This window comes from Mesorhizobium sp. M1163, assembly GCF_040318415.1.
GTDB lineage: Bacteria > Pseudomonadota > Alphaproteobacteria > Rhizobiales > Rhizobiaceae > Mesorhizobium.
In genome coordinates, this window is the sequence record NZ_JAMYMF010000025.1 from 1 (window position 1) to 112,916 (window position 112,916).

The window sequence follows — 112,916 nt, forward strand, 5'->3', positions numbered from 1 at the left end:
AGCAACCAGCTACCAAGCGAGGAGGTCCTCATCAACCGTGAGCATGATACAGCGGAGTTGAGACCAGCGAAGAGGCAAAGGACCCTGAACAGTCGTCTGCAGGACGTTGCCACTGAGCCGCAGCTGAGCGAGACCGGCAATTCAGGCGCTCGCGTGCTGATGCAGGCCCCCACCCATCAAGTGGGTGCATTGCCATGGGAGGCGCAGCCCATGATGCAAGGGAGCGGACAAGAACACGCCGCGGCGCCGTACGCCGGAGGCAGTGGCGAGCACCTGGCACCGCATACCGGAGGCAGTGGGTCGATGCTGGGTGCCTCGGTGCTGCAGCCGGGTCACTCAACGGCGCGCCATCATCATGCGCCGGATTCGTCAGTGGTTGATCTGAATCCCCCCGCACCGTTCGAGTTGCGTGACCATGCTCGTTCTGTGCCGGCGGCGCCTGCCGGGCCAGCGTTCGCCAGGGCTGAGGAGACGCCCTCCGCGGTTGGCGAGGCCGCGGTGGCCGAAAGGCTGGCTCGGTTGCAAAAGCAGACGGTCGACGCTGATTTGTCGGGATATTTCGACTCGATTCCGCACGCGGACCTTCTACGATCGCCATGGGAGGCGCAACTCATGACGCAAGGGAGCGGACAAGAACACGCCGCGGCGCCCTACGCCGGAGGCAGTGGGTCGATGCTGGGTGCCTCGGTGCTGCAGCCGGGTCACTCAACGGCGCGCCATCTTCATGCGCCGGATTCGTCAGTGGTTGATCTGAATCCCCCCTCACCGTCCGAGTTGCGTGACCCTGCTCGTTCTGTGCCGGCGGCGCCTGCCGGGCCAGCGTTCGCCAGGGCTGAGGAGACGCCCTCCGCGGTTGGCGAGGCCGCGGTGGCCGAAAGGCTGGCTCGGTTGCAAAAGCAGACGGTCGACGCTGATTTGTCGGGATATTTCGACTCGATTCCGCACGCGGACCTTCTACGATCGCCATGGGAGGCGCAACTCATGACGCAAGGGCGCGGACAAGAACACGCCGCGGCGCCCTACGCCGGAGGCAGTGGGTCGATGCTGGGTGCCTCGGTGCTGCAGCCGGGTCACTCAAGGGCGCGCCATCATGATGCGCCGGATTCGTCAGTGGTTGATCTGAATCCCCTCGCACCGTTCGAGTTGCGTGACCATGCTCGTTCTGTGCCGGCGGCGCCTGCCGGGCCAGCGTTCGCCAGGGCTGAGGAGACGCCCTCCGCGGTTGGCGAGGCCGCGGTGGCCGAAAGGTGGGCTCGGTTGCAAAAGCAAATGGACGAACCAGTGCATGATCCCGGCCCTCAAGTGGATACATCGCCATGGGAGGCGCAACTCATGGTGCAAGGGAGCGGACAAGAACACGCCGCGGCGCCCTACGCCGGAGGCAGTGGATCGATGCTGGGTGCCTCGGTGCTGCAGCCGGGTCACTCAACGGCGCGCCATCATCATGCGCCGGATTCGTCAGTGGTTGATCTGAATCCCCCCGCACCGTCCGAGTTGCGTGACCCTGCTCGTTCTGTGCCGGCGGCGGTGCAGCCAGATCCTCCAATAGGGGTCTCCGGTCCCGACAAGCGTCCTCTTTATTCCAACGATGCGACCGTTGTCGAAGGGCTGAGGTCAGCATTGGAGAGCACGGTCAAGCGCCATGTAAATTCTCTTCTCGGCTTTGGTCGTTGGCTCTTTGATAATAACAGGCCGGGATTTGCTGCTCGGCTTCACGAGGAGTCGCTGGATCCGGATCTCAAGGAGTACGAGAGCAAGAGTGGCTCCTCGGACGTGGCTAGAGCAGTGGGTCATCTCAAGACGTGGGCGGGCGGAGCGCCAGTGCTGGACCGCGCCGCTGTCCGGAATCCCGACCCTGCCGACGCCGCGCTCATCAGAGATTACACAGCGGCTCCCATCAGAGAGTACAAGGCAGCGCCGACCGGGCCGAATCCCGGTACCATTCAGACCTATGGATCTGCTCCTAGACGTTTCAGTGAATACCTGCATGAAAACAACAAGCCGGGGATTGCGGATCGGCTTCACGAGGGGTCGCTGGATGAAGATGCCAAGCGCTATGTGAACTCCGGTGGGATCAGTGCACTAGCTCATCTCCGGAAGCCCGAACTCGGGCGCGAAATTGCCCTTGCTGCTCGTCCGGAAGACGCAGTCGGCATGGAGGCTCGTGCCATTGGGGACGCCGCTGCGCAGCGCAGCGGGCCGCAGGAGGCATTGGGTCGGCCAGAGAAGCCCCCTGGGAAAGCTAAAGACGGGCGGGTGCTCGGCGCATTGGAATTGCTAGGCGACGAACATATCCAGAGGGATTACCAGCTCCTGGAGCAGGAGTTGCAGGGGAACAATCCAGATCTCGCCGCCCGGACGCGGTTCGTGGATCCCCTCGTAGCCAATTATCATCTGCGCTTGGGCTCCAAGAGCGACAGGCTAAGCGCATTCCAGCGCATCGTCCATAATCAGAACGGTAACGACACAGCCGACTTCCTGTTCGTGCCAGTGAGCGATGGCGGTAAGACTCTTGCGGAGCGCGGCACCCATTGGTCGCTGCTGTTCGTTGATCGCAGCGACCGGGAACGGCCGGTTGCCTATCATTATGACTCCGTCAGCGGATGGCATGACCCGCTTGCAAAAAAGCTCGCAAAAAATCTGGGCGTCAGCCTGGAGACCCGCGTGGACTCACCCCGCATCGCCCAGCAGAGAAACGAGGTGGATTGCGGAGTCCACGTGGTGGACGGCACGCGGGCGCTGGTTGGGCGATTGCAAAGATCGCAGCCAGACCTGCCAGACGTGAACCTCAACAACCTCGTCGTCAATCGGCAGGCACTACAAACCCGCCTCAGGGGTGACGATACATTCGGAACGGCAAATAATCTCACGAACTTTGAACTCATGGACCGACAGGCCCGAGACGCGGTTAAGGAAAGCCCCGTTGGGACGTTTCCCCAGCAGATCAAGCGGCTCGGCCAGTCAGCGCCAGACGTTGCTCCCGGGGACCCATTTAAATTTCAAAGTCTTGAGAGCAAGGGGGACGCCGCTGCGCAGCGCAGCGGGCCGCAGGAGGCATTCAGTTGGCCAGAGAATCTCCTCCCTGGGAAAGACGACGCTGTTGTGACATCGTCTTTCGTGCCAACTGGGCACCATCACCAAGCCTCGGATCCCGCAGAGTCCTTTCGTCCCCTGATCTACGGCGACCAGGGCGCGCCGGACGAGCGGATCGCTGCACAGGACAGGAGCAACCAGCTACCAAGCGAGGAGGTCCTCATCAACCGTGAGCATGATACAGCGGAGTTGAGACCAGCGAAGAGGCAAAGGACCCCGAACAGTCGTCTGCAGGACGTTGCCACTGAGCCGCAGCTGAGCGAGATCGGCAATTCAGGCGCTCGCGTGCTGATGCAGGCCCCCACCCATCAAGTGGGTGCATTGCCATGGGAGGCGCGGCCCATGATGCAAGGGAGCGGACAAGAACACGCCGCGGCGCCGTACGCCGGAGGCAGTGGGTCGATGCTAGGTGCCTCGGTGCTGCAGCCGGGTCACTCAACGGCGCGCCATCATCATGCGCCGGATTCGTCAGTGGTTGATCTGAATCCCCCCGCACCGTTCGAGTTGCATGACCATGCTCGTTCTGTGCCGGCGGCGGTGCAGCCAGATCCTCCAATAGTGGTCTCCGGTCACGACCAGCGTCCTCTTTATTCCAACGATGCGACCGTTGTCGAAGGGCTGAGGTCAGCACTCTATGCCGGTAAGGTCCAGGAGAGCACGGTCAAGCGCCATGTAGATTCTCTTCTCGGCTTTGGTCATTGGCTCTTTAAAAACAACAAGCCGGGATTTGCCGCTCGGCTTAACGATTCGTCGCTGGATCCGGATCTCAAGGAGTACCAGCGCAAGAGTGGCTCCTCGGACGTGGCTGGGTCACTAGGTCGTCTCAAGACGTGGGCGGGCGGAGCGCCAGTGCTGGGCCGCGCTGTCCTGAATCCCGACCCTGCCGACGCCGCGCTCATCAGAGAGTACACAGCGGCTCACATCAAAGAGTACAAGGGAGCGCCTGCGACCGGGCCGAATCCCGGTACCATTCAGGTCTATGGGTCTGCTCTTAGACGTTTCAGTCAATGCCTGGTTGAAAACAAAAAGCCGCGGATTGCGGATCGGCTTCACGAGGGGTCGCTGGATGAAGATGCCAAGCGCTATATGAACTCCGCTGGGATCAGTGCACTAGCTCATCTCCGGAAGTTCGCACCCGGGCGCAAAATTGCCCTTGCTGCTCGTCGGGAAGACGCAGTCGGCATGGAGGCTCGTGCCATTGGGGACGCCGCTGCGCAGACCGCGGCACAAGCTCATGGCCACGCAGGAGAGCAGGGACCCATCTCTCGAGCTCAACAAGTCGCGCCAGCGCCGTTTGAACGGCACTTGGGCAAGAAGCGCGAGGCCCAGGACGGACTGACGAGTACACTTGACAGGAGCAACCTCGTGAACAGCGGGGGCGTCATCATAAACAATGAACATTACACAGCGCTGTTGAGACCGGCGAAGAGGCAGAGGACTGATAATCCGCAAAGCCGCGCCATGGGGCGGCAACTGAGCGAAGCAACCACGACGTCCATCAGCCAAGCCTCCGATCAAGCCCGAGCGGACCTAATGGCTTCCTTCAGAAGCAGGGAGCGCTCCGACGCGGGGCGTTGAGCTCCATGGCTGGGGTCAAATCGCCAAACCGACGCAAATTGTCGGACAGGGGAGGCCGCTGAGCCTCATCCGCTTCGATGAGAGCGGCGTCGGCGGGTTCTGTCGCAAACTTTTCGGAAAGGTCATTTGCCGCAAAAAATCGCTTGCGGCATCGCGACGAGCACTGAAGTCGATCAGCAGCCGCAAGAGCCAGTATGTCAGCAACCGGGCTCGAACACATCTCAACCGGTGAAAAGGTTCTCGAAGTCCGCGAGGCCCCCGCGGCGGCCATCATCATGTACGCGTTGCGGCACCTCGAAACCGCTTCCCTTGGCGTCGGATCAATCGTGTTGAATCAGCAAGCCTGGCCCCAGGAGGCGGTTTCAGGTGCATGGCGCAGTACTATTCACAAGAGGGTGCGAACGGGGCATAGCGTGCGCACTCGAAGGTGTCAGCGGGAGCGTCAGCTACATAGTCGATAACACGCGCTTTTTACCTCGGTCTCGGCTCGCAACGATGGATTGCTAACGGCGAACTCATGCTGGTCGGCAAGGCGATACTGGCTGGAGCATCAACTCGGCCGACGAGAGTGGCCACACCATCCTAGACAGGATCGGCCGATATGCCCGGCATCGCCGCTCTGCAAAAAGCACAGCGGGCATCCAGACGTTGCCGGGTTGACTATGGGTGTCCGAACCGCGAAAAGAGGCCGCTCTTTCTGAGTGGCGTGGGCCGGCAGTCTAACCCCAAGCCCCCCGCCCGGGCTGCCGGCGCGCTTCTAGGAACATCGAGGTAGATGACGAGACTCCGAACTACATTTCCAAAGCTATCGGTGGATTCACATTTCAAGCCCAATCGATTTCCTACAGCCAGGCGCGAAGGAACGTTCAGAATTCACATCAAGGTGCACCGCTGTTGCGTCCCGAACAGGTGCGGCTGCTCAATGACGAGTACGAAATCGTTCTCATCAAGGTCTGCCACCATTAAAATTGAGGAAGGTGCGATATTTTTCCGATCGCATTCTGAAACGCATCTTTGAAAGCCAGACAGGCGCCCTCCCGGAGCCGACGCCCTTGACGAAAGCAGACGGGGGGCTCTCCACAGAAAAACTCGATGAGCCGCTGCGTGGATTGGCGCAGGACTTTGACGATACAGTTTGATGTGAGGCTAGTATGAACCCGCGAAATAGTAATCCATCCCGTGTAACAGCTTTGTCGCAGGTGCAGGACGCCGGCTTGGAAGACGGGCAAGCGGTCCAGGCCCGGCGAGTGGGCTTTGAGCAGCACGTGTCCGAGGCGCTCCGGCCGCTGTTCGATGGTCGAGCTGACGAGCCGCCTACCGGTCCAGAGGAGCTTCTGCGACTGGAACAGGGGTTTCGCGAGGTGCTTCAGCGAGGGCAGGATCATCAAGCCGCCTCGTCTTTTTTCAGCGATCCAAGGATGCCCGCTGGACGGGATGCCCCCAAGGGAAGCGTGTCGGACGCTTTCGCAGCAGCCGGCTCTAGGCACGCCGGAGTTGAGGCCGCCGCCCCGCCAGTGTTAGCTGCCAGCCAACAGCAGATCCGGCCCTCGCCAGTTGCGTTTGACCGGCCGGTATCATCCTCGGCTGCTGCAGGCGTGCGCTTGTATGCCCCTTCGATGATCTCTCGGAAGACCAGTTCCGAAAACTGCGATCAGTTGCCCGCCTTGTGCTGCCGCCTCGCCGTCGAGGTCGAAACGCCCGCGAATCAATGGAAGGTCAGCGGGCCATGGGGGCAGAGTGCAACGGTGTCTACACCGCCTATTTGAGGGGAGAGGTACACTTGGCTTTCCTGTTCCAGCAGCATCCGGCCGCACACCGACGCGATGGGGAGCTAGAATTCAAATCGGACCTTCGCAAGGCACGCACCGCGGATCAAACGCCGTTCGTTTGGGAAAAATGGCTCAGTACCGACAAAGCTTCTGTAATGGCCCTAGTGGCCTCGGTTGCGCTCTTGGTCGCGATACAGTGGCAAGACCCCCAGATCAACGAGGCGGTCCTAAGCGAACTGCGGACGATTCAGATCAACTACGCATTGCTCCAGCGAGACGTCGCCCGCGCCGACATGGTATTGGACTTCCGTTCCGTTGCTTCTACCGGGCAAGCATTAAAAAGGAACCTTCAAAACTACCAACGCCTTGTTGAGATTTCGCCCAATGAGAGCTCCGGGGTGCACTCCAGGTTGGTTGCACAGCTCAAAAAGTCCCTCGAAAACACAGAAGCTGCCATCTCGGCCTCGGCCGCGCAAAATGAGCTTCTGCAAAGCTCTCTCGTACGCTTTGCTCGCTCGGCTAATCGCCTTCGGGGGGGAGTGTCGAACAGGCCTGAATTTTCCAATCTGATCCTTCAATTTTCGGCCAGACCGGGATTCAGCCTCGCATTACAAATCGATCAGTCTCTCCGCCGACTTCCTCCTAGCCAGGACCAAGTCACGGAGGATGTTGCCCGCGAGGGCCGCGCTATCCTGTCCTCAATGTTGAGGTTGGACCGCGCTGTCAATCGGATCCCATCCTTCGACACGTTCGCCAAGGCTGCCGAATTGGAGCGAGAACATCTGAAAGCCTACAGCTTCGCCAGCGCGCAAGCGCAGCGTACACGACTTTTCTTTGGCTTGGTGTCCATATGCCTCTGCTTGTTTGCGACCATTCGAGCCTCCACGCTGCATGTGCGGACGAACCGGTTGGAAAGGCGGTTAGAGCTTGAAGCGGCGATGAGTGAGATCGAAGCTTGTTTCATCGACAGTCAAGCAACGAAGGCTTCGCGGCGCTTCTCCACCGAAGCAGCGCTTAGACTCATTCAATGCGTTTTCAATGCGGATCAATGCGCGCTTGCTCTGGTGGATCCGAGTATCAGCAGGAATACCGAGTACTTTGTCGCGAACAAGCGCATGCGCGTCTGGAACGCCACGCTAATCAATGAAGTCGTCTCACTTGTACACCCGGAACAGCCAGTGTTTCGCGTCGTTCCCGCGTCGGAAGTGGTTCGGACTGCCGTAGGCACTACCGGTGTTTGTCAAATTGTTGGTTGCAGGGCCTCCGATCAGCAGGCTGCGGTTTGTATCCTTGTTTTTGAAGGAGATCGCTCACCACCCTCCACAGACGACCTCCTGGTTCTGGCGAGCGCTACTGTGCGTTTAGGCAACCATCTTGAAATGCAACGTGTACACACGGAACGTAACCTTTTTGAGAGTCGATGGGAGCATGCGGAAAGGCTGACGGCTGTCGGCACAATCGCAAGCGGCGTTACACATGAATTCAATAATGTTCTAGGAGCAATAGTCGGCTACGCAGAGATGGCTAAAGGTCTTGTGCGTCGCCCCTCGAGAATTCGGGGCCACATCGGCCAAATTATCTTGGCCAGCAACCGAGCCAAACTGATTATTGACCAAATTTTGTCACTAAGCCGAAATCGGAAGCGCGTGGCGATGCCTTTCGACGTCTCGGAGAGTGTAATGGATCTCGCGCCATTGCTGCGGGTTGCACTTCGTGTGGATGTTCAGTTGAACTTCAAGATCAACGAGTGGCAAACGGTGATCGAGGGCAGCCCGACCGAGATACAGCAGATCCTTATGAATCTATGCAAGAACGCGTCGGAGGCTCTCTTGAATGAGGGCCGTGTCGAGATTAGCGTTTCTCGCGCTCACGTCTGTCAAACGAAGCCCGTGGCTAAGGGCACCTTGAAACCGGGAGATTACGTTCTCCTCTCCATCAGCGACGATGGCCAAGGAATCGCAAGTTCGGTGCTTCCGCATATCTTTGAGCCCTTTTTTACCACGCGCTCTCGCGTCGGCGGGACCGGACTGGGTCTTGCTGCAGTGGACCGCCATGTGAGCGCGCTCGCAGGATGCCTTGACGTCACCTCGGCTGTTGGCCGAGGTACACGCTTCGATCTCTACTTACCGGCCTGCGCTGAGGAGCAGGTCAGAGCTGATAGCGCTTTCGGCCCATGCGATGGATCACTTGGCAACGGAGAAATCATTGCAGTCGTGGAGCCCGATCCAGCAGCGTTGGAGATCTACAACGATAAGATCGCCGCGCTTGGTTATAAGCCTGTCGGCTTCGCGACCTTCGAAAGTCTTTGCGACTGGATCGAGAGCGGGAAGGCAGCCGACCTCCTAATTTTCGATAAAGCGACTTTCCTCGGGCCAGGACAGCCCGAAGCCGTACGTACCACCCTGATGACGGTGCCCATCATCGTCGTTGGTGGAAGCGACCCCATGCCGATCACATCTGGTAATCAGACCTTCGTCCTTTGGCTAGCCAAACCGGTCTCGTCCAGGACGATGGAGCATGCAATTCGTAGGATGATAATGGCATGATGCCGCCGACGCGCTCAGGATACCGAGCTACCGAGGCAGTCGGAGGCGGAGCCGGCTGGGATCCAGCAAATACAAGAGCGTCGGACGATCGCTGCGCACCCGGCTCATGGCGAGTTCCTCGCGCAGGCCGGCGTTCCAATACCGGCTTATCGGTTGGCAACGAATGCGGCGGAGGTAGAAAGCTCGGCTGCAGAGATCGGCCTGCCCGTGATTCTTAAGCCGGCATTAGGCAGCGGCAGCATGGGTGTCCGATTGTGCCGCAGCCTCGAAGACGTAGCCGAACATACGACCTATCTATTGGGCGGAAAGCACATATGGCGGTCTACACCGAAAATACTCGTCGAAGAATTCGCACAGGGCCCGTTCTATAGCATTAATGTTATGGGGAATGAGGTCGTTGCGATTTGCGCCAATGACTTTGGTCCCCTCCCCCATTTCGTCATACGTGAGGTGACGTATCCGGCCCTGCTAACCGATCAGGAGCGTGAGCGCATCGCCGATGTTTCGTTGAGCTGTTTGCGGGCTCTCGGCCTTGGCTGGGGGCCAACTAACATTGAACTCCGGTGCACGAAACGCGGTCCAGTTGTCATTGAAGTCAATCCGCGTCTTAGTGGCGCGCCCGACCCTCAACTGGTCCAGTTAGCTTACGGTGTCGACCTCGTCACCGAGCACATCAAGCTTGTCAATTGGCGAGGAATGGGATCTGCGCAAAAAGCATTCGCATACTGCGGCCGCGCGATTCCTGCTTCCTGATCAAGATGGCACCCTGGACTGGATTGGTGGCGACACTCAGGCAGCTGCTATATCAGGTGTGGCCGAGGTCAAATTGAATGTTGAACCCAAGACACCGATCGTCAGGAAGGGGGATTTCCGAGACTGGATTGGACATGTCATTGCCACTTCGCCCAGCCGTGCTGAAACCGAGGGCGCCCTTCAGCGAGCGGTCGACTTGATCGATTGGTCGATCACCCCTTTTCCGGCGACAATAGGAGGTGATCGAGAGCACGATGTTTGTGGGGCGTTCGGGCGGCCCACCAGTTCTGTTCCGATCAGGCATTGACGGCTTAAGATCCTTGAAACGCAGCAGTTCCGTCTACGTCAATGTCACATCAAGTTTGATGAGGCAAATGCAGCTTTGGCCACACCTGCCCTATCTCCCGCGGAACTTCTCCGCGACCCGTGGCGAGGCCGTCGGCCCAATTTGGGCCCAATTTGATTGCCGCCCACCGCCGCCGCAGGACGAACATGCGCTTGACAAGACAACCCCGGCCCGTTCAACTTGAGGCATTCACCAGGGGAGTCCCGGCAAGGGGCTGAGATACTGCTGGCTTTCGCGGCGCAGTGACCCGTTGAACCTGATCCAGTTCATACTGGCGTAGGGACGGTGCAAGCGCTTTGCGGGAGTTCACGCCCGAGGTCCTGTTTCAGCAGGTCGCTAGAAGCGTCTTTTCATCCTTCCGGCACAGAACTGGGTCTCCAATGCAACGAGCAAAGGAGCCTCAAGATGAATGCCCTCACCCCCGCCGTCTCGACGGGACCGCTGCCTGCCTCACGCAAAATCCACAAATCCGGTACCATCCACCCGCAGCTCAGGGTGCCGATGCGCGAAATCTCTGTCCATCCGACAGCCGGCGAGCCGCCCGTCACCGTCTACGATCCGTCGGGCCCCTATACCGATCCGGCTGTCGAAACCAGCATCGAAAAAGGCCTAGCCCGACTTCGCCACGAATGGATTTTGGCGCGCGGCGATGTCGAAGCCTATGACGGCCGCCACGTCCGGCCAGAAGACAATGGGTTCGCTACGGGCGAACGCCTGACGCCAGAATTTCCAGTCCGCAACCGGCCACTCAGGGCCAGGGCCGGCAAGGCGGTGACACAGCTTGCCTATGCGCGCGCCGGCATCATCACGCCCGAAATGGAGTTCGTCGCCATCCGCGAGAACCTTGGTCGTGAGATCCTGCATGGCAAGCTTGAGCGTGACGGCGAGGCTTTCGGCGCGACGCTGCCCGATTTCGTGACGCCGGAATTCGTCCGAGAGGAGGTGGCGCGCGGACGCGCAATCATTCCCGCCAACATCAACCATCCCGAGAGCGAGCCGATGATCATCGGTCGCAATTTCCTGGTCAAGATCAACGCCAATATCGGTAACTCCGCCGTCACCTCGTCCATGGCCAAAGAGGTCGAAAAGATGGTGTGGGCGATCCGCTGGGGCGCCGATACGGTGATGGACCTGTCGACCGGCCGAAACATCCACAACATCCGCGACTGGATCGTGCGCAACTCGCCGGTGCCGATCGGCACGGTGCCGCTCTACCAGGCGCTCGAGAAGGTTGGCGGCATTGCCGAGGATCTGACCTGGGAGGTCTACCGCGACACGCTGATCGAGCAGGCCGAACAGGGCGTCGACTATTTCACCATCCATGCGGGCGTGCGGCTGCACTACATCCCGCTGACCGTTGACCGGGTCACTGGCATCGTCTCGCGCGGTGGCTCGATCATGGCCAAATGGTGCCTGCACCATCACCGGGAAAGCTTCCTCTACGAACATTTCGCCGAGATCTGCGACATTTGCCGCGGCTATGACGTGTCCTTTTCGCTGGGCGACGGCCTTCGTCCCGGCTCGATCGCCGACGCCAATGACGCAGCACAATTCGCCGAACTGGAAACGCTCGGCGAGTTGACAAAGATCGCCTGGGCCAAGGATTGCCAGGTGATGATCGAGGGGCCGGGCCATGTTCCCATGCACAAGATCAAGGAGAACATGGACAAGCAGCTCGCCGTCTGCGGCGAGGCGCCGTTCTATACGCTTGGGCCGCTGACGACCGACATCGCGCCGGGCTACGACCACATCACCTCCGGCATCGGCGCGGCGATGATCGGTTGGTTCGGCACCGCCATGCTCTGCTACGTCACGCCCAAGGAACATCTCGGCCTTCCCGATCGCAACGACGTCAAGACGGGCGTCATCACCTACAAGATAGCCGCACACGCCGCTGATCTGGCGAAGGGTCATCCGGCGGCGAAACTCAGGGACGATTCCCTTTCCCGCGCGCGCTTCGAGTTCCGCTGGGAGGACCAGTTCAACCTGTCGCTCGATCCCGAAACCGCGCGGTCCTTCCACGATCAGACCTTGCCCAAGGAGGCGCACAAGCTGGCGCATTTCTGCTCGATGTGCGGGCCGAAATTCTGCTCCATGCGTATCTCCCACGACATCCGCGCCGAGGCGCAGAAGGAGGGCATGGCGGCGATGGCGGCGAAATACCGCGAGGGCGGCAATCTCTACATACCGGCGGACGAGACCGGCGCACCGGCCATGCCACAGGCGCATGCGCCATCATGAGGGTGCTGGTCAAAGGGGCCGGTGTTGCCGGCCTCACCGCCGCCTTCGAGCTCGCCGCACGCGGCGCGGTGACCACCGTTGCCGAGACAAGGCCTGCCATCGAGGGCAATGCGTCGTGGTTCGCCGGTGGTATGCTCGCGCCATGGTGCGAGCGTGAAAGCGCCGAGCAGCCGGTGCTGGATCTCGGACGCGACGCCGCCGACTGGTGGGATGCGGTGCTACCGGGTCAGGTGATACGTGCCGGAACGTTGGTCGTGGCCGCGCTGCGTGATACTGGCGAGCTCGACCGGTTCGCCAGCCGCACGTCGGGATATCGGCGGGTCGCCGAAGATGAAATTTCGCTCCTGGAACCCGACCTCGCCGGCCGCTTCTGGCGCGGATTGCTCTTCCCCGATGAGGCTCATCTCGACCCGCGCCAGGCGATGGTAGCACTTCATGACAAGCTCGCGGCCATGGGCGTCGAATTTCGCTTCGGCGCCGACGCCCAGCCTGTTTCCGATTTCGATCGTCAGATCGACTGCACTGGAATCGCAGCAGCCGATGACAGGCTGCGCGGCGTTCGCGGCGAAATGCTGATCCTGCGCACGCGTGATATCTCGCTGTCGCGCCCGGTCAGGCTGCTGCATCCGCGCTTTCCGCTTTATGCGGTGCCGCGTGCCGACACGCAGTTCATGATCGGCGCGACTATGGTTGAAAGCCAGTCCGCCGGACCGGTGACGGCGCGTTCGATGATGGAACTGCTCGGTGCCGCCTATGCCCTCCACCCGGCTTTTGGTGAGGCCGGGATCGTTGAAACAGGTGTCGGCATCCGTCCAGCCTTTCCCGACAATCTGCCGCGCGTGGAGGCACTTGGAACTGCCGTCGCGATCAATGGACTCTATCGCCATGGTTTTCTTCTCGCGCCTGCCATGGCGCGCCAGGCTGCCGACCTGGTTTTCAATCAAGACGCAACCAAGGAGCTTGCTCATGAAACTGATGGTCAACGGCGAAGCGCATGAGGTTGCCGCCACCACGCTGGCCGAGCTGCTTGCCGCGCTGGACTATGAGGGCGATTGGCTGGCGACGGCGGTCAACAGCGACCTCGTGCACAAAGCCAAGCGGGCGGAATTCCAGTTGAGCGACGGCGACCGGATCGAAATCCTCTCGCCCATGCAAGGCGGTTAGACCATGTTAGAGCTTTATGGAACCGAGCTTCCGTCGCGCCTGCTTCTCGGTACCGCTCAATATCCTTCGCCGGCCATCCTTGCCGAGGCGGTCAAGGCGTCGGGAACCTCGGTGGTGACCGTCTCGCTGCGCCGCGAGATGGCAGGCGGCAGGGCTGGCGAAAAATTCTGGTCACTGATCCGCTCGCTCGGCGTCAGAATCCTGCCCAACACTGCTGGCTGTCACTCCGTCAAGGAAGCGGTCACGACCGTGAAAATGGCGCGCGAAGTCTTCGGTACGAACTGGGTCAAGCTCGAAGTGATCGGCAACCACGACACCCTGCAGCCGGATGTGTTTGGTCTGGTCGAAGCCGCCCGCATCCTGTGCGAGGACGGTTTTGCTGTATTCCCCTATACCACCGACGACCTTGTCGTTGCCGATCGGCTGCTTGCGGCGGGCTGCAAGGTCTTGATGCCGTGGTGCGCGCCGATCGGTTCCGCTCTCGGACCGATCAACATCACGGCGCTGCGCTCGATGCGCGGACATTTCCCTGATGTTCCGCTGATCGTGGATGCGGGGCTCGGACGGCCGTCGCACGCGGCAACCGTCATGGAGCTCGGCTTTGACGCCGTACTCCTGAACACCGCGGTCGCCAGGGCGGCCGATCCGGTCGGCATGGCGCGCGCGTTCGGCAAGGCGGTCGAGGCCGGTCGTGAAGCTTTCAGCTCCGGGATGCTCGAACCGCGCGACGTCGCCGTGCCGTCGACGCCGACAATTGGCAGGGGGGTTTTTTCATGAGGCTCGATCCCTTCTACCTGATCCTCGACAGCGCCGCCTGGATCGAACGGCTGGTGCCGCTTGGCGTTAAGATGGTTCAGTTGCGCATCAAGGATAGGGACGAGGCCACGCTGCGGACGGAAATCCGCCGCGCGAACGGCGTCTGCGCGGTCCATGGTTGCCAACTGATCGTCAACGACTATTGGCGGCTCGCAATTGAGGAAGGCTGCGACTTTGTCCATCTCGGCCAAGAGGATTTGGCCGCGGCCGACCTGCTGGCGATTAAGTACGCCGGATTGAAGCTCGGGCTCAGCACGCACGATCATCTCGAACTGGAAACGGCCATCGCTGCCGAGCCCGACTATATCGCGCTCGGCCCCATCTATCCCACCATCCTGAAGAAGATGAAGTGGGCGCCGCAAGGGCTCGAACGGATCGGCGAATGGAAGCGCCGGGTCGCGCCGATCCCGTTGGTCTCCATTGGCGGCCTCAACCCCGACCGGCTCGACGGCGTTTTCGAGGTTGGCGCAGACAGCGCGGCAGTGGTCACCGACATCACGTTGAATGCCGATCCCGAAGCGCGCACGCGGCAATGGATCGAAAAGACAAAGCCATGGCGCTAGGGCGAGAACCGCATGTGCTCGTGGTCGGGGGATCGGACTCCAGCGGTGGGGCTGGAATTGCACGCGATATCGAGACGATCTCTTCCATTGGCGTGCGCACCTGCCTTGCTGTCACCGCGCTAACGGTGCAGACGCACCATGCGGTCATGGAAATCCACTCTATGCAACCCGGTCTGGTGGCCGGTCAGATGCGTGCGGGGTTGCAGGCCAACAAAGTGGCGGCCATCAAGATCGGGATGCTCGCCACGGTGGAGATCGTCATTGCGGTTGCCGGAGTGCTGCGCGAAAATCCGCAGGTGCCGGCAGTGCTCGACCCGGTGCTGGCGTCGACGTCAGGCCGGGCGCTCCTGGAAGCCGGCGCCATCGCCGCCCTGAAATGCGATCTGATGCCATTTTGCCGTCTGGTCACCCCCAATCTCTTCGAGCTGGCACTCCTTGTTGGCTCGGAGCGGGCAGTGGATGAGGACGGCGTAGTGTGGCAAGGCCAAGAATTGCTGGCAGCCGGCGCGCGGGCTCTGCTGATCAAGGGCGGCCATGCATCGGGACCGCAATCAACCGATATTCTGTTGCGCCCCGATCACGAACCAGTCCGCTTTGACACGCCGCGCCTTGCCGCATCGATGCGCGGGACGGGCTGCATGCTGGCCAGCTCGATTGCGGCACATCTGGCGAAGGCGCAATCAATCGAGTACGCCGTGCGCCAGGGCAAGCTCTTTGTGTTAGAAAAGCTTCGGAAAACCCCAGCCGAATAGCCGTAGAGCCGGCTCAAGCGTTCAGCGGCTGACGCTGAAATGGAAGCCGTAGCCCTCCTGCCCTTTTTTCACAGGGCGTGACGGGATGAGGCCGCTTTGCAGATCGGAATTCAGCGGCGCCGAGACAAGCTGCCCTGCCAGGCCGGGAAAGTAACGGGACTCTTCCTGCGGCGAAGCGCACTGCCAGTCAGGCATGGGGATGCACTTGTGCCTCCTGGCGAGTGTGAGGCCGCAGGAGCGAGGCATTTCAGCGCGGCGGGGGCCGCCGGATCTGGCCCCGCAGTGCTGGAGCAAAGCAAAGGCCGGTTTGAGACGATTCCGGGGATTTCTACGAGGCTGCTCGCGACGCCGGCGTTGAGTTCTACCAGCTCCTGAGCGGCATACGCGACCAAACCCGGTTGAGTGTCACCGCAGGGATGTTCCACGAGTGGGACAAACAGCTGCGGGACTGGCTGGTCCGCGAATTACGACACTGGCATCGAGGGGATACGGCAGCTGCGAAGGTCTGGTCAGCGGATTTCGCCAAGATTGCAAACCTCCTGGAAAGTTTCGGCTGGAAAGTCCGAAGCACGGACTGCTTCAAGACGCTCGATGCGTGCCGGTTGGTGGTCAACGTCTACAAGCACGGCGCCGGAAAATCGCTGGATGACCTGAAGAAAACCTGCTCCGAGTATCTAGACGATCCGCTCAAAGGCACTCGGCCGCCGTGGTCAGAGAAACTGCTGAACCACACGCACCTCAAGGTGAGCGATGACCAGTTCCAGACGTTCTCAGACGCGATTGTCGCGTTCTGGCGCGACGTCCCGGCAATGCCGTAGGTGGCAGCAACAGGTTCCTGATTGGTTTGAAAAGGCCATTCTCAGTGATCGCGCCCAACGATAAGCATGCCAAGGTTTTACCCTCGCATATATCTTCGCTCCCGCTCCCGGCCATAAATTCTGCCACATATCTGCATTGCCGGGAAAGGTGCCATGCGTAACGCATTGGTCGATGGGCGAAGATTCCGCCCGCAAGCGGGTTTCGGGGGCTCTTGCCCGCATTGCGGTACAGACATGATCCCGCGCGCGGCAGCGTCTGGGTTGGTCGTGTCCCATCAGGTGGTGTAGCTCGGCGGTAGCGAAGCCGCTCACGAGCGCGCCGTTAGTAGCGCTGTAGCGAGCGAGCGGCGTGTGGGTGGTCATCGGCGCTTTCCGGTAGGGTTTGGTTGTTGACGCCAACCCATTTCGGAAGGACCACCGATGACCGACGACATGATGAACCTGCGCACGCTCGTGGAGAATACCCCGGATGCCGATCTGCTGCGGGAGATGATCGGCTTTGCCGCCGAGCGACTGATGGAAATGGAGGTGGGCGCGGCCACCGGCGCCCGCTATGGCGAGAAGAACCCGCTGCGGCTCGCCCAGCGCAATGGCTACCGCGACCGGGACTGGGAGACGCGGGCCGGCACGGTCGAGCTGCGCATCCCGAAGCTCAGGAAGGGAAGCTACTTCCCAGGTTTCCTCGAACCGCGCCGCATGGCCGAGAAGGCGCTAACCGCCGTTATCCAGGAAGCTTATGTGCAAGGCATCTCGACCCGGTCGGTTGACGACCTGGTCAAGGCCATGGGTATGAGCGGCATATCCAAGAGCCAGGTCTCGCGGCTGTGCGAGGAGATCGACGGGAAGGTGAAGGCCTTCCTCGAGCGGCCGATCGAGGGCGATTGGCCATACCTGTGGATCGACGCCACTTACCTGAAGGTCCGCCGCGGTGGGCGGATCGTCTCGGTCGCCGTTATCATCGCCGTCGGCGTCAACGCGGACGGCCGGCGCGAGGTACTGGGCATGGAGATTGGCACCTCGGAGGCCGAGCCGATCTGGACAGAGTTCCTGCGCAAGCTGACACGTCGCGGCCTGCGCGGCGTCAAGCTCGTCGTCTCCGATGCTCACGAAGGCCTCAAGGCGGCCGTCACCAAGGTGCTGTGCGCGACATGGCAGAGGTGCCGCGTCCACTTCATGAGGAACGTGCTGGCCCATGCCGGCAAGAGCGGCCGCAGGGTCGTCTCAGCCTTCATCGCCACCGCTTTCGCCCAGGAAACGCCCGAGGCCGCGTCCGTACAATGGCGCGCCGTCGCCGACCAGATCCGGCCGAAGGTGCCGAAGCTGGCGACAATCATGGACGACGCCGAGCCCGACGTGCTGGCCTACATGACCTTCCCCAAGGAACATCGCGCCAAGCTCCACTCGACGAATCCGATCGAACGTCTCAACGGCGAGATCAAGCGGCGCACCGAGGTCGTCGGAATCTTCCCGAACGACGATGCGGTCGTGCGCCTCGTCGGCGCAATCCTGCTCGAACAGAACGATGAATGGGCAGTGCAGCGGGCCAGATAATATGACTCTGGAAACGATCAGCCAGATGAGCGATGATCCCCTGATCAGCCTGCCAGCCGTGGCGCGCTGATCAGCCCGGCCCATGCCGGAGAGCACGGCGACTAATGCCGCCACCTACACCACGCCGCGGGACACGATCTCTGGGTTTGGCATTAGGCCAATAAACGAACACATCGTTGGGTCAGCAGACACCTATCTGTTCGGCCGGTCAGACCGCCAAATTCGATTCATTCAGAATTGGATGGGTACCGACCAAAATGAATCCCTAATCGACCGACTTCACAGAAAACGAAGCGATCTCCGGCCCTGACGAGCGAGTTTCGGCGTTGTCCGGGTGCTCCTGGATGAAAGATCGGGCTTCGCGCCTCATTTGGACAACGCCGCCAGGTAACCGTTTCCCTGAAACCTGCCCTTCATTCAGATTTGCAACATCAACGACTACCGGCTTCCTAGACCTACTTGGAGCCAATCGGAGGACAGCCGTGTCGGCGCCAGCCCGACCGCAAATTGCGGCCGACCCCATGGCAAACGTTGATTAGCCAATGAACTTGATCCACAGGCGCTTGAACCATGCGACGATGGCCCTGAGCCCCTTCGGCTGGGCGCCGCGCTTGAGCAGACGGTCATGGACGCGGCCCGCTTCGATCTGCGCGCGAGACATCTTGCCGGCCCATTGGATGCGGCCGCTTTTAATGATGTAGTGCGAGCCACAAGGGAAGTCGTGATTGCCGATCGACGGCCATATCGAGGCTCCCTCGTCTTCCATAATGAGGTCATATTCAGTCGGAACGAGCGGTGTTGAAACCTCCTCGCCGCACCCACACGCGCAATTATGCAGCGCGACGTGGCATTCGCGCGACACGTAAAGGACACCGTCTTCCAGTTGTTCCGGAATGTCTTCGACGAAGACCGTTGTAAGACAATCCACCCGAGCCATCATGTCACCCGGTTTGTGATATTGTTGCCCTCGATCATGTATGTCGCGTTCCTTTCGTTGCGCTCATCACGATAGAAGGTCAGCCAGCGTTTCCAGCGCATGACCGCCATAATCGCGTTCAAAGAATTGAGTTCGGCGATCTGGATTTCGGTTCCGTACACATCGGCCTCTTCGTCGTCGTCACCGAACGACAGATGGGTAGCCACTTCCGCCCACGGCATGCCAGGGGCAATAAACGTTGCCCTTGCGCAACCGTCGAGCGTGTTGTCGTCCAGCCCTATACCTATGCCAGTGTCGACGAATGCAATGCCCAGGCGAACCAGCCCTTCGGCAATCACGCGCCGCGACGATCCCTTATCAACGCAGACAAATACGAAGTCATAGGCTGAAAATTCGTCAATGTTGTCAGCCGTCACTCGAGTGGTGTGCGGCTTCACGCCCTTGTGCATGCGCGCGTAGAGCGCAGCGTAATAATCTACCTTGCGGGGGAAATTCTTCGCTAGCACCAGTTCGGGAGCACCAGGCGAACGGAAAAGATTGTGGTTGAGAAGCTGGTCGTCATCGTAGATGTGGATCTCGGCAACACGGGTCTTGGCGGCGAGGTCGAGCAGATAGGCACCGGTTCCGCCGAGGCCGATGATCGCGATGCTGCCCCTGAGTTTGCAGTTGGCGGCGAGGATTCCGTAGCGGACTGACGCAGAATCGGGAATCGCGAAGGGACTATCGTCCTCCGCACTGGCCAACGTGACGCCTGTACGCGCGTTGGCGGTCTTGTCGTGAGACCGCGCAGCAGCACCGAGGTGAGACTCATAGGTGACAACCTTGTCGTAAATGTTGGCATACTGGCCGGTGCCTTCTGGCTTCGACGAGAAATAATGGTGGACCTTGATGTCCGACCCCACAGTCGCTTCCTGACTATTATGGATGATATTTGTCATTGGCGTGCCATCGCGATGGCAAGGCGTCTCGCCGGCGAACCACATGGTGTGGTCCGTCAGTGGAGTCGAGGTCAGGCCTTCCGTATCCAGCGACAGAGTGCAGACAAGTGTGCCTCGACCAAGCGACATGTCCCGCTTCACATAGGGCACGCTGTGAACGAGGAGGACGAGGTCGCGCATCTCAAGCTCAAACCCCTCGTCCAGCAGTTGCTTCAGATGTGGATCACGACTTATCAGATCGGCGGACATTGAAGACCATCCCATTCTTGACTTCGATCTTTTCGCCCTCCACCAGATCACCTTCCGCGCCGTGTACACCTTTCAGGTAAGTTATCGTGTACTTGAATTTCTCGAAGTCGGCGTCAGGGTAGGCGAGAAGTGCAACCTCACGATAGCTGAGCTTTTTCTTGGGCACCGTACGCGGTCGCCCGTTGACTTTGATGACCACCGTCTTCGCTTCGCGGCTGCGGATGCGCTCGACTCCCTGTCCGCCCAGAGTCACCTCGCCATCAGCGGGAATGACCGCGTCGCCGGCGCTGTCCAGGATTAGCTCGAGTTCCTCATCGATGCTGGCGTAACGGTAGATGTCAGCTGCGGAGAGTTTGGCCGCCCCCCATTCCCAGCCGCGCTCGTTGACGGTGAGGGAGAAGGTCCGATCACCTTCGAATGAAAGGAACTCAGGCTGCGGCATCTGTCGCAGGTCGGTCGGCTCCTCAAGCCCGATCGAACGCGTCGACCCGTCCGCAATCTGGATGAGAATATAACCGCTAGCTGGATTGAGCCCGCCGATGGTGCGGACCTCGCGACCTGAGATTATGGCGTCATTGGTGGCGATCACGCGACCATCCAGCTTATATGTAAAGTTCGTTACGTCAGGCATTGAACCCTCCTTGTTTCGCATTCTGCACAAATCATATATGGAGTTTTTAGCCAATGTCTAGCTATTAATTGGCTAATTAATGATTGTTTTTTGATTGACAGGTATGGACTTTATAGCTACATGGAGAGTGCTGGTTAGGGAGAAGCGCCTGTGAAGCGTACGATGACGCTTAATTTGTCGGACGCAGAAATGAGCGTCCTTGAAACCATGTGTGAAGAAAAAGGATTGTCTAAAACCGCACTCGTTCGCCAAGCGCTGCGGCTCTACAAATCAGTCGATGATCGACTGGCGCGGGGCGAAAAGGTGTTCGTCGAAAGCGCGGATAAATCAGAAAAAGTAGAGCTTATGGTTCTATGAAAGGGCTGATCGATCGAGTCTTTCTCAAAAATCGTGCCACAGGCCTGTACGAAGATGCACACCTGTATCATGGCTTGGACAGCACGAATCTCGCGCATATCGAAGGACGCTGGCGACCTCTTTTTGAGTTGCGTCGGAGGGAGGCTAAGGCTTCCCTTCAGACGTTAGCAGAGGTCAATGCTGAAGACGCCCATTGGGAATGGGGCAAGAAGGCGCTGGTTGCGCTGAACGACCCCTTCCTGTTCGATTTCTTCGTGCTTGAATGTGGTGGCAGTACCCAAGCCATCATGATGACGCGCAAAGGCGGTCAGGATTGCTTCAGTCGCCACCCCGAGCATCAGCGAGCGCCGCTGATCTACGTGGAGTTTTTGGCGACGGCTCCATGGAACCGACCAAAGTTGGTTGCTGACCCAACTTACAAGGGCGCGGGCCGTGTGCTCATCGGTACGGCCGTCAGCTTGAGCCTAGAAGAGGAATTTGGTGGCCGAATTGGTCTGCATTCACTTCGTGGCGCAGAAGTTTTCTACCGGGATGCGATCGGAATGACGGATTTCGGAACGGATAGCGAAGGAGTACATAAAGGACTTAGATACTTCGAGCTTTCCAGCAGGGATGCTGCGACTTTCCTATCCGTGCAACACTAACAAGAGGAGTCGACCATGAAATTACATTTCACTGCCGATTGGCTGCGCAGCCATATCGAACATGATCCGGATGTCGATTGCGACGTGGGGCTCCCGCTCCGCGACGCAGCTCCGCTTGAGCGTCTTATGCAGGAGAAGTCTCGTCATCAAGCAACTGCGGGGCAGCCTAATTCGGCTGCCCCCGAACAGAAATCTGCTGTGTTGTTTAAGTTGGTGCATCAGCTTCGACGCAAGGACGGTTTAAGCATTGCGCAGTTGGCTGCCAAAATTCGTGTTGATGCGGCGGAATTGGAGCAGGTGGAGAAGGATCCCAACTATGTTCCAGGCCCGCGTACCGTTCATCAGCTAGCCGAGTTTATTGGGGTTTCAGCACGTGCTGTAGGACTGCTGACTGCGGCGGCGTCCGCGCAGAATGACAATCTCACCGAAGCGGTGCATCGTTTTGCTGCGAGTTCAGACGACCTATCGAAACTAAGCCAGGCTGAAAGGCGCGACCTCAACGATTTCGTTAAGGTACTGGCGTCAATCGATAAGAAGAATGGATGACCATGTCTGCGATTGAGCCGATAATCGGGAACTTTGAGCGCCGAGATATCCATGAGCACATATCACGTTTGCTACGTGATCTCGGCAATCCAGAGCCCCCATTAAGGCTCGAGCAGGTGCGCGCGCTGCAAAAGCTTGACCTTACCTATTATAGCAAGGCGAACTTGAGCCTATTAGATGAGATCGCCCACAGGGCGCGAATGGCTGGGAACGAGATCACCAGCACGGCTAAGCGCATGGTCGATGTAGTCCAGCAATATGGCCTTCGTGGTATCCTAATGTTGAAGGAAGGCGACAAAAGAATCTTCATCGATGACGAGGTAGCCGAGCTAAAGCGACGCTTCCTCATCGCACATGAAATTACACATGACCTTCTACCGTGGCATCGCTCCCTGCTTCTGGGCGACAACGAGTTCACGCTGAACCCAACATTCCATCAGGCAATGGAAGCAGAAGCTAACTATGGCGGACGCCATCTCTTGTTTCTCGGAGGAAGGTTTCGACCGGAAGCGCTGGACTGCTCATTGGAATGGAAGAGTATCGAGCAGCTTCGCAAGCGCTATGGGAACACACTTACAACAACACTTTGGCAAATGGTTTGTGAACGCGACCCGGAGTTTCCTGCCTTCGGCGTTGTCAGTCGGCATCCGTATCACAGAGATATTTGCGAGAAGGCGGGGAATGACAATGTAGCGTATTTTCCAAGATCGAAAGCTTTAGCTGAGCACTTTCCCGGAATCACCACCACAGTTGCCTATTCCGCGATCTGCGATCACGCAACGAACCGCAAACGGGGTCCAGTAGGCGAAGGCGAAAGCATCTTTTATGATGCGAACGGCGAACCCCATGTATTCTGGTTGCACAGCTTCTCAAACACCTACGATCTGCTCACTTACTGCATCTACAAGAAGAAACACCAGCGCATTTTCCCTGTCGGCTATAGGGCAGCCTAGGCACAGGCAGACGGTTATCTCAACGGCAGCTTGCCCCATATGTAAGCACACCACCGCTGTTTCGCTTGCGGCATATTTCTTGGCGGACGTCGCTTATTGTCGGCGCGACATTGGTATGAGCTCGCCGAGCTGGCCGGACGGCCCCTCACCGCGGGTCGGCGCCACGAGCTTCAGCTTCACGACGCGAGCAGGCTCTTGCGAGAGCCAGCCCGGAGGAAGTGCAGCCAAGCTCTCAACATCATGAGCGAACAACGGCAGATCGTGCCGAAGCTCTTCCTTGGACAGCCCCCGTCATCCACCACGGTCCGAAATACATCAGCCAGTAAGGTAGGTTGCTGCAGCGGCCAAACGTATGCTTGTCATCATATGCGGTTAGGCTTTCCGACCAGGGGACTTCCGTTGCAATGGTTGGATCAGGCGTTGGGCCGATCTGCTTTTCATCCATGTCTCGCTTTGGCGATGAACCAGGCCCCCGTTCCAATTCAGAATATCTCGATCTAGCGCACTTTCAACCGTTCTCGGCCTTCTTCGGACAGTGCCCAATCGTTGCATATGGTCGTGGGTTCCAAATTGGCGCGCGGCTGCTCGCGACCAATACATCCTCAACTTGGCGAGGCGATGTAACGCCCGGCTGAACCAGAATGGCGCGGGTATTGAGCATCACCGATTGGATCGAACCTCTTATTTTAGCTTCGCGATAATCTTGTCTGGATGCTTGCAAGCGTCCATCATGCCGCCGTACATACGCTTAAGGATCTCGCCCATCACCGTACGAGCAGCAAACATTTCCAAACTCGATCCTGCAACTTGAGGCTTTGCGTTACTGCATAGCTGCATTGCAAAATGTGTTTGCGCATTGCACAACTTTTAGCCCTTAAGCTTACAGCTGATGCACGCGATGGTTCCCTCCCATTCCATCGTATCAGCTGTTCCTCTCTGAAGGTTTTGACTTTACACCTAAAGGGCCTCGGTGTTCCGATGGCCCTTTTTTTTGGCGGTCGCCACGTCGTTAATGGAACGCGGCTCGATCGCCTGTTCAGCCATCAGGCTTTGGAACCCGTTCTGCCCGGCCGACCCCTCCCGACAACGGTCTGACCTTCGCCAGCCTTCTACGGGCAAGCGTTGGCGCCAAAAGTTCAGAGCCGCGTCCGTAACATTCAACGATGAAAGCCAATGTCATCAGGTCGAGCAGAAACTCGTCGATCGCATGTGTGAGCGCATCAGACTTTTGTCCGAACTGAAGGAGCAGGGCGCGCGCGTCTTCGATCGCGGCCTGGCAATCGTCTGCATCTATCAGTCAAAGATCTGCAAGCGTCCTCACTTTTTGGAAGCCACACTCAGCATCGAACGCCGCTGATAAGTGAGTTTCCAACAAAAGAACAGGGTAACGTTTCGCGAAAAATCGCTCGGCAGCGCGTCGAACGAGCTTGATGCCTCAAATGACATGTGAATTCCGGCACACCAACATGTCGTCGAAGGCGAGTGAGCCGGCCCATTTCTGCGTCTCGGCCGCCAGACCACTGGAGGAACTGTGGCCACATCGTCGGAGACAAATGGGTCTATCTATTCTTCCAGCCGCCACGGTTCAGCCTAGATTACATGGGAAGCGACAATAACGGAAAGCAAAGGATCGCAAAATGAGTAGGGTGGCTGGATCAAACGAAGATTTGGCTGCACCAACGACCTTTGGGCCACTTCTGCAGCCCACCTTTCGCTCGATCTGGCTCGCCACGCAGGTTTCAAGCCTCGGCTGGTTGATGCAGACTGTCGCCATCAGCTGGCTGATGGCAACGATCTCGACTTCCGATCTGATGGTTGCGTTGGTTCAGGCTTCATCGAACCTGCCCGCCTTCGTCTTGTCTGTCTTCGCCGGGGCTCTCGCCGACAATTTCAGCCGGCGCAGGGTGATGTTCGCCGGTCGGTGCCTTATGGTGACTGCCTCCGCGATGCTGACCGCATCGGTGGCGCTGGGCTTTGTCAGTCCGTGGATGATCCTCGGCTTCAGCTTCTTGATCGCAAGCGGCGGTGCTCTCAATGATCCGGCCTGGCAAGCGTCGGTTGGCGATATTGTGGATCGACGAGATGTTCCCGCTGCCGTCACCCTGCTTTCTGTCGGATTCAATACCGTCCGGACTGTGGGCCCGGCGCTCGGCGGCATTGTAGTTGCCTCGTTTGGCCTTATGGCGGCATTCGCGGTGACCACGCTCACCTATTTCGTACCCTTGGCCACTATTTGGCGCTGCAAGTGGAAGGTTCGTTCTTCCCCTCTTCCACGCGAGTCGATGAGGACGGCGATCTATGACGGGCTGCGCTTCACGGCGATGTCATCGGAAATCAAGGCCGCGATCGCGCGCGGAACCCTCTTTGGCTTGGCGAGCATCGCCATACTCGCGCTGCTGCCGGTGGTTGTCCGCGATCAGCTGGGAGGAGGCCCGCTCGCCTATGGCGCGCTCATGGCCGGCTTCGGGACCGGAGCCGTCTTCGCTGGCCTCTCCAACAGCCTGTTCAGACGGAGCTTGTCGCAGGAGCGGCTGATGAGGCTCTCCTGCGTCGCCTGCGCGGCGTGCTCACTTTCCCTGGCACTGACAACTTCGATCGGGGTGGCGGCAATTGCACTCGCTTTGGGCGGCGCGGGTTGGGTCACCGCCTGGTCAGGGGTCGGTGTGAGCGTGCAGCTGGCAAGCCCGCGCTGGGTCGTGGGGCGCACCATCTCGATCTACTATGCTTTGATAGATGGTGGCATCGCGCTCGGCAGCTGGGTGTGGGGCACGGTGGCCGAAAACCATTCGCTGGCCCTGGCGCTGGAGGGTTCCGCTGCCTCCCTGATGTTCGTCGCTGCAGCCGGCGTTCTGTTTCCTCTTCGCGAGCGCCGCGACTCAGAGCCCGATCCTCTGGAGGAATTCGATGCCCCGGCTGTCGCTCTCAATCTGAAGCCGAGAAGCGGCCCGATCGTGGTCAAGGTCGAATATCTGATAGCCGAGAGAAATCTCGAGGCTTTCCTCGACCTCATGCGGCAGCGGCGTCATGTACACAGCCGGGTCGGTGCTCGGAATTGGACGCTCCAGCGGAACTTGCAGAAGCCTATGCATTGGACGGAAACGTTCCGCACGCCGACCTGGACGGACTACCTTCGCCTCAATCATCGTCTGACGGAAGTGGACAAGGAACTGGACGAGCGTGTCTTCCAGTTGCACGCGGGAGAGGAAGCGCCTCAGATGACACTTTCCATCGAGCGACCGACAAGCTCGGCCCGCAAGCCCGAGCACTCAGCTTTTCGCCATCCCCGTCATTGAAGCCCGGCCGGCACAGAAAACGCGATTCTTGTCTATCGCGCTCAAACCGGTGCGGGAGACGGACAATCCACCAAAATTCGATGATGGGTGGCAGAGAAGAACCCCAGGCTGAGAGTGCGACCGATCGGTCCCCACGGTGAAGCGGAGCCTGGGGCTACAGCGGCACGCGACTATTGCCGCGTGTCACCTTTTGAATTTAAAGTCTTCCTAGTCCGCCTCGCTGATCCGGGCCAATGCTATCTTGAGGTTGGCATTTTGTCCCGCCAGCTCGCTGAGACGATCACGTTCGGCGGCGACCACATCCGGACTGGCGTTGGCAACGATGCACCCGCGCGGAGCGTGCTGTTGCTGGAAGCAGGAAGGCATGATCGGCCAAAGCCGGGAGAGGTGCTGCCGGCAGTAGCGAATGGGCTGCTGCGTCAGCTTGGTGTCTGGACGCCGTTCGCCGAGGCCGGCTTCGTTGAAAATCGTGCGCTTGTTTCGGTGTGGGCCAATGAAGTTCCCAGCGAGCGGCACGGCATGTTTTCCGCTCAAGGTGCCGGCTGGCAGCTCGACCGGACGCGATTCGACCGGCTGATGTGCAGGCGGCCAAGGCGGCAGGTGTGGACACGCGGTTTGGCTCGGCCGTGGGTTCGGCAGTGCGCGACGATCAAGGCTGGCTGCTCAAGCTGGCGATGAAGCTATCGTTGCCCGCGCCGTGGTTTGGACGACCGGTCGCAGTTGGAGGCTGGCGCGATGTTTCGGCGCCAAGCTCACCATGCACGGACATCTTGCCGCCTACACACGCTTTTTCGACCGCGCACCGGGCGATTGCAGCATGGTTGTCGAGGCGCGTCCCGAAGGCTGGTGGTACAGCGCCGACTTGCGCGTGCCTCACCGATCCGGATCTGGGCAGCGAACTGCGCAAAGCCGGACATTGGTACCGCGCTTTAGCCGCAACGCAGTCCATCGCGCCGCTCGTGCCGCCCAACGCAATCGAGACCGCCAGCATGATCAACGCGGCGGGAACCGCAACGATCGATCCCGCCGCCGGTGACCGCTGGGTCGCGGCGGGCGACTGCCTGTTCTGTGCCGATCCACTGTCATCACGCGGGATCGTGCATGCACTCCGCTCAGGGATCCTGGCGGCCTACGCGGCATCGGACATGCTGGACGGGCGTGGCGATTCGCCTGCGCCCGCTATGCAAAATCGCCACACGCGGCTTTGCCGATTAGCTCCCGGCGCTGGCTGCCCACTATGCAGCCGCCGCGCGATGGGACACGCCTTTCTCGCAGCGGCGGCGCAGCCATGTCTTCCACGCGTCTAGCATCGAAGGAGGGAGGTCAGAGGTGGTCTCGGGACGGGGTGCTCGGCACTTATGAACCGACCGAGCGCCAGCGAGTGGTCGTCGGCGGGCTCGATGGCGGCATCAGGTCAGGGAACTCGGCCTCCATGATCATCTCCGATTTAATTCAAATTTGTCTGTATATATTGACGATTGCACTACCTTCACCTCGTAGACGGCAATGCGGGCGGGTAGAGAGGGTTCTATGATATGACAAGCGATTTTTCCGCCGCCCGAGTGCATTTAGATCGAGCGTATGACTACCTTTGTGGGGATGACCCGATGAGTCAAAGGGGCCGCGAAGCCTTGGACCTGCTAATTGAGGCGGTTGCCGTCGAAGAGTTCAAGCAGCCACGCCAAAGCGCTGAGGTGCTAAGGTTTCCGATCGGGCGCCGCTGCTGAGGTAATCTCCACGGCCGCCATGTAGCCTCGCGGGTGAGGCGCTCACGGCAGGGACTCGCCGCCCCGGAGGGCCGGGAACGAACGCATTGGCAAACGGAAAGCCCACTTGCCAGACCAGCGCCCGGCCGGCGTGGCAAGTAGGCCGGCGGTTCCAAGCGGAGACATTGATGCCGGACTATGTCGTGCTTTGCATCGCATTAAGCTGCTGCGGGATATACGTAACGCCATCCCTAAAAACATCGAATGCGGCAGCGACAGCGCGAATCCCAAAGCGATGCTCCCGCCGTACGCGGACAAAGCCGTTTTCGAAGTCCACTATCCCGTCCTTGGCCAGCATGGCCAAGCGCTCAGCCGAATCGCGAAGACGGATCGGATCAGATCCGTGGGCGACACAGATTGCCGGCACGTCAGCCTCGAAATCGCACATTAATCGCTCGATAATTGCGGCTCGCACGCGGTCGTCGTCTGTGAGGCGATGGCCCTTCGATGTAGCCAGTCGGCCAGCTGCGATGTGCTGGATGTAGGAATCCCGTGTAACTTCGTTTTGAACGTATCCCTGGCCGATGCGGCCGATAGCCGACGCGCCGAAACCGATCAGGGTTCTGCAGGTGTCAGCCGAGTAGCCCAACGAGTTACGTCGCAGGCGACCTGTTTCCTGTGCCAGCGCGAGCTCGTCGTCCGGCAAGGCGAAATGGTCGAGCCCGATCTGTCGGTAGCCGGCGGCAATCAGCGTCACGGCGACAGCCGCATACTGTTCAGCGCGGGCAGCGCTGTCGGGAAGAAATTCCGCCTCGATGAGGCGCTGATTCTTTACTTGGGATGGGATGTGCGAGTAGCCGAACAAGGCAAGCCGGTCGGGGCGCATGGCGACCGCCGCCCTCACTGTTTCGACGCACGACTCCACCGTTTGACGCGGCAGGCCGTAGATGAGGTCGAAGTTGATGCGGCTTACTCTATGCCGGCGCAGCACTTCCACGGCAGCCGACGTCTGGGCCTCGCTCTGGATTCGGTTGATCGCTTTTTGAACAATGGGATCGAAGCTCTGTACGCCCAGGCTCGCGCGGGTCACGCCGGCCGCTCCCAAGCCTTCCGCCATCTCGGGCGTGAGCGTGCGTGGATCGATCTCGATGGCGACCGTAGCTGTTTTCGAGATGGCGAAGCGGCATCGCAGGAACTCCATCAGAGCGAGGAACTCGGCTGGTCCAATGAGAGACGGCGTTCCGCCGCCGAAATGTATGTCGCTCACGGGCAACGTCTTCGGCACTCGCTCCGAAACCAGACGGATCTCGTCACGCAGCGCCGCCAGATAGTTGAGGATGGGCGCATCACGGCGGGTGATGGTGGTTGGGAAGCCGCAATACCAGCAGGCTGATCGGCAGAACGGAACGTGCAGATAGAGTGACACCGGATCATCAGCCGGCAGGTTCCTGAGCCATTCCTCATAAGCCTCGGCGCCGACCGCCCCAGAGAACTCCGACACAGCCGGATAGATAGTGTACCAAGGCAGGCCGGCCTCGCGATATTTTGTGGTCTGCAACAGTTACCGTCCCATGCTGATAACCACCAACCTTACCGCTGCGCTCGCCTGTGTCTTTGCGCTATGTCAGTCCGTTCCGCTTTGGTCTCGAAACTTGTATTTCTCAGCAATAGCGGCCGTTCAGTCTTGGCTGGACGGTCAGCGACTGGCCATGGCTGTTCCCGCCGCGACCCTCACGCGCACCGTTTGGTTCCACCATCCCTTCCCTTCAGCCTGCGCCTGGTCGAGTAGATTCTGCTGAGCGCGGCTGCCGCATCCAACGAGATAACACGGCGTTGGGACCACACTTTGCTCGCCAGCTAGCGCAGCCCCCATAGTGATCTCTGGCATCTCGATGAGCTCGTTGTGTGAATTGCTGGCAAGAAGCATTAGCTGTGGCGCGCCGTCTATCAGGACGAGAGGCTGCTCGACGCGACCGTCAGGTCGGCCGCAATGCCAAGGCCGGCGCGTCTACTGACTCCGTGGTGGAGGCAAGGCTCGCGTTCAGCGCGTGATTACCGATCATCGCGCTCGCCAAAATGACGGCGTCGTACCGAGCGGTGCCGCCGCATGATGTCTCAACGTCGGGGCTCACAGCAAACAAAGCTGTCGCCATTGAACGAAACTGTCGCGAAGCGAACAGACGAAACGTAGCCGAAACGTTTGCCGTTCGTGCTTGGGTTGATCCGCAGGCAAAAAGGAAGGAAGAGCGAACCAAGGTCCGCCGGCACACTTGAGCTTCAAGCCGCAGCTGCGTCGTCAGGATGGCACGTCATTTGCAGTAGAAGCCTTTGTGACGGCCCGCCAACAACTAGCGGAGATGACGGGGATGATTTGTACAGAAATGTTGGATGGCGTCGTTTCGGCGATTATTATATTTGTAATAACAATCGCATATTTGTAACAATAACACCCAATCATATTCTCAATTTCTGATGAATATCTGGCGTGACGAGCGCATCAAAACTGCTCAAATTCAACTCAATGCGCATCGTTATCGACTGTTCCTTAGCAAGAGTTCATCACTGACGTCCATTCCTTTTACTCTTTGAACGGAGATCAACAATGAACATTAGGAGCCTCCTCCTCGGCTCAACTGCGGCACTGATTGCCGTTTCCGACGCTCGCGCCGTGACCGCCGTTGCCGAGCCTGACCCGACTGAGTACGTTAAAGTCTGCGACGTCTACGGCTCGGGCTACGTCTACATTTCAGGCACTGAGACCTGCGTGCGCGTCGGCGGCTATGTCCGTTACGACGTCGGCTTGGGCCATGTCGGATTGGTTGATCACGCCAGAACCTCGGATGTGAGGACTGGTGAGCATCAGGGCACATGGCAAAACAACACGCGCTTCACATTGAAAACTTGGACCGGCCAGGAGACCGAACTCGGCACGTTGAAGACCTACACCGAAACCCGCATGAACTTCGGCAACCGCCACACTTCGGTTTCGGACAGTTCTCGGCCCTATGCCTTCAACGGAGACAGCACTTTGACTTTCGCCTGGATTCAGCTTGGTGGCCTCCGAGTTGGTAAGGACTGGTCGGCCTTCGACATGTTTATTGGCGGCGCGGGTGACGTACTCAACCAGACGCCGGTTCCGTACGGCCCTTTCGATACCAATGTGGTTCAGTACTACTTCGACGTCGGGAACGGCTTTTCGGCCGTGGTTTCGCTCGAAGAAGGCTCGGGCGTGGTCGGCACAATCGACAGCTACGCACCGCACGTAGTCGGCGGCTTAAAATACACACATGGCTGGGGCGCGATCACCGGCGTTGCCGCTTATGATAGCAACTACGAATCGGTGGCCGCTAAGGTCCGTGTCGACATCAATGTCACCGACGAACTGTTGCTGTTCGGAATGTTCGGCTACGGTTCCAATGGCAAGCTCAACGACGACTCCATCAACGCGATCGACGCTCATGGTCGCGGCTTCTATAAGAGTTGGGGCGGGAACTGGGCTTTCTGGGCTGGCGCCACTTACAAGCTCAACGAGACAACTTCGTTCAACCTTCAGCTCTCCGGTGATCAGCTCAAGAACCATGGTGTCGCTGCAAACGTCGCCTATGCGTTTCTTCCAGATTTCACAGTTACGGCGGAACTCGACTATGGCCGATACGGTAACTTCGCCGTCGGCAAGGTGGACGGCGCTTCCAACATGAATTGGACCAACGCGAACAAGAAGAGCAGTGTCGGCGGAATCCTGCGTTTCGAACGCTCATTCTAACGGATGAAAGGGCGCTGAGGCAGGCATCGCATGTACTTGTCGTCGGCGGATCGGACTCCAGTGGGGGTGCCGGAATCGCGCGCGACATCGAGACGCTCTCCTCCATGGGCGTGCGCAGCTGCCTTGCCGTCACTGCGGTGACGGTGCAAACACACGACAGCGTCACGGACATCCTTCATCTGCAACCCGGTCTGGTGGCCGATCAGATGCGTGCAGCGATCTCGCGGGCGTCGCGGCGTAGTGAGCGCGGGCGCGGCCGTGATGATCGTGGCGGGAGGGAGAGGTAAGGAGCGTCTTTCCTTTGAGAATTCGCGTTTACGGGTACCCACGATGCACAACGGGCGAGTTTTTCAAAGAGGCGCGTCCTCCTTCGAAGCGCTTCGGAGGGCCAGGCTCTAGGCTCGCCCCGAGCCCCTGCGTAGCCTGCGGGGGAGCTGGGTCTCGGCCCATCCGGGTAACGATCCTTCGCGCGGCTATGGAAACGATCGCATTTGCCGATTATCGCATAAAAAACTTGTTATCGCACGACTAAAAAAACTTGCAACTCCACAGCATCATTGACTTGTCGCCTATCAGCACTATATACTTGTAATCGCACAGCTCTAAAAACTTGCAAAGGCACGGCCATGGCCAAGCCCCATGAAAAACTCGCTGTATCACTGGCCGTCCTCAAAGAGCTGCAGGAGGGTGGGCGGCGCATATTCAAATCAGATAAGCTGACCCGCGTCCACCGGGAGCGGCTGCTGCAGAACGGGTTCCTGCGCGATGTTATCAAAGGCTGGCTCATGTCGACCGGCCCGCAGGCACGGCAGCAAGACACCACCCCTTGGTACGCGAGCTTCTGGGAGTTCTGCTCCCTTTACTGCAATGACCGGTTCGGCAAGGACTGGTTCCTCTCACCGGAGCAGTCGCTGCTTCTGCACGCGGAAGCGCCCACTATTCCGCCTCAGGTGGTGGTGAACACCCCCAAAGGCACGAATAACAAAATCGACCTGCTGTTCGGCACTTCGCTCTATGACCTCAAGGTCAAGGAGATGCCGGCCGAACTGACAGAGAAAAACGGCCAGCGCGTGTTCACTGTCGAGGCCGCCCTTACCCGGGTGCCGGAAGCGTTCTTCCAGCGCGCCCCTATCGAGATGCAGATCGCCATGGCGTCGGTGCGCGACGTATCAACCGTTCTGGCCCTGCTGCTTGATGGCGGCCATTCCGCCGTGGCGGGACGGCTTGCGGGGGCCTTCCGTCGCGTAGGACGCGACTCCTTTGCCGATGAAATCGTGGCCGCCTTCAAAGCCGCCGGCTATGACGTGCGCGAATCCGATCCGTTCGCGGGACAATTGGAGTGACAACTATTGCGGCGGGCGTACCGCCGTTGGTCGCCCGCCTGCGCGCGATCTGGCAATCGCAGCGCGAAGCCATCATCGAGATATTCCCGAAGGCACCCGGACTGCCGTCCGACAAAGACGCCTATATGAAGTTCGTCGAGGATATCTACGAAAGCGACGCCTACCATTCGCTGTCGATAGAAGGGTACAGCGTCACCCCGGAACTCATCGACCGGGTGCGCGAGGGGAGCTGGAATCCGGAGATTGATGAAGAGGACCGCAAGAACCGAGATGCGCTTGCCGCGCGTGGCTACTACCTCGCATTCCAGAAGGTCAAAGACTCTGTTGCCGCGATCATCAACGGCAAGCCAGCCGGCGCGTTGACGCGGGACACTCACCGGGAGTGGTACCGGGAGCTGTTCGCGCCGTCAGTGACCGCCGGCATCCTCAAAGCCAGCGCGCTTGCGGGATATCGCAATCACCCTGTGTACCTGCGCGGCTCGCAGCACGTGCGGCCGCGTACCGAAGCGGTGGCCGATGGTATGAATGAGCTGTTCGACCTGCTGGAGGCGGAGAAGGAGGCCTCCGTGCGTGCCGTGCTGGGGCATTGGCTTGTGGGCTATGTGCACCCCTATCCGGACGGCAACGGACGAATGGCGCGGTTCCTCATGAACGCGATGCTGGCTTCAGGCGGTTACCCCTGGACAGTCGTCAGAGTCGATGACCGGAAGGCCTACCTCGCAGGGCTGGAGGAGGCGAGCGGCAATATGAATGTGAAAACGTTCGCCGCCTTTGTCGGCGAACGGGTGAAGTGGTCTATGGAGAAGGCGGCGTGAGGTCGGTGGTGTGCCATGTTTAACTTGCTTGTCTCGGGCCACGGCGAGTGGTGGGAAACGCCGCCGTTCACGTCAACCATTGACCGGTTCAAGGAATCTAGCGGCGCCGAGGCCGAGGCTATCGACCTCGCGCCCTGAAACATTGCGCCGGCTGGAGGAAATCCCGGCGCTTTTGATGTACGAAGTCGGGGCGGGAGGCCCGCACGCGCGCGTGGTCCGGCACAGCCGCATACGCAATATCGTTCGGCGCGGACACGAACTGGCCTTCACCTTCGAGCCCGATCCGAAACATGCCTTTCTCGACCGGTCAGCGGTGTTGAGAATTGCGGACCGGCTGGGCATTCAACAGTTCGAACAGCACCGTACGCACTGGGCGATCAAGGATGGTGACATTCCGGCCGAGCTGATTGCCACCAGCACCGCTGAACGGGCGCAGCGCACCATTGCCGTGGTTGCGGCAGAATATGTAGAAGCGCGCCGCGAGGGACGAAGGAGAGAAGCTGCCGAACTGGCCGAAGAACTGGAGGATTTTCCTCCCTCGCTGGAGAAAGCACTGTCGCTCGTGCCGGCGCGTATCCTTCAGCAGCCGACACCCGAATTATACCCGATCCTTGGGATAGAGCCCCGCACGCCCGAAGGCCGCAACGCCGTCGTGGCCGTCGTCGCAAGGGATCACAATGGGCAGGACTTGCCTGCCGACTGGTCTTATTCGCTGGCGTGGTTCCTGGACCTTTACGGCAGCGCGACGGAAGCGGGGCGCCTTGACGGCGCGCTGGCCGAATGGGCAACGCATGTGATCGCGCTCGGCACTGGCGAGGGAGAAGCCGCCGCCCTGGTTGAAGATATCGGCTACGCACTCTGGCTCTGTTCGCGAAGCCCGAAACTTATCGGCGATCTGGCCGGGAATCGCTGAGATAGCGCAGGAGGTTTTGTCGCTTACCAAAATCAACTGGAACTCGACCCAGATCAACCAGAAGCTTCCCATTCCCATTCTAGCAGCCAGAAGAGTGGGTGAGCTCTTTAAATATCTATCCGAGGAATCGATAAGCTCAGACTATCTCGCAAGTATACATAGTTTTTTTTGTTATAGAGTCTGCTCGGCTGCAGGCAAAGAGCCAGGATAAACTTCAGCACGAAAGCAGAATTGAATGAAGGTGGGCTACATGGAGTTCTCATTTGGGTATGCCTTCACCGAAAACCTTATCCGGTCATCGTCAGCCGCACCTGTAGGCGCGCCGGTCTTTCCAAACCTCATACAGGAGCGGCATTCTGGCTTTGACATCCGCATCAATTTCCCAGGGGTTCCGCTGTTTTTCCAGTACAAGCTTCCGGAGCTGATGAAGCGAGGAACTGCCTTTGAGGTTGCGAGCGGACATTGTCCCGGTTTGTCGATACCATTTTTTCGGATTGCGATGATGCGCAGGGATGTGTCGCGTCAGCATGAACTGCTTCTTCGGTTTGAGGCGCGCTATCCGTCAAACGTCTTCTATGCGGCTCCTTGTATCGCAAACATCAGCGATTTCGACCGCTCTTATAATGGAGCAACCGTAGCACGGCAGTCCATTTTCGTCTCACCAGGGGATATTGGGCCCTTGCCAGACGACAAAGCGTACAGCCTTGCCTATAAACCTGGACTGGCAACTGGATATTTTGCTCGAAACCCAAGCCCACCAAAGTTCAAACATTTGATGATCTCGCTGCGCTCTTTAAGGAGCAGTTCGCCGAGAAGCGTTTTGCGGAAGTCGGCGAGGCGGCGCGTGAGATGCGCGAAAACGTACTTGAGCTTGCTTCGCCGTCAATGCGGCAAGCCGAACAGCTCATTGCTGAACGGGTCGGCGCGAGACGCATTCAGATTCTAGACGGCGCAGCCAGACCGCCGAGGAAGAGCGCGCAGTCACTGACATTCTCGGAGCGCGGGAAATTGCGCGTGTCGATCTTGGCGTCGACCTGCTGGTGGCCCAACCACGCTAACGACATCATACCTCGCTGATTAGCCCAGCTTTTGTCTAGGCCACAGTTATGAGACTACGAACTACTTGGCCAGGAAGAAGATCGGATTGAAAGCGAACCTTCCTTGTCATCTTTGCATCACGGTCAGTCTGCACGAGATTGACCGCTGCAAGCCGGGAGCAAGACCGGGCTGCGCAAACGTTGCAACAGATCCTTCAAGGAAATTCATAGACTCTTAGCAACTCCGGTTCGCTGTGAATGGTAGGCTTATTGCAACGTTTGAGTCAGTGGGGTCCGAACCGTGGCTTATTCTCCGACCCGCCGAACTGCGTGCAATTTCGGCTAAAGGCAATGGCAAGAAGAGCGCCCATCTTGTTTGTTCGACACAGCCATATCGGCTCAAAACAGTATCTTCACGGCCACCGAGATTGTCCGGTCGGTGGACAAGCAACCATATTATTTGGTTCGAAAGCTGCAAAATCTGTGGAGAACGCGAAATGACAAATTCAGTAGGACGAGTGCCCAGGCTTTCCAAGTGGCTTGGTCCTGACCAATGCTGACACTGGTCAGTCGCCTACGGACGGCAGCGCATTTAGATCGCCTTCGAATTCTAGGCCTTTGCGCGCACGCGGACCTAACTGTCTGCCAGCTAGCGGAGATTCTGGGTCTGCGTCGTGAGCACGTTGTACGACACGTCCGGCTGCTGGCCAGAGCCGACTTTCTTTACTGCAACGAACAACGTCCGTGGTGCTCGTACAATCTCAAAACAGGAGGTAAGGACGGCGGGCTGGTTCAATTGTTGGTTGATCTCCTGCCCCACGGCGATGGCTATCACAAACGAGACCTTCAACGGCTCGAAGCGGTACGAGACACGCGGCCGAAGGGGACCGCATGCTTGACCGTGAAATAGATCAATCCAATTGGAGCGCGAAGCTACCATGGACAACTCCGCCGACAGCGCCATCGCGCAGCCCGACACTTATGGACGGTCTCGCTTGGCGACGGTTGATTGCCGCGTTCACGAACTGCTTCTAAGACAGGAGCGGCAGGAGCGGACGACGCTCAAACTGATCGCATCTGAGAACTTTGCCTCCTCGGCCGTGCTGGAAGCAACCGGTTCGATTTTCATGAACAAGTACGCCGAGAGGTACCCCGCTGCGCGCTACTACGCGGGAAACGAGATCGTCGATGAGCTTGAGAACCTCGCCATTGAGCGCTTGAACACGTTATTCGGCAGCGAACACGCCAACGTCCAGCCTTATTCCGGCTCGCCGGCCAATCAGGCTGTCTATCGAGCGCTTTTAAGCCCCGGTGACAAGGTGATGGGTTTGCCAATTCCGGAAGGGGGCCACCTCACTCATGGTTGGGCCATCAATTTTTCCGGAACCGACTATAAGCGCGTCCCCTATGGGCTGCACGAAAAGACGCAGCAAATTGACTATGACCGTTTGCGCGAAACAGCAAAACGCGAACGGCCTCGGCTCATTTGGGCTGGCGGTACTGCTTATCCCCGTATCGTCGACTACGCGGCAATGGCAGAAATCGCTCTGGAGGCGAACTCCTACCTCGTGGCCGACATCGCGCACATCAGTGGCCTGATTGTCGCTGGAGTGCATCCGAATCCCGTACCCCATTGCGACGTCGTCAGCAGCACGTCTCACAAGTCGATCCGTGGTCCCCGCGGTGGCTTCATTTTGTCAAGGAATGAAGATCGCTATCAAGCGCTGTATCATTCGAAGGGCAAATACAATCTCGCCAGACGAATAGATCGCGCTGTCTTCCCTCAACTGCAAGGCGGCCCCCATATGAATGTTATCGCGGCGCTAGCTGTCGCTTTGCGGGAAGCCGCGGACCCGTCCTTCCGCAGTTACGGCCAACAGATTGTCAAAAACGCCAAGGCTCTGGCCCAGGCGCTTCTGGACCGAGGTTATGACCTGGTCACCGGGGGCACTGACAATCACATGCTGATCCTTGATCTTCGCGATCGACCACTATCAGGCAAGGCCTATGCCAAGCGGTTAGCGAAGGCAGGCATCATTACGAGCTTTAATATGGTGCCGGGCGACCCGCGCCATCCTGCGGTCACAAGCGGAATTCGCCTGGGGGCGCCAGCAGTGACGTCAATGGGCTTGCGCGATGTGGAAACCGTGCAAATTGCTGGCTTCATGGACTCCGTCCTCCGGCGAGCCAGAAGACGAAGATCTCCATGCCTGCGTGCGAAGAGACGTTGCCGACTTGTGCGCTGCGTTCGAGGTCCCGGGCCTCACCGACAGGTAAGGTGGGCTAAGCAAAATGCCCCATACAACTCCAACACCCGAAGCGAGGCATTTCATGGCTAGGCAGTTCGTGTTCTCTTCCGAATCGGTTGGCGCGGGACACCCGGATAAGTTGGCCGACAACATCTCGGATGCCATCCTCGATGCCATCCTCCGCACCGATCCCAAGGCGCGCGTCGCCTGTGAAGCGTTGGTAAAATCAGGGATGGTCGTTCTGGCTGGCGAGATTACCAGCGATGCGCAGGTGGATTATAGCCAAGTTGCGCGCGATACGATTCTCGATATTGGATACGACAACGAGGCCGTCGGCTTTGACGGCCGGCGTTGCTCCGTCGTTCATGCACTCACCGAGCAGTCGCCCGACATCAGCCAGGGCGTTGACGAGGGACGAGGGCAGGACCTCCAACAGGGAGCGGGAGATCAGGGCCTCATGTTCGGCTACGCATGCCGCGAAACCGATACTCTGATGCCTTTGCCGATCCAGCTCGCTCATCGCTTGACGAAACAACAGGCAGATGTCCGGAAAGCACGACAGCTTGGCTGGTTGCGTCCTGACATGAAATCCCAAGTCTCAGTGCGCTATGAGGGGTTGCGCCCGGTCGCCCTGGATACCATCGTCGTATCGACCCAACATGACGAGCAGGTCTCGCAAGAGACGGTCCGCGAGGGCGTCATTGAGGAAATCATAAAGCCTGTCCTGCCGACCCACCTGGAGACGGAAGGCATCAGAATTCTGGTCAACCCGACGGGGAGGTTCGTAGTCGGCGGGCCGCGCGGCGACTGCGGTCTCACTGGACGCAAGATCATCGTCGATTCCTATGGTGGGATGGGTCGTCACGGCGGCGGCGCCTTTTCGGGCAAGGACCCGTCCAAGGTTGACCGCTCAGCTGCCTATGCGGCCCGGTATGTCGCAAAGAATATCGTCGCTAGCGGACTTGCGGACGTCTGCGAGGTGCAGCTTGCTTACGCAATCGGCGTGGCCAGTCCGGTTTCTGTCATGGTCAACACGTTCGGAACAGCGAGGGTTGAGGAAAGAAGGATCGAGCGCCTCATTCTTGAGTTGTTCGATCTCAGACCGAAGGGCATTATCAAGATGCTTGATCTCTTACGCCCTATCTACCGCAAGACCGCGACCTATGGCCATTTCGGCCGTGAAGAGCCTGATTTCACCTGGGAGAAGACAGACAGGGCCGACGAATTGCGTCGCGAGGCAGGACTTGCCGCCCCGTGAGGGCTGGCGCCGAACCGATTGGCAAGCGGAAAGCCCATTCCCACTGGCCAGACCCGCCGGCGGCCGGCATGCCAGAAAGCCGGTGGGCTTTTGGCGGAGACATGAATTGATGCCGGACTATGACGTGCTTTGTATCGGGAATGCCATCGTCGACATCATCGCCCAGTGCGACGAGGCGTTCCTGGAGACGAACGGCATCATCAAGGGCGCGATGATTTTGATCGACACGAGGCGCGCCGAACTGCTCTACAGCCGCATGGGCCCGGCCATCGAAGCCTCGGGCGGCAGCGCCGGCAACACGGCGGCGGGCGTCGCCTCCTTCGGCGGCCGCGCCGCCTTCTTCGGCAAGGTCTCGAACGACGCGCTCGGCGAAATCTACGCGCACGACATCCATGCCCAGGGCGTCGCCTTCGACACCAGGCCGCTCAGCGGCGAGCCACCGACGGCGCGCTCGATGATCTTCGTCACGCCGGACGGCGAGCGCTCGATGAACACCTATCTCGGCGCTTGCGTCGAGCTCGGCCCGGAGGACGTTGAGGCCGACAAGGCGTCGGGCGCCGCGGTCACCTATTTCGAGGGCTATCTGTGGGACCCGCCGCGCGCCAAGGAGGCGATCAGGCAGACGGCGAAGTTCGCCCATGCCGCCGGGCGCGAAGTGTCGATGACCCTGTCGGACTCCTTCTGCGTCGACCGCTACCGCGACGAATTCCTCGACCTAATGCGCTCCGGCACCGTGGATATCGTCTTTGCCAACAGCCACGAGATCAAGTCGCTCTACCAGACCGCGTCCTTCGACGAGGCGCTGGCGCAGATCCGCAGGGACTGCAAGATCGCCATTGTCACCCGTTCGGAAAAGGGCTCGGTCATCGTCCGCGGCGACGAGACCGTGACCATCAATGCGACCAGGATCCGCGAGCTGGTCGACACCACAGGCGCCGGCGACCTCTACGCCGCCGGCTTCCTCTACGGCTACACGCAAGGCCGCAGCCTGAAGCAGTGCGGCGATCTCGGCTCGCTAGCGGCCGGCCTGGTCATCCAGCAGATCGGCCCAAGGCCACGCCAGAATTTGCGCAGAGAGGCCGAGCAGGCGGGGCTGCTGTAGGTGGCGAGCCAAGAACCAGCTGCCCACCCTCCTTAATCCAGCCCGAGCCTTTTCTTCAGTTCCGCATTCTCCTTGCGGAGACGATCGGCAAGCAGGCTCTTTAGCCGCTTGTTTTCTTCCTCGAGCGCGACGAGATCCTTCAGCCCGTCACTGTCCGCCGCAGGCGCCGCCGCCTTCTTCCAAAGATAGTATGTCTGTTCCGAGATGCCGGCTTGCTTCACCGCGCTCTTGAGAGTAGCGCCGCCGCCGATCGAGGTCTCGATCTGCGCCAGCTTCTGGGCACGATCCTTCGCGGAGTAGCTCTTTCGGCCCGTTCGCGCTGACGGCGGTGCTTCAGTGGTCGCGGATATCGGCTTGGCAGGCGCGCTCGCCTCAGCTTCTGGCTTCCTCGACCGCCGCGCTCTCGTCTTCGGTTTTGGCGTTTCCGTTTTGTCTGCCGGTTCGCTATGAACTACTGCTGACTCGGTCTCCAGGGGATTGGCCATGAAATGCTCCACTCGCGGTTTGTGCAAAGGTTCAGCATCAAGGGCCACTACAGTAGAGTCAACAAGCTGACGATTTAACGGCTCGACTTCCTTTGTTGTCTCGGCCATCGCCGCGGCGATGTCGAAATTGCCCCAGATGGAACGTGCGGATTTTTGATAATTGCGCTTTTGTTTGATTTCCACGGTGAATGGTCGCGTCTGCCGCCTCATAGTTCCTTCCTGAATAGGAGAATGAAGTCGCCGCTCGAATTTTTTGGCGCTTCCTGCTTAGCGCGGAGCATTATCGTATAGCCGCTCAACGGGCAAGTGATGCCGGTCTTCGATGGCTGACCATCTGGGGAGATTTGAGCGGCTTCGCACGTCCTGCGCATGCCTGTAAGGCCGCCAAGTTTTCTGGGTTAGCAGGCGCGCACTGTGGCAGCTTGGCTTGTACGGCGAGGCCATGGTTGAGTGAGGCGAAACAAATCCAGCCCCGCGGTCAATCCCGAGGCTTCCCACAATGGCGAAGAGAACATCTTCACTCGTTCCTTTTGAGCACAAGACCTTCCGTTCGCTATGGTCGGCTGCACTCATTTCGAACCTTGGCACCCTAGTGGAAGGTGCGGCGGCAGCTTGGCTGATGACGAGCATCGCAGCAGTAATTTTTGATCGCCCATTCGTGCTGTGTACCAGCCCTGTGTCTTGCGCAAGTGGTCACGAACGGCTGCCGGAGCCTCGAAGACGCCCTAAAAACACATGCTGCGATTTTTGAACACGCTTGACGTGTTAGATTAATTCATCCACGATGCGTGTGTTGAACACGCGAGGTGAGTTATGAACATGAAAGAGCTTAGGGTTCGACTGGGCATGACTCAAAAAGATTTGGCAGAGCAGATGGCAACAACGCAACAGACTGTGGCCCGTTGGGAAACAGGCAAAACGCAGTTGAACGTCGAGCAGATCAAGGACCTTTGTCTCACGTTGAAATGCACGGTCGAGGAGCTGCTGGGCTGGAAGATTGATGTCGAGGAGTGGCGCACGAGCCCGTTTGCAATTGCCGATGCCGAAACGCGATACGGCACGCTCAGAATCAAGACGACTGTTGGCAGCCGCCAATATCCTATCGATGAAAAGGCGCGTGAATCGATTTTACGTCAGTTGAAGGAACTTCATAATCTGCGCAGAAATAACACAAGCAGGCCATGGCTGTATTGTTGGAGCCTTGACAACAAAATACTCTTGATAAATCCGCAATATGTCCGCACCATTGAGCTTATCGGTGACGATGTAGAGGAGATGCCAGAGTATTATCATCCAGAAATCTATCGGGCTTTGGATGACTGGGATAAGGGTGAGGTTTCAGGAAAGCTGAAGAAAGAATGCGATGCCATCATCGCAGAGATGGGTGATCAGGAAGCCGTGCGCATGGCCTCCTATGTTCGCGTCACATATGACGACGGAGAAGATGAGTGGAACTTCTTGGATGAAGAAACCGCTACGACTTTCTTCGGATTGGAAGCTGCGACCTTTGACGTTCCCCAGTGTAGTTTCGCCGAAGTGGAGGAAGAAGGTTACTACCGAGCGCGATACGCCAACCTTGATCGCGTCGCGGTGATGGAGGTTCCAAGCGACCGTTATCACAGATTGACCGCGCCCGAGGAAGCTTAGAACCATCCACGAAGGGCGCATGTTACATCTCGACCTTGCGTGGTGCGTTTTCAGTACGAGATGACGTTAAGCGTAGGTAGTGGCAGGTAAGAGTGCTCGACCAGAAGCTCAACTGCCTCCTCAATATCGCTGCCGATGTGCCGCAGGACACGTCCACGGGAGCGTGGATAGGCGTAAAGTTCCTGCACTCCACGGTCCGCTCTCCCATCGCCGGTGTGTGCCCGACGCCATCTTGTGGACGAGCTTGGCCGCCTGCACCCGGTTGTATTCCGGCTTGCGGTCCGCCTGGGCGGTCCGCCGCGATGGCTATCTCCATGTCAATCGGCGCCGAACTTTGACTGCCCGCTGCTTTTGATGAATTTGGCGAGGTCCCGCGCATAATCACTCTTGGTCTTCTCCTTGAGGCCCTGTGTCGCGAACTTGTGGTCCAGCAGGGCAAACAGGTCCAAGTCCCCTTCCGCCTGTGGCGCTGGCTTGCCCTCACCGCCCTCGGCTCCCCAATTGGGGACCGCTTCTGCGCGCTGCACCGTGGCGATTGTCCGCCCAAGACGCATCACAAGATCGAACGCCAAACCGTGCGCGTGCACGACGATTTGCCGCTCAGGCCTCATTTGGACAGGACTTGAGCTGGCCCGGTGGTTTGAGCCGGGTTACCTTGAGCCGGTGGGCTGCGAACAAGCAGTTCGAGACATTGGCCTCGATCACTTCGCAACACGCCGCTGCGCCTGGCCTCGGTGTGCTCCCCCCGAAATCGTTGTGTCATATCACCGAGGGCATCACGGCCAACAGCTTCCACATGGGCAACAGCCTCGCCATTGACCCGAATATGGTCGCGAGCAGATTACCAACGAAGCGGTCGGAACCTCGGAGCCGAAGTTCGACGCCGAGGTGGTTCGCATGATGCGCTAAGCAGCACCACGGGGCTTGCCGGTATGTTTGCTGCCGGCAGCCGACGAACTCCTATCCTCCTGGACAAGGGCGCCGTGCGTCATTGCTTTGATTTACCGGCCGCTCAAGGCTTCCACAGTTTTCGCTTTCGAGGCGACCTTTGGAACATGCCAACGGAAATTTAATATAACGACATAAACATTTCTTTATGCGGTATTGACAAAGAAGCGAACTGCTGTGATTGTCTCCCGTGTCGTGGTTCTCCGTACGGCGCTGCCGCAGCGGAGTTAAGAGGGAAGCCGGTGCGATGCCGGCGCTGCCCCCGCAACTGTTAGCGGCGAGCCAACCCCACTCATGTCACTGAGGCGAATAGCCTTGGGAGGACGGGTAGCTGGCTATGACCCCGCGAGCCAGGAGACCTGCCACGGCGAATTACGTCCACAGGCGGGGTGTCTCGGTGGCCGCCGCAGCCTGGCGTTCGTGCCGGCCTGCTAGCGCCTTCCTTGTCACCGACGCCCCAACCATCGGGGTATGGCATGACTGTCTCTCATCAAATTCCTGTAGCAACGCTCGGCGTGCCGCGCTTCGGTCGTCGGCGAGAACTGAAATTCGCGCTTGAAAGTTACTGGTCCGGAAAATCTTCCGCCCCCGACCTTCTCACGACGGCGAAGGCGCTCCGTGCCGCTAGCTGGGAGGAGCAGCACGATCGCGGCGTGTCGAAAATCCCGTCGAACGACTTCTCGCTCTACGACCATGTGCTCGACACCGCAGCCATGGTCGGCGCCGTTCCATCCCGTTACGGCTGGAATTGCGGCGAGGTCCCACTTGACATCTACTTCGCAATGGCGCGCGGCAACCAGGGTCAGACGGAGGATTGTGGACACGCTGGTCACCAGCAGGCGGCTCGTCGGCCTGATGTAACCGCGATGGAAATGACCAAGTGGTTTGACACCAACTATCACTACATTGTGCCGGAACTCGACGATGATCAGACGTTCGCCCTCTCGTCGACGAAACCGGCCGACTACTTCCTCGAGGCTAAAGCTCTCGGCATTCACACACGCCCAGTCATCCTTGGACCAATCACCTTCCTCAAGCTGGCGAAATCGCCTGCCGAAGGATTCGATCCCATCGCGCTCCTGCCGCGGCTGCTGCCCGTCTACGAGCAACTCCTGCAGAGGCTGAAGCTGTCTGGAGCCGACTGGGTGCAGATCGATGAGCCAGCGCTTGTCCTCGATCTGAACCCGAACGAACGAGCTGCGTTCGAATTCGCCTATGGCCAGCTGTCGAAAGCCGCGCCCGAGCTGAAGATCATGCTGGCTACCTATTTCGGGCCGCTGGGAGACAATCTCGAAACCGCGGTTTCTCTGCCCCTGGCCGGGCTGCATGTTGATCTCGTGCGCGCTCCCGAGCAGCTGGAAACGGTGGGTCGGCTCGCACCGAAGGATCTGGTGCTCTCGCTTGGCTTGATCGATGGCCGCAACGTCTGGCGTGCGAACCTGCCCGCCATTCTCGACCGCATCAAACCGATCGTCGCCGGCTGGCCCTTGGACCGCGTCGAGATCGCGCCTTCTTGCTCGATGCTGCATGTGCCGATCGACCTCCGCATGGAGACGGAACTCGACGCGGACATCAGGTCGTGGCTCGCCTTCGCGGCCCAGAAGACCGACGAGTTGGTGTTGCTTGCCCGGGCCCTGTCCCAAGGAAGGGATGCGGTGGCAGGCGCGTTGAAAGCGTCTGCCGAGGCTGCCGCCACTCGCGTGACATCCACGAAGATCCATGACCCACTGGTTGAGGGGCGGATCGCCAGCATTGACGACAGCATGAAGCGACGAGAGAGCGCTTTTGCCGAGCGCTCCAGAGTCCAGGCCGGCACGCTCGGGCTGCCGCCGTTCCCGACGACGACCATCGGGTCCTTCCCGCAGACGCCGCAGGTACGCAGGGCGCGGGCCGCTCATGCGAAGGGCCAGCTGAGCTATGTCGACTACGAGACCTTCCTGAAGAAGGAGATCGAGGCTGCAATTCGCTGGCAGGAAGAGATCGGGCTGGACGTGCTGGTGCACGGTGAGTTCGAACGAAACGACATGGTACAGTATTTCGGCGAGCAGCTGTCCGGCTTCGCCTTCACCCAGCATGCCTGGGTGCAGAGCTATGGGTCGCGTTACGTGCGCCCCCCCATCATCTTCGGCGACGTATCGAGGCGCAATCCGATGACGCTGCGCTGGTGGCAATTCGCCCAGTCGCTTACGGAAAACCCTGTGAAGGGAATGCTCACAGGCCCAGTGACCATTCTCAACTGGTCTTTTGTTCGCGACGACGTACCGCGCTCCGAAGCATGCCGCCAGATCGCGCTCGCCATCCGCGACGAAGTGACGGATCTCGAATGGTCCGGCGCAAGGATGATCCAGATCGATGAGGCCGCGTTTCGCGAAGGATTGCCACTGCGCCAGTCTGATTGGAACGACTATCTCGACTGGGCTGTCGAATGCTTCCGGATCGCTTCAACGGGTGTAAAGGACGCGACTCAAATCCATACCCACATGTGCTATTCGGAGTTCAACGAGATCATCGACGCGATCGCTGAAATGGATGCGGATGTCATTTCGATTGAGACGTCGCGCTCGAAAATGGAACTGCTGGACGCCTTCACGAGCTCCAAATATCCGAACGAAATCGGGCCCGGAGTCTACGACATTCACTCACCACGTGTCCCGGAAGTCGGGGAGATTTCGGATCTCGTCATGCTTGCCCGCGAGCGACTGTCGGATTCCCAACTGTGGGTAAACCCGGACTGTGGCCTCAAAACACGCAAATGGGAGGAGGTCCGCCCTGCCCTCATGAACATGGTCGATGCAGCACGTGCGCTCCGGGAGAAAGTGTAGGCTCCGGAGGGTTTCTTGGTTGCTCACCATGTGGTGAGTCACCGGCTGCCGCATGTCGGCCGTGAATGTGCCAAAACGCGATCACATCCTTTGAAATAAGTCACTCAAGCGAGAATGTGCACTTTCCTTCGGCACGTGTATTAATCGCGCAGGAGTAAAGGGTACCGTTTTCTCCCTGTGACGTGTCGAGTTCGAAGGGGATGTGATTGGCGTCGAGACCGCTCCGGCCATGGGTTATCAGCATGCCAAGTGCGCTGTTCTCGATCAGTTCGTAAAGGACTTCTCGGCTCGGTTCATCGAAATGCGCGGGTACATACATGACAGGTTCCTTCACTGGCCGCCGGGTTCGCTGTTCACCGGTTGACATCCGATGGCAAGCGTTCCAACGCGGCGGCGATCTGGCGCTTCGCTGCTGAGGGCAGAGGCAGGATGGGACGCGGGGGGTCGGCACGGCAAATGTCGAGCAATTCGGCAAGTGCATAGACGACGCGAAGGCTCGAGAACTCCTTGAAGAGGCTCCAGAGCGGCGCAAGCGTGGCATCGATCCGTCGCGCTTCGGCCGCATCGCCCTGTTGCGCCGCCGTGACGATCTTCACGCAGACCTCGGGCAGGATGCCGGCGAGGACGCTGTACCATGTGTCGGCGCCGGCGATTATGGCCTCTGCAGCGTTCCAGTCGCCGCTGTAGCCGATCGAGAACCCTTCCGGCACAGTGCGCCTCTGGTCGGCCAGATGGCTCTTGATCGCATCGCCCTTGTCTGTCGGATTCTTGATAGCGACAATCCCACCCACCTTTGCCAGGCGGCTGACGAGTGCTGGGGTGAAATGGAAATGCGTCGTTCCTGGATTGTCGTAGACGACGATCGGCAGGCCGCTCTCGCACGCCACCGTCGAGAAATGTTCGAACACCTCGTCCTCAGTGAGCGGGGTGTAGGAGGCGGCTGCAAGCAGCCCCGCGGCAGCTCCAAGGGCCTTGGCGTCCTGCGCGAACCTCACTGCTTCATCGGTGCGCAACGCGCCCACACCCACCACGACCGGCGTTCGCCCGGCGATTTCGTCCAAGGTCTCGGCGAGCGTCCGTCGCCGTTCCTCGCGCGACAGATACATGTAGGTGCCGGTGCTGCCGAGAAGACCGATGGAGTCGACCTGAGCGGCGCCAAGCCGAGCAATCAGCCTGCGCAGAGCAACGGTATCGACGCGGCCGTCACGATCGGCGGGCGTGATGGGAAACGCGGAAAGACCGCTCAGGAATGCCATGGCAAGGCTCCAGGTTTGTGCGTGAGCGCAGGACTGGCCGGACGACAGGTCATCACAAGGCGTCCAGAGCCCGCCGCAGGTCGGCGATTAGGTCATCGGCGTCTTCAAGACCCACCGAGAGGCGCATGAGGTCCTCGCCGACTCCATCGGCCAGATGCGCATCCTTGCGGATCGGCTGACGAGCACGGGTCAGGCTTGCCGGATGATAGATGAGACTGTCGGCATCGCCGAGGCTGACAGCGCGAGTGATCAGTTTGAGCCGGTCCATCATCCGGCGCGCGCCTTCGTATCCAGCGCGCAGGCCAAAGGCCAACATGCCCGACCCCTTGGACATCTGCTTTCGCGCCGTCACCTGATCAGGGTGCGAGTCGAGGAAGGGATAACTTACCCATGCCACCGCCGGGTGCGCTTCGAGCGCCCGAGCCACCGCAACGGCCGTGGCGCTGTGCCGCTCCATGCGGAGCGTGAGCGTCTTCAGACCGCGCAGGATCAGGAAGGCTGACATGGGCGAGAGCGCTGCGCCGGTGATGTAGCGCAGGCCCGTTTCGTGCAGCGTGCGGAGCGTTTGCGCGTCGCCGAGAATCGCCCCGCCAAGGGCATCGCCGTGCCCATTGATGTATTTGGTCAGCGAGTGGAGCACGAGGTCTGCCCCATGTTCGAGCGGCCGCTGGAGCGCTGGGGAGGCGAAGGTGCTGTCGACTGCAACCTTTACACCGCGCGCGTGGGCGCGCTCGGCAATGGCAGCGATGTCGAGGATGCGGCTCAGCGGATTCACCGGCGTCTCGAAGAAAACAAGCCGGGTCCGCTCGGTGATCGCGGCATCGAGATTGTGAGGATCGGACAGGTCGACCGCGACGACCTTGATGCCGAAGCGGGGGACCGCCTGTTCGACCATGGCAAGCGTGTTCGCATAAAGCGTCTTGTGGACGATTAGTTCATCGCCTTGGGACAGGAGCGACAAGATCAGTGTGCCGAAAGCCGCCATCCCCGAGGCAACGACCAAACCTGCCTCGGCTCCTTCCAGATTGGCGAGCCGTTGCTCGAGGATCTCCGTCGTGGGATTGTATTCGCGCGCATAGAGCCTTCCGCCAAGGGCGGCGGCTGCCTCGTTCGCTGCCACGCTTTCGAATCCATAGGTCGAGGTCAAGAAGACTGGCGGCTGAACGGCATTGGAAAAGCCGGCCGGATCGTAGCCATGATGGATCGCCCGAGTGGCGAATCCGGGACCGGTGTCGTTGAGCGACCGCGTGAGAGCATCGGTTTCGGATTGATAGGAACGGGTCATTCGGCCTCTAAGATCTTTCTTGGGTTTCCGAAAGATTGACGGCAAACTGGCCAATGTGAAATATCCAGTTGGCGATGAATGAAATGGTCCAGTCTTCAAGTGCCGGTTCTGCAGGTCGCACGCACGCGATGGGTGCACGCCAGATCTACGAGGCTCTTCGCGAGCAGATCCTCGGAAGTGTCTACGAAACCGGCAGTCAGCTGCCGTCCTCCCGAGGCCTCGCAAATGACCTTGGGGTTTCGCGAACGACGGTGACGGTCGCCTATGAGCAATTGGCTGCGGAAGGTTTCATCGACGTCCGTCAAGGCGCACGACCCCGCGTTGCATCTTCGTTGATCGGTCCTGGGACAAGCCGCACGCCTGCGAAACGGGTCCGCCCGGTTCTTCTGTCCGCCTATGGGGGCCGACTGCGCGTTACGCCGCCCTGGCCGGATTATCTGCCGACTGGGCTGAAGGTCGATTTCCGCTATGGCGACCTGGCGCCGTCAGACTTCCCCGCATTGGTCTGGAAACGTGCGATGAACGAGGCGATGGGGCAGCGCCCGTTGCGTCTTGCCTATGAGGATCCGCGCGGCTCGCGCCGGCTGCGGCAGGCGCTCCAGGGCTATCTCTGGCGCGCCCGAACCCTGAGCTGCGACCTCGAGCAGATCATCATCGTCAACGGTTCGCAGCAGGGCCTCGACCTGTGCGCGCGCCTGCTTCTCGATCCCGCCGACCGCTTTGTCATCGAGGACCCGTGCTATAGGATGGCGCGTCAGGTCTTTGCCAGTACGGGTGCCTCGCCCATCCCGGTCACCGTCGACGAGGACGGGATGAAGACGGAGTTGCTGGCGGGGATCGGGGCGCGACTGGCCTATGTCACGCCATCGCATCAGTTTCCGCTGGGCGGCGTCATGCCGATCGCGCGCCGCCATCAGCTTCTGGAATGGGCGCGGCACAACAACGCCTATGTGATCGAGGACGACTACGACAGCGAATATCGCTACGATATCAATCCGGTCCCTCCGCTGCACAGTCTTGAGGACCACGGGGCTGTCATCTACCTCGGCACGATCTCCAAAACGCTCTCGCCGATGCTGCGTATCGGCTATCTCGTCGTCCCGACGGAATTGCAGGAGGTCTTCGCAACCGCCAAACAATTCGCGGACCGGCATTCGCCGGTGGCTGAACAGGAGGCTCTGGCCTGTTTGATCGAGAGTGGCGGCTACGAAAGCCATGTGCGGCGTGTGCGCAGGCTGAACGGCGAGCGTCGGGAGACGTTGTTGGGCGCCTTGCGGCGCAGCTTCGGAGATCGCATCGCTGTCCAGGGAGCAGAGGCCGGTCTGCACGTCGTCGTTTGGTTCGACGAACTGCCGCGATCGCGGGAAACGACCCTGGTCGAAGCCGCCCGAGGCGCGGGCCTGGGGCTACACCTGATCTCGCCCCTTTACGAGCGGCAGTCGGACGAAGGCCACATCGATCGCGTGGGGCTTGTCATGGGCTATGCCGCCTTGAGCATTCGGCAGATCGAGAAGGGCGTTGAGGTCCTGCGAGCGGTTGTCAGGCAGGTGCAAGACGCGTTGCCGGGACACGGTGGCTAAAACGGCGGGGACGTGGCGTGCTGGCGAGGAAACCGACCCTTGGGCTGAACCGCGTTTTCGTTGCAAAGCCAACTGGACTGGGAAAACGCCATACCATGCTGTTGATCAGGCCAGTTTGGCGGGAGATTTTCGTGAGACGAATTTCCGAAAGCGATGCATGACCCGGCAAGAAAAGCTGCTTCACATCCATATCGCGCCCGCTGCCTCCTATGAAATGGAGGATCTGGAGGAGGCGTAGCTTGTTGCCGGCCGAGGTGGGCTCGAGCACCCGCAAGACATAATCGACGATCTCTGTCAGGCCTTGTCCACCGCCGAATGATGGAATTATCCAGCGCATGGTGCGGCATGCACCATGGCGACGCCAGAAGATCTGGACGCTCGACAAGCACCTTTCTTGAAACATTTCCCGAACCACCCGCAGCGCAAAGCCTCCCCATGAGAAAAGAGCATCCCATGTCTTTCACGCCATTGATTGACCCCGAGAACAAGGCCCGCTACCCGGATTTTCATCTGATCAGCATTGTGGTGCGGAACGCTGAAATCGACGTGCCGGATGCACAGGCGTTAACGACACGATTGCGGCGGCGGAACAGGCGGCGCTTCGCGATGACGCCCAAAGGGACGCGCATCTTGCGCGTGGGCCGTTGCCTACGAGGCTTTCGGCACAAAGGCCAATCGAACGCCGTGCTCGGCCGCCGCGCTTCTCAAGCGGGTGCGGAAAGATGGCTCTCTCCCGCGGATATCCCCACTGGTTGATGCCTACAATGCCGTCAGCGTGCTGTACGGCGTTCCGATTGGCGGGGAGGATCTCGATCTTTAACAGGGGTCCCGAGACTTCTAATTGCGAAGGGAGCGGAGCCATTCGGCACGATCGAGCAAGGTGAAATGGTAACCGAGCATCCCGAACCGGGCGAAGTCATCTGGTGTGATGATGCCGGTGTTACGTGCCGCCGCTGGAACTGGCGGCAGGGGCGGCGCACCATGGGTCACGGTCGATACCCGCGCCATGTGGCTCGTGCTGGAAGCCCTCGGCCCAATGTCAGCTATACAGATGACGGGCACCGGAGAGCATTTGATGGGACTTATCCAAGCGTTGTGCCCGGGTGCGCGAATCGAAACCGCGCGGATCGACGAATCCACTACATCTCGTGTCCCTTAGGGCATCGCCCCACGGAGAAACACCCCACTCAGCCCTGTCCGGATCTGGCGCTCCTTGCTCGCTCCGCTGGCCTACACAGTTGATTGCGAACGACCCAGAACGGCTCTCGAAAACGAGCGTCGAATGAAATCAGATCACCGTTTGTTCTCCCTTAGCGTTGTTGGGCGTACTTTTATCGCGATGCCCTCCAGTGTTGGATGTCCAAATTACGCAAGCTCGGTCGAGTGATCGCGGAGAAGCTTAATGTCGACTACATCGAAATTCATGGAGCGGTACGGACAACGGGTTCGAACCCGGGACGTCGTCCCGGTGTCGTCAGGCTCTCCCATCCGACTGAGCCTCGGTTTTCTTCACGGCGCGAATACTCCTGAGGCCGCCCGGATTCTCGTTAAGAGACAGCTGCCGCTCAGGACGGCCCACGCGATACTCACGGAGATGGTCGATCACGGCAAGGCGTTCGTGACGGTTCCTTGCGTCGACGACCTAATGGCACTGAAGAATGAACTGTCGTCCGCAGGCGTGATCGCGAAGGTTCATGCGCCGCGGCCGATAAGTGTTCGCGAAGTCCGGGATCGCACGAAGCTCTCTCAGGAGGCATTCTCCGTGAGGTATGGCCTCGATCTGGCAACGCTTCGAAACTGGGAGCAAGGTCGCTCGAAACCGGATGCAGCGGCGAATACTCTCCTTTGGACCATCGCCCGGAATCCGGAAGCAGTCGAAGAATCGCTGGACATGGAGGACGGAGTGGCTGCCCCTTCGCCCTAAGGGGGCCGATCACTTCGGCGCGCGGCAATTCGGCCGCCAGCGCGATGGCCGGCCGCCGCGCGGTATCGCCAGCGCGCGAGCCTCATGCGTCAGACGCCTTCCTTGGCATGTCGCACGCCAGATCCCAAACATGATTCCATCGCAACGAGCTGGTGACGGAAGCAGTGTCTGCACTTTGGAAACGAGCCATTTGCGTTCTCATGGACGTCGCGACTCGTCTCGTCCAGTAAAAGTCGCAATCATTGTCGATTGCGATGTTCCGCAGTCAGCTGGCCGTTTATTTTCCTAAGATCTGCGTTACAGGCCGGGGCGTTGTCGCCGTTTCGGCGGGTAAAATGGGATAGGCGAGCTCGGGTGCCTTTCCGGTCAGCGAGTTGAGGAAGGCAACAAGCAGGTCGACTTCTTCGTCCGCCAGTACCACGCCAAGCTGGGTGGTTCCCATGATGGCAACGGCCTGTTTCAGATCCCAAACCTTGCCCGAATGAAAGTATGGCGCGGTGAGTGCAACGTTGCGCAGCGGCGCCACGCGGAAAACATAGGAATCGTCGGCAGTATTGGTGACCGCAAATCGGCCCTTGTCTTTTTCCGGCAGGACCTCGGCGCTGGGCTGTTCCACGAGGCCGAATGGGTAATAGGCTTGCCCACCAACGTTCATACCGCCATGGCAGGACGAGCAGCCTTTGTCCATGAAAAGCGCCAGGCCCTGTTTCTGTTCGGAAGTCATGGCGGCGTCATCGCCATTCAGGAAACTGTCGAAGGGGGCCGGCGTGACCAGTGTCGCCTCGAAGGCTTCGATTGCCTTGGCGAGGTTGTCGAAGGTGACCCGATCGGCTTCAGCCGGAAAAGCTGCATCGAACCACTCGACATATTGCGGCATGGACTTGAGCGTGGTGATGACTTGGCCCGGTGTATTGGCCATTTCGATCCCGGCTTGGACCGGTCCCTTCGCCTGAGCCTTCAGGTCTTCGGCACGACCATCCCAGAACTGGGCGATGTTGAAGACAGCGTTCAGTACAGTCGGCGCGTTGCGCTGTCCCTTCTGCCAACCATGGCCGATCGAGGTTTCGTGATTGTCGTCGCCGCCGGTGGCCAGGTTGTGGCACGAGTTGCACGACAAGACGCCTGACGCAGAGACGCGTGGATCGAAGAACAGTGCCTTGCCGAGAGCGATCTTTTCCGGGGTGATCGGGTTGTTGGCGACTGCCGGCGTGGTGGGTGGCAAAGCCTTGAAAGTGGCCATTGCCGTTTCTCTGAGGTCTGCGGGGATCGAATCCGCAGCAAAGGCGGTGGCCGTCAGCAAGGGGACAGCCATCGCACTGAATAGGATTTTCATAAATGATCTCGCTGCGTCGTGCACGCAGCCACTCTGGGATATGCGGCTCATGAACGCCCTGCGCTAGATCAGTTGCGGGAGAGGACCGGGTGGTCTGACACCTGTTTTTGCGGCAGAGCTTGGACCGTCCCGGAATTGAACGCTCTTCTCGATTGGATTTTGGGAGGCGGAGGATCGCTGCTCGGCAAGCGGCGGCGCCGGAGCCGTGCTCCGGTTCTCTCTGCGCCTTCAACTATGAAGAAATCGGGGCCACCGTGTCGGATTCGGTTTGGGCCGGTTATCTGTTCCGCAGCAGGTCCTGCTCGACTTCCGCCAGCCTTCGCCAGATCGACCTTGGCCCAAATCGATCCGCGATAGTGTCTTGTAGCACTTTTGCGGGACGATCTTATTTCGACTGTAGAGGGCCGTTTAGAAATAGCCCGCTTCGTTTCGAGATTACTGGTCATTTCGGCGCAAAGCTTACGGCCGAGACGCGCCTGAAAATGCGCAAGCACCGCGGCAGGTCACCAACAACGGACGGATCAACGATCACGACGGCGGGATACCGCGCCGTAGATCTCGCTGGACGAACATCGCAATAATCGTGTCGAGACCTTTGTTGCTTTCAGCGGCGACCGCCACTATGAAGCGACGCTTCGCCGACTGTGTTTCACGCCGCCTGGAGAGTTTCATGACAGAAGAAGCCGAAAAAAACATCGACACCCTCATCGAGCTCACGGCCGATGTCGTCTCAGCCTATGTCTCCAACAATCCGATCCCGGTGGGGGATCTCCCTGCCCTCATCGGCCAAGTGCACGCGGCTCTGAAAGGGACGGCCCGAGGTGTCTCTACAGAAGAGCCGGTTGCCCTTACGCCTGCAGTCCCGATCAGGAAGTCGGTGACACCGGACTACCTCATCTCCCTTGAGGACGGGAAGAAATTCAAATCGCTAAAGCGCCATCTGTCGACCCACTATGGGCTGACGCCGGATGGATATCGGGCCAAATGGGGCCTGCCGGCGGATTATCCCATGGTCGCGCCGAACTACGCCGCGGCGCGCTCGTCATTGGCCAAGACGATGGGGCTCGGCCGCAAACCGAAAGCGCCGGAAGCGCCGGAGCCGGCGCCGACGAAGCGAACCCGCAAGAAGGTCGCGGCTTGATTTCGGCAATCGAGATTCGTTCTGGAGCGTTGCAGACATCGGCTTAATCTGCGCGTCATATAAAAAGGCGGGGCCAACCCCGCCTTCCTTTCAAACAACTTTGTTTCATGAGGAATTCGCGACGCCTGCAGCAATCTGCTGCCCTCAGTTTTTGCTCGCTCCTATCGAGCGGCCGTGAGGACCTCCGGACCTACGCGCCCACTCTTGCCAGGACGCAGGAGAAAATTTCAACCAGCTTTGCTGAGGCTGCCAGCGGAGGATTTGCCGGTGCGGCGATCCTGCTCGATCTCATAGTTGATCTTCTGGCCGTCAGCGAGGGTCGAGAGGCCCGCGCGCTCGACAGCGGAAATGTGGACGAAAACATCCGGACCGCCATTGTCGGGCTGGATAAATCCAAACCCCTTGGTGCTGTTGAACCACTTTACCGTTCCAGTAGGCATATACGTGTTCCTCCTTAACAATTGCAACGTTGGGCAGGCCATTAGGCCTGCCCGACTCATAGCCGAGACTTGGGCGCAGCAAAAAGCGAAAAATTGTTAAGCCCCGATCAGCTGGCGCACTCCATTTTGGCCGTAGTCGCCAGCAAGCACTGTCCTACACTACCGCTCGAGCATGGCCGGAAGCGCCCGATCCTTCCAACGCTCCTCAGCGCCACGTCTATGGCTGGTGCTTGGAGGCACGGGACGTAAGGCCGACCGCTGCTTGTGCCGCCAGGTCAAAGGCCGGGTAGTTCACGGAGCTACCTTCGTGCATAACGGGTTGGCAAGCGCTTGAAGGAGTTTCGAATTGGATTGTTTCAAGAGGGTCGAGGGGTTGATCGATGCCACCAGCGTGGAAGCGATCGATAACGCGCGCGTTTTGCTGGACCAGTTCAAGGGCAAGTCAGAAACAATCGCCCAAGCGATCGATGACTTCCTACTTGATTTCATGACCTTGCTGTTTGTGGTAGAAGCTACCCGCGAGCGGTTCCACAATCCGGCGAGGCGGTTGGCGCGCATCAGATTGAGCAGGATCAGGCTGTTACTCACCCGATGCTCTTGACCTTAGGGACCACGCCGCCAGGGATGCGTTTGCAGCCGCAAAGAAGGCAAAATCTGTTCGCCGGGAAACCGAGCACAGCCAGGCGGTATTTACGCAGATGAATTCGATCGCGACCGCCAAATTCTCCTGTTTGGTACCCAGCGACGACGGCAAGCGCGGACAGCTTCGGTGCTGCTGTCCTCCTGCGACAAACGTGCCTGCATACCCCCCATCCACGGCGAGCTCGACGGTTGTTTCTCACGTTTGACCAAGGTCCCGCGCAAACACTCCCCTTTCCCGCAGCAACTCATCAGGCTCAACGGCCTCGCGGCAGGCGCATTACACCAGAAGCGCGCAACCGCATCGTTTTTTCACGCCCGAGTCCTACGATCTTCGTTTTCCAGCGCCTCGCGGATATCGCCCAACTCGCCGATTTTTGGATCAGATCCGTCCTAGCGCGCGAGCAGGCTCCGCGCTCGAGTTGGCTGGGCTGCTCACGCCTCTGCCCTTCAGCATCGACCCGGTCTGGCTGTCGAGGACAGGGTTCCGCTGGGGCGACCAACATCTCCATTCTCACCGTCAGTGCAGCGGCCATTCGAAGCGCATCCTATACCCCTCCCCGGCAGCGCGCCCAATCGTCTTCCGAACGAAGAAGATATTCTCAGCCGCGCGCGCGTCGCGTTCGGCCCTGTCCGATGTCAGACAATGTCGGATGCGCAACATGGCAGAGCCCGATTTGTTCACTGCCTTGAACGGTTTTCTGATCTGGCACGGTGCATGCTTGGTCATCCGCAAGGCGTCTCGGACCAAGGAGAATCCGTCCCATGATCACCTCACCAAGAAATACCGCCGCAGGTCTCCTGGGTCCATCCAAAGATGAGGCTCGGGTAAGGCCTGGCTCCATGAAGAGCTTATTCATCTGGCTCGGCGCTACCCGCCGATCCTCCCACGCGGGGAGACGGGGACGCAGCGCCTTCATCAAAATTAGGGACAAATCACTTTGCCTCGAACCTTGCCTTTCGACCAGCCACCACAACCGGAGCCATCGATCGTCCGCCTGGCTGCGCAACGCGTTCATTGCCACCGCGCTGGCCCTGGTGACGACCGCTCCGGCTCTGGCCGCCACTGCCGGCGGCAAGGTGACGGATTTTCTGCTCGACAACGGCATGGAAGTGGTCGTCATCCCCGATCACCGCGCGCCGATCGTCACTCATATGGTCTGGTACAAGATCGGCAGCGCCGACGAGCCACCCGGCAAATCCGGCCTTGCCCATTTCCTCAAGCATCTGATGTTCAAGGCGACGACCAACCACGCCGCCGGCGAGTTCGACCGAGCCGTCTCAGCCATCGGCGGCTACAATAACGCCTTCACCGCCTATGACTACACCACCTTCCTCGAGACGGTGGCGCCCTCGGCGTTGGGTGAGATGATGGGGTTCGAGGCCGATCGCATGTTCAACCTCATCCTCAACGACGATGATATCAAGACCGAGCGCGACGTGATCCTGGAGGAGCGCCGTTGGCACAGAGAGACGAACCCGCATGCTCTGCTGGACGAGGAGGTCAACGCGACGTTGCGGCAGAACCAGCCCTACCGCATTCCGGTCATCGGCTGGATGCAGGAGATGGAGAAGCTGAACGGCACCGACGCATTCACCATCTACAACAAATACTACCGACCGAACAACGCCGTGCTGGTGGTGGCCGGCGACGTAGAGCCTGAGACGGTGAAGGCGCTGGCCGAGAAGACCTATGGCAAGGTTGTGCGCGGGCCGGACCTGCCCCCGCGCAACCGTCCGGTCGAGCCGGAGCAGAACACCAGGCGCACAGTGACGCTGACCGATGCGCGCGTTTCGGTGCCGAGCTTTTCCACTCAATGGGTGGTGCCGTCCTATCATACGGCAGAGCCCGGCGAGGCCGAGGCGCTCGACCTGCTGGCCGAGATCCTCGGCGGCGGTAACCGCAGCCGGCTATATCAGGAGCTTGTCGTCAAGCAAGGCATAGCCTCGGCGGCCGGCGCCTCCTTTCAGGGCACCATGCTAGACGACACCAATTTCACCATCTCCGGCTCGCCGCGCGGCGATGCAAAGCTCGTCGATCTCGAAGCGGCGGCCGTTGCCGAAGTCGCCCGGATCGCCAAGGATGGCGTCACCAGCGACGAGCTGGACAAGGCCAAAGACCGCTATATCCGCTCGGTGATTTTTGCGCACGACGAGCTGGACCATATCGCCAACATTTATGGCAAGACGCTCACCACCGGTGGCAATGTGAAGGACGTGCTCGAGAGGCCGGACCGCGTCCGCAAGGTCACTACCGACGAGGTCAAGGCGGTCGCCGCGCGTTATCTGGCGCTCGACCATTCGACCACAGGCTATCTTTTGCCGCAGCAACAGGCGGGGAATTGATCATGAGCTCCATCCCCATGCAAATGCGCCGGCCGGTCTTCCCTCGGCGCGCCTTCGCCACCCTGTTCCTCTCCATCCTCTTTCTCGTCTTGCGGGCGCTCGCCGGCTAAACGGGATCTGTTTAAAGCCGCGAGGAGCGGTTTTCGCGGGCCTTGCCAGGCATTTGCCGGTTCAGGCGTCATTATTGGGGTGCGCTCCTCCTCAGGCCAGCCTCTCTTCGAGTCGATAGAGTCGCCGATTCGTGGTCCGCAGATTGTAGGCGCAGGCCACCAGCATCCACTCCGCGCGGCTGGCGAAGCCGATGTCCGTTGTTCAATCGTTCGACTAGTAGAACCGCGAGGCATCTCCTAGCGTATTCAGGTATTCTCCCTTTCCAGTTGGGTACCGTGGTCTACCAGCTGTCTGGCCGAGGCCCTATAAGGAACCCGGACGTCGCGGAGTACACACCGCACCTGCTATGTATACCTGCTGCGTTGAGGAGGAATCCGGTATTGCCCCTGTGCCTGCCGATGATCCGTCACCTGAGATGCCCTGACCTGTTTGGACCCATTGATCGCCTGCCGGCACTTGGCACGCGGACTAGCGAGCGGATATTCGAGGTCCTCAACCCGTCGACTGGCGAAGTGCTGGCAGAACTACCCGACATGGGTGTCGAGGAGACATGCGCTGCGATCGACAAGGCCTATGTCGCTCAGCCTGGATGGGCAGGGTTGACCGCACGTGAGCGCAGCGAGGTTCTATGGCGATGGCATCAGTTGATCATCGACCACGCCGACGATCTCGCCGAGATCCTCACCGCCGAGATGGGCAAGCCGCTTGCAGAAGCCAAGTCGGAGATATCCCATGCTGCGGCGTACCTGCAATGGTACGCCGAGGAGGCCAATCGCGTCTATGGCGAGACGATCTCCGCACCATCGATGGACCGCCGAATGCTGGTAATCAAGCAGCCCATCGGAGTTGTTGGCACGATAACGCCATGGAATTTCCCGGCCTCGATGGTGGCGCGCAAAATCTCGCCAGCCTTGGCGGCGGGCTGCACGATCGTCCTCAAGCCCGCTGAACAGACGCCGCTCGTGGCGGGAGCAATGTTCGCCCTCGCCCATCAGGCTGGCTTTCCCGAAGGCGTCGTCAACCTGATCTATGCGTCCGAAGGTGACGCGGTCGGCCGCGAACTTTGTACCAATCCCAAGGTCCGCAAGATCAGCTTCACCGGGTCGACTGAGATCGGGCGCCTTCTCATGCGCCAGTGCTCGGACCAGATCAAAAAAGTCAGCCTTGAGCTCGGCGGCAATGCACCTTTCATCGTCTTCGATGATGCCGATATCGATGCCGCGGTTGACGGTGCGATCCAGGCGAAGTTCCGCAATGCCGGCCAGACCTGCGTTTCGGCGAACCGCCTTTACGTCCAGTCGGGCGTTCACGACGAGTTCGTCGAGAAATTCGTGCAACGGGCTCGCCAACTTCAAGTTGGTGACGGTTTCGCTCCCGGAGTGGACATCGGACCGCTCATCGACAAGCACGCTTTGGCCAAGATCGAATCCCATATTGCCGATGCCGTCGCCAAAGGCGGCGCAATTCAATGCGGGGGCAAACGTATCGGCACGAATGGCACGTTTTTCCAACCGACAGTCCTGACCGGTGTCTCCAGCGAGATGACCGTCGCGCAAGAAGAGACATTCGGGCCGCTGGCACCGATTATTCGCTTCAAAGATGCGGATCAGGTCGTGCGTGAGGCCAACGACACGATTTACGGCCTCGCGGCCTACTTTTATGCCTCCAACCTGAAGCGTGTCTGGCGTGTGGCCGAGGCCTTGGAATATGGAATGGTCGGGGTAAATACCGGCCGGATGTCTTCAGAAGCGGCGCCGTTCGGTGGGATAAAACAGTCCGGCATCGGGCGGGAGGGATCCCGCCATGGCCTCGAGGACTACCTCGAAATGAAATATCTCTGCATGGGCGGCATCTGAATTTTCGGCTTGCAGGGTTCACAGACCGGGTAACCTAGCGAGCGATCTCCAAATTGTGAATTGTAGGATCGCTCCTCGATTGGGAACTGAGGGGCGGCTCCGTACCCGAGCAAACACGCAATCCTGAAGGAGCACCCTGGCTGGGTTTATCTCTCGACGAGACAAGCGTCTGCATTGTCGGCGACGACGGCGTGCATGTGACGGAGGATACGCTTGCGAGGGATTTGGCGGCCCTCGCCGAGTATCTTCAGGCGACGGGCTGTCGTTGCGCGGGTCTGGTTGGAAGCTTGTGCACCATCGCGATCGTGAACGCTGGTTGTGCGCAATATCCGGTTTCTGGGGCAGAATTTTGAACCTGCTACCTTCCGATTGTCAGTAGCTCACTTGTTCTTCGGCCGACTGCCGCGCCGGTACAGGCTCGGCCAGAATCGAAGATACCATCAGGCAGGCGTGCGCATTCGACATTTCCGGTGATCGGCGCACGATCCAGGGCGCGCCAGGTTGACCAAGCGCCTCGAACCGCATGACAGTCTTGACCGGCTGGAGGACGGAAATCCCGCGATGCCGAAGAGGTTGGTCATCGAAGTCGAGCCCACACGGCATTTGCGGCACGAAACAGCAAGGGCTGGGAAGCGATCGGCCGAGCGGTCCTCGAAGGCGCGGGCCAGGGTGTCGACGATGCGTTGGTTCAGGTCCGCCAATCTGGTCTCTACCGTCTGATAGCGGGTTCGGTCGCCAGTGACAGCGAGTAAAGATATTTGGCATCATCGGCTTTGATTGCCGCGCAGATCTGGTCGAGATTGGGATAGCTCACTGATGCACCTTTGGGCTCACAGTGCTTCCTCCTCATCGAGATGAGGATTGCCGGATTTGGCGTAGAACACCAACACGGGTCCGAGATCAAAGCGCGTCCCGGGCGCAAGGCGCTGGACGGACCGGGGCCATGTTTCGGTTGAGACGCCATCGATGCCTCGCGCCAGCGTTCTGGCGAATCGGGGCATCAGCGGAGCGAGTGTCGCTGCCAGGATCGCAGCGGCCGTCGTCTGAAGGGCTAGCGAAGTCCGATTGCGGGCGGGATAGAAACGTCGCGCCGCTGCATAGTCTTGCGCCCGACGGTAGATCACGCAATCGCGCACGAAATCGCAGACCTGAGCGGCCGCGCGCCGGACCGAGAAGCCTTCGTCCGAATAGGCGCGCTCCATCGCCGCGCGATAGATCTCTATCCGAGCAAAGAAGGCGCGGTCGACCGAGCTCCAGTCGCCTGCATCAGGTACACGGCCGGCAAAATCCTGCTTGATTTCCTGGTTCAACGCATCAAGCCAGTTCAGCCAAATCCCTTGGAACACCTCGTTCTCGGTGCGGCGCAGCGCGTCCAGCGTGAAATCCGTCCGCTCACCTTCCGGGCGTGTCAGGCCCAAATGGAGGCGCACGACGTCGACTGTCTTTGGGCTCAGAACCTCCTTGCCCCAGACCGCATGGCGGCAGCTGGTTGAGAACTTCTTGCCGTCGAGCAGGTAGAACTCGTTGACGTGATAGTGGATGCGTGGCGTCCAGTGGGAGAAGACCTCGGCGTAAAGAGCGGGGTAGAGTAGCGCGTGGTAGAACGAATTGTCGAAGCCGAAGAAATGGACAATCTGCCAGTTGTTGCCGGGCATCTCCGCCTTCCAGTCGCGACCCAGCAAGCGGCCGAGCGCCTGAATGTTGTAAAGAAAACCGAAGGCCATTTCCGGCCAGACCCAGATCACTTGCCCCGGGAACCCTTCGGCCGGCAGGCCCCAGTCCGAGGGGTGGGTAATGGGCACTGAAAAGTTGCCACGTCGGCGTAGGCGCGCGAAGAGATCCAAGATCCGTAGCGGGACGCCCGACGCCCTTAGATGCCGGTCGATATTGTCGTAGCATCGGTCCAAGGCAAGTTCCGGGCGGCGGACGGAGCCGACCAACGGCGCCTCGGCAGACTGCCGTGACCGGGCTGCGCCCAAGTCGTGGCAAAGGTTTGGGGCGCCGCATTCCTCGCAGATGTTGCCACCGGCGGAGCCGCCGCAATCGGGGCAAAGGCCGCTAACATCCGGCTCGTAAAGATAGTGGCCTGTCACAGCATCGAAAAGCGCAGGGCTCTGGCGCAGATCTACCGCCGTGCTGCTCAGAAGACTGCGGAAACACGCGGCTTGAAACTCGCCGTAACCGTCATCGCCCATTGTGGGTTGGAAGCTGTGGACGTCACAATCGAGAAGTGCAAGCGTGGCGCGAATCTCGTCGGCGTAGTAGCGCGCCACGGTTGCAGGCGTCGATTGATCGGCATCGGCGCGTGTCGTGACGTAGCTCTGGTTGTCATCGCTTCCAGTGAGGTGATATGCTTCGACTCCTTTCATGCGCAGGAAACGAGTATAGACGTCGGCGCCGAAATAGGGGCCAGAAAGATGCCCCAGATGCAGATCGCCATTTGGCGTTGGCGGCGTGGAGAAGACGAAGATCGGCCCGCGTGGAGCCGTGGTCTTTGCAGCGGCATCAAGGGCGGCCTCGCCGTCTCGCCAGTAGACATCGACGAAATCTAGGTCTTCGTTTCCGTCGTTGCGCAGCACATGCGCTTCAAAAGGGTGGAACAGAACGACATCGCCCGCCTCGACCGAGATTTCCCCAAGGTCGGTCCTGACCTTGCCCGCGCCAGACAGGACCACGAAGGCCTCGATTTCGTCGTGCCGATGGGGCTCGGATGTAACGCCCGGTGCCACCCTACCGAACGAAAACCCCGTGCCGGCGCTTCCCGTTCCAAGCGTGGCCATGTCGATACCGAACGCGCGCGACAGCCCGGTTCGAGAAAACTTGTGTTTGCGCATGACGAACCTAAGCTGTTGAAGCAGTGGTATCTTCGGTGCCAACGCAACAGCCTCCCGTGCAATTCGTGGAGAGAAACGGCCCGACCCATTGGCGACCCCGGCCAGGATAATGCAGCTCTGGGCCGCCAGGCGGGCGACGAGGGGCGGAGCCAGTCGGGCTGTAGGCGTCATAGACCGCCCTGCGACCACCTCCACAATCCACGTGCCAAAGCGTCCTAACGGGCTGCGGTCGATGCTCCGCGAGCCCGCAAATCAGAACGCCATACTCTCCGTGCACTTTTGAGCGGTCGATCAGTTTCGTGTGCATGCCTCCGCCTGGCTGCGTGAGCTCAATCGCGATAGAAAATGCCATTTGGGGGCTTGAGTTTGTCGAGATCGGCGACTTTGCCCTCGGGCGGGTTAAGGGCGCGCTTAAGCACGTTATATTCAGCGCGGGTCGGTCCACCGGTTGAAGCACGCTGGAACACCAAGTAGAGTGTCCGCCGCGAACGATTGCTTTTGTTCGGTCGTGAGTAGTGCGGTGCGTAATCGTCGAAGATGAAGATGTCGCCAGCCTTCCATACTACGGGTTCCCAGGAGAACATTTCGGCGACTTGAGGATCGATCACCCCATCGGCATCCATGGGAAACACCCCCTTCTTGTGGTTGCCGGGGCTGAAGAAAAGCCCGCCGTTTTCCGGGTCGGAGTCGTCGATGCCTATGGCAACCACCGCATGGACCATCCGGTCGGGGAGTTTGTGTGGAATGTGATAAATGTCCTGATGCGGGAGATAGCCGCCGCTGTCGGGGTAGTGGAAAATCAGCAACTCCTTGAGCCTGCGCGAATCTTCACCAAGCAAATCCTCGACCGCTGACTTTATGCGCTGATCTTCTAAGAGCAAACGACGCAATGGATCATGGAAGTCGAGAAAATTCTCGATCTTGGAGATGATCTTTCGATTGTCCGTCGTCTTCTCGAACCACATGAGCCATTTATCATCGCTGACATCCCAGCGTGACATATCTTCGACAAAAGTAGAGATATCTTCCTGAGCCGCTGGAGAGAAGAACCTTTCGAGCCTGACGTATCCGTCTTTCTGCCACTTTTCTCTTTGTGCATCAGTCAACATGCGAAAAGCCTCCTGTTGGAAAGACTGGTTGCTCGGACATCCCAATTAGGGCAGTCGGGCGCTGGTCAAGTTGCGGGTCCACGGAGACGGACTCACGTCATGTGGGACGGCGATGCTAAGTGCGTTCCGCTCCGGCGGATATTGTCCGCAGAAGCTCGGCGCGAGACTGCCTATGTCAGGCTCAGCCGGGTCCAGGGGTTCCGTAAACTGGGCCGGATCAATCGCTTCGCCCGGTCCAGCCACGACACGCATCGCTAAAGGGCGGCACCATCCGCTGACCGCCGACCCAGCCATGGCCACCAAGACCACGGCGCTCTTTCGAGTGAGCGACCTGGTACGGTCTTGACAACCGTAGGGGAAATGCACGGCCCCAGAATAACGCGATGCGCCGCTTGGTCCAAGGGCTTGTTCGGTCACGATGATTTCGGAGAAGCCTCCGGCCTTCGCCGCAGCGGAGGCGGACATCATTCCTAGGATGCCACCGCCGATGATCAAAAGTCTACGAGTCATATCCCGCTGCCCATTTCTTCGGCTGCGGCGGCGGGCCAGCTCTCGATCGAGGTATGGCTGATGAAGCCAGGATGCTCGGGGTTCGCGCATGGCGCGCGTCCAAGAAGGCTATCGAGGATGCGGCGCGCGCGCCAGGCCAGCAGGCTTAGGTTCGGATCGGCCAGGCCGCGCTGCCCGAGGCTCGCGTTTTGTACGAAGATGCGTCTGTCACGCGGTCCGTCCCAGCTCACCGAAAAATCCTCGCGAATAGCTAATTCATTGTCGATCTGCTCCAGCCGGTGCGCGATGGGTTCCAAGAAGTCTGGCACCGCGTTCTCGTAACCGGTGGCCAGGATGACGATGTCAGCCGTGACTTCTTCGACCTCGACCATGCCGTGCTGCAGGGTCAGCCTGTGACCCGCGCCGGCGTTGATGCAGTGCGAGACGGTGCAGCCCGGCCGCAGTGTAATGTCGCATCGGTTTGGCTCGAAAAATGCGTGGCGGTACAGCGCCTGATAGATCGCGCGCAACGTGCTTTCCGAAATGCCGTCCGAGGCAAGCACGAAACGCCGCAGGAGCAGCTTACGCTGCGACTCGCTCATCGCCGCGAAACGATCCGAAAAGCAGGGCATGAACAACTCGTTTGTGAACGGGCTGTCGTCGAGAGGCAGGTAGTTCTCACGCTGCGAGACCCAAGTGATCGAGGCAGGCCGCCGTTCTTTCGGCAGGCCGACAAGGTGCAACATCACCTCGGCTCCCGACTGGCCTCCGCCAACCACGCAGACATGCTTTCTTCGCACCTCAGGATGGATGTGCAATAAAACAGATGAGTGGAACAGGTTGCGTCCAGTCCAGCCCTGAAACTGAGGCGGAATTTGCGCCTGCTTGCCAATGCCGACCACGACGTTTCTGGCGCCGAGAACCGCCTTATCCGTCCGCACCCGAAACTCGCCGTCAAAGCGGATTTCGTGCACGGTCTCGCCCCCACGGACAAGTGGGTTCCTGTGGAAGGCCCAGTTCAGGTACTGCTCAAACTCAGCTCTGAACACAGCCTCGAACTGTGCGTTCAGGAAGTGGTACAGACGCCCGTTCTCGTACAGGTAGTTTACGAAAGTGTAGGCTGATCGCGGATTCACCAGCGTGACCAGATCCTTGAAGTGGCTCACCTGGAGCTCTGAGGAATCGAAAGCGATGCCTGGATGCCAACGGAAATCGACTTGCCGATCCAGGAACAGCGCCCCTTGCCCAATTTGCTCGTGTATCTGACACGCAAGACTCAAATTGGACGGCCCAGCACCGACTCCAATGCAAGATTGCTCCACTTGCTTTGCTCCTATAGGTTTTTTCCCACCCGGCGGGTTGTTAGCGGCGAATATCGGCCATAGCCATTGGGCCCCCCTCGCGGGCGTTTTCGATCCCCGGTCCCGACCGGATTTGCGAGAATTTGTCCAGCGCGTTCGGTTGTCGAATGTAGACCGAGCATTCCAGCGCGGTGACAATCGACGGGTCATGCCGGCGACGTGGGTTGGGGGCATCGACGTATATCCTTTCCGCCCGCCTCGATGACCGCGACGTCGTCACGCGAGACGCTTTCCAGGCCCATTAAGGTGTTTGAAGCCGGCGTAATCGCCCGCCTCAACCATGACGCGCCGGCCTTTCGGCGGCTTGATGGCAGGCGAGAGCGCGGTTTTCACTGCGGCGACGGCATTTTCGGTGCGCATGATCATGGACGACCTATCTTTGATGGCGTTCGCAGAATCCCGCGCATGAGCCGTGCCAGAGAAGGAAAATTTTATTAAACAACGGGTTGGCGGATTCGCGATCCTGTCGGAAATCCGACATTGAGGGGGACGCCTCATGGCGGCGCCAAATTTGCCCGGCGATGTCGCCTTTTTCCGAATAGCTAATCGGGCAGATTCTGAACCAGGATACTTCTCTTGCCCGACAGATCGCGATTTGCCTTCTCCCATCGAGGGCATGCAGACCGAAGCGTCGGGCAATAGCGGCTGCCGTTTGGAATGCTCGGTGAAGGTCGGAGCTGTAGATTTCGAGCTGTTTCTGACCAACCAACGCCGCCAGACGTTCGGCCGTGGCCTCCGCATCACGCGAAATCAGCTACGGCGTGGCAGGTGGACAACCGCAAGATTGGCTTGATGCTCGCTATAATCCCATCTCCGATGACAATCGGCTAGATCACCATTGTGGGATTGAAGGCGCAGAAACCCGCCGGGAGGTAGCGACCCGCGTATTTCCTCGGGTGAATGCGATTGTGGATCGACCGTGCGCAACTCAGATCATTGTGACCCATGGCTTCACGCTTAGTTTCGTCATCGGGGCATGGATGAAGATACCGATTGATGGGGCCGGCTTCTTAAGCTTCCCCGCGAAGTCAGGAAGCATCACGCATCTGCGTGAATCTCCGGATTCTGGTAAAGAGCCGAGCCAACCCAAGGCGCTGCTTCTCGCCGCCGGAGAGGCGTACGCCGTTCTCGCCCAAAATGGGTCTGGAAGCCACCGGGCCAGCGCTCGATCATCCATGAAAGCATGAACGCAACAGGCACTTGAATCGACACCGACACACTGTCCGGGACTTATCAGTTATTCCCGGTCACCCCGAATATCTGGACGCCCTCGTCGCCGGAATAGGAGCTGAGGAATATGCCGGCAGTTAACCGCTCGTTAATCATGCGGGGCGTAGCCAAGAAGCGTCACTGCACCTTCCCAATCGAATGTGACCTTGAAGACCCGGCACACAATCCCTCCAGATTGGGTGCCGGCTCTTTTTGTTAGCGAGAGCAAGGGCTGAGAGGTAGTTCTGCATGGCGATGCTATCGTGTTGCCATGCGACGCCATCTTGAACTTGCAGAACATGGACTCGATCACATTTCGTGCGAGAGATGCGTACTATTCAGGTCTGAACCTGACAACAGATGCACGGTGATTTACCGCTTCTATGCTTCCATCCGGAAGGAGCTGGAGCAAGAACTGTTTCTCCTCGATGCCAATATTCCGCAGAAGGTTCGTTTTTTGTGGCGGCGATACCGGATAACTATAAGCCGTTCAAACCTTTGCCCGAACCGACGGGCCTCATTTCGGGCTGCTCGACGTGCTGAAGGAGGCGGCGCATGTTCGCAGGCCGTTATCAGCCGAACTGCGAGGCAGGAGGACCGTCACAGCTTTCCAACGCGCCATTGCGCGGATGCGATGATGTGAGTGGCGAGAGCGGCGCGTCTGGGGTGACGAAGAGATTTCGGAGCGCCGAGAACATCGAACTGACGAAAAAGCATGCAGCTCTCGCCGCATGGCGCGCGGCAGCAAGCTGCTTCCCCTCGCGGATTCGCATCGGGCGTCACCATTTTTTTGCGGCGACATCCTTCAGAATCGCGTTGTCCAGGATCTGCTCGGCCAGGAGCTTCTTGAGCCGGGCGTTCTCGTCCTCCAGAGCCTTCAGGCGACGTACGTCGGATACGGTTGCAGTCATTGTCGGATCTACGACGATGCCGGACATAAGACACAGCGCCATCAGAGTGGTCGCATTGTTCTGAAACGATTTTCCTGGTTGGCACGACACATGCAGTCCGATGCGCAAACGCACTGCCGCGTCGCACCAACTGAGAAGAACTCATCCTATGATCACGCTCGCCGAGCATGCGCTCGCCGCCGCAAACAATGAGCTTTCCCGAGCGGACGGAAGCCTTTGCGCTTTCATTCTTCAGGTTGCACGGACATGACCGCATTCGATTTCCGCCCAACGCTGAATGCTCCCGACGATGATCCTTATCTTTGGCTTGAAGATATAGAAGGCGAACGGGCACTTGACTGGACCGCCAGCCAGTCGGCCAGGACACTGGAGCACTTCGGTGGAACGCAATTCGAGCGGGACCGCGCGGCCCTGACAGCGATCTTCGACCGTCCTGACAAGATTCCCTTGATCACCCGCCACGGTCACTACCTCTACAATTTCTGGCAAGATGCCCGCAACCCGCGCGGACTGTGGCGCCGAACCACCTTTGCCGCCTACATGAAGGCGGATCCCCAGTGGGAGCTCCTGCTCGATGTGGACGCCCTCGCCGCTAGCGACGGAGAGGACTGGGTCTGGGGGGGCGCGTCGATCGAGCCAGAGAGACGGGAAAGAGCCGTTCTACGCTTCTCGCGCGGCGGCAGCGAGGCGGTCGTGCATCGCGAATTCGATCTGGAGTCTGTTAGCTTCGTCGCCGACGGTTTCAACCTCGCGGAGACCAAGGGCGGGGTAAATTGGCTCGATCCTGACACGCTTCTGCTTTCCAGTGCGCTTGGTGATGGCATGGCCACCCGCTGCAGCTACGCGCGCACCGTGCGGCTGTGGAAACGTGGCGCGGATCCGCTCACCGCGCCGGTAATCTTCGAGACCGGTCCCGAATCCCTCGGCGTGTCCTGCCATCTGGACCGCACCGCCGAGAGCGAGCGCCTTTGGTTCATTGAGCAGGCGACCTTCTTTGAGAAGATCGGCCGAATTGGCGACAGGAGCGGGCCGAAGATGCGGATCGACCTTCCTCGGGACGCCTCGTGGAGCGGCTTCGGCGACTGGCTGGCGGTAAAGCCGGGCAAGCCGTGGACAGTGGGAGGGACGACCCATGCCGCGGACGCGCTGATCGGTATCTCGCTTTCCTCCTTCATCGCCGGCGGGCGCAGTTTTGCCACCCTCTTTGAACCAGGCGACAGGCGCTCCCTGCAGTCATTCTTCTGGAATAACGGGAAGCTCATTATCTCCTACCTCGTCTACCTCGTTCCGCGTTTCGACATGTTCACCCCCGACCGCGAGGAATGGACGCGCCGAGTGCTGGACACCGTGCCCGCCGAAGGGACTGTTCACCTTCGGTCGCTCGATGCGGAACATCTCGAGACCAACGGAGAGGTCCTCGTTTCGGCTCAGAACCCGATCAAGCCGCGGAAGCTTCTCCTATTAGACCTCAATGCCGCGGCGCCTCTCGGCGCTCCAGTAATCCTGAAGCGCAACCCGGAGAATTTCGACGCATCCGGGCTGGTGGTCACGCGCCACGAGGCAGTCTCGACCGGTGGGGAGATGATCCCCTACACGCAGGTCGGTCCGGCGAACGGGAACGGGGATGCCCCGGTTCACCTCACCGCCTACGGCGGGTACGGCATATCGCTCCTGCCCCACTACAACTCCTCGCTCGGCAAGCTGTGGCTCGAACGCGGCGGCACGTGCGTGGTGGCGAACATCCGGGGCGGCGGAGAGTTCGGCACCCGTTGGCACGAGGCCGGGCGCAGGGAGGGCAAGCGTCTCGCCCATGACGATTTCGCCGCCGTTGCCGCCGACCTCGTGCGAAGGGGCATTACGCTGCCGAGGCGGATTGCCGCCGAGGGCGGCTCAAATGGCGGCCTTCTGATCGCCAACATGCTTACCCGCTATCCTGAGCGTTTCGGCGCGCTGTTCTGCAAAATGCCGCTTGTCGACATGCGCCGCTACACCAAGCTTTTGGCGGGCGCGAGCTGGATTGACGAATATGGCGATCCCGACAAGCCGGAGGAATGGATTTTCCTAAAGGAAATCTCCGCTTATCACGTCGCGACGCCGGGACAGCCCTATCCGCCGATCCTGCTTGCCACCACGAAGCGGGACGGCCGCCTCCACCCGGGCCACGCGCGTAAGATGGCCGCAAAGCTGCAGGCTCTTGGCTATCCCGGTTACTTCTATGAGCCCGGCGCGGGCGGGCACGGCTACGGCAAGAACAATCGGGAGCGGGCCGCATTCATTGCCTTGGGCACCAATTTCCTTCGCAGTGCGATCGGCTGGCAAGCCGATGGCGTTCGATAGGTCAGCGGGACCAGACAAAGAGCAACGTTTCACTCAGTGGGTACAGGTCAATGGTTGCGAGCACGGCGCGAATAATGTGTGCGCGTTCCCACGCAAATTGCGCATGAGCGCTCCGCCAATCAAGATTTTTCGTAGTTCGGTCCACATTTTCTGAAGAGCAAGGAGAGAATATCATGGCGAGAAACCAAATGCGCGCGGCGCGGGGAGTAACAGCGGCCGTTGTCCTCATCGTGATGGGACAGCAGGCCGTCGCGGCGGACCTTGCGCAAGCCGCGAGCGTCCCGCAGGCAGGAGCCTCGGTCACGCAAGAGCCAAGTCCTTGGCAACTCCGCCTGCGTGGGTTGGGGGTCATCACCGAGGATTCGGGCTACGTCAATGCAGTGTCAGGCTCCGGTCTTTCCTACTCGAACACCGTGATCCCGGAACTCGATATCTCCTATTTCTTCACGGACAACATCGCCGCCGAGCTCATACTCGGCACCACCTATGCAAATATCGAGGGCCAAGGAACGATCGGCGCGCTGGGCAATGTCGGCAAGGTTTGGCTGCTGCCGCCTACGCTCACATTGCAGTATCATTTTACCAACTTCGGCGCTTTCAAGCCCTATGTCGGCGCCGGCGTGAACTACACGATCTTTTATAACCAGGATGCCGGCAGCGCCGATGCTCTCCATGTTAAGAACACGTTCGGCACCGCGCTGCAGGTCGGGTTCGACTACATGGTGGATCAGCACTGGGGCGTCAACTTCGACGTGAAGAAGCTTTTCCTCAAGCCAGACTTCGACGTCACGGTCGACGGCGCGAAGCTGACGGGAAAGGCGGAGCTCGATCCCTGGTTGATAGGCGCAGGTGTCACCTACCGCTTCTAACAACGAAAGGTGAAGGCGGCTGCTGATAGCCGATCGAAATGAGGGCGCCTCGTGCGCCCTTTTTTACGCTCGTCCCTGCACGGGCGGCACTTGAAGACTTGAAGAAGCCGTTGTCGACGGGCGGCCGCCCTCCTCCAGCGGACCAAGAAGGTACCCCTGGTCAATGCGGCCTCGACTAACGCCTGAAATGACGTGCTTAGATGCGCTTCGAATCAGGATGGTTGTTGGGTATTGTTGATGGACTGCCCGGCATCAGTCTCCCGGACGTCATGTCGGAGCTATGCGCCTGCGTAAGGCGAGCAGGGCCTCCCTCGACGCCGAAGATGCCTTGTTCAGCCTGCTGCGACAGCTGCTGTTCTTTTGCTGCAGGAGCGGTGGCTGGCGCCCAGAGGATGCATTCCTCGGCAGGCCAAGGCCTGCCTCCTGCCCCATGGCTTGACCCATGGCACGGTGCCGCGCTCCAGTTCGGCAATGATGCGGTCGGTGATCTCCTGATAAAGGCTGGCGCCGGGGCGCCCGCCCTTGCCTGCGCCAGCCTCTGTGCTGGCGGAACGCTTGCTGTTTGCACGCATCGTCTTATCCTCCGCTTCGCCGCGCCTTTCCCCGGAAGATCCCATGGGGCGGTGGAGGCAGCGCTCGATCCCAATCTCGCGTGCCTGCCCCCGTGAGTGGGGTGGGCGGCAGAAAGCGACCGGAAAGGCCCGCCGTGGTAGGCGGACCGCATCCGAAGGACCGGAACGAAGAGGAGGACCCTGAGCGGCACGCGAAGGGTTGCGGGCTGCCGCGGCGGGCCTAGAAGGGAGTGCCGCCCACCCCGCGCCACCGGGAAAGGCCAACAGACACACCGCGCCGCCCGCAAGGGCGGCGGCCGTCACAGCCCGAAGGGCTGCCCACGCCAAGGGGCGAAGCCGTATGGCCGAGACCGCCTGAGCTTACCGAAGAAAAGCGGGCTCGGTTCACGAGCACCTGGTGCGCGTCGCCAGGCGCGCGGGTGCTCCTGTCAGCAGCATGAAATGCCTGGAAAACCTTCTGGTCGAGTCTCATCAACCGCGGTTTCGTCGCTGCTTCCAGATCTATTCAGAATGAGGGTCGAGTAAATCGGCCGGCTCGATTCCGAGCACTCTGGCGAGTTTTGCCGCCTATCAATGCTGGCGCCATAGACCGAGCGCTCAAGTGCGCTGACATATGCTCGGTCGGCGCCAGCCTCATGGGCCAGCGCTTCTTACGACAATTTCTTTTTTGGCCATGCCTACGCAGATTGCGGGCAAAGACCTCTCGGATTTCCATGCACGAGAAGCCACCCTCTTGTCGAGGATTTCACCACGGAGGATTTTCTACAAAAATCAGAGACAACAAAGGGGAGCGGCTGCACGGCATCACTTTAGCGAGGGCAAATCCCGCTGAGCCGTGAACTCAAGGAGGTAAATCGTGAAGTTTGGCACCCAAACCAAGCGCTACGCTATCTACAGGTCACGAGAGCGACGCATTTGTGCCAGAAGCTCGCAAGGATCGATATCGAGAGCCTCGGTAAGGTCGAGAAACTCAATTACGTCCAGCCGACGTTCACCACCCTCATACTTGGCCACGAAGGATTGTGGGCGGCCCAGCATATCAGCAAGCTGGGTCTGGGTGACCCCTTTGGTTTTGCGCGCGGCAATCAGCCGTTTTAGCAGCCGGCGCTGGCGAGCTGATCGAAGGGATTTCGGCATCAGACGAACCGGCCAAGAAGGAACCGGCTCACCGACTAATCCCAGTTTCGGATTATCCCATTTTAGGATATTGTGCCGTGCGCGGGCGCGGAAGAGGTCTTAGGCGAGACATGAAATGGTAGACAGATTGTTCCAACCTGCTGTTGCCGACGAGGTCCCATGGGCGGAGAGCCTGACCGCTTACGACGATGAACACTTCACGACATATTTGAAGCTCATAGACGCATGCGCCGACAATGCGAGCGAAGAAGAGATGGCGCAGGCGATATTGGGCATCGATCCAGTGCAAGAGCCAACGCGCGCCCAAAGGGCGGTTCGCAGCCATCTCGCGCGCGCCCACTGGCTGGTGGTGGCGGGGTACAAAGAGCTGTTCTCTGGCCGCCAAAAGACCTGATGGTGGCGTTATAGAAGAAGACGCTTATAACCTCCGTTCATTAGCGAGCGCCCGCGCCTGACTGCACGGCGGACGCTGTCGCGAAGATGGTCACCGGGGTCGGCCCAGTCCTGCTCGACGCGGGCTCTGCCGAAGAGAGCAAGGCCGATTTCGCGGTGTGATGCGCCAGCGATGAAGCCGTCGAGGGCACGCAAGACTCGGCGCAACCGCGAGCAACGGGGCTCGGTCGGAAAGAATCCTGGTTGCAGCCTGCCGGTCCAACAGAGGCTGTTCAGACATTCCAACGCGTTCAGGCGTTGCTTCAGTTCCTCTGGTGACCAGAGGACGGAGGATGTCAATCGCACAGGTTCGAGGATGCTGACGCCGGAGGCAGCCAGCTGCAAGCTCTTGCCACTGTCCTCGACCAGGAGGTGCTGATGCCCGTCCCGCGTGACGAGTATGGAGATGCGGCAGGAGTGCGGGGCGAGATCAAGCAACTCGACCCCGCGCGGCCGCGCGGCCTTTTCGGCAACAACGGGCAAAACATGCGGACATTGGCAGGGGCACCAAAAGACGCTCGCATCAGTTCCTTTTGAGCTTGCAAAACAGAAGGCCCCACCGCGAGAGATCAACAGTGTTCGACGGCAGGCTGATAATATCCACGAACCGGGCGTTCGTGCGTTCGGCACCGCGCAACGCGTTCGCCAGATCCTTCTGGAAGTCCGGATTGCGCCTGAGGAATTCCCAGGCCCAGCCGCGGCTGGTGAGCTGCTCGACATAGCCATAGGCACGATCATCTTGCCTGTCCGGCCAAGCAGGGCCAGGTCTTGTTTCGTCCATTGCATCATTTCCAGAAAGCGTTGGATTCCAGGCTCAGGCGATCTTCATGACCGGTGTCCACAGCACCGGGCCCTTGAGCCCGCCATTGCGACGGAGGGCTTCCAAGCTCTCTGTCGAGACGTCGAGATATCCGACAACGGCACGTGTGTTGCCAATTGTCTGCGGATCGGACAACCGTTCGAGCGGCCAGCCGGCGCGACGCAAGATCCGCTCTATGCGCAGATCGGTTACGGTGACGATGCTGCGCAGACCGCGTGACAAACCAAACTCTACCATTCCGGCAAACAGCTCGTAGGTGGCAACAGCAATTCCCGCCTGTTTGGGCGCGGAAGGCGGCAGATCAAGCGCAAAACGGCTGCTTTCCCAAACCCGCGGATCTTCCGGCGCTGAACGGTCAGCAAGGAGAGCGGGGAAGCTATCGCGCAACATCGTCGATCCTGTAGTCGGCAAGAGGCGCACGCAGCCGTCGATGCTTCCGGCGGGCGCACGCAGCAACAGGTAGTGGGGACGAAGCGCGTCGAACGGATCGACCTCATAGCCGCCGCTGAACGAAACGTCCCAATCAAGTCGATCCCTGAAGACGCGATACCGCAAGCGGTGCATCTGCTCGAGCTCGTCGCTGAACTCAGCGTAGCAATCCGGCGTGATCAACTGCATCATGATGGCCTTCTCCCTCGCATGGATAACACCTGCGATTGAAGGCAAGGGCCGGAGTTGATACAACCTGTGTATGTGCCCAGGTTTCGGAGATCAGGTGAAGAGAGATGGCCGAGACAGTGCAAGCCGAACAGCTGCCTGAATAGCCGTCTTCACGCCAAGCTTATTCCTGGCGTTATCCCGATGATAGGCTGCGGTGTGCCGACTGATTCCCAAGATGCGGCCGATTTCCCACGCCGTCTTTCCGCGAGCGCCCACTTCAGACACTCCATTTCCCTTCGCGATAGGGTATTCGTATCGACGGCGATGTGGCGCTTGCGGCCGACAATCGTCTTGCCGGCGTCGTACCCTCTTGTTTCCGCTTGCGGAGCCTTGATCACGCCCCTCATGGGACTGGCGTCGCGCCCGACTCGCTCGCGGTCCAGCATCAGCGCCACGTCGTGGATGGTCTGGAACAGAAAGCGCCGCGCCAACTGGCGAAACCAGTCGTAGACCGTCTGCCAGGCGCCGAAATGGATTGGCAGCATTCGCCAGCCGCAACCCGAGCGCACAAGATAGCGCACCACGTTGATCACCTCACGGAATCAACCTCGCGCGGACGGCCGCGACGCCCAGGCTTGGGCATCAGCGGAGCGATCTGTTCCCACTCCTCGTCCGTCAGATCAGACGGATAGTCTTCTTAGCGATCTCTTCCGTGGCAGGTCACGTTCCGCTGTTCGATCGGGGCAGTCGGCCGACCGCATGGTGGCGATCGAGCTGCCGATAGATATGCGTACTTGCCGTGGCCGCAGCACCCCGGCTGCGCTGAGACGGCAGCTCGCCGGCAAGGACACGCCGATATCGTCATCGAGGACGTGATCCACGCGCAGCGCATTGGTTGCGCCGTCCGCAACTTGCCGAATGGACGCCACATAGGCGGCTGTCCGGTAGTCACCCAGATACGGTTGCTCTTCGATCAGATCGGCGATGCGTCCCCAGGTGCCACGCATGACGTCTTCCAGTCCGGAACGAACCAGATCGATTTCCGCGCCGCCTTCGAGGAACTCGTCGCGGATATCGGCGGGAAACTCCTTGCCGGTCATCCGTTCGAGCGCTGCGGCAATCGTCTGGTTGCGCCGTTCGCGCCGGCGTCTCTCCATCAGGGCGAATGGGATGAGCGATTTGCCCGGCACGATGTCGCTCACCTCGTAAAGGCTTATGACCGATGTCCGCAGCGCCTTGCGGCTTCGAAAGTCCGGATATGGATCAAGAGGGGTGGTGAGCTGACACTCGTTCCCCGAACCACGACCAGAAGGAAAACGTTCGTTGCCTGCAAAGTCAAAACTCCAAACTGAAATCCCGGATGAAAATCCTCTCCGATCGCTTGTCACGAGCATCGCAAGACAAACTGCGGAAGCACGCGCATGAATGCGAACGCCAACGGTCGGGCGGCGAGGTATCAGTGATGCAGTACAATTCTGCTGGCTTTCTGGAGAGTGTCGACCAGAACTTCCGTCGTGCCATGACGTTCCTCGATCTGCCCGAAGGATTGGCCGACCGGATCATTCAGTGCAACTCGACCTACACCGTGCGCTTCGGTCTCAGGCTGCGCGGCCGCGTGTATAGCTTCATCGGCTGGCGATCGGTCCACTCCGAGCACTGCGAGCCGGTGAAAGGCGGGATTCGCTACGCACCCGATGCCGATGGCGAGGAGGTGGAGGCGGTTGCAGCGCTGATGACGCTCAAATGCCCGCTCGTCGACGTGCCGATCGGCGGCTCGAAGGGCGCGCTCAAAATCGACCCGCGCGAGTGGACGCGGCAGGAGCTCGAGCGCATCACCCGCCGGTTCACTCAGGAACTGAACAAGCGTGGCCTGATCGGTCCCGGCGTCAACGTTCCAGCCCCCGATATCCGCACCGGCGAGCGGGAAATGGCCCGGACGTCAACGAGTTCCGCCGCGCGAGCCCGACCGATGTGGTCAACGCGCGCGCCTGCGTCACCGGCAAGCCACTGTCGAAGGGCGGCATCGCCGGCCGCATGGAGGTCACGGGCCGAGGCGTGCAGTTCGCCGTCCAGATTTTCCTTCGCGATTCACGTACCGAGGGACTGAAAGGCCGGCGCGATCTCAAAGATGCCTCGGTCATGGTCCAGGGTTTTGGTAATGTCGGCTATCATGCAGCCAAGTTCCTGTCGGAAGGCGATGGTGCTCGCGTGACGGTTGTGGCTGAACGGGATGGCTGTATCTCCAATCCGGGAGGCCTGGCCATCGAGGCGCTCAAGCAGCACCAAATCCGGACCGGCAGCATACTTGGTTTTGAGGGAGGCAAGTCGCACGCCAATGACATGGCCGGCATCGAACAGCCATGCGACGTTCTCATTCCCGCGGCAATGGAAAATGCCATCCATTCAGGAAATGCAGAGCGCATCAAAGCCCATCTCGTTGTGGAAGCTGGAAATGGTCTGATCACGTTCGAGGCGGACAAACTCCTGCGTTCGCGCGGCGTGGCGATCCTTCCCGATGTCTATGTCAATGCCGGCGGCGTGGTGGTGAGCTATTTCGAGTGGGTCAAGAATCTGACGCACATGGCGCGCGATGAGGTGATGAGTGCGCTCGCCGCTGTGTCCGAGGGCTTCGATATCTCGTTTCGGACGCGTCTCATATTGTCCGATGTTGCGGACGAAATAGTGCTTGAGACCGCTCTGAACGGAGAGGCCGAGTCCATCGTGACGCATAACGTCAGGGACTTCCGTCCGGCTCTCAAGCTGGGCGTGACCATTGCAATGCCGGGAGAGATCGTCAGGAGGCTGAACACATGACGCACACCCAACGCTACAAATACCCGCTGCAGTTGCCGCAGTCGCTCAAGGAGACGGCGGCGCGTCTCGCCATGGAGGATGGCGTGTCGCTCAATCAGTGGATCGTTTTGGCTGTCGCGCAGAAGATTGGCGCGGTGGAGACGGCCAGCGACTTTCTCAAGGCGCGTCCCGGTACGGCAAGGCGGGGCGATCTGGCACGGCTTCTGGACAGGGCACCGGATCCGCCGCCGCTGCCGAAGGACACCTTCTGATTTGCCAAACCGCCGCGCTTTTCCGGTGCGGCGGGCCGACAAAGACTGACCGCGAGTTAAGTTGACAATGCCGATGCGAAACTATCAGCGCCGGCGCGACCGTTTTCGCATCAATCTCACAAAGGCGGGCAGGGTTGTAGGAAGCCCCCTCCCCTGCCGCAAGCTTTCGATAAAGCCCAGCTTGTCCGTAGTGTCGATCCGGAGGCCGGGCGACGTGGTGCTCAGGGGATGTGACGCGCGAGATCTGCGATCCTACCCATCAGCGCTTCCATCGGTCCTCGCTGGAAGACGCGCAGCCAAAGAACCGCGAAAGTGCTTACAACCACGATGAAGCCAAAGAGCATGGACAGGCGCGAGACTCCTCCAAACAAATCTATTCCCACAATGTGCAGGAGATAGGCTATTCCCACAATGTGCAGGACATAGGCCGTCAAAGGCATCGAGCCGACCGCGATTATTGGCCAGACCAGCTTTCGCAGATGCGGGAGCGCATCCATAGCGAGCCAGCAAGCCGCCAAGACAATCATTGCGCAACCAGTGCTGCCCAGGATCGAGAACGTCGTCTTGCTATGAGGTGCGGCAATCCATGGCGACCAGGGAAGGTCGCCAACGTCCGACCACCACGAGGCGGACTCCTGCAAAGTGGCGGGTACACCAGAGAGTAAACGCAGCGCGAGCAGGATCCCCCATGGCCCGACACGGCTAGCGCGCCCCCAGCTAGACCAAGGCGCCAATGCATTGCTTGCGTACTAAGGTCAAGGCGCGCAATGGCCATGCCTGCGATCACGAAAGGAGCCCAGGTTATCGCGGGATAATCGCCGCTGACCATGAGCTCGAACACCGGGTCGAAGTACGAGCTCTCGGAGCCAAACACAAGGTGGGAGCGCACTTGCGGGAGAACTAATGCGGTCGCCGCAGCGAGCCAGCCGAGCTGCTGTGCGCTAAGCCGATAAAGCGGCAGGACCAACAAGAAGCAGATTCCGTAGTATGCCAAGATGACGTCGACCGACGTATCGAGGTAGGTCAGGATTGGGCCAAGCACCAGCAAAACAAGGGCACGAATTGCGACTCTGGCAATGGCCTGTCTACCGGCTACCCCAGACTTCGGCGCCTTGCGACCGATAATCAGGAGGATCGAAAAACCGGCCAATACGGTAAACAGGGCGGACGACCGCCCATGGGTTAGTTCCATCAGATTCCCGACTAGTCCTCCTTCGAGGGGGTGGGACCGACATGGGCGGCATACATGCCGAAGACAGCCAGGCCGCGAGCAAGGTCGATGCCGACCAGCCGATCTACGGCCGACCTATCGCTCGCGTCTGCAATCGGCGCGCTCTTCGCCATGGTGGGTTTCTTCCTTGGTGGTGTCGATCGCAGGGACCCGCGACAGGAGAGCCGGTCGTTTGCTGCCGTCGTCTCACCCTGAAGGGTTCAAAGATCGTGCCAATCTGGCGGATCGAGCCGGCGACAGAGGTTATGCTTGCTGTTCAGCTCTTTAGCCTGCGGGAAACAACAGATCAGGTCACCACGCCTGTGGCGCGGACCTGACAAACCCGACAAAAGGTGTCGCGGAGCGCCATTTTTGCAGGGATCGCGGGCCGGCGGCGAGAGGCTCAGCCACAGCGGATGATCCGATCAGCACGCCCCGGCACCGCCGGTGACGGCCGCCCCGGGTGTCAAGGCCAGGGCTTGAACCCTGGGATAATCTGTGGTGGTATGCCTAACCGGGATGTCGGCAAGGATCGGGATTTCGACGGCGATTGCCTGGATCGCGAGCGGCAAACGCGCGCGTCAGTCAGCGACACGGTGCGATGTCTGCTCCGGCTCGACCGGGTTGCTGCGGGTCAAATCAGGACCCGCGGCAATATAATTTACCGCGGTGATTTTTCTTTTATACGCGCGACGAGCTCTTCGTCGTCGACAAAGCTGTCGAGGAAGTCGTTCCACTCGTCGGTCGAAGGACGAGCATGGGCGAGCATTTGTCTCAGCTCGTCAATCCCATTGTCAGTGAGAGCGGTGATTGCCTCGTCCGTGCCATCGTAGACGCTGATGATACTGCCGCAAGGTAAGCGGTGCGCCCAGGCACCCTTCCCGAAATCGTCTTGATAGTTAAGTCGCTCGACGTGGTCGAAAGCACTAGGAGTAGCTCTGTGACGAAGCATCAGATTGAAGTGATCACCGGATTCGGTTGTCTCCCTGGATCCGGGACTAATTGGCCCTCCCTTCTCCCTCGCATCGATAACACCTGCGATTGAAGGCAAAGGCCGGAGTTGATACAACCTGTGTATGTGCCCAGGTTTCGGAGATCAGGTGAAGAGGGATGGCCGAGACAGTGCAAGCCGAACAGCTGCCTGAATAGCCGTCTTCACGCCAAGCTTCTTCCTGGCGTTATCCCGATGATAGGCTGCGGTGTGCCGACTGATTCCCAAGATGCGGCCGATTTCCCACGCCGTCTTTCCGCGAGCCGCCCACTTCAGACACTCCATTTCCCTTCGCGATAGGGCAACGCCATCCACGATCCTGCCGTCGGCCAACTTGCGACAGGCATGAAGATGGAAGAAGACCGCGATGAGCTGCAGCACGCGGTCATATCGGTCAATCAGGCGGAAGAACAGTGGTCGCCTTTCATCCGAGGCGAAGGTCAGTGCTGCAAACGTACCGGTGCTGTCATGGATCGGGATCGTGAAGCCGCAGTGAATGCCAAATTGCGTCGCCTCATCCATCAATAGTCGCTGCTGCGTCGACAGTTCGAGATGAGCACCGTGCGCATCCCAGTTGAATGGTTCCTGACCACCACGCGCCTGATGGATAACCGGGTCAATCTTTTCATACCGACTGTGAAGGTAGTGAGATGTCCAGGATCGAGGATAGGTGGAAATCAGGCGCACCTTGCGGCCCTTGCCGGGCGAAGGGAAAAGATAGGCAAAAGTGGGCAAATCGAGCGAAGAGGCTATCTCGCCCAGAGCGTTGCGCAGGTCCGTCGCGTCAGCGCTGTCTGCTATCTGCTCTACAAATCGATGAAAAACGTCTTGCATAGCTAAACTGTAGTGAGTTTGCCCACGGCTTCTCGCCCCACATATCGGAGCCCAGACGGGTAGACCAAAGCGCAGCCATTGAGGAAAGGAGGCCCGGCAGGAGACTGAGCTCCGTGCCGGGCCGGTGCGCCTTGGGAGGGCGATATGTGCTTCGACAGCGCTCTTATCGACACCGAGACCTCATTCCAGCGCCATCTCTTAGCAGGCGATAGTTGTCATCCTTGGGTTTGCACTTCCTTACGGTCGGGGTGTCTGTTTGCGGGCGGTTGAAGACTCTCTCCATGGAGTAGCTCAACCTAACGGAAGCTTGCACATTGGCGGTCGTCTCTGAAAGCGTCACCTATACAATTCTGCAACAGCCTACGTTGCGGTCTCGGACGCGAAGGCGGTATTGTGTTTCGAGATTTGCGTCGCATTTTCGGCATCGGCTCGCACACCCTCCATGCAAGTTGCCTTGAAAGCGAAGCGGATTCGCGCGCGATAGCCCATGACGCCACAGGGGCTCCCGGAGGTGATATCCTGGTCGATTCCGAGTGGGAGGCGTCATTCGTCACGTCAGATCATATCGCGCCCTCCACCTTCAGCGCGCAATAGGTCGTATCGACCGATTTTGCAGTCGCATCGACGATGATGTCGATCTCTTTTCGGGTAATGATCAGAGGTGGGGCATAGCCGAGAATATCGCCATGCGGCATAGCGCGGCCGATGACACCATTCTCAAACAGAGCAGCGGCGGCGCGCACGCCGACCTGAAGTGCAGGTTCAAATGGTACCCGCCCTTTAGGATCCCGCATCAGTTCTACCGAGGACAAAATGCCGACGCCGCGAACCTCGCCAACAATGGGATGTCCCTCCAGTTCGGCTTTCATGCGGGCCTGCCAGTACGGTCCGACATCCCTGACATGTTCCAGGATGTTTCTTTCTTTTAGCAATTTGATGTTGGCAAGCGCGGCCGCCGCGCAAAGCGTGTGACCGGAGTACGTCCAGCCGTGGCCGAGCGGCCCGTGCTTCTCAGTTCCTTCTTCCAGGACCGACCAGACGCGGTCGCCGATAATTGACCCGGAGATGGGCAGGTAGGCTGAACTCACGCCCTTAGCGATCGTTACAAAATCCGGACGCATGCCATACAGGTGGGAACCGAATTTCTCACCGGTTCGCGCGAAGCCGCAGACCACTTCATCGGCGATCAGAAGGATATCGTACTTGTCGAGTACGCCTTGAATTGCCGCCCAGTATCCCTTTGGGGGCGGAACGATGCCGCCGGTCCCAAGCACCGGCTCTCCGATAAAGGCTGCAATTGTCTCGGGGCCTTCAGCGAGGATAAGGGCTTCAAGTTCGCTAGCACAGCGCTTGGAGAACGCGTCCTCACTTTCGCCGTCGTGCGCCTGGCGATAGTAATGTGGCGTCGTCGTATGGCGCACCAAATTCAGAGGCAGGTCGAAGAAATCGTGAAAAAAGGGCAGGCCTGTCAGGCTCCCGGTGACCAGTCCAGACCCGTGATATCCGCGACGTCGCGAGATGATCTTCTTTTTGTCAGGGCGACCGAGGATATTATTATAGTACCAGACCAGCTTGATGTTGGTTTCGTTGGCATCGGAACCGGAGAGGCCGAAATAGACCCGTCGCATGTTCTGACCGAAATATTCGACCACGGCCTCTGCCAAGAGGGCGACTGGCTCCGTGCCTTGACTAGCGTAGACATGAGCGAACGGTAACTCGTGCGCTTGCCGGGCAATGGCGTCGGCAATCTCCGTGCATCCATATCCCATATTGACGCAGTAGAGTCCGCCGAAGCCATCGAGGCTCTTGCGGCCGTCGGTGTCCCAGATATAGACGCCCTCCGCACCAGCCATTATCCGGTTCGGCGTCTCGCCACGGCTGTGCTTGGCCAAGTGCGTAGACGGATGAAAGACGAAGTTTCGATCCTTCTCCCGGATTTGTTCGGTTCCCAGATTGCTCGAGCGCATCGTCCCTCTCCTCGCGATACAATGGCGGAGGCACTCGGCCGGCCAACTCATTAGCAAGTAGCATACCGGAAACAGCTCTCGTGTTTCGCGGGAATGCACGTTTTTAGCCGGCGAATTCGCGGAATCAGGATCAGTTGCCGTGGAAACCGAGCTTTGGAGTGTACCTTTGCCAATGAGCGGACACCAGGCCGTCCTCCTGCGACAAGGTAACCAGAACCTGCTCGACATAGGTGGGAACACGTCGCCGTAAGCGAAAACGAGCCTTTTGAACCTACTGCCGTGCCTAAGCGGCCAGTCGCCCAGAAAGTTAGGGACTAATTCGCGTCGACCGGTTAGTCTACGGCCGCTCCAACCATCTCGTCCAGCGTGATGTCTTTACGCGCATTAACCAGCCCGACGATGGAGGCTTTATGCGCATTAGAAACGGGAAGCGCGTCCGCTGACGCGGCGTCGGCGCGCGATATTCGCGCTTGCGAACGAGGGACTACGGCGGTATCCAAACCGCTCCGCGTCTTGCCGTACCGACATGCGTCAGGCCGGAGCCTTGAGGAACGCGATCGAGGATTCGCTCAATGCTCTTGCAATCATCCACCTCAGCAAAGTGGATTGCATCACCAGCGGATGGCCGTCGTCAAATCGCAGTCGAGTCGTCGGCTCCAGGATGTGCTCTAGATTTTTCTTGCATATACGTGTGGTCGGGCTCGCCAAGGCTCGACACCGGTGTCTTCACACCAGTAGACTCTTCCGTCGCTAAGCCAGAAATGGCTTAGGCACCCTTTAGTTCTCCAAACAGAGGGATGCAATGTTGGCCGGCCCCCCAGGCTCACCTCGATGCGCCACCTGGGGTTATGTGGTGGATGCGTTGGTAACGAGACCACCTCGCCACACCCACAGGGGCATCTAAAGATCGCCCAGTATGGTCGGCCTTTCTGCACGACGCTGATGAACTGTCCCGGCCGAACCGTGTCATTGGGAGGCGTTTTTTCAACGACTTCGCTGCGAGCGAAAAGTATATTCGCGGGTCGCGCCTCAGAAGGATTTCGGATCGCGGACGTTTTTGGACGGCGTGGGCCGAGAACGATTTCCTCTAGCCACCGCACGACTTTTAACAGCCAAGACCGCATGTGAATATTACAGCTTGCCGAGTGACGGCATGCTGAGCCGGTAGCCATTCTCCGGTGCGAGCAATAAACCATGTGGACCGCAGCAAAAACAATCAGCGTTGTCCTTTGGCATATTGCTGCGAATGACCATGTGCACGAAGTCGTACCATAGATTGTCGCGGCGAATGTCGCTCGGAAGCCGCCGATAGGGGCGCACCAGATCAAAGAATGTCGCTACGACCATGTCGGCAGTCGCACTTGTGAAGGGCCCGACTCCGGGCGCCCGCTCCCCGCCCCCGACCAGATAGTACTCTTCCCGGAGCGTCTCTGGATCCAGCTCCGCCAGCTTCGGACGCGCCTTCAGTGCACTCTCGTAGCTGAGCTTTTCCTCGGTGACGACGCCTTGGCATCTTAAGCACCCACCAAATTCGGGAAGAACTGTGCTAACCCGGCCTCTATGATCACGTAGGTACGGCTGACGGTCCTGGTCAAGACCAATGTTGCCGGTGAGCCCGCAGTCGATAAGCCCTTGGCAGTAATAGTACACTGCTTGATTGAGAACTTCCCTTCCCGCGACATCGTCAGTACAGCCGAACACCAGGTCGGCGCTGGAAATCGCATCGACCGCTTCTGGAGACTCGTTCACATACGCCTCAATGGCAACGACAGTCACCATCAGGCCCAGATCTCGTATGTATCGGGCTAACGTGGCAGCTTTGCTCTCGCCTACATCGCAACGGCGATATCCGCGGACGCGGTTGAGATTGCTATCTTCGAGCAAATCGCCATCGATAATGATGAGTTCGCCTACACCCGCGCGGGCGATGAGTGTGGCGACTGAAGATCCTGTTCCGCCTCCTCCGACGATTGCTACGCGCAACGATCTGAGCTTCTCGTTGAACGGCTCGCCAAAGGCAGCTTCTTGGCGCCTTAGCACTTCCGATGGTGCAGCATCGTCCGTGTTGCTGATGTGAACTGCCAGCTCCGTGCCGAGCACACAAACATGCCGGACGTCGGTCACGCGGTGAGGGGCCGCACCCGGACGAACTCTCGCACGCCAATGTCCGTCGGCCAAAATCATCGCAACAAGTGACACCTCAGGGCCGTTGCAGCCAGCATATCCCCTCAGAATGCTTTGTTCGTTCTGATCATCCTTCGTCGAGAAATCCAGAACGCCCTTTGGATGACTATGGGCAAACCCCAGTTCGAGCCGCTCCTGCTCGCAACGAAAGTAGATATCCTGGAACTTGCGCAGATTAATGCGCAAGTGCACCGGGGAGCTGTCCAGCACCCAGTCGCCATCCATCTCAATCACGTCAACAGCCACAAAACGCGCTGACGGCGGCAGACCCGGTACAGTTCTCTCCATTTTGCGGAAGAGGACCAGCGCACCGCGCTCGTCACCGTCAGGGTGCCCGGTCAACCAGCTCTTGAGCCTATTGTCGAGCGAACCGGCAATCGAAATGCGATGTCCGTTCATGAGCGCCTCGCGTCAGGGTACTTAAACGCCCACGAGATCCGGTCCATGATAGTCTGGACGTCGTCGACCTTTGGCTTCCAGGGATTTTTATACCAGTGTCTGGACCATCGGCAAAACACTGTCCCCTTGTGCGTACGCGAATCCTCATTGGGACCAGGCCCGCCAGTATTTGGTATTGGCTCGCCGTCTGCCCGATGGAGGCGTGGGTGAACCCAGAACATGTCGCCACCCGAGCTATTGTAATTCTCCGGAATAACATACAAGACATCGATCGCGTCTGTTGGTTTACCACCTGCCTGATAAATCCCTTCCGGCAGCGGAAAGCTTTTGAATATAAGAAAACGGGTGCTCTCTTCTTCTTCAAAATTGACGCCGGCTTTGTGGAGTGTCTCGTAATCGGAATCGAACAACAGGGGCATTATTCGTCTCCGGCTTCGGAACTTGCATCCTGGGCGTAAAACTTTTCGATCCCCGAAGGCAGCAAATCGATTGGGTCATCGCGCCCAACCAACTGGCCGGGCTGGCCCGGCCTTTTCACATAGAGGTCCATGCTATCTGGTATGCCAGGGCCTACACCTCGCACCTCAGCGCCGGTTATGAACCGGTTGTCCCATTCATAGCTTTCGTTTTCGATTTTGAATTTGAACTTCTCTTTCGCAGCCATAAGCTTTGATCCTTCTCTCGCAGTTTTGGTTTCAAGATAGCTCAGGCGCATCTATCCCTCTTCTCCCGTTGATTGAGGGAACGCTCGACCAGCCGCCTCTTATACGGGAAGCGTTCCTTTGGGTTTCACGGGAATGCGCGTGTTTCGCCACGGAATTCGCGGAATGGAGATCCAATCCCGTGCAAATCAAGGCTTGGGAGTTTACCGTTGCCTTAATGCAGATAGGGGGATCGGCGCATTGGATTTCACAGGTTTGGTCACCACAAGGCTATAATATTGATCGATCCCCAGACCTGCCTGCAGCAATCCCTCCATGAAATCCTGATAGGCAGCCATGGAAAGAGTTGCGACGCGCATCAGATAATCGATCCTCCCGCCGATTGCCCAGCAATCCAGGATTTCCGGAAATTCTTGGATCGCAAACTCAAAGTGTCTTTGGTCCTCGAGGCGATGACGATCCAGCACGACCTCCACCATTACAAAGACCATGCCACCGATGAGGGCTGGACTCAGCCGCGCGTAGAATCCCTCAATAATCCCTCCAGCTTCGAGTGCCCGGAGCCGCTCCGAGCAAGCCGAGGCCGACAGGTGAACGCGCTTTGCAAGCTCGCTTTTTGAAATCCTGCCCTCCGACTGAATCGCTGAAAGAATCCGGATATCCCTGGCGTCCAGGCGCACAGGATTGGGTTGTTTTGCCTTCATGACCTTCTGCTCTAGAGCCATTTTCGAAATGGAATCGATCCTAGCAACCGAGCTGGCCGGGAAGGCTCAAACGCCGATGTTGCGTGCGATGCTGTCCGCCGCCATTCGCTTACGCCACTCAATAGGCCCGGAATTGTGAATGGAGCTTCCTTCAACATCGACAGCCATAATGACAGGCATATCCTGCACCTCGAATTCATAGACTGCTTCCATGCCAAGCTCTTCGAACGCAACAAGCCGCGCTGATTTGATCGATTTTGAAATCAGGTACGCAGCGCCACCCACCGCGATTAGATAGGGAGTTCTGTGTCTCACAATCGACTCGATAGCCGCCCGTCCCCTCTCCGCTTTGCCCACCATTGCGAAAAGCCCGGTTTCGGCGAGCACCTTGTCCGTAAAATCGTCCAAACGGCTGGAGGTTGTTGGGCCAGCCGGTCCGACGACCTCATCTCTCACGGCTCGGACGGGTCCAACGTAATAAATCACGCGCCCCCTGAGATCGACCGGAAGCGGCCTGCCGGCGTCGATCAACTCGACGATTCGCTTGTGGGCGGCGTCACGGCCTGTCAGCATCTTTCCGGACAATAGGAGTGTTTCCCCGCAACGCCAGGATGCCGTCTCTTCCTTCGTCAGCGCATCGAGATTAACGCGGCGAACGCCGGCTGGACTCAATTCGTCGGTTCCAATATCGGGCCAATCGCGCAAGTCGGGCGCCTCCAGCCTGACTGGTCCAGAGCCATCCAGGGTGAACTTCAGGTGCCGGTTGGCGGCGCATTGTGGGATGAGTGCAACGGGCTTGGAAGCCGCATGGGTAGGATAGGTCGCAACCTTGACATCGACGACCGTCGTCAGACCACCAAGGCCCTGGGCGCCAATGCCAAGTGCATTAATCCGCTCATAAAGCTCGATCCGAAGTGCCTCCTCCGGGCTCGAAGGCCCCCTGGCTATTAGTTCCGACATGTCGATTGGCTCGTTCATGGCCTCCTTGGCGAGCAGCATCGATTTTTCAGCGCTACCACCGATGCCAACCGAGATCAGGCCGGGTGGACACCAACCACTGCCAAGCGTCGCGACCGTGTCAACCGCCCAATCGGCAACGGAGGCGCTGGGGTTCAAGGTGGTAAAACGCGCCTTGTTCTCTGACCCCCCTCCCTTTGCGGCGATGGTGATCTCAATCTTGTTACCTTGCACCAGTTCGACGTGGACGACTGCTGGCGTGTTGTCACGGGTGTTGACCCGTCCGGCGAGCGGATCGGCAACAATCGATGCCCGAAGAGGATTGTACGAGTCTAGATATGCCTGACGGACGCCCTCATTCACGAGGTCTGCGAAAGCGCCCGCTGAGTTGATGCGGACGTCCATGCCGATCTTGGCGAAGACCACTACAAGGCCGGTGTCCTGGCACATCGGCCGCCGCCCGAAGGCAGCCATGCGGGAATTAACCAGAATCTGCCCAATGGCATTCTTCGCCGCTGGACTCTGTTCGCGCGCGTAGGCCTGCGAAAGAGACCGGATGTAATCTGGAGGATGGTAGTACGAGATGTACTGAAGGGCGTCGGCAACGCTCCTTGTGATGTCCTTGCCGGCGATGGTCCGTGTTCTTCTATTCACGAAAACTCATCCAAATGATCCGAGGCCACTCACCATCTTGAGGATTTGAAAGCTTCGCACCCCCTGCTCGCCGCCCTCGTATCCATAGCCGCTTTGCTTGACGCCTCCATAAGGCGCGTCCGCGGAAACCCCTTTCAGGTAATTCACACTGACAGCTCCCGCAGAAAGACTGTTGGTCAGCTTTCGTTGCGTATCGGCAGCGTCCGTGAAGAAGTAAGCGGCCAAACCATACTCGGTGGCGTTGGCTTCCTCAATCGCCTCCTCGAGCGCGTCGAACGGCGCCACAGTGAGGATCGGTCCGAACGGCTCTTCATGAAGCACTCTCGCTTCCTTCGGTACGCCCGTCAGGATGGTTGGCGGCCAGTAAAAGCCCGGTCGGTCGAGGCGGGCGCCACCGGTCTCGATGCGGGCGCCTCGTTCGACCGCATCCTTGGTCAGGCGCTGCATGGCTTCGATTCGCCGGGCGTTCGCCATCGGGCCCATGTCCGTTGCGGCGTCGTCTGGTAGGCCGATCCTGATCTTGCGGACCGCCTCCGTCATCCGGGACAGAAATTCCTCATAGCGGGACCGAGCGACAAAAATCCTGCTGGGCGCATTGCAGCTCTGGCCCGCGCACTCGAACTTGTATTCCGAGATCGCCGGTATGGCCTTTGCCAGGTCGGCATCCTCGCACACTATAACCGGAGAGTGCCCACCGAGTTCAAGAATGCAGCGCTGCAAATTATTCGCCGCGAGCATGGCCAGCTGTTTTCCAACAGCGGTTGAACCGGTGAAAGTCAAGACCTTCACGATTGGCGAACTGAGCAAATGCCGCGATATATGCACCGGCACACCGAAGACCAGATTGACCACGCCGTCCGGAACGCCTGCTTGGCGCAATGATTCAACGATATGGACAGCCACGCTCGGTGTCTCTTCAGCCCCTTTGAGGATCACCGGGCAGCCTGCCGCCAGCGCGGGGGCGAGCTTGCGGGCGATGAGAACGGCCGGATAGTTCCAGGGCGTAAAGGCAGCAACGACACCGAGCGGCTCCGGGACGATCATCCGGTTCGGGGCCATCGGGATCGAGGCCGACAGCTCTTCCGCATGCCTGCCGTTCCACTCCAGCGTTTCGACGGCGCGCGTGTACTCACCTGTCGCTTCGGCAATCGTCTTTCCCTGTTCGGCCGACAGGTCCCTGGCTGCTGCTTCAATCTTCGTTGCCAAAATTCTTGCGGCTGCTACCAGGATTTCGGCACGTTCTTTTGCAGGCCGTGAAGACCAAGCCTTGCGGCTGCGTTCTGCCGAAGCGAGGGCCTCATCCAGATCCGACACCGTCGCCGAGGCCACCGAGGCAAATACCTTCTCCGTCGCCGGATTAATCACCGGCAATGTGGCTCTGCTACCACCGGCTCGCCATTTGCCGTTTATAAAGAGCTCGTTGCTCCTAGCGTCGGACATGCGCGCTCCACTGCTCTGATTTGCTAGGCGAGCGCCTTTCGAGTGTCGAAACCGCTGAACTCTCGCCTGAGCCAGTTTCATCGCGACGGTCGCGGCGGGTCAAATATCGATTAGTGCCGAAATCCATCTGGAATCCAGATCGATCTAATCCGATGGCAAAAAGGTCGTGTTTTATAGATCGACGGCTGTCAGGCCGCGTCAGGAACGGATGCTGCCCAGCGGCGGCTCTCTATTAACTCTCTGGCGACCTTCGGAATGAGCTTGCGTATCGCGGAAACGGCCGCAGAACGCTCATCTTTCGGATTTACCGCAAGCACAACGGAGCGGGTAATCACCGGGTCGACGATCTTGACCGTCCGGACCAGCCCTTGAGAGGCTTCTTTCTGAACCGCAGAAGGGGCGAGAATAGAATGGGCTTTCCCCTCTATGACCATGTTGATGATCGTTGAAAGCGAGTCCACTTCAAACTTGACGTCCAGCGCGCAACCGTGTTGTGCGACGACGTCAGCCACAGAACGCCTGACATTGTTGTTGCGCATGGGAACAGCCAGCGGGAATGCATGCAGGTCAGCCAGAGATATCGCATCTTCGAAAGGCGGCTCACCGGACGGGACCACCAGACAAAGGTTTTCGCGTGCTAGCACCGTCATTCGCCCTACACTGTCCGCCGTGCGGTAGAGAACCGCCAGATTGAAGCGTCCAGCAGCCATCCACTCCTCTAGCGGTCCAGTCATACCCTCGACCATCTTGAGGGACACTTTGGGCAGTTCGTTTCTTACCGACTCAAGCAGCGGGCCGCTTAGGACTCGAGCAGCTCCAGACGGAATGCCAATAGTCACCTCCCCCGCCGGGGAAGCAGTTGTGTTGGTCAATTCCACCTCGGTAAGTCGAATTTCCCTGAGAATCGCCCGCGCCCGCTCGAGGAGTTTGGCTCCCGACGCCGTGACACTCACGCCGGTCCTATCGCGTATTAGCAACTGGGTGCCGAAACCTTCCTCCAGTTGACGCACATGTAGGCTCAGCGCACTCTGGGCGACATTGAGGAAGCCGGCGGCCTTCGTAAAACTGCCTGCTTCAACCACGCCGACGAAATATCTTAACTGCCTGATTTCCACCGGTACTCTTCCGAGGGCCAACTCCAATTTATGTAATCTATCTCGAAATGCGATGGCGCGACAGCAATAATTGTGCCACGCTGCAGAGACCCCCTGGCGAGACAATTGGAGGGCCGTGGCTTTTTTGTGATGTCTCGTCCGGTCTCATCAGTTGGCGAAGGTCTCAAACCTCCAGCTCGGCTTGCGGGCCCAAGGCAATGATTTCACGGGCCCTTCGAATGATCGGTGCATCGACCATCTTTCCGTCCAAGGCGAAAGCACCTCTGCCCCGCGCCGAGGAATCCGTTTGCGCCGCGACGACACGATGGGCCCACTCGAGTTCTTGTGCGCTTGGCGAGAAAGCCTCATTGAATATGGCCACTTGTGTCGGATGGATCGCCAAAGCTCCAACAAAGCCAAGCCGCCGCGCACGCGTCGCGGCTTCACGAAGTTTATGAGTGTCCGAAAACTCGCCGATGCTCCCTACGAAGCCCAGTGGGAGCAAGCCGGCCGCACGGGCGGCAAACAAAACAGAAAGGTTCGGCGCCAACAGAAGGTCGAACTCAGGGGAGCCGCCGACAGCGGCACTGAAGTCTTCGGGACCGAGCGCCATTGCGACCATCCTGGGATGCGCCAACGCAATGGCCGCGAGCCTTTGCAAGGCGCCCGGGGTCTCGATCTGGGCAAGGAACCGGATGCGTCCCAGCGGAAGATTTCTTTCCCCTTCAAGTTCTGAAATTGCATTCGCGATCTCTAGAACCCACTCCGCCGAATCCGTCTTCGGAAGAACAAGTGCATCGACGCCTGCCATGACGGCTGCATCGAGATCGGCCGCCAGCGCGCGGAAACCACGATTCACGCGGACCAAAACAGAGGTGCGCTCGCCCGCGACCTTTGCCACGGATTTAGAAAGTTGTCGCCGTGCCTCACCCTTCTGATCCTGAGGAACGGAATCCTCCAAGTCGAGAATGACGCCATCTGCACCCCGCTTACGCGCCGTCTCCACATATCGCGGAACGTGAGCGGGAACGAAGAGCAGCGATCTCCAGCGCGGTACAGATATCTCGCTTCCAATGGCCGCCCAGGTGTCCTTGATCATGAACTCCCCTCTGCGCCCGGTTTTAGCGAGGGCGGTGCCAGTGAGTACTCTTGGCGGCCGATACGCTGAGATGACCGGAGGGACACAGGCTCTTTGGAAATCGCGTGCGCACTCACCTTGCCGGGACGCGCTCTCATGCTGATGCGGCTCTGTCGCGCAGAAGCCCCAGGACCTCCTCGCGGACAGCCTGGGTATGAGCGCCAAGAGCCGGAACTGGGCGTAGCGAGGGCTGCTCATAATTGAAAATTGCCGCCGGCGCGATCGTCTCGACGCTTCCTTCAGGCGTGCCAATCTCGACTCTGCGGACATGTGGATGTTTTGAAACATCCGCCACTTCGCTCAGTCGGCCATATGCCAGTCCGGCCGCCTCAAGCTCCTGCATTGCTCCCTGGCAGGATAGTTCAGAGAACCGCCGTTCAATGATCTTATCAAGTTGCGCACGGTGACTGAGGCGCTCCATATTATCGGCAAAACCAAGTGCGCGTGTAAGTTCCGGCTGCTTGAGGAACTTCTCGCAAAAATTCACCCATTCGCGGTCATTCTGAACCGAAAAGATGACGTCCTTGCCATCGGCACAACGATAGGCGCCATATGGCGCCAGTGACGGGTGTTTCACACCGGCGCGTTCCGTGTGGTAGTCGCTATAGTCGTTTTGCAGAACCGGAACATTCATCCAGTCAGCGACAGCATCGAACAGTGACACCTGAATGCTGGTCCCTTCGCCGGTGACCTCGCGGTGATACATCGCCTGAAGAATGGCGCTGTGCGCTGTCATGCCCGCTGAGATGTCACAGACCGAGACCCCGACACGCGCGGGCCCTTGTTGGTTGCCTGTGATCGCACATAGACCTGTTTCGGCCTGGACGATGAGATCATAGGCCTTCAAGTGTGAATAAGGCCCTTTGTCACCGAAACCCGAGATGTCACAGGTTATCAGGCGCGGAAATCGGCGACGCAGGTCAGCAGACCCGAAGCCTAGTTTTTCGATGCTGCCCGGCTTTAGATTCTGGATAAAGACGTCAGCAGCGGCAATGAGCGTGTCGAGGACCTCGCGGTCCGCCTCCAACCTCAGGTCCAGACACACCGATTCCTTACCCCGATTAAGCCAGACGAAGTAAGCACTCTGCCCTCGGACCAACTTGTCATAGCTTCGGGCAAAGTCCCCTTCGGGCCGTTCGATCTTGATCACCCGAGCACCGGCATCCGCGAGCCGAGACGACGCGTAAGGCGCGGCCACGGCCTGCTCCACGGCTACGACAGTGATCCCCTCAAGAGAGTTCTGCATGCGACACCGCGCCTCTCATCCAACGTTTTTGGCTCGAACTCGACGACGGTTCAGCATCGCCAGCAATCGGTTCTGCTCGTTCCCGACGATGGAATATGCCTCGTCGACACCCATTCCGGGCTTCGCAAGCATCATGTCGGCCTGGGTTGCCACCGATACGTGGACAGAAGCCTGGGCGGAGAGATCTGTCTCGGTACAGCTTCCTCCAACATATGCCCCTACCCCATTCTCCTTGCAGATGAGAACGGCGCGCGCCGTATCGGCAATTGAGCCGACATCGGGTGTCTTGATTTGGACCAGATGCGTTGCTTTGGCTTCTGCAAAGAGCCGAACATCCTCGAGCGTATTGCATCTCTCATCCACGACAATGCGTGCGCTGGAACCCCGGTTGTCCAAAATCGATACGATCTTGGCGTAGTTCTCAATTTGAGCTTGTGTCGAACCAAAATCCGCCGGGGACTCGATGTTGAGCAAGAAATCCGGGACGGTATCTGCAACCTTGCAGATAAAATCGGCAATGCTTTGCGGCTCCAGGCCGATTTCCTGGCCGATCCAGCCGTACACATCGAAATGCAGCACCGGATGATACCCCGGGCCGCCGATGTCGCGTATACGCGTTGCGACCCACTTCACGAAAGTCATGAAGGTTTGGCCGTCGGCGCCGAATTTCTGCCTGGAATTTATCAGCCCGTGGGGAAGGACATCCACGGCCTTCAGAATCATTTTGTCCACGTTGATTTCGCGAGCATCGCCGCTCTGGCAATAAATCGGGACCCCACGCGTCGGCAGCGGTAGGCTAAATTCACCGCATACGATCTCCGCCATCGTCGTACGGTGAAGATGGGCGGCCGCGCGAAGTAGAGCCTGGCTGACGCCATACTCAATCGCGAGAGGTAACTGCTTGTGTTCGGAGGGCTCGAAAACCTTCGCGCAGGCATCAAGGTAGCGAGACGCATCGACATCGAGAAGCCGCGGGACCACAACCCGCGACGTCAAATCCGAGATTTGATTCGTGTCGAACAGCGGATCGCGTCCGCCAGCACCAGAGTATTGAACGTTCATCATGTCGCCCCAAACAACGGTGTCGTCATTAAGGACGAGCCCGACGCTGAGTGAAGATGCTGGAATGCGAATCGAATTGAACCCAGGCGTCGTCGGTGCGCCCACATAGATGAAACCGTCCAGGATTGCGCCGGATCTAATGGCGCCCTGATCGTCATAGAAAAATGCGCCGTTGCCAGGCGCGAGCACGACATCTTTGATCTGCAAATCAGTCACTCGATTGATTTTGAGGTGATAAACTCATTCCGGTGTTGGGAGGCGAGACGACTTGGCCTGCACCCGAATCTCAGATCTTCAGCGGTCGCGCAACGATCGCTATCCCTTCGTTCATTTCGACATGCGCCCCCGATCGTATGGCCACGACTAGGGATCTTCCAGGTGCGCGGATATCAATGGACTCAGAGGACAGCGATTCCATCGGATGCAGGATGCCTAGGAGATCTCCCTGCTTCACTTCATCCAACACCGAGCAGCCAGGTTCGAAGATGCCCGGTGCAGGCGATTTCAACTCGTCGGACGGATGCGTTTCGAGTGTTTGACCGGACTTCTCTTGACGGAATGTTGGATACTCGGCTTGACCCTCCAACAGCCCGAGCGCAATGAGCTCGTTGCGCACTCCAGCCTCGTAGATCGCGAGATTGTCCGCGCCGACCGTGCCGCCGCCGAATTCAGCGCAAACAAATACCTTGCCCTGGTTTTGGGCCAAGATATCGAACATTCCAGCCGTGTCGTTGCAATCCCAAACCAAAGCCAAGGGCAATTTGAACGCTTCCGCCATTCTGACCGTCCTGGCCATGAGATCGCGATCGGCAATCGGGTGCGTCGTGGCGGCCGGTGGAAAATCCCACGTTGGTCCAAAGCTGTGCAGATCAAAAACGGTGTCGGCCATTGCCAACAATACCCGCGAAACCGCATCCCCGATTCGTTCGGTCACTGACCCGTCGGCCCGCCCTGGAAAAACGCGATTGAGATTCAAGCCGTCGAGTGGAGTATTGCGGCTCCAAGCCTCCACGGCCAATGGATTGAGCACCGGCAGGACGATCACCCTTCCACCGGTTGGCGCTTCTGGTAGCCACTCGATCAGCTGCCGCGCGACAAGCGGCCCCTCCAGTTCATTGCCATGATTTCCGCGGGTGACAAGAAGGCGCGGGCCTTCTCCTTTATTTAGACTGAAGACCGGGAGCGAAAGCTCTCCGCAGTCGGCACCTCCCGGGACAAAAAGATGCCCCATGCTCACGCCGGGCGAAACAAGATCAAACGTGAGATGTGGTGCTTCGCTCATTGTCCAGCCTGTTGGAAAGTTCAGGGCACCTTTGCGGGTTTGCGTTTGCCCGCTCTGGAAGTATGCGCCACGCGGTGTCCAATTCGCCAATACAATATCCCGGACCGTGCTATCGCGTTTTTAGATCGCCGCAGCCTGCTTGGTGGAACTATCGCTGCTCGATGTTCACAATGAAAGCGGGAAGAATAGCTGGCTTCCCCGCTTAAACGCTAGGGACGTGCTTGCCCGCCACACGGGCCCCACACTTGGAGCGTTTCGTCACCGATCGAGGGCTAAGAAGTATTTTCCCCTATCAGGCCTTATCTTTGCGGACGTTGTCAGCAGACAGATGCGGTGCCCGTTGCACCTGTGCGAGATGAAGATTATGTGCCGATCCCCCTTTGCAGATCCATGGGCAGGTTTAGGATCTGGGTCTACCCGAAGACGTCCAGGCCGAGACCGTCTCGTCGGCGGTGGTATGCGGTTCATGGGCGGCTTCTGTGCAATGTGCCGAGCCGCTGCACGGTCTAACCACGGCTTGCTCATGCCGCCCAATAGGCCGGCCAGCGGAGCTTAGGCCATCTCGGCGCTAGCAGGCCGTTGAAGAAGTGTCCCGTTTGGCCTTGAGGATTGCCTCGTCGCCGTTGTGATAGACGAAGGTGATCTCGATGGAGCCGTCGTCGAGCAGTTCAGCATGGCCGTCGCCTGTGACCTCGTCCATTTCGTCGAATCCGACCCATGTGAAGAAGACCATCGACGGGCCGTAGCCGAGTTCGAGGGATGCCTGCATGGCGCCGAAGGCGATCTCGCCGTGGTTGCCGGCGCCGATGGTGATCGTGGCGGGTCCATCGAGGTCGAGATAATCGCGATCCCACAGATCGGCCTTGACGATGCGCCAGCGGCCGATCAGTTGGCAGCCTGCGGGCGTGGTCATATCGGCACCACCAACAACTTCGGCAGCCGCACCAGATTGTAGGCAGCGGCCGCGAAGGTAAAGGCCCAGCCGACGCGGTCGCGGCCACGGAACCGGGATTTGTCCTGTCCGGCGACCGTCTTGATCCAGCCGAACGCCTCTTCGATGCGCTTTCTGATCCGCTGGCTGACGACAAAGCCGCCATGGCGCGTGGTGCGCCCGTCAATTGCCGAACGACGTCCGCTCGTGTTCTGCGCCACATGCGGCGTCACCTTCATCGAGCGCAGTTCGTTGACGAAGTCTTCCGCATCATAAGCCTTGTCGGCGCCGAGCGTGATGGCCCGCGGCCGGTCCGCATGCGGCTCGATCATGTGCAGTGCCGCCACCCGCTCGGCATGGCCGTTGGCCAATGTCAGGCAGGCGTCGACCAAAAGGCCGTGGCGGTTTTCCATCAGCCCGTGTCCCATGAAGCACAGCTTCGCCTCCTTTCCTTTCCCCTTCTTGTAGAGCCTGGCTTCGGGATCGGTGGTCGAGGCATGCGTCTCGTTCGTCCGCTTCTGGCCATGGAAATCGGCTTCCGCATTGCGGCCGCCGCCATTTTCCGGCGGCTCGCCCGCCCCATCCCTCGGCTTGACACTCTTCATCGATGCCCAGGCCTCAATGAGAGTGCCGTCGACGGAGGAGTGATCGCTCGAGAGAAGCTTTTTCACTCTGGGCTGCGCCAGCACCGCGCCTAAGAACTTCGCCGCGATGTCGCCTTCCAGCAGCCGGTCCCGGTTCTTCGAAAACACCGAGTGATCCCACGCCGCATCATCGACGCCGATGCCGACAAACCAGCGGAACAGGAGATCGTATTCCAGCCGCTCCATCAGAAGCCGTTCCGAACGGATCGAATAGAACGCCTGCAGACGCATCGCCCGCAACAACTTCTCCGGCGGGATCGACGGTCGCCCGATCGGCGAGTAAAGCGCCGCAAAATCGTCCGCCAGCGCCAAAAGCGCCTCGTTCACCATATAGCGGATCGTGCGCAACGGATGGTTCTGGCGAACCCGCACCTCCAGATCCACATAGCTGAAAAGCGAGCCGGTCCGATCGTCGTTGCCCCGCATGCGCCATCCTCCGAATCCCTTCGGAGCAAATGAATCATGATCGTCACTCGACGGCGAGCGGCTTTTTCAACGGCCTGCTAGATGACCAAAACATAGATACTGCATTTGACGCAAGGCAGCAGGTGATCAATGTTGGACCGGAAGGAACCTCCGCGCATGCGAGCTTATGCGACCGCTAAAACGGGAGCCGAACGCTCCGAGAGATGAATAGTCTTGCTGGCGCAGACGCCGAACCGATTTCGCCGGGAGCATTTCCGCCGCTGAGAAACTGGATATTTCGTTCGATCTGGCTGGCCTCTCAAGTCTCCTCCCTCGGCTGGTTGATGCAGACCGTCGCCATCAGCTGGCTGATGGCGACGGTCTCGACTTCCGATTTGATGGTTGCGCTGGTACAGGCTTCATCGAACTTACCCGCGCTCATTTTGTCTATCTTCGCCGGGGTTCTCGCGAACAATTTCAGCCGCCGCAGGTCATGTTCGCCGGCCGGTTTCTTTGCAATTGCATCGGCAATGCCGACGTGTTTGTGGCGCGGGGCTTTGTCAATCCATGGATGATCCTCGGCTTCAGTTTTTTAGTTGGGCGTGCGGCGCAGCTCTCAACGGATCCCGCCTGGCGAGCTTCGGTTGGCCATGGTGGATCGACGAGATGTTCCCGCTGCGGTCACCCTCCTCTCTGTAGGCTTCAACACATCCGGACCGTGGGTCCGGCGCTCGGCGGCATCGTGGTTGCCTCGTTCGGACCGCTGGCGGCTTTCACCGTAACCACACTCCCTATTTGGTCCCTGGGCACCATATGGCGCTGCAACCTCCCGTTCCCTTGCACTGACCTCTTCTATTTCTATTGGCAGCGATCGCACTCGCCTTGGGCGGCGCGAGCTGGTCACCGCCTAGTCAGAGGGTGGAGTGAGCATGCAACTGGCGAGCCCGCACTGGGATCGTCGTTGCAGCGGGCGTTTGTTTCCTGTTGCGAGCGCCGCGAGTCCGAGACCGATCCTTTGGAGGAATTCAAGCCCCCAGCTGTCGCTCTCAATCTGAAGCCGAGGACCGATCGATCGGGATCACCCTTGGCAGTTTCAGATACTGTCTAGGATCGCCTGAGCGACGGCACTTTCGCAGATATCGGCGGTGGCCAGGTTGACAATCAAACTCAGCCATCCGTATTCAACGCAATGCGTCGCTTGCGGCCAACAATCTTCTTGGGGCGTCATAACCCTTGTTTCAGCGCGCGGAGCCTTTGAACACTGGCTGTGGACGCTAGCCATCGGACCGCCTCGCACCCAGCTCGCCCGCGATCCAGCATCAACACTGCCCTTTGATCGAGATTGCTGATTTCGAACAAATTCTAAATTAGAACATCTCTCCAGCAAAAACATGTAAACCTTCGGATTTCACAGCGGTCGTCGCCGAAATCTCAAAACGTCTCATCGGCTTATTTTTGTGTACTGTTTCACCAACGTAGTAACAACCAACCTTTAAATTTTTAATTAGCGACCTAGTGTTGCTCTTTAAGATGAATACATTTACTTTGGCAAGTTTAATGTATTCGAAAGCGAATTGAACTACTGCCCTGCTGGCCTCAACCCCGATCCCCTTCCCTGAAGCCGCGCCGTGGAGGCAGGTTACGCTTTCCACGTTATTCGGACCTTCGGGCAAATACAGGCCGCTGCACTTCAATCCAGAATAGCCAGCGAATTTTCTGACTTTGGCTTCATCTTTGACGAACACCATCCATATGCCAAAACGATTCTGCCGCCAATGATTTATCAACTGAAGCAGTTCAGCTTTCGACTGTTCTATCGTCGGATAGACCCCATCTCCGATAGCGTTTACGACGAACGGATCGCTATGAAGTCCATGTACAAGAAGCTCATCGCTATGCGACGGCGGCCTTAGGGTTAGACGCGGTGTTTCCAGGATGTGCATGAAAAATCCTCTTTTGATCCGGTATTGACGATCGTGCGGCCACAAAACGTGCGTATATTATCCTCTAGAATACGCGCTCCTTGGGTTAAATCTCTAAGAAAACTCTGCAATAATCGGTCGTCTCCCATCAAGTGGTGTAGCTCGGCGATTGCGAAGCCGCTCGCGAGCGCGCCTTCGATAGCGTTGTAGATGCTATGGGCCGCGGCGAGTGTGTGGCACCCTCGGCGCTGTTGAGCAGCTACCCAGGGTAGCGCCCCATGTCACCATCCTTTGATGCAAGCAAATCCCGTACCGCCCTTGATCAGGACAGCACGCTCGTCGCAGTGATTAAGATGAGCCAGACGCAGTGGCTCATTGCTGCGATGGTCCCTGGTCGTCAACCGCATCAAGGCAATCCTCCCTCGCTTCGGCATTCGCACCTTCAAACCCAATCTGCGCAAGGCTGCCGAGAACTGGAAGCTCTGCATACGGCAGAGGGTATGCCCCTGCCAGAACGAAGCCGAGCCGAGTTGCGCCGCAATCTCGGATGGCTCCACCTGTTGCGTGAACAAATCCATGAGATCGAACAGGAGCGGTTGCGGCAGCTCTCGGTGGTTCCGGACACGAAGAAGGGTCCGCTCGCGATGGTTCGCCTTCTTGCGCGGATCATCGGCGTCGGTATCGAGACTGCGGACATGCTGGTGAATGAGATTCTCTCACGCGGCCTGCGCGATCGGAGAGCCGTCGCCCGCTATGCCGGACTTACCGGGGCGCCGGATGAGAGCGGCCAATGCAGGCGCGAGAAAGGTCGTGCGCGGGCGGAATGCTCGCGTCCGCTATGGCATCATCCTGTTGGCTTGGCGGTTCCTCCAGTACCAAAAGGATAGCGCGCTTGCGCACTGGTTTTGCGCGAGGACGGCCGATGGCCGTGGTGATACGCGCAAGACGATGATCGTAGCCTTGGGGCGCAAGCTGCTGATTGCATTCTGGCGACTTGTCACGACCGGCGAGGTCCCGAAGGGAGTAGCCCTGCGTCCGGCATAAAGCGTGGAGGAGCGTTTGACAGGACGAGCATTGAAGTTTGGCAGCTGCAATAGCGTCTGCCGATAATGATCCGAGGTGGTGGTGATCCCGGTCGCTCACATGGCTTACGACGCCGCGGTGTCGAAATGGGTCCATCGCCCGGAGCTTCGCCGCCGATGCCTATGGCTGCATCATGGTTTTTGATCGGCCAGGATCAACCGCATACAAGCTTGCGGCGCGTTTACGGCGCCTGATGGTGAGCTCCCCTCGGTTTGCAAGTTGTAGACCTCTACGAACAGGCGCCTGCCGGCTCAATGCAACGCTGCCGCCGTGCTCGTGACCATCAAGGGCACGTCGCTTCGCGATGGCCAGAGGCCTACCCTTGACCGCCACTGCGCGCGGCGCCCCCATGAACCCCGGAGCCAAAGCAGGGACAAATGGGCGCCACGGCTGAACAAGGAGACGGAACGACTGAAAGATCACGTTGACAAAGATCACCCCAGACAAGCGAGTGAGCGGCGTATCGGTGGTCATCGGCGCTTTCCGGTAGGTTTGGTTGTTGACGCCAACCCATTTCGGAAGGACCACCGATAACCGAAGACATGATGGACCTGCGCACGCTCGTGGAGAAGACCTCGGATGCAGAACCAGCACGCGGGTGCTCCGCTGCAGGCGCGATCCCTGGCGCAACTGCTGCCCCATGCGCGCACCCCGATGCTGCCGCGCGGCTGCAAGGATTTCTATGAGACGTTGCGCGCCGCCGTCCTATGCGGTCAGGCCTGCGTCAAGGACATGGGCGCCATCGTTTTTCATGGCTTTTGGCAAGGGCTGGCGGTGCTGATCGCGGCCCCTTAGCCTTCCCCGCCGATGCATCGGCGGCCGGAACCACCGCCCACGGCTTCGGTGGCAGTGTACGATCGCCAGCTCGTGCACATGCTCGCCAACATGGTGCTGGCAGCAGAGACGCGAGGCAATCATGTCTACTGACATCGCCATGAAGGTTGACGCCGACCATCGGCGTGATGCATTCCTCTACGTGCGTCAGTCCTCTCCTCGTCAGGTGTTCGAGAACACCGAGAGCACCAAGCGGCAATACGCCCTGCGCGATCGCGCAGTGGCGCTGGGCTGGCCGATCGAACGTGTCCACGTCATCGATAGCGACCTCGGCCTCTCCGGCGCGCAGTCGCAGGACCGCGACGGCTTCCAGCACCTGGTGACCGAAGTGGCCATGGGCCATGCAGGGATCGTGCTGGGGCTGGAAGTGTCGCGCCTGGCACGCAACAATGCCGACTGGCTCTTTGAGCTGGCCGCCCTGTCGCGCACGCTCATCATGGACGAGGACGGCGTCTACGATCCGGCCTATTTCAACGATCGCATGCTGCTCGGGCTGAAGAGGACGGTGACATGATACAGTACCTCTTGATCTTATTGAAAAGGCAGGGTTTCTTTGGCGCATCGGCTGATACTGGGCGACCTTTCGCGATCGCCTGGCGGATTGCCGGCTGGGCGAGATGATCCTCGCGGATGACATAGGGGGCGCCAGAGCAAGCCTGCCGTGCCGGTAACAGCCCGTCCCGGACCAGGCGAATAACGGTCATGTTGCTGACGCCGAGGCTTTTGCTGCTTCGCGCAGGACAAGCTCATGGCGCTTCCCACGTTCGCCCTCCCGGTAGAACCGGGATTTGATGCGCGCCGTGGAAATTGCGCACGCGCAGTTGGGTCCAGGTCTGTCCCCTGGCCGAGCGTATGCCGAGCCTGTTGAGAACGGGGGCGATGCTGTGATCCGGCAAAAGGCGGGCGAGTTCGCGCATCAGTTGCTCGGTCGCCACGTCGGTCTTAAAGCGGTTTTGGCCAGACCGGTTCTTCACCATTTCGAGCCGCGTGTGATCGCCGCACTGCCAGTGTAGCACCAGGTGCAGCCGACCGGCCTCGGCCGTGACAATGATCTCCTTGAGCACGGTGCGCAAAATCCGCTTGCGCATCTCGACGGACGCGGCGGGATGGTTCCACAGCGCAGGCATGTCGTCTGCGAGCGCGATAAGCATCGTGCGTTCGTCCTTGCTTAGGGCGCTCGGCTGCTCGCCGCGCAAGCTCCGGACCTGATCTTCGAGCCGCGCGACCGCCGTCAGACGGTCATTCCATCGCCGTTCGAGCTCGCCGGCGACCAAACGATTATCGGGATCAACGGCGTCGTATTGCCGGCGCGCATGCGCCGCCTCATAGCGGGCCTGGTCCAGGGCGAGCTCGCTTTGCCGCAGCCTTTCGCTGCCGGCCTGCTTGCGATCGGAAATCAATTGCAACGCCGCCTCGAGTGCCAGCGGCGCAATTGCCCGCAGCACTTCCACCGACACCGCCGCATCGATGCGCATGTTGCTGAAGACGGTACACCGTTTCTCGGTCGACGGGTCGATATCGGTACCGCACACATAGCGCGCATCGCGGCGTGAATGGTGCAGCACCTTGAGCTTGCGGCCGCAGCAGCCGCAACGCAGTAAGCCGACGAGAAGCCCACTGCCATTGCGCACCGCGCCAGCGACCTTCGTTCCCTTCATGTTCGCATTGTTGGCAATCATCGTCTGGTTGCCATCATACTCGGTCCAGGAGATAGCCATCATGGTGATCGCGGATCACAACCGCCCAGTCCTCACGTCGGGGCGCGACACCGTGGGTGACGACTTTGCGGCCGTCTTCGACGCGCGTGCGCGTGGCGGTGCGGCCAAGACATAGGCACCAGCATAGACCGGATTGATCAGCAGCTGATGGACGGCGTGGTAGCGCGGCGCTCCCCACCGCACCGTCCACCCCTGAGGGCCATGGACAGCGGTCGGCAGGTCGATCCCCTCCTGGCCCAGCCACAGGACGAGCTGGCGCACGCTGCCGATCTCACGAAACTTGTGGAACACCAGCGACAGGGCTTTGCGGATGCGCCGCTCGGGTCTTGTTCCAGGCGATCGTCAGCGCCCCACCGGTAGGCGATCGCCACCGTCGTGTGCAATTCACCGCGCGCCGCTTTCAGGCGCAACGCCTCTTGCGAGCGCTGCCGCAGCGTTGACAGCTCAAGTTCGCTGAGAGTGCCTTTCATGCCGAGCAGAAAGATATCGTTGACGAGCCGGGAATCGTAGATCCCGTCCTCATCGATGATCAGGCTGCCCACCAGGGCACAGAACTCCAAGAGGGTGTGCCAGTCGCGCCCGTTGCGGGCCAGGCGCGAGGCCTCGAGGGCAAAGACCGCGCCCGCGCCGCCGCTACGATCGCCGCCAGCAGGCGTTCGAAACCCGGTCGCGCCGTCCCGCCGCCCGAGCGGCCGAGATCATCGTCAATGAAGACCACATTCTCCCAGCCGAGGGCGTGGGCACGCGTCTTCAGGGCGTACTGGCGTCGCCGGCTCTCGGGGTTGTAGGCAAGCTGGTCCGGGGTGGACTGACGAATATAGACATAGGCGCTGCGCGCAGGTGATCGGCAGTGATTTTAGTCATCGTCCGTCGCCTCCGGTATTCTGACCGGGGCGAGTTGATCGCTGAGGAGAGCTTTGAGCAGGCTCACGATCTCCGCGCGCCTCGCTGGATCGAACAATCGGGGCACGACATCGTCGGCCGCCAACATGAGAAGATCGAGTTGCCGCTTTTGGGCATGCTGTTGCATCGTCGTCTCCATCGTTGCGAATCGCTTCAAGCGATGGCGACAAGGATACGTCCTGCGTGTCGACGAGCTGGCGCAGCTCCCGCAGGCAGGCGAAGGAAAGCCGCGGCGCGGCCACCATCGGCGGCCTCGCCGCGCCGGTCTCGTCATCCACGCCGGCAGCAGCAGCCGGCCGCCATCCGGCAGTTCGACGACAAAGTGGGCGTCGCCGGCGTAAAGGAGATGACACACGACCGTGAGGCGAGCGCCGGCATGCGGGTGATGCGGATACTGGACAACGACTTCAAGCGTTGCTGGGCAGTATGTCGCGGGTTCGAAGGGCACGATGAGCGAGGCCGAACTGCACATCCTGAAGTCGCGGCTGCAAGGCGGCATTCTCAACAAGGCGCGCCGCGGCGAGCTCGAGATGCCGTTGCCGATCGGGTTGGTCTACACCCCTGACGCGCGGGTCGTGCTCGATCCCGACCGTCCGATCCAGGACACGATGCGGCTCCTGTTCGATACCTTCCGCGAGACCGGCTCGGCCCGCGCCGTCGTGCGCCGCCTGCGGGGCGAGAAGATCCTCTTCCCCCGGCGTATCCGCCGCGGCATCGGCAAGGGTGACGTCCTGTGGAGCGAATTGACCATTCCCGCGTGCTCCAGATTCTGCACAACCCGCGTCATGCCGGCGCGTTTGCCTATGGGCGCATGCGCACAGCCTACAATGCCAAGCTCAAATCCGTGCAGCTGCGCGTGGCGAGATCCGATTGGCAGGTTCTGATACCCGAAGCCCACGAGGGCTACATTTCCTGGGCCGAGTACGAGCGCAATCAGACCACCCTGGAACAGAACGCCGCCGGCTTTTCACCTGGCCTGCGCGGACGCATGCCCCGCCAGGGCAGTGGTCTGTTGCAGGGACGGCTCTGTGCGGCCGCTGCGGTGCACGCATGCGCGTCCATTACGAGCCGTTCGAGGGGCGGCTGCGCCCGTATTATGTTTGCAACGAAGCGGTCGTGCGACACGCCGGCAAGCACTGCCAATGGGTGCGCGGCGCTCCGGTCGACGAGGCGGTGAGCGCGCTACTGCTGGAGGCGATGGCGCCGGCAGCGATCGATGTCGCGCTCGCCGTGCAGCAGGAGATCACCCAGCGCGTGGAGCAGGCCGCGGCGCTGCGCGGCACGCAGCTGCAACGCGCCCGCTATGAGGCTGAACTGGCCCGCCGGCGCTACCTGAAGGTCGATCCGGACAACCGCCTGGTCGCCGACGCACTGGAAGCCGACTGGAACGCACGGCTGCGCGACCTCGACGCACTCCAGCGCGAGCACGAGCGCCAGAACGAGGCCGACCGCTCGCTGCTGGATGAGCCAGCGCAGGAGCGCATCAGGGGGCTGGCCGCCGATTTCCCGCGCATCTCGAACGACGAGCGCACCGGTGCCGTCGAACGCAAGCGCATGCTCGGCCTTCTCATCGAAGACGTCACGCTGCTCGTCGACGAGCAGGTCAACATCCATATCCGCTGGCGCGGCGGGCGCACGCAGAGCCTGTCGGTGACCAGACCGCGGCCCATGTCAGTGATACGCAAGACGCCGGCACAGGTCGTGGCGTTGATGAATGAGCTGCTGGAGAACGCCAACGACCAGCAGATCGCCGCCCGTCTAAATGAACTCGGGCATCGCAACTGGCGCGGCGAACCCTTCACGCTGAAGAAGGTCATGCTCGTGCGCCGCACCTATGGACTGAAGAGCCGCTACGAACGGCTGCGGGAGAGCGACATGATCTCCGGCGAGGAAGTAGCCCAGCAGCTCGGCGTGTGCGTCTCGACCGTTCACCAACTCGGGCGAAAGGGGATTCTCAAGCGCCATCGATACGCCACCAACCATCGATACCTGTACGAACCGCCGGGCAACGTCAGACTCGAACAAGGCGCCGGCAGTCGATATGGTGGTCGTCCACATGGGGTAATCGCGGGAGCGAGTTGCCCCTGGAAATCATTCGTAGTCTTGGAGGGTGGCTGTTCCCCGATAGGATGGAAATACGGGCTCACGACCTGACGCCGGACCCAAACATCGAATGGAGAACAGCCTGGAAGAATATATTGGTCTCGACGTGTCGATGAAAGAGACGGCGGTGTCGATCCGCCGCGAAGGCAAGCGCGTCTGGCGCGGGACGTGCCATGAGGAGCTTCGCGGGAGGAGCCTTCAATGTGGACGACGCACTTTGCTCAGTCAGCGGTGCAACCTAATCAGTGGAATGGCTCGGCCCCACGTCCGGCAGGGGCGTCTCAGGCGCTCAGATGTTGGACGCTATCCGCAAAATTCATGTTGTGGCTCCTGCGTTCCGATCAAAGAGCTCGCCAGTCTTGAGCATCGCATGCATCGTGACCGCCAGTTTGCGCGCTACGGCAACGGCGGCCCGTTTGAAGCCGATCCTCTCGCGCAGCTTGAGGCCCCATGTGCGCAGGTGCTGTTGGTCGAGCTGCGCGTCAGAATGACCGAATGACCGATGCCGCCTCGTAGAGAAGCCCTCGCAAATGGCGTTCGCCGCGTCGGGACATATGGCCGTCATAGTCGACTTCTCCGGATTGGGAGCGGCGGGTCGTTAAACCAAGCCAGGCGCCCGAGTTCGGCGGCACGGATGCGCATGCTGCGCCAAGCCTCCAGCATCGGCAGCACGATAGGAGCGAGCCGGTCCTGATCGACAAGATCGAGCGCAGCTTTGGCATGGCGAGCATCGATGCAGATCGCCGGCACTCTCTCGGCACGCAGCGAATGATAGAACCACACCGATTGCGGCCGGTCTCGAACACCACGCGTTTTGCGGCTGGCGCTCGCTTGCGGATAAGGTTGGCAATGATCTTGGGTTCTGAGGCGCACGAAAGGGCGGGGCACCGATCTCCGCCTCGGAACATAACGTCTAGTGGTAATCTTCTCGATGGACGGCTCGCTCTCATGTCACTTTCGACAGCCACACTTTGGCACACTGCGATGCCGGGAGCGGAGGCTGTCCTGGTCGAGCATGACTTCGCAGACGATGAGATGCAGGATTCCTTTGCGCTGCCGAAGGACGACGATCAAAGATCGAAATCCGTCATGCTCCAGGTCCCTGCACCAACGCCCGGTAGCCGTTTCATTGCACGTCCCGTCTTGCAACGAGTGTTTCGGATCGCTAATGCCACATTGTGGTTCCGTATCTGGGGTATTGGGATGATAGATGACCTTGACCGGCGGATACTCGGCGCGCTCCAAAAAAACAATAGGCTGTCGTTCTCCGAACTTGCGGGCCTCGTGGCTTCGTCTGCTGCCTCATGCATGCGCCGTGTCAATAAGTTACGCGGCGACGGGGTCATCACCGCTGACATCTCCCTAGTCGACCCCAAGGCGCTCGGTAAGTCGCTGACCGTGGTCGTAACGGTGGAGCTCGATCGCGAGCGTTTAGATCTCGTCGATGACTTCAAGCGATCCATGAGGGCGGCGAAAGAAGTCAGTCAATGCTATATGGTGACTGGTGATGCGGACTTCGTTCTTATTGTACTCGTGGAGGACGTCGAGGCCTTTGACGTTTTTGTCAAGACCAAGCTCTATACAAATTCCAATGTCCGCAAGTTCAGGAGCTTGATTGCGCTGGACCGCGTGAAGTTTGAGCCCCGCGTGCTAGTGTAGCCCTTTTCAGGCTGAACATTTCCGCCACTTCTGTCCCGTTTTTGAACCGTGCATTGCGGCCGGGGCGCCACTTTGATTGCAATCAGTGCATCGAAGTCTGCGATTTAATTGGAACACCGGGCGACCGGCGGCCAGCCTCCCGCCTCCCGCTCAAGCGGTAGTCGATGGCGCTGACGACATCTGGCCGCGCGGCGTGTTGGCGGTTGGAGATGCCCCAACATTTGAAAGCTGAGATGCGGAGCAGTTAGGCGGTTCCGCAGAGGCGAATCGTGGTCGACATAGCGCTCGAATTGGAGGACTCAGGAATGACACTTGCCGCAGCCGAACCGATAACGGCGCTACCAGCGATAGAGCAACGCCACCGGGACCAACGGCAGTATCCTCATGGCGTAGCCTTCATGGACGGCCAGTATCTGCTGATGTCTGAGGCCAAGGTGTCGGTCCTGGACTGGGGCTTTCTTCATTCTGATGCCACCTACGATACCGTTCATGTATGGGACGGACGGTTCTTCAGGCTGGACCTGCACCTGGACCGATTCTTCCGCGGGATGGAAAAGCTGCGCATGAAGCTTCCCTACAACCGCAGCGAGATCGAGAAAATACTGTCCACCTGTGTGGCGCTGTCCGGGCACAAGTCGGCCTATGTTGAAATGATCTGCACGCGAGGCGGGTCGCCCACCTTTAGCCGTGACCCGCGCCAGTCGGAGAACAGGTTCATCGCGTTCGCGGTGCCTTTCGGGTCGGTCGCCAACAAGGAGCAACTTGAGCGCGGCCTGCATGTCGCCATCAGCAACACCGTCCGAATCCCGCCCAAGTCGATAGATCCGACCATCAAGAACTATCACTGGCTCGATTTGGTGAAAGGCCTGTTCGATGCATACGATTACGGTGCCGAAACTGCATTGATCGTCGACATCAACGACAACATTGCCGAGGGGCCTGGCTTCAACGTTTTCACCGTGAAGGACGGCCGCTTGAAGACACCGGCTTATGGCGTCCTTGCTGGCATTACCCGGCAGACCGTATTTGATCTATGCGACGGACTGGGCCTATCCGTCAGCGCCGGCGACATTGATCGCGACGAACTGAAGGGCGCCGATGAGGTTTTCATTACGTCTACAGCGGGCGGGATCATGCCGGTGTCCAAGATTGACGAGACCATTATAGGCGACGGCAATGTTGGCGCTCTGACTCGCCGGCTAACAGACCTGTATTGGGAGAAGCATGCTGATCCGGCATGGTCGACTGCGGTAAATTACGCGTAGTGCGCGAAATATGTCGAGAGATCCTCGCCAGTGCGGCGAGGAATGTGCTGCCGAAGTATGCCGATGACCAACGCTTTCCTTTCTCATCTTTCAAACGAACTCGCCGGCCTCAAGTCGGCCGGCCTCAACAAGTCCGAGCGGGTGATCACCTCGATGCAGTCGGCCGAGATTGAGGTGGGCGGCGAGAAGGTGCTGAATTTCTGAGCCAACAACTATCTTGGCCTCGCCGACAGCGCCGAATTGCGCGACGCGGCCAAGCAGGCACTCGACCGCTATGGTTATGGCATGGCGTCGGTGCGCTTCATCTGCGGCACGCAGGAAGAGCACAAGCAGCTCGAGGCGACGATTTCTGGCTTTCTCGGCATGGAGGATACGATCCTCTACGGCTCCTGCTTCGATGCCAATGGCGGCCTGTTCGAGACGCTGCTCGGCGAGGAGGATGCGGTCATCTCCGACGCGCTGAATCACGCCTCGATCATCGACGGCGTGCGGCTGTCGAAGGCGAGGCGCTTCCGCTACGCCAACAACGACATGGCCGATCTGGAAGCGCGGCTGAAGGAGGCAAGGGATTGCCGTTTTCGGCTGATCGCCACCGATGGTGTATTTTCCATGGACGGTATCATCGCCAATCTGAAGGGCGTCTGCGATCTCGCCGAGAAGTACGATGCTATGGTGATGGTGGACGACAGCCATGCAGTCGGCTTCGTCGGCAGGAACGGCCGCGGCTCGGCCGAGCATTGCGGTCGAGGGCCGGGTGGACATCATCACCGGCACGCTCGGCAAGGCACTCGGCGGCGCGTCGGGCGGCTACACGTCGGGCAAGAGCCAGGTGGTCGACTGGCTGCGCCAGCGCTCGCGCCCCTATCTGTTTTCCAACACGCTAATGCCGGCGATCGCCGGCGCCTCGATCCGGGTGTTCGAACTGATCCGCAACGGCGATGCGTTGCGTCAGCGCCTATATGCCAACGCAGCGCGGTTTCGCTCCGAGATGGGCAGGCTCGGCTTTACGCTGGCCGGCGCCGACCATCCGATCATCCCGGTGATGCTGGGCGACGCGACGCTGGCGCAGGAGATGGCGGCGCGCATGCTGAAGCGCGGTGTCTATGTCATCGGCTTCTCCTTCCCGGTGGTGCCAAAGGGCCAGGCGCGCATCCGCACGCAAATGTCGGCCGCACATTCCAGCGCTGACATCGATCGTGCGGTTGAGGCGTTCGCGGAGGTAGCAAGGGAACTTTCGATCATATGACCTGTGGTCTGAAGCTACCTCGCCGCCAGACAGAGCTTCGGGCGAAGACTTAGCCCGCTTTTCTCACCGCATCTGGCGTTAGGCGGTGTGATTTTTCGTGGAATGAGGACCCTGTTTGAGGGGTGATTTTCGTCCAAACGGGACCCATCAAGATGCCTCCGGTTTGATCGGAGGCATTTGTGTTTTGGATGTTGGCGTGGAGACGATTGCAAAGATACGCCGGCTGTCGCTGGTGCAGGGAAAGTCGATCAAGGCGATCTGCCGGGAGCTGAAGATCTCCCGGAAGGTGGTGCGCAAGGTGCTGCGTTCGGACGAGACGGAGTTCCGCTACGAGCGCAAGCATCAGCCCTATCCCCGGATGGGCGCCTGGCGCGACGAGTTGGATCGGCTGCTGTCGACAAATGCGGCCAAGTCTCAGCGGGAGCGACTGACGCTGATCCGCATCTTCGAGGAACTTCGCGGCCTCGGCTATGACGGCAGCTACAGTTCGGTGTGGCGGCATGCTCAGAGTTGGGAGGCGGATCGCGGCAGCGCCGCGGCCGAAGCTTATATTCCGTTGAGCTTTGCGCCGGGCGAGGCCTACCAGTTCGACTGGAGCCACGAGATCGTCCTGCTCGACCGCGTGACGGTGACCGTGAAGGTGGCGCATATGCGGCTTTGCCACAGCCGCATGTTCTTCGTTCGGGCCTATCCTCGCGAAACGCAAGAGATGGTGTTCGACGCCCATGGCCGGGCGTTCAGCTTCTTCCGCGGCGCCTGCACGCGCGGCATCTACGACAACATGAAGACGGCGGTGGACGCGATCTTCATCGGCAGGGATCGCCGCTACAACCGCCGCTTTGCGCAGATGTGCGGGCATTATCTTGTCGAGCCGGAGGCCTGCACGCCGGCGGCCGGCTGGGAGAAGGGCCAGGTCGAGAACCAGGTCGGGCTGGTGCGCGAGCGCTTCTTCACGCCGAGGCTGCGCTTCAAGACGCTGGGGTATCTCAACGGCTGGCTGGCCGACAAATGCGTCGCCTATGCCAAAGCGCATCGGCATCCCGAACAGGGCGAGCGCACGGTGTGGGAGCTGTTCGAGGAAGAGCGTGCCAGCTTCATCCCCTATGCCGGGCGCTTTGACGGCTTCCATTGCATTGCATTCCCGCGTCGGTGTCGAAGACTTGCACGGTGCGCTTCGACAACAACAAATACTCGGTGCTGTCGAGTGCCGTCGGCCGGCCGGTCGAGATCCATGCTTATGCCGACCGGATCATTATCCGCCAGGACGGCATGGTCGTGGGCGAGCATGCCCGCTGCTTCGGCCGCAACGAGGTCATCTACGATCCCTGGCACTACGTGCCGGTGCTGGCCCGCAAGCCGGGCGGATTGCGCAACGGCGCGCCGTTCCGGGAATGGGTCCTGCCGTCGGCAATGGAGAAGGTGCGCCGCAAGCTCAAGGCGGCCGATGACGGCGACCGGCAGATGGTGTCGATCCTCACCTGCGTGCTCACCGACGGATTGAGCGCGGTCGAGGCTGCCTGCCAGGAAGCCATCGAACACGGCGTCTCATCGGCGGCGGTGATCTTCAACATCCTGGCCCGCAGCCGCGATCCGGCGCCGGGCACGATCCTTTCCATTCCCCAGGCGCTGAAGCTGGCTCACGAGCCGATCGCCGACTGCGCCCGCTATGATAGTCTCAGGAGGACGAACAGCCATGGAACGCACCGAAGTATTGGAACTGATGGCGGCGCTGAAACTCTTCGGGATGCGCGCGGCCTATGACGAGATCATGGGCGTCGCCATCAAGCGGCAGCACGAACCGCCGAAGATCGTCGGCAATCTGTTGCAGGCCGAGATATCGGAGAAGCAGGCCCGCTCGATCAAATACCAGCTCACCGTCGCCAAGCTGCCACTGGCCAAGGACATCGAGGACTTCGATTTTGCCGGCACGCCGGTCAACGAGAGCCTGATCCGCGACCTCGTCACCGGCGCCTTCGTCGCCGATCAGCGCAATGTCGTCCTGGTCGGTGGGACCGATCCCACGACATAATGCACACCTCGCTATGTTATTGAAAAAGCTGGATCTGCTGATCCTGTGATTGTGATAATGGACTGTGT

At 59.6% G+C, this 112,916-nt stretch carries 91 protein-coding genes, 22 pseudogenes and 2 riboswitches; of the genes and pseudogenes, 59 read left to right on the forward strand and 54 right to left on the reverse strand.

Features of this window, described 5'->3' with window-relative positions:
* Positions 1-159: 159 nt before the first annotated feature.
* From NKH43_RS22430 to NKH43_RS22475, 10 genes and pseudogenes are all read left to right on the forward strand, one after another.
* A complete protein-coding gene (locus NKH43_RS22430; protein ID WP_352860040.1) occupies positions 160-4,671 on the forward strand; it encodes a Ulp1 family isopeptidase in 4,512 nt (1,503 codons plus the stop codon).
* Between the two features lie 774 nt (positions 4,672-5,445).
* Positions 5,446-5,810: pseudogene (locus tag NKH43_RS22435) on the forward strand (type IV secretory system conjugative DNA transfer family protein); the annotation flags it as partial.
* Positions 5,811-6,451: 641 nt separating this feature from the next.
* Positions 6,452-8,986, forward strand: a complete 2,535-nt coding sequence (locus NKH43_RS22440; protein WP_352859937.1) for a two-component system VirA-like sensor kinase — start codon at positions 6,452-6,454, stop codon at positions 8,984-8,986.
* 117 nt (positions 8,987-9,103) lie between these two features.
* Positions 9,104-10,046 (forward strand): annotated as a pseudogene (locus NKH43_RS22445) (ATP-grasp domain-containing protein); the annotation flags it as partial.
* A 223-nt stretch (positions 10,047-10,269) separates the two neighbouring features.
* Positions 10,270-10,386, forward strand: a riboswitch (TPP riboswitch).
* Between the two features lie 104 nt (positions 10,387-10,490).
* Positions 10,491-12,326: a phosphomethylpyrimidine synthase ThiC gene (gene thiC, locus NKH43_RS22450; RefSeq protein ID WP_352859939.1), complete on the forward strand. Its 1,836-nt coding sequence runs from the start codon at positions 10,491-10,493 to the stop codon at positions 12,324-12,326.
* The gene (thiO, locus tag NKH43_RS22455; RefSeq protein ID WP_352859941.1) at positions 12,323-13,324 is read left to right on the forward strand and encodes a glycine oxidase ThiO; all 1,002 of its coding nucleotides are present in this window, start codon (positions 12,323-12,325) and stop codon (positions 13,322-13,324) included. Before thiC ends, thiO begins: the two co-directional genes overlap by 4 nt.
* Positions 13,293-13,490 carry a sulfur carrier protein ThiS gene (thiS, locus tag NKH43_RS22460; RefSeq protein WP_352859943.1) on the forward strand — a complete coding sequence of 66 codons (198 nt, stop codon included), beginning with the start codon at positions 13,293-13,295 and terminating at the stop codon, positions 13,488-13,490. The genes thiO and thiS overlap by 32 nt, the downstream gene beginning before the upstream one ends.
* Before the next feature lie 3 nt (positions 13,491-13,493).
* A complete protein-coding gene (locus tag NKH43_RS22465; RefSeq protein WP_352859944.1) occupies positions 13,494-14,267 on the forward strand; it encodes a thiazole synthase in 774 nt (257 codons plus the stop codon).
* Positions 14,264-14,869, forward strand: a complete 606-nt coding sequence (locus tag NKH43_RS22470; protein ID WP_352859945.1) for a thiamine phosphate synthase — start codon at positions 14,264-14,266, stop codon at positions 14,867-14,869. Before NKH43_RS22465 ends, NKH43_RS22470 begins: the two co-directional genes overlap by 4 nt.
* Positions 14,860-15,621 carry a hydroxymethylpyrimidine/phosphomethylpyrimidine kinase gene (locus NKH43_RS22475; protein WP_352478774.1) on the forward strand — a complete coding sequence of 254 codons (762 nt, stop codon included), beginning with the start codon at positions 14,860-14,862 and terminating at the stop codon, positions 15,619-15,621. Before NKH43_RS22470 ends, NKH43_RS22475 begins: the two co-directional genes overlap by 10 nt.
* 21 nt (positions 15,622-15,642) lie before the next feature.
* Here NKH43_RS22475 and NKH43_RS22480 read toward each other — a convergent pair whose 3' ends face one another.
* Positions 15,643-15,816 (reverse strand): hypothetical protein, encoded by a 174-nt coding sequence (locus tag NKH43_RS22480; protein WP_023737084.1) that lies wholly within the window; start codon positions 15,814-15,816, stop codon positions 15,643-15,645.
* A 203-nt stretch (positions 15,817-16,019) separates the two neighbouring features.
* Here NKH43_RS22480 and NKH43_RS22485 point away from each other — a divergent pair, with 203 nt between their 5' ends.
* Both NKH43_RS22485 and NKH43_RS22490 read left to right on the forward strand, forming a co-directional pair.
* A complete protein-coding gene (locus NKH43_RS22485) occupies positions 16,020-16,439 on the forward strand; it encodes a hypothetical protein (RefSeq protein ID WP_352859947.1) in 420 nt (139 codons plus the stop codon).
* A 420-nt stretch (positions 16,440-16,859) separates the two neighbouring features.
* Positions 16,860-18,060 (forward strand): annotated as a pseudogene (locus NKH43_RS22490) (IS256 family transposase).
* 465 nt (positions 18,061-18,525) lie between these two features.
* On the opposite strand, the gene NKH43_RS22495 reads toward NKH43_RS22490, so the two are convergent.
* From NKH43_RS22495 to NKH43_RS22505, 3 genes are read right to left on the reverse strand one after another with little or no spacing between them, the layout of a single operon-like run.
* Positions 18,526-18,927 carry a ubiquitination-like system serine protease family protein gene (locus NKH43_RS22495; RefSeq protein ID WP_032898265.1) on the reverse strand — a complete coding sequence of 134 codons (402 nt, stop codon included), beginning with the start codon at positions 18,925-18,927 and terminating at the stop codon, positions 18,526-18,528.
* A complete protein-coding gene (locus NKH43_RS22500) occupies positions 18,927-20,114 on the reverse strand; it encodes a ThiF family adenylyltransferase (RefSeq protein ID WP_352859948.1) in 1,188 nt (395 codons plus the stop codon). The genes NKH43_RS22495 and NKH43_RS22500 overlap by 1 nt, the downstream gene beginning before the upstream one ends.
* Positions 20,089-20,745 carry a multiubiquitin domain-containing protein gene (locus NKH43_RS22505; RefSeq protein WP_032898264.1) on the reverse strand — a complete coding sequence of 219 codons (657 nt, stop codon included), beginning with the start codon at positions 20,743-20,745 and terminating at the stop codon, positions 20,089-20,091. The genes NKH43_RS22500 and NKH43_RS22505 overlap by 26 nt, the downstream gene beginning before the upstream one ends.
* Before the next feature lie 150 nt (positions 20,746-20,895).
* Here NKH43_RS22505 and NKH43_RS22510 point away from each other — a divergent pair, with 150 nt between their 5' ends.
* The 6 genes from NKH43_RS22510 (at position 20,896) to NKH43_RS22535 (ending at position 26,538) form a co-directional block, all read left to right on the forward strand.
* Positions 20,896-21,102, forward strand: coding sequence for a ribbon-helix-helix protein, CopG family (locus NKH43_RS22510; RefSeq protein WP_010913797.1), 207 nt, complete (start codon positions 20,896-20,898; stop codon positions 21,100-21,102).
* Complete coding sequence (locus NKH43_RS22515) at positions 21,099-21,746, forward strand: hypothetical protein (RefSeq protein WP_023697175.1); 648 nt, start codon at positions 21,099-21,101, stop codon at positions 21,744-21,746. The genes NKH43_RS22510 and NKH43_RS22515 overlap by 4 nt, the downstream gene beginning before the upstream one ends.
* Before the next feature lie 15 nt (positions 21,747-21,761).
* Entirely contained in the window at positions 21,762-22,292 is a 531-nt protein-coding gene (locus tag NKH43_RS22520) for a helix-turn-helix domain-containing protein (RefSeq protein ID WP_023830723.1), read from the forward strand.
* Entirely contained in the window at positions 22,289-23,245 is a 957-nt protein-coding gene (locus NKH43_RS22525) for an ImmA/IrrE family metallo-endopeptidase (protein ID WP_352478730.1), read from the forward strand. The genes NKH43_RS22520 and NKH43_RS22525 overlap by 4 nt, the downstream gene beginning before the upstream one ends.
* A gap of 991 nt (positions 23,246-24,236) precedes the next feature.
* Positions 24,237-24,602 (forward strand): hypothetical protein, encoded by a 366-nt coding sequence (locus tag NKH43_RS22530; RefSeq protein WP_352478728.1) that lies wholly within the window; start codon positions 24,237-24,239, stop codon positions 24,600-24,602.
* Between the two features lie 280 nt (positions 24,603-24,882).
* The gene (locus tag NKH43_RS22535) at positions 24,883-26,538 is read left to right on the forward strand and encodes an MFS transporter (protein ID WP_352642956.1); all 1,656 of its coding nucleotides are present in this window, start codon (positions 24,883-24,885) and stop codon (positions 26,536-26,538) included.
* Between the two features lie 207 nt (positions 26,539-26,745).
* Here NKH43_RS22535 and NKH43_RS22540 read toward each other — a convergent pair whose 3' ends face one another.
* Positions 26,746-27,072: a hypothetical protein gene (locus tag NKH43_RS22540; protein WP_352478724.1), complete on the reverse strand. Its 327-nt coding sequence runs from the start codon at positions 27,070-27,072 to the stop codon at positions 26,746-26,748.
* 68 nt (positions 27,073-27,140) lie between these two features.
* On the opposite strand from NKH43_RS22540, the gene NKH43_RS22545 reads away from it, so the two are divergent.
* Entirely contained in the window at positions 27,141-27,845 is a 705-nt protein-coding gene (locus tag NKH43_RS22545; RefSeq protein ID WP_352859950.1) for an NAD(P)/FAD-dependent oxidoreductase, read from the forward strand.
* Between the two features lie 228 nt (positions 27,846-28,073).
* On the forward strand, positions 28,074-28,265 hold the full coding sequence (locus NKH43_RS22550) for a hypothetical protein (protein WP_023727257.1): 192 nt from the start codon (positions 28,074-28,076) through the stop codon (positions 28,263-28,265).
* A gap of 175 nt (positions 28,266-28,440) precedes the next feature.
* Here NKH43_RS22550 and hemN read toward each other — a convergent pair whose 3' ends face one another.
* Entirely contained in the window at positions 28,441-29,802 is a 1,362-nt protein-coding gene (gene hemN / locus NKH43_RS22555) for an oxygen-independent coproporphyrinogen III oxidase (RefSeq protein ID WP_352859951.1), read from the reverse strand.
* 1,044 nt (positions 29,803-30,846) lie between these two features.
* Between hemN and NKH43_RS22560 the strand changes: the two genes are divergently transcribed.
* From NKH43_RS22560 to NKH43_RS22605, 10 genes and pseudogenes are all read left to right on the forward strand, one after another.
* On the forward strand, positions 30,847-32,007 hold the full coding sequence (locus tag NKH43_RS22560; RefSeq protein WP_352859952.1) for a porin: 1,161 nt from the start codon (positions 30,847-30,849) through the stop codon (positions 32,005-32,007).
* A gap of 14 nt (positions 32,008-32,021) precedes the next feature.
* Positions 32,022-32,231: pseudogene (locus tag NKH43_RS22565) on the forward strand (bifunctional hydroxymethylpyrimidine kinase/phosphomethylpyrimidine kinase); the annotation flags it as partial.
* 402 nt (positions 32,232-32,633) lie between these two features.
* Positions 32,634-33,350 carry a hypothetical protein gene (locus tag NKH43_RS22570; protein WP_352859954.1) on the forward strand — a complete coding sequence of 239 codons (717 nt, stop codon included), beginning with the start codon at positions 32,634-32,636 and terminating at the stop codon, positions 33,348-33,350.
* The gene (locus NKH43_RS22575) at positions 33,347-34,165 is read left to right on the forward strand and encodes a Fic family protein (RefSeq protein WP_352859955.1); all 819 of its coding nucleotides are present in this window, start codon (positions 33,347-33,349) and stop codon (positions 34,163-34,165) included. Before NKH43_RS22570 ends, NKH43_RS22575 begins: the two co-directional genes overlap by 4 nt.
* A 15-nt stretch (positions 34,166-34,180) precedes the next feature.
* The gene (locus tag NKH43_RS22580) at positions 34,181-34,303 is read left to right on the forward strand and encodes a hypothetical protein (RefSeq protein ID WP_023679689.1); all 123 of its coding nucleotides are present in this window, start codon (positions 34,181-34,183) and stop codon (positions 34,301-34,303) included.
* Positions 34,304-34,340: 37 nt separating this feature from the next.
* Entirely contained in the window at positions 34,341-35,078 is a 738-nt protein-coding gene (locus NKH43_RS22585; RefSeq protein ID WP_352859957.1) for a hypothetical protein, read from the forward strand.
* Between the two features lie 235 nt (positions 35,079-35,313).
* A complete protein-coding gene (locus NKH43_RS22590) occupies positions 35,314-36,024 on the forward strand; it encodes a hypothetical protein (RefSeq protein ID WP_352615354.1) in 711 nt (236 codons plus the stop codon).
* Positions 36,025-37,053: 1,029 nt separating this feature from the next.
* Positions 37,054-38,392, forward strand: a pseudogene (gene glyA, locus NKH43_RS22595) (serine hydroxymethyltransferase).
* Between the two features lie 54 nt (positions 38,393-38,446).
* The gene (metK, locus tag NKH43_RS22600; protein WP_352542141.1) at positions 38,447-39,622 is read left to right on the forward strand and encodes a methionine adenosyltransferase; all 1,176 of its coding nucleotides are present in this window, start codon (positions 38,447-38,449) and stop codon (positions 39,620-39,622) included.
* A gap of 109 nt (positions 39,623-39,731) precedes the next feature.
* Complete coding sequence (locus NKH43_RS22605) at positions 39,732-40,724, forward strand: adenosine kinase (RefSeq protein ID WP_352859959.1); 993 nt, start codon at positions 39,732-39,734, stop codon at positions 40,722-40,724.
* A 32-nt stretch (positions 40,725-40,756) separates the two neighbouring features.
* On the opposite strand, the gene NKH43_RS22610 is transcribed toward NKH43_RS22605, so the two are convergent.
* On the reverse strand, positions 40,757-41,419 hold the full coding sequence (locus NKH43_RS22610) for a transposase (RefSeq protein ID WP_352542143.1): 663 nt from the start codon (positions 41,417-41,419) through the stop codon (positions 40,757-40,759).
* Positions 41,420-41,708: 289 nt separating this feature from the next.
* Between NKH43_RS22610 and NKH43_RS22615 the strand changes: the two genes are divergently transcribed.
* Together NKH43_RS22615 and NKH43_RS22620 are read left to right on the forward strand one after the other, a co-directional pair.
* Entirely contained in the window at positions 41,709-41,960 is a 252-nt protein-coding gene (locus tag NKH43_RS22615; RefSeq protein ID WP_352458261.1) for an MFS transporter, read from the forward strand.
* A gap of 62 nt (positions 41,961-42,022) precedes the next feature.
* Positions 42,023-42,856 (forward strand): helix-turn-helix transcriptional regulator, encoded by an 834-nt coding sequence (locus NKH43_RS22620; protein WP_352515945.1) that lies wholly within the window; start codon positions 42,023-42,025, stop codon positions 42,854-42,856.
* 317 nt (positions 42,857-43,173) lie between these two features.
* Here the strand turns inward: NKH43_RS22620 and NKH43_RS22625 are convergent, their stop codons facing one another.
* Positions 43,174-43,428 carry a hypothetical protein gene (locus tag NKH43_RS22625; protein WP_352859962.1) on the reverse strand — a complete coding sequence of 85 codons (255 nt, stop codon included), beginning with the start codon at positions 43,426-43,428 and terminating at the stop codon, positions 43,174-43,176.
* Positions 43,429-43,983: 555 nt separating this feature from the next.
* A riboswitch (cobalamin riboswitch) is annotated at positions 43,984-44,185 on the forward strand.
* 95 nt (positions 44,186-44,280) lie between these two features.
* Here NKH43_RS22625 and metE point away from each other — a divergent pair.
* Positions 44,281-46,626, forward strand: coding sequence for a 5-methyltetrahydropteroyltriglutamate--homocysteine S-methyltransferase (metE, locus tag NKH43_RS22630; RefSeq protein WP_352860042.1), 2,346 nt, complete (start codon positions 44,281-44,283; stop codon positions 46,624-46,626).
* Positions 46,627-46,726: 100 nt separating this feature from the next.
* Here the strand turns inward: metE and NKH43_RS22635 are convergent, their stop codons facing one another.
* The 3 genes from NKH43_RS22635 to NKH43_RS22645 are packed head-to-tail and all read right to left on the reverse strand — an operon-like array spanning position 46,727 to position 49,167.
* Positions 46,727-46,945, reverse strand: coding sequence for an FMN-binding negative transcriptional regulator (locus NKH43_RS22635; RefSeq protein WP_352517525.1), 219 nt, complete (start codon positions 46,943-46,945; stop codon positions 46,727-46,729).
* A gap of 34 nt (positions 46,946-46,979) precedes the next feature.
* Positions 46,980-47,882 carry a dihydrodipicolinate synthase family protein gene (locus NKH43_RS22640; RefSeq protein WP_352859964.1) on the reverse strand — a complete coding sequence of 301 codons (903 nt, stop codon included), beginning with the start codon at positions 47,880-47,882 and terminating at the stop codon, positions 46,980-46,982.
* A gap of 52 nt (positions 47,883-47,934) precedes the next feature.
* A complete protein-coding gene (locus NKH43_RS22645; RefSeq protein ID WP_352859966.1) occupies positions 47,935-49,167 on the reverse strand; it encodes a trans-sulfuration enzyme family protein in 1,233 nt (410 codons plus the stop codon).
* Positions 49,168-49,250: 83 nt separating this feature from the next.
* Between NKH43_RS22645 and pdxR the strand changes: the two genes are divergently transcribed.
* On the forward strand, positions 49,251-50,747 hold the full coding sequence (gene pdxR / locus NKH43_RS22650) for a MocR-like pyridoxine biosynthesis transcription factor PdxR (RefSeq protein ID WP_502906505.1): 1,497 nt from the start codon (positions 49,251-49,253) through the stop codon (positions 50,745-50,747).
* On the opposite strand, the gene NKH43_RS22655 is transcribed toward pdxR, so the two are convergent.
* Positions 50,707-51,132 carry a hypothetical protein gene (locus tag NKH43_RS22655; protein ID WP_352859968.1) on the reverse strand — a complete coding sequence of 142 codons (426 nt, stop codon included), beginning with the start codon at positions 51,130-51,132 and terminating at the stop codon, positions 50,707-50,709. The genes pdxR and NKH43_RS22655 overlap by 41 nt on opposite strands.
* Positions 51,133-51,200: 68 nt before the next feature.
* On the opposite strand from NKH43_RS22655, the gene NKH43_RS22660 reads away from it, so the two are divergent.
* The 3 genes and pseudogenes from NKH43_RS22660 (at position 51,201) to NKH43_RS22670 (ending at position 52,671) form a co-directional block, all read left to right on the forward strand.
* The gene (locus NKH43_RS22660) at positions 51,201-51,503 is read left to right on the forward strand and encodes a hypothetical protein (protein ID WP_352859970.1); all 303 of its coding nucleotides are present in this window, start codon (positions 51,201-51,203) and stop codon (positions 51,501-51,503) included.
* Positions 51,445-51,567, forward strand: a pseudogene (locus NKH43_RS22665) (phenylalanine--tRNA ligase beta subunit-related protein); the annotation flags it as partial. The gene NKH43_RS22660 and the pseudogene NKH43_RS22665, both read left to right, overlap by 59 nt.
* Before the next feature lie 582 nt (positions 51,568-52,149).
* Positions 52,150-52,671, forward strand: a complete 522-nt coding sequence (locus NKH43_RS22670; protein WP_352859972.1) for a helix-turn-helix domain-containing protein — start codon at positions 52,150-52,152, stop codon at positions 52,669-52,671.
* 277 nt (positions 52,672-52,948) lie between these two features.
* On the opposite strand, the gene NKH43_RS22675 is transcribed toward NKH43_RS22670, so the two are convergent.
* On the reverse strand, positions 52,949-54,004 hold the full coding sequence (locus tag NKH43_RS22675) for a cytochrome-c peroxidase (protein WP_352860046.1): 1,056 nt from the start codon (positions 54,002-54,004) through the stop codon (positions 52,949-52,951).
* Positions 54,005-54,674: 670 nt separating this feature from the next.
* Between NKH43_RS22675 and NKH43_RS22680 the strand changes: the two genes are divergently transcribed.
* A complete protein-coding gene (locus tag NKH43_RS22680; protein ID WP_352615682.1) occupies positions 54,675-55,145 on the forward strand; it encodes a Ros/MucR family transcriptional regulator in 471 nt (156 codons plus the stop codon).
* A 227-nt stretch (positions 55,146-55,372) separates the two neighbouring features.
* Here the strand turns inward: NKH43_RS22680 and NKH43_RS22685 are convergent, their stop codons facing one another.
* Positions 55,373-55,585, reverse strand: coding sequence for a cold-shock protein (locus tag NKH43_RS22685; RefSeq protein ID WP_023679670.1), 213 nt, complete (start codon positions 55,583-55,585; stop codon positions 55,373-55,375).
* 373 nt (positions 55,586-55,958) lie between these two features.
* Here NKH43_RS22685 and NKH43_RS22690 point away from each other — a divergent pair, with 373 nt between their 5' ends.
* The 3 genes from NKH43_RS22690 (at position 55,959) to NKH43_RS22700 (ending at position 60,537) form a co-directional block, all read left to right on the forward strand.
* Complete coding sequence (locus tag NKH43_RS22690) at positions 55,959-56,186, forward strand: hypothetical protein (protein WP_352473851.1); 228 nt, start codon at positions 55,959-55,961, stop codon at positions 56,184-56,186.
* 881 nt (positions 56,187-57,067) lie between these two features.
* The gene (locus tag NKH43_RS22695; RefSeq protein ID WP_084641661.1) at positions 57,068-58,570 is read left to right on the forward strand and encodes a M16 family metallopeptidase; all 1,503 of its coding nucleotides are present in this window, start codon (positions 57,068-57,070) and stop codon (positions 58,568-58,570) included.
* A 509-nt stretch (positions 58,571-59,079) separates the two neighbouring features.
* Positions 59,080-60,537: an NAD-dependent succinate-semialdehyde dehydrogenase gene (locus NKH43_RS22700; protein WP_502906506.1), complete on the forward strand. Its 1,458-nt coding sequence runs from the start codon at positions 59,080-59,082 to the stop codon at positions 60,535-60,537.
* An 830-nt stretch (positions 60,538-61,367) separates the two neighbouring features.
* Here NKH43_RS22700 and NKH43_RS22705 read toward each other — a convergent pair.
* The 5 genes from NKH43_RS22705 to NKH43_RS22725 form a co-directional block, all read right to left on the reverse strand.
* The gene (locus NKH43_RS22705) at positions 61,368-63,371 is read right to left on the reverse strand and encodes a class I tRNA ligase family protein (protein ID WP_352859974.1); all 2,004 of its coding nucleotides are present in this window, start codon (positions 63,369-63,371) and stop codon (positions 61,368-61,370) included.
* Between the two features lie 329 nt (positions 63,372-63,700).
* Positions 63,701-64,480, reverse strand: a complete 780-nt coding sequence (locus NKH43_RS22710; RefSeq protein ID WP_352859976.1) for a phytanoyl-CoA dioxygenase family protein — start codon at positions 64,478-64,480, stop codon at positions 63,701-63,703.
* A gap of 506 nt (positions 64,481-64,986) precedes the next feature.
* Positions 64,987-66,291 carry a lysine N(6)-hydroxylase/L-ornithine N(5)-oxygenase family protein gene (locus tag NKH43_RS22715; protein ID WP_352859978.1) on the reverse strand — a complete coding sequence of 435 codons (1,305 nt, stop codon included), beginning with the start codon at positions 66,289-66,291 and terminating at the stop codon, positions 64,987-64,989.
* A gap of 255 nt (positions 66,292-66,546) precedes the next feature.
* Positions 66,547-66,696, reverse strand: coding sequence for an iron-sulfur cluster assembly accessory protein (locus NKH43_RS22720; RefSeq protein ID WP_352468291.1), 150 nt, complete (start codon positions 66,694-66,696; stop codon positions 66,547-66,549).
* A 7-nt stretch (positions 66,697-66,703) separates the two neighbouring features.
* On the reverse strand, positions 66,704-67,039 hold the full coding sequence (locus tag NKH43_RS22725; protein ID WP_352859980.1) for a hypothetical protein: 336 nt from the start codon (positions 67,037-67,039) through the stop codon (positions 66,704-66,706).
* Between the two features lie 19 nt (positions 67,040-67,058).
* Here NKH43_RS22725 and NKH43_RS22730 point away from each other — a divergent pair, with 19 nt between their 5' ends.
* Positions 67,059-67,517: a histidine phosphatase family protein gene (locus NKH43_RS22730; protein ID WP_352859982.1), complete on the forward strand. Its 459-nt coding sequence runs from the start codon at positions 67,059-67,061 to the stop codon at positions 67,515-67,517.
* A gap of 807 nt (positions 67,518-68,324) precedes the next feature.
* Here the strand turns inward: NKH43_RS22730 and NKH43_RS22735 are convergent.
* Positions 68,325-68,438: pseudogene (locus tag NKH43_RS22735) on the reverse strand (IS3 family transposase); the annotation flags it as partial.
* Positions 68,439-68,696: 258 nt separating this feature from the next.
* On the opposite strand from NKH43_RS22735, the gene NKH43_RS22740 reads away from it, so the two are divergent.
* Positions 68,697-70,787 (forward strand): prolyl oligopeptidase family serine peptidase, encoded by a 2,091-nt coding sequence (locus tag NKH43_RS22740; RefSeq protein ID WP_352859984.1) that lies wholly within the window; start codon positions 68,697-68,699, stop codon positions 70,785-70,787.
* A gap of 173 nt (positions 70,788-70,960) precedes the next feature.
* Positions 70,961-71,656, forward strand: a complete 696-nt coding sequence (locus tag NKH43_RS22745; protein WP_352859986.1) for an OmpW/AlkL family protein — start codon at positions 70,961-70,963, stop codon at positions 71,654-71,656.
* A 378-nt stretch (positions 71,657-72,034) separates the two neighbouring features.
* On the opposite strand, the pseudogene NKH43_RS22750 reads toward NKH43_RS22745, so the two are convergent.
* Together NKH43_RS22750 and NKH43_RS22760 are read right to left on the reverse strand one after the other, a co-directional pair.
* Positions 72,035-72,228, reverse strand: a pseudogene (locus tag NKH43_RS22750) (ArdC-like ssDNA-binding domain-containing protein); the annotation flags it as partial.
* Between the two features lie 891 nt (positions 72,229-73,119).
* Positions 73,120-73,365: a helix-turn-helix domain-containing protein gene (locus tag NKH43_RS22760; RefSeq protein ID WP_352694248.1), complete on the reverse strand. Its 246-nt coding sequence runs from the start codon at positions 73,363-73,365 to the stop codon at positions 73,120-73,122.
* Positions 73,366-73,480: 115 nt separating this feature from the next.
* Between NKH43_RS22760 and NKH43_RS22765 the strand changes: the two genes are divergently transcribed.
* Positions 73,481-73,759, forward strand: a complete 279-nt coding sequence (locus NKH43_RS22765) for a DNA -binding domain-containing protein (protein WP_352753675.1) — start codon at positions 73,481-73,483, stop codon at positions 73,757-73,759.
* Between the two features lie 8 nt (positions 73,760-73,767).
* On the opposite strand, the gene NKH43_RS22770 is transcribed toward NKH43_RS22765, so the two are convergent.
* The 6 genes and pseudogenes from NKH43_RS22770 to NKH43_RS22795 form a co-directional block, all read right to left on the reverse strand.
* On the reverse strand, positions 73,768-74,427 hold the full coding sequence (locus NKH43_RS22770; RefSeq protein WP_352859988.1) for a DUF2285 domain-containing protein: 660 nt from the start codon (positions 74,425-74,427) through the stop codon (positions 73,768-73,770).
* Positions 74,321-74,578, reverse strand: a complete 258-nt coding sequence (locus NKH43_RS22775; RefSeq protein ID WP_352859990.1) for a transcriptional regulator domain-containing protein — start codon at positions 74,576-74,578, stop codon at positions 74,321-74,323. Before NKH43_RS22775 ends, NKH43_RS22770 begins: the two co-directional genes overlap by 107 nt.
* A gap of 33 nt (positions 74,579-74,611) precedes the next feature.
* Positions 74,612-75,238 (reverse strand): acyl-homoserine-lactone synthase, encoded by a 627-nt coding sequence (locus NKH43_RS22780; RefSeq protein ID WP_352859992.1) that lies wholly within the window; start codon positions 75,236-75,238, stop codon positions 74,612-74,614.
* A gap of 90 nt (positions 75,239-75,328) precedes the next feature.
* Positions 75,329-75,522 (reverse strand): annotated as a pseudogene (locus NKH43_RS22785) (helix-turn-helix domain-containing protein); the annotation flags it as partial.
* A gap of 3 nt (positions 75,523-75,525) precedes the next feature.
* Positions 75,526-75,908, reverse strand: a pseudogene (locus NKH43_RS22790) (transposase); the annotation flags it as partial.
* 211 nt (positions 75,909-76,119) lie between these two features.
* Positions 76,120-76,389 (reverse strand): annotated as a pseudogene (locus tag NKH43_RS22795) (glutamate dehydrogenase); the annotation flags it as partial.
* 347 nt (positions 76,390-76,736) lie between these two features.
* On the opposite strand from NKH43_RS22795, the pseudogene NKH43_RS22800 reads away from it, so the two are divergent.
* Both NKH43_RS22800 and NKH43_RS22805 read left to right on the forward strand, forming a co-directional pair.
* Positions 76,737-77,800, forward strand: a pseudogene (locus NKH43_RS22800) (Glu/Leu/Phe/Val family dehydrogenase); the annotation flags it as partial.
* Positions 77,801-78,027: 227 nt separating this feature from the next.
* Complete coding sequence (locus NKH43_RS22805) at positions 78,028-78,282, forward strand: toxin-antitoxin system HicB family antitoxin (RefSeq protein WP_352859996.1); 255 nt, start codon at positions 78,028-78,030, stop codon at positions 78,280-78,282.
* Between the two features lie 221 nt (positions 78,283-78,503).
* On the opposite strand, the gene NKH43_RS22810 is transcribed toward NKH43_RS22805, so the two are convergent.
* From NKH43_RS22810 to NKH43_RS22900, 19 genes are all read right to left on the reverse strand, one after another.
* The gene (locus NKH43_RS22810; RefSeq protein ID WP_352859998.1) at positions 78,504-79,016 is read right to left on the reverse strand and encodes a DUF418 domain-containing protein; all 513 of its coding nucleotides are present in this window, start codon (positions 79,014-79,016) and stop codon (positions 78,504-78,506) included.
* A gap of 469 nt (positions 79,017-79,485) precedes the next feature.
* Entirely contained in the window at positions 79,486-79,626 is a 141-nt protein-coding gene (locus NKH43_RS22815; RefSeq protein ID WP_352860000.1) for a hypothetical protein, read from the reverse strand.
* 527 nt (positions 79,627-80,153) lie between these two features.
* Positions 80,154-80,444, reverse strand: a complete 291-nt coding sequence (locus NKH43_RS22820; protein WP_352860002.1) for a Rossmann-fold NAD(P)-binding domain-containing protein — start codon at positions 80,442-80,444, stop codon at positions 80,154-80,156.
* 144 nt (positions 80,445-80,588) lie between these two features.
* Positions 80,589-81,317 carry a LuxR family transcriptional regulator gene (locus NKH43_RS22825; protein WP_352860003.1) on the reverse strand — a complete coding sequence of 243 codons (729 nt, stop codon included), beginning with the start codon at positions 81,315-81,317 and terminating at the stop codon, positions 80,589-80,591.
* Between the two features lie 560 nt (positions 81,318-81,877).
* A complete protein-coding gene (locus tag NKH43_RS22830) occupies positions 81,878-83,284 on the reverse strand; it encodes an aminotransferase (RefSeq protein WP_352860005.1) in 1,407 nt (468 codons plus the stop codon).
* 668 nt (positions 83,285-83,952) lie between these two features.
* Positions 83,953-84,480, reverse strand: coding sequence for a ubiquitination-like system serine protease family protein (locus tag NKH43_RS22835; RefSeq protein WP_352860007.1), 528 nt, complete (start codon positions 84,478-84,480; stop codon positions 83,953-83,955).
* Positions 84,416-85,867 carry a HesA/MoeB/ThiF family protein gene (locus NKH43_RS22840; protein WP_352860008.1) on the reverse strand — a complete coding sequence of 484 codons (1,452 nt, stop codon included), beginning with the start codon at positions 85,865-85,867 and terminating at the stop codon, positions 84,416-84,418. The genes NKH43_RS22835 and NKH43_RS22840 overlap by 65 nt, the downstream gene beginning before the upstream one ends.
* A complete protein-coding gene (locus NKH43_RS22845) occupies positions 85,864-86,286 on the reverse strand; it encodes an E2/UBC family protein (protein ID WP_352860010.1) in 423 nt (140 codons plus the stop codon). The genes NKH43_RS22840 and NKH43_RS22845 overlap by 4 nt, the downstream gene beginning before the upstream one ends.
* A complete protein-coding gene (locus tag NKH43_RS22850; protein ID WP_352860012.1) occupies positions 86,286-86,582 on the reverse strand; it encodes a hypothetical protein in 297 nt (98 codons plus the stop codon). The genes NKH43_RS22845 and NKH43_RS22850 overlap by 1 nt, the downstream gene beginning before the upstream one ends.
* Positions 86,583-86,732: 150 nt before the next feature.
* On the reverse strand, positions 86,733-87,233 hold the full coding sequence (locus NKH43_RS22855; protein WP_352860014.1) for an Lrp/AsnC family transcriptional regulator: 501 nt from the start codon (positions 87,231-87,233) through the stop codon (positions 86,733-86,735).
* A 66-nt stretch (positions 87,234-87,299) separates the two neighbouring features.
* The gene (locus NKH43_RS22860; RefSeq protein WP_352860015.1) at positions 87,300-88,844 is read right to left on the reverse strand and encodes a fumarate hydratase; all 1,545 of its coding nucleotides are present in this window, start codon (positions 88,842-88,844) and stop codon (positions 87,300-87,302) included.
* A gap of 6 nt (positions 88,845-88,850) precedes the next feature.
* Positions 88,851-90,284: an NAD-dependent succinate-semialdehyde dehydrogenase gene (locus tag NKH43_RS22865; protein ID WP_352860017.1), complete on the reverse strand. Its 1,434-nt coding sequence runs from the start codon at positions 90,282-90,284 to the stop codon at positions 88,851-88,853.
* A 188-nt stretch (positions 90,285-90,472) separates the two neighbouring features.
* Positions 90,473-91,399 (reverse strand): LysR family transcriptional regulator, encoded by a 927-nt coding sequence (locus tag NKH43_RS22870; RefSeq protein WP_128247925.1) that lies wholly within the window; start codon positions 91,397-91,399, stop codon positions 90,473-90,475.
* Positions 91,400-91,562: 163 nt separating this feature from the next.
* Positions 91,563-92,477, reverse strand: a complete 915-nt coding sequence (locus NKH43_RS22875; protein ID WP_352860018.1) for an HpcH/HpaI aldolase/citrate lyase family protein — start codon at positions 92,475-92,477, stop codon at positions 91,563-91,565.
* A gap of 133 nt (positions 92,478-92,610) precedes the next feature.
* Complete coding sequence (locus tag NKH43_RS22880; protein ID WP_352860020.1) at positions 92,611-93,762, reverse strand: CaiB/BaiF CoA transferase family protein; 1,152 nt, start codon at positions 93,760-93,762, stop codon at positions 92,611-92,613.
* A gap of 15 nt (positions 93,763-93,777) precedes the next feature.
* A complete protein-coding gene (locus NKH43_RS22885; RefSeq protein ID WP_352860022.1) occupies positions 93,778-95,031 on the reverse strand; it encodes a methylaspartate ammonia-lyase in 1,254 nt (417 codons plus the stop codon).
* 79 nt (positions 95,032-95,110) lie between these two features.
* Positions 95,111-96,106: a M14 family metallopeptidase gene (locus NKH43_RS22890; RefSeq protein WP_352860024.1), complete on the reverse strand. Its 996-nt coding sequence runs from the start codon at positions 96,104-96,106 to the stop codon at positions 95,111-95,113.
* 568 nt (positions 96,107-96,674) lie between these two features.
* Positions 96,675-97,019 (reverse strand): hypothetical protein, encoded by a 345-nt coding sequence (locus tag NKH43_RS22895; RefSeq protein WP_352860025.1) that lies wholly within the window; start codon positions 97,017-97,019, stop codon positions 96,675-96,677.
* Positions 97,016-98,107, reverse strand: a complete 1,092-nt coding sequence (locus NKH43_RS22900; RefSeq protein ID WP_352860027.1) for an IS5 family transposase — start codon at positions 98,105-98,107, stop codon at positions 97,016-97,018. Before NKH43_RS22900 ends, NKH43_RS22895 begins: the two co-directional genes overlap by 4 nt.
* 203 nt (positions 98,108-98,310) lie before the next feature.
* Here NKH43_RS22900 and NKH43_RS22905 point away from each other — a divergent pair.
* Positions 98,311-99,194: pseudogene (locus NKH43_RS22905) on the forward strand (MFS transporter).
* A gap of 259 nt (positions 99,195-99,453) precedes the next feature.
* Here NKH43_RS22905 and NKH43_RS22910 read toward each other — a convergent pair.
* Entirely contained in the window at positions 99,454-100,029 is a 576-nt protein-coding gene (locus NKH43_RS22910; protein ID WP_352860029.1) for a GNAT family N-acetyltransferase, read from the reverse strand.
* Positions 100,030-100,401: 372 nt separating this feature from the next.
* Between NKH43_RS22910 and NKH43_RS22915 the strand changes: the two are divergent.
* The 3 genes and pseudogenes from NKH43_RS22915 to NKH43_RS22925 form a co-directional block, all read left to right on the forward strand.
* Positions 100,402-101,052, forward strand: a pseudogene (locus tag NKH43_RS22915) (transposase); the annotation flags it as partial.
* A 618-nt stretch (positions 101,053-101,670) separates the two neighbouring features.
* The gene (locus tag NKH43_RS22920) at positions 101,671-101,886 is read left to right on the forward strand and encodes a hypothetical protein (RefSeq protein WP_352860031.1); all 216 of its coding nucleotides are present in this window, start codon (positions 101,671-101,673) and stop codon (positions 101,884-101,886) included.
* A 121-nt stretch (positions 101,887-102,007) separates the two neighbouring features.
* Positions 102,008-102,436: pseudogene (locus NKH43_RS22925) on the forward strand (recombinase family protein); the annotation flags it as partial.
* Between the two features lie 235 nt (positions 102,437-102,671).
* Here the strand turns inward: NKH43_RS22925 and NKH43_RS22930 are convergent.
* The 5 genes and pseudogenes from NKH43_RS22930 to NKH43_RS22950 form a co-directional block, all read right to left on the reverse strand.
* Positions 102,672-103,646, reverse strand: a complete 975-nt coding sequence (locus NKH43_RS22930) for a recombinase zinc ribbon domain-containing protein (RefSeq protein WP_352860032.1) — start codon at positions 103,644-103,646, stop codon at positions 102,672-102,674.
* Positions 103,647-103,802: 156 nt separating this feature from the next.
* Positions 103,803-103,934, reverse strand: a pseudogene (locus tag NKH43_RS22935) (hypothetical protein); the annotation flags it as partial.
* Between the two features lie 152 nt (positions 103,935-104,086).
* Positions 104,087-104,236, reverse strand: a pseudogene (locus NKH43_RS22940) (recombinase family protein); the annotation flags it as partial.
* Complete coding sequence (locus NKH43_RS22945; protein WP_352860049.1) at positions 104,173-104,460, reverse strand: recombinase family protein; 288 nt, start codon at positions 104,458-104,460, stop codon at positions 104,173-104,175. The gene NKH43_RS22945 and the pseudogene NKH43_RS22940, both read right to left, overlap by 64 nt.
* A 39-nt stretch (positions 104,461-104,499) precedes the next feature.
* Positions 104,500-104,685, reverse strand: coding sequence for a hypothetical protein (locus tag NKH43_RS22950; RefSeq protein WP_352860034.1), 186 nt, complete (start codon positions 104,683-104,685; stop codon positions 104,500-104,502).
* A gap of 310 nt (positions 104,686-104,995) precedes the next feature.
* Between NKH43_RS22950 and NKH43_RS22955 the strand changes: the two genes are divergently transcribed.
* The 3 genes and pseudogenes from NKH43_RS22955 to NKH43_RS22965 form a co-directional block, all read left to right on the forward strand.
* Positions 104,996-105,430 (forward strand): serine integrase family protein, encoded by a 435-nt coding sequence (locus NKH43_RS22955; RefSeq protein ID WP_352860035.1) that lies wholly within the window; start codon positions 104,996-104,998, stop codon positions 105,428-105,430.
* On the forward strand, positions 105,316-105,723 hold the full coding sequence (locus tag NKH43_RS22960) for a recombinase family protein (RefSeq protein ID WP_352860051.1): 408 nt from the start codon (positions 105,316-105,318) through the stop codon (positions 105,721-105,723). Before NKH43_RS22955 ends, NKH43_RS22960 begins: the two co-directional genes overlap by 115 nt.
* A pseudogene (locus tag NKH43_RS22965) lies at positions 105,624-106,700 on the forward strand (recombinase family protein); the annotation flags it as partial. The gene NKH43_RS22960 and the pseudogene NKH43_RS22965, both read left to right, overlap by 100 nt.
* A 265-nt stretch (positions 106,701-106,965) precedes the next feature.
* On the opposite strand, the pseudogene NKH43_RS22970 reads toward NKH43_RS22965, so the two are convergent.
* Positions 106,966-107,599: pseudogene (locus tag NKH43_RS22970) on the reverse strand (transposase).
* Between NKH43_RS22970 and NKH43_RS22975 the strand changes: the two are divergent.
* The 5 genes and pseudogenes from NKH43_RS22975 to NKH43_RS22995 all read left to right on the forward strand — a co-directional run.
* On the forward strand, positions 107,598-108,308 hold the full coding sequence (locus NKH43_RS22975) for an Lrp/AsnC family transcriptional regulator (RefSeq protein ID WP_352860037.1): 711 nt from the start codon (positions 107,598-107,600) through the stop codon (positions 108,306-108,308). The pseudogene NKH43_RS22970 and the gene NKH43_RS22975 overlap by 2 nt on opposite strands.
* A gap of 305 nt (positions 108,309-108,613) precedes the next feature.
* Positions 108,614-109,573, forward strand: a complete 960-nt coding sequence (locus tag NKH43_RS22980; protein WP_352860039.1) for an aminotransferase class IV — start codon at positions 108,614-108,616, stop codon at positions 109,571-109,573.
* Positions 109,574-109,636: 63 nt separating this feature from the next.
* A pseudogene (locus tag NKH43_RS22985) lies at positions 109,637-110,819 on the forward strand (glycine C-acetyltransferase).
* Between the two features lie 184 nt (positions 110,820-111,003).
* A pseudogene (gene istA / locus NKH43_RS22990) lies at positions 111,004-112,580 on the forward strand (IS21 family transposase).
* Positions 112,513-112,833, forward strand: a pseudogene (locus NKH43_RS22995) (ATP-binding protein); the annotation flags it as partial. The pseudogenes istA and NKH43_RS22995, both read left to right, overlap by 68 nt.
* Between the last annotated feature and the right edge of the window lie 83 nt (positions 112,834-112,916).

What these genes read in the sequence shown, in the direction of transcription:
- NKH43_RS22815 (WP_352860000.1), bottom strand. Translation starts at nt 79,626, where the DNA reads ATGGCGAAGAGCGCGCCGATTGCAGACGCGAGCGATAGGTCGGCCGTA.
- NKH43_RS22780 (WP_352859992.1), bottom strand. Translation starts at nt 75,238, where the DNA reads ATGATGCAGTTGATCACGCCGGATTGCTACGCTGAGTTCAGCGACGAG.
- NKH43_RS22895 (WP_352860025.1), bottom strand. Translation starts at nt 97,019, where the DNA reads ATGACCACGCCCGCAGGCTGCCAACTGATCGGCCGCTGGCGCATCGTC.
- NKH43_RS22525 (WP_352478730.1), top strand. Translation starts at nt 22,289, where the DNA reads ATGACCATGTCTGCGATTGAGCCGATAATCGGGAACTTTGAGCGCCGA.
- NKH43_RS22930 (WP_352860032.1), bottom strand. Translation starts at nt 103,646, where the DNA reads ATGATGGCTATCTCCTGGACCGAGTATGATGGCAACCAGACGATGATT.
- NKH43_RS22825 (WP_352860003.1), bottom strand. Translation starts at nt 81,317, where the DNA reads ATGCAAGACGTTTTTCATCGATTTGTAGAGCAGATAGCAGACAGCGCT.
- thiC (WP_352859939.1), top strand. Translation starts at nt 10,491, where the DNA reads ATGAATGCCCTCACCCCCGCCGTCTCGACGGGACCGCTGCCTGCCTCA.
- NKH43_RS22890 (WP_352860024.1), bottom strand. Translation starts at nt 96,106, where the DNA reads ATGAGCGAAGCACCACATCTCACGTTTGATCTTGTTTCGCCCGGCGTG.
- NKH43_RS22535 (WP_352642956.1), top strand. Translation starts at nt 24,883, where the DNA reads ATGAGTAGGGTGGCTGGATCAAACGAAGATTTGGCTGCACCAACGACC.
- NKH43_RS22520 (WP_023830723.1), top strand. Translation starts at nt 21,762, where the DNA reads ATGAAATTACATTTCACTGCCGATTGGCTGCGCAGCCATATCGAACAT.
- NKH43_RS22680 (WP_352615682.1), top strand. Translation starts at nt 54,675, where the DNA reads ATGACAGAAGAAGCCGAAAAAAACATCGACACCCTCATCGAGCTCACG.
- NKH43_RS22830 (WP_352860005.1), bottom strand. Translation starts at nt 83,284, where the DNA reads ATGCGCTCGAGCAATCTGGGAACCGAACAAATCCGGGAGAAGGATCGA.
- NKH43_RS22950 (WP_352860034.1), bottom strand. Translation starts at nt 104,685, where the DNA reads ATGGAGACGACGATGCAACAGCATGCCCAAAAGCGGCAACTCGATCTT.
- NKH43_RS22620 (WP_352515945.1), top strand. Translation starts at nt 42,023, where the DNA reads ATGAACATGAAAGAGCTTAGGGTTCGACTGGGCATGACTCAAAAAGAT.
- NKH43_RS22465 (WP_352859944.1), top strand. Translation starts at nt 13,494, where the DNA reads ATGTTAGAGCTTTATGGAACCGAGCTTCCGTCGCGCCTGCTTCTCGGT.
- NKH43_RS22855 (WP_352860014.1), bottom strand. Translation starts at nt 87,233, where the DNA reads ATGAAGGCAAAACAACCCAATCCTGTGCGCCTGGACGCCAGGGATATC.
- NKH43_RS22980 (WP_352860039.1), top strand. Translation starts at nt 108,614, where the DNA reads ATGACACTTGCCGCAGCCGAACCGATAACGGCGCTACCAGCGATAGAG.
- thiO (WP_352859941.1), top strand. Translation starts at nt 12,323, where the DNA reads ATGAGGGTGCTGGTCAAAGGGGCCGGTGTTGCCGGCCTCACCGCCGCC.
- NKH43_RS22900 (WP_352860027.1), bottom strand. Translation starts at nt 98,107, where the DNA reads ATGCGGGGCAACGACGATCGGACCGGCTCGCTTTTCAGCTATGTGGAT.
- NKH43_RS22745 (WP_352859986.1), top strand. Translation starts at nt 70,961, where the DNA reads ATGGCGAGAAACCAAATGCGCGCGGCGCGGGGAGTAACAGCGGCCGTT.
- NKH43_RS22480 (WP_023737084.1), bottom strand. Translation starts at nt 15,816, where the DNA reads ATGCCTGACTGGCAGTGCGCTTCGCCGCAGGAAGAGTCCCGTTACTTT.
- NKH43_RS22585 (WP_352859957.1), top strand. Translation starts at nt 34,341, where the DNA reads ATGTACGAAGTCGGGGCGGGAGGCCCGCACGCGCGCGTGGTCCGGCAC.
- NKH43_RS22880 (WP_352860020.1), bottom strand. Translation starts at nt 93,762, where the DNA reads ATGCAGAACTCTCTTGAGGGGATCACTGTCGTAGCCGTGGAGCAGGCC.
- NKH43_RS22740 (WP_352859984.1), top strand. Translation starts at nt 68,697, where the DNA reads ATGACCGCATTCGATTTCCGCCCAACGCTGAATGCTCCCGACGATGAT.
- NKH43_RS22835 (WP_352860007.1), bottom strand. Translation starts at nt 84,480, where the DNA reads ATGGTTTATTGCTCGCACCGGAGAATGGCTACCGGCTCAGCATGCCGT.
- NKH43_RS22865 (WP_352860017.1), bottom strand. Translation starts at nt 90,284, where the DNA reads ATGTCCGACGCTAGGAGCAACGAGCTCTTTATAAACGGCAAATGGCGA.
- metK (WP_352542141.1), top strand. Translation starts at nt 38,447, where the DNA reads ATGGCTAGGCAGTTCGTGTTCTCTTCCGAATCGGTTGGCGCGGGACAC.
- NKH43_RS22590 (WP_352615354.1), top strand. Translation starts at nt 35,314, where the DNA reads ATGAAGGTGGGCTACATGGAGTTCTCATTTGGGTATGCCTTCACCGAA.
- NKH43_RS22550 (WP_023727257.1), top strand. Translation starts at nt 28,074, where the DNA reads ATGACAAGCGATTTTTCCGCCGCCCGAGTGCATTTAGATCGAGCGTAT.
- NKH43_RS22975 (WP_352860037.1), top strand. Translation starts at nt 107,598, where the DNA reads ATGTCACTTTCGACAGCCACACTTTGGCACACTGCGATGCCGGGAGCG.
- NKH43_RS22570 (WP_352859954.1), top strand. Translation starts at nt 32,634, where the DNA reads ATGGCCAAGCCCCATGAAAAACTCGCTGTATCACTGGCCGTCCTCAAA.
- NKH43_RS22640 (WP_352859964.1), bottom strand. Translation starts at nt 47,882, where the DNA reads ATGGCATTCCTGAGCGGTCTTTCCGCGTTTCCCATCACGCCCGCCGAT.
- NKH43_RS22610 (WP_352542143.1), bottom strand. Translation starts at nt 41,419, where the DNA reads ATGAGGCGGCAGACGCGACCATTCACCGTGGAAATCAAACAAAAGCGC.
- NKH43_RS22710 (WP_352859976.1), bottom strand. Translation starts at nt 64,480, where the DNA reads ATGTTGACTGATGCACAAAGAGAAAAGTGGCAGAAAGACGGATACGTC.
- NKH43_RS22515 (WP_023697175.1), top strand. Translation starts at nt 21,099, where the DNA reads ATGAAAGGGCTGATCGATCGAGTCTTTCTCAAAAATCGTGCCACAGGC.
- NKH43_RS22760 (WP_352694248.1), bottom strand. Translation starts at nt 73,365, where the DNA reads ATGCCGAAATCCCTTCGATCAGCTCGCCAGCGCCGGCTGCTAAAACGG.
- NKH43_RS22470 (WP_352859945.1), top strand. Translation starts at nt 14,264, where the DNA reads ATGAGGCTCGATCCCTTCTACCTGATCCTCGACAGCGCCGCCTGGATC.
- NKH43_RS22845 (WP_352860010.1), bottom strand. Translation starts at nt 86,286, where the DNA reads ATGCCCCTGTTGTTCGATTCCGATTACGAGACACTCCACAAAGCCGGC.
- NKH43_RS22765 (WP_352753675.1), top strand. Translation starts at nt 73,481, where the DNA reads ATGGTAGACAGATTGTTCCAACCTGCTGTTGCCGACGAGGTCCCATGG.
- NKH43_RS22695 (WP_084641661.1), top strand. Translation starts at nt 57,068, where the DNA reads ATGAAGAGCTTATTCATCTGGCTCGGCGCTACCCGCCGATCCTCCCAC.
- NKH43_RS22430 (WP_352860040.1), top strand. Translation starts at nt 160, where the DNA reads ATGCAGGCCCCCACCCATCAAGTGGGTGCATTGCCATGGGAGGCGCAG.
- NKH43_RS22920 (WP_352860031.1), top strand. Translation starts at nt 101,671, where the DNA reads ATGCAGAACCAGCACGCGGGTGCTCCGCTGCAGGCGCGATCCCTGGCG.
- NKH43_RS22495 (WP_032898265.1), bottom strand. Translation starts at nt 18,927, where the DNA reads ATGGCTCGGGTGGATTGTCTTACAACGGTCTTCGTCGAAGACATTCCG.
- NKH43_RS22605 (WP_352859959.1), top strand. Translation starts at nt 39,732, where the DNA reads ATGCCGGACTATGACGTGCTTTGTATCGGGAATGCCATCGTCGACATC.
- NKH43_RS22775 (WP_352859990.1), bottom strand. Translation starts at nt 74,578, where the DNA reads ATGGACGAAACAAGACCTGGCCCTGCTTGGCCGGACAGGCAAGATGAT.
- NKH43_RS22840 (WP_352860008.1), bottom strand. Translation starts at nt 85,867, where the DNA reads ATGAACGGACATCGCATTTCGATTGCCGGTTCGCTCGACAATAGGCTC.
- NKH43_RS22615 (WP_352458261.1), top strand. Translation starts at nt 41,709, where the DNA reads ATGGCGAAGAGAACATCTTCACTCGTTCCTTTTGAGCACAAGACCTTC.
- NKH43_RS22635 (WP_352517525.1), bottom strand. Translation starts at nt 46,945, where the DNA reads ATGTATGTACCCGCGCATTTCGATGAACCGAGCCGAGAAGTCCTTTAC.
- NKH43_RS22660 (WP_352859970.1), top strand. Translation starts at nt 51,201, where the DNA reads ATGTCTTTCACGCCATTGATTGACCCCGAGAACAAGGCCCGCTACCCG.
- NKH43_RS22645 (WP_352859966.1), bottom strand. Translation starts at nt 49,167, where the DNA reads ATGACCCGTTCCTATCAATCCGAAACCGATGCTCTCACGCGGTCGCTC.
- NKH43_RS22580 (WP_023679689.1), top strand. Translation starts at nt 34,181, where the DNA reads ATGTTTAACTTGCTTGTCTCGGGCCACGGCGAGTGGTGGGAAACGCCG.
- thiS (WP_352859943.1), top strand. Translation starts at nt 13,293, where the DNA reads ATGAAACTGATGGTCAACGGCGAAGCGCATGAGGTTGCCGCCACCACG.
- NKH43_RS22875 (WP_352860018.1), bottom strand. Translation starts at nt 92,477, where the DNA reads ATGATCAAGGACACCTGGGCGGCCATTGGAAGCGAGATATCTGTACCG.
- NKH43_RS22560 (WP_352859952.1), top strand. Translation starts at nt 30,847, where the DNA reads ATGAACATTAGGAGCCTCCTCCTCGGCTCAACTGCGGCACTGATTGCC.
- NKH43_RS22805 (WP_352859996.1), top strand. Translation starts at nt 78,028, where the DNA reads ATGACGCACACCCAACGCTACAAATACCCGCTGCAGTTGCCGCAGTCG.
- NKH43_RS22670 (WP_352859972.1), top strand. Translation starts at nt 52,150, where the DNA reads ATGTCGACTACATCGAAATTCATGGAGCGGTACGGACAACGGGTTCGA.
- NKH43_RS22910 (WP_352860029.1), bottom strand. Translation starts at nt 100,029, where the DNA reads ATGCACATCCTGGAAACACCGCGTCTAACCCTAAGGCCGCCGTCGCAT.
- NKH43_RS22720 (WP_352468291.1), bottom strand. Translation starts at nt 66,696, where the DNA reads ATGATCATGCGCACCGAAAATGCCGTCGCCGCAGTGAAAACCGCGCTC.
- NKH43_RS22955 (WP_352860035.1), top strand. Translation starts at nt 104,996, where the DNA reads ATGAGCGAGGCCGAACTGCACATCCTGAAGTCGCGGCTGCAAGGCGGC.
- NKH43_RS22820 (WP_352860002.1), bottom strand. Translation starts at nt 80,444, where the DNA reads ATGCTTCGTCACAGAGCTACTCCTAGTGCTTTCGACCACGTCGAGCGA.
- NKH43_RS22685 (WP_023679670.1), bottom strand. Translation starts at nt 55,585, where the DNA reads ATGCCTACTGGAACGGTAAAGTGGTTCAACAGCACCAAGGGGTTTGGA.
- NKH43_RS22505 (WP_032898264.1), bottom strand. Translation starts at nt 20,745, where the DNA reads ATGCCTGACGTAACGAACTTTACATATAAGCTGGATGGTCGCGTGATC.
- NKH43_RS22705 (WP_352859974.1), bottom strand. Translation starts at nt 63,371, where the DNA reads ATGCGCAAACACAAGTTTTCTCGAACCGGGCTGTCGCGCGCGTTCGGT.
- NKH43_RS22675 (WP_352860046.1), bottom strand. Translation starts at nt 54,004, where the DNA reads ATGAAAATCCTATTCAGTGCGATGGCTGTCCCCTTGCTGACGGCCACC.
- NKH43_RS22500 (WP_352859948.1), bottom strand. Translation starts at nt 20,114, where the DNA reads ATGTCCGCCGATCTGATAAGTCGTGATCCACATCTGAAGCAACTGCTG.
- NKH43_RS22850 (WP_352860012.1), bottom strand. Translation starts at nt 86,582, where the DNA reads ATGCGCCTGAGCTATCTTGAAACCAAAACTGCGAGAGAAGGATCAAAG.
- NKH43_RS22475 (WP_352478774.1), top strand. Translation starts at nt 14,860, where the DNA reads ATGGCGCTAGGGCGAGAACCGCATGTGCTCGTGGTCGGGGGATCGGAC.
- metE (WP_352860042.1), top strand. Translation starts at nt 44,281, where the DNA reads ATGACTGTCTCTCATCAAATTCCTGTAGCAACGCTCGGCGTGCCGCGC.
- pdxR (WP_502906505.1), top strand. Translation starts at nt 49,251, where the DNA reads ATGGTCCAGTCTTCAAGTGCCGGTTCTGCAGGTCGCACGCACGCGATG.
- NKH43_RS22700 (WP_502906506.1), top strand. Translation starts at nt 59,080, where the DNA reads ATGATCCGTCACCTGAGATGCCCTGACCTGTTTGGACCCATTGATCGC.